The organism is Shewanella dokdonensis (assembly GCF_018394335.1).
In the GTDB taxonomy this organism is placed as follows: Bacteria; Pseudomonadota; Gammaproteobacteria; order Enterobacterales; family Shewanellaceae; genus Shewanella; species Shewanella dokdonensis.
Genome location: NZ_CP074572.1, coordinates 3,401,187 through 3,516,529, shown reverse-complemented (window position 1 = coordinate 3,516,529; position 115,343 = coordinate 3,401,187). Strand labels below are relative to the sequence as shown.

At 48.8% G+C, this 115,343-nt stretch carries 74 protein-coding genes, 3 tRNA genes and 27 pseudogenes (2 of these 104 cut by a window edge); 35 read left to right on the top strand and 69 right to left on the bottom strand.

Annotated features, from left to right (window positions below; translation table 11 throughout):
• The 7 genes and pseudogenes from KHX94_RS16920 to ung all read left to right on the top strand — a co-directional run.
• Positions 1-234 (top strand): annotated as a pseudogene (locus KHX94_RS16920) (oligopeptide/dipeptide ABC transporter ATP-binding protein) (its annotated part extends 765 nt beyond the left edge of the window); the annotation flags it as partial.
• Positions 220-1,009, top strand: a pseudogene (locus KHX94_RS16915) (peptide ABC transporter ATP-binding protein). The pseudogenes KHX94_RS16920 and KHX94_RS16915, both read left to right, overlap by 15 nt.
• A gap of 109 nt (positions 1,010-1,118) precedes the next feature.
• Entirely contained in the window at positions 1,119-1,484 is a 366-nt protein-coding gene (locus KHX94_RS21895; protein WP_425314075.1) for a hypothetical protein, read from the top strand.
• Positions 1,421-2,007: pseudogene (locus KHX94_RS21890) on the top strand (bifunctional NADH-specific enoyl-ACP reductase/trans-2-enoyl-CoA reductase); the annotation flags it as partial. The gene KHX94_RS21895 and the pseudogene KHX94_RS21890, both read left to right, overlap by 64 nt.
• A complete protein-coding gene (locus tag KHX94_RS21885; protein WP_425314074.1) occupies positions 1,984-2,295 on the top strand; it encodes a hypothetical protein in 312 nt (103 codons plus the stop codon). The pseudogene KHX94_RS21890 and the gene KHX94_RS21885, both read left to right, overlap by 24 nt.
• A gap of 121 nt (positions 2,296-2,416) precedes the next feature.
• Positions 2,417-2,629, top strand: coding sequence for a TOBE domain-containing protein (locus KHX94_RS16905; protein WP_213681500.1), 213 nt, complete (start codon positions 2,417-2,419; stop codon positions 2,627-2,629).
• Positions 2,630-2,644: 15 nt separating this feature from the next.
• Positions 2,645-3,346, top strand: a complete 702-nt coding sequence (gene ung, locus KHX94_RS16900) for a uracil-DNA glycosylase (RefSeq protein ID WP_244859212.1) — start codon at positions 2,645-2,647, stop codon at positions 3,344-3,346.
• A 235-nt stretch (positions 3,347-3,581) separates the two neighbouring features.
• On the opposite strand, the gene KHX94_RS16895 is transcribed toward ung, so the two are convergent.
• A complete protein-coding gene (locus KHX94_RS16895) occupies positions 3,582-5,474 on the bottom strand; it encodes a methyl-accepting chemotaxis protein (protein WP_213681499.1) in 1,893 nt (630 codons plus the stop codon).
• Between the two features lie 398 nt (positions 5,475-5,872).
• On the opposite strand from KHX94_RS16895, the gene KHX94_RS16890 reads away from it, so the two are divergent.
• Both KHX94_RS16890 and KHX94_RS16885 read left to right on the top strand, forming a co-directional pair.
• A complete protein-coding gene (locus KHX94_RS16890) occupies positions 5,873-7,762 on the top strand; it encodes a methyl-accepting chemotaxis protein (protein ID WP_213681498.1) in 1,890 nt (629 codons plus the stop codon).
• Between the two features lie 185 nt (positions 7,763-7,947).
• On the top strand, positions 7,948-8,799 hold the full coding sequence (locus KHX94_RS16885; RefSeq protein ID WP_213681497.1) for an EamA family transporter: 852 nt from the start codon (positions 7,948-7,950) through the stop codon (positions 8,797-8,799).
• Positions 8,800-8,802: 3 nt separating this feature from the next.
• On the opposite strand, the gene KHX94_RS16880 is transcribed toward KHX94_RS16885, so the two are convergent.
• The 6 genes and pseudogenes from KHX94_RS16880 to KHX94_RS16855 all read right to left on the bottom strand — a co-directional run.
• Positions 8,803-10,605 carry a ligand-binding sensor domain-containing diguanylate cyclase gene (locus KHX94_RS16880; protein ID WP_213681496.1) on the bottom strand — a complete coding sequence of 601 codons (1,803 nt, stop codon included), beginning with the start codon at positions 10,603-10,605 and terminating at the stop codon, positions 8,803-8,805.
• A 74-nt stretch (positions 10,606-10,679) separates the two neighbouring features.
• Positions 10,680-11,747, bottom strand: coding sequence for a ligand-binding sensor domain-containing protein (locus KHX94_RS16875; protein WP_213681495.1), 1,068 nt, complete (start codon positions 11,745-11,747; stop codon positions 10,680-10,682).
• Positions 11,748-11,935: 188 nt separating this feature from the next.
• Positions 11,936-12,364, bottom strand: coding sequence for a hypothetical protein (locus KHX94_RS16870; RefSeq protein ID WP_213681494.1), 429 nt, complete (start codon positions 12,362-12,364; stop codon positions 11,936-11,938).
• Positions 12,365-12,637: 273 nt separating this feature from the next.
• Positions 12,638-13,096, bottom strand: a complete 459-nt coding sequence (locus tag KHX94_RS16865) for a GNAT family N-acetyltransferase (RefSeq protein WP_244859211.1) — start codon at positions 13,094-13,096, stop codon at positions 12,638-12,640.
• Between the two features lie 39 nt (positions 13,097-13,135).
• The gene (locus tag KHX94_RS16860) at positions 13,136-13,558 is read right to left on the bottom strand and encodes a GFA family protein (RefSeq protein WP_213681493.1); all 423 of its coding nucleotides are present in this window, start codon (positions 13,556-13,558) and stop codon (positions 13,136-13,138) included.
• 82 nt (positions 13,559-13,640) lie between these two features.
• Positions 13,641-15,659: pseudogene (locus KHX94_RS16855) on the bottom strand (M3 family metallopeptidase); the annotation flags it as partial.
• 573 nt (positions 15,660-16,232) lie between these two features.
• On the opposite strand from KHX94_RS16855, the gene KHX94_RS16850 reads away from it, so the two are divergent.
• Positions 16,233-18,272, top strand: coding sequence for a bifunctional 2',3'-cyclic-nucleotide 2'-phosphodiesterase/3'-nucleotidase (locus KHX94_RS16850; protein ID WP_213681492.1), 2,040 nt, complete (start codon positions 16,233-16,235; stop codon positions 18,270-18,272).
• Positions 18,273-18,407: 135 nt separating this feature from the next.
• On the opposite strand, the gene KHX94_RS16845 is transcribed toward KHX94_RS16850, so the two are convergent.
• The gene (locus tag KHX94_RS16845) at positions 18,408-18,650 is read right to left on the bottom strand and encodes a hypothetical protein (RefSeq protein WP_213681491.1); all 243 of its coding nucleotides are present in this window, start codon (positions 18,648-18,650) and stop codon (positions 18,408-18,410) included.
• A gap of 131 nt (positions 18,651-18,781) precedes the next feature.
• A pseudogene (locus tag KHX94_RS16840) lies at positions 18,782-19,206 on the bottom strand (HIT family protein).
• 161 nt (positions 19,207-19,367) lie between these two features.
• On the opposite strand from KHX94_RS16840, the gene KHX94_RS16835 reads away from it, so the two are divergent.
• Genes KHX94_RS16835 through KHX94_RS16820 form a run of 4 tightly spaced genes read left to right on the top strand, consistent with a single transcriptional unit; the run spans position 19,368 to position 23,877 of the window.
• On the top strand, positions 19,368-20,216 hold the full coding sequence (locus KHX94_RS16835) for a D-hexose-6-phosphate mutarotase (RefSeq protein WP_213681490.1): 849 nt from the start codon (positions 19,368-19,370) through the stop codon (positions 20,214-20,216).
• A 13-nt stretch (positions 20,217-20,229) separates the two neighbouring features.
• Positions 20,230-23,334, top strand: coding sequence for an intermembrane phospholipid transport YdbH family protein (locus tag KHX94_RS16830; RefSeq protein WP_213681489.1), 3,105 nt, complete (start codon positions 20,230-20,232; stop codon positions 23,332-23,334).
• A 14-nt stretch (positions 23,335-23,348) separates the two neighbouring features.
• Positions 23,349-23,543: a YnbE family lipoprotein gene (locus tag KHX94_RS16825; protein WP_213681488.1), complete on the top strand. Its 195-nt coding sequence runs from the start codon at positions 23,349-23,351 to the stop codon at positions 23,541-23,543.
• Between the two features lie 13 nt (positions 23,544-23,556).
• A complete protein-coding gene (locus tag KHX94_RS16820) occupies positions 23,557-23,877 on the top strand; it encodes a YdbL family probable chaperone protein (protein WP_213681487.1) in 321 nt (106 codons plus the stop codon).
• A 228-nt stretch (positions 23,878-24,105) separates the two neighbouring features.
• Here the strand turns inward: KHX94_RS16820 and KHX94_RS16815 are convergent, their stop codons facing one another.
• From KHX94_RS16815 to KHX94_RS16805, 3 genes are read right to left on the bottom strand one after another with little or no spacing between them, the layout of a single operon-like run.
• Positions 24,106-24,627, bottom strand: a complete 522-nt coding sequence (locus KHX94_RS16815; protein WP_244859210.1) for a GNAT family N-acetyltransferase — start codon at positions 24,625-24,627, stop codon at positions 24,106-24,108.
• Between the two features lie 35 nt (positions 24,628-24,662).
• Positions 24,663-25,337, bottom strand: coding sequence for a LysR substrate-binding domain-containing protein (locus tag KHX94_RS16810; RefSeq protein WP_213681486.1), 675 nt, complete (start codon positions 25,335-25,337; stop codon positions 24,663-24,665).
• 2 nt (positions 25,338-25,339) lie between these two features.
• Positions 25,340-25,570, bottom strand: a complete 231-nt coding sequence (locus KHX94_RS16805; RefSeq protein WP_213681485.1) for a LysR family transcriptional regulator — start codon at positions 25,568-25,570, stop codon at positions 25,340-25,342.
• A gap of 134 nt (positions 25,571-25,704) precedes the next feature.
• Between KHX94_RS16805 and KHX94_RS21880 the strand changes: the two genes are divergently transcribed.
• The 3 genes from KHX94_RS21880 to aguA are packed head-to-tail and all read left to right on the top strand — an operon-like array spanning position 25,705 to position 27,692.
• Entirely contained in the window at positions 25,705-25,974 is a 270-nt protein-coding gene (locus KHX94_RS21880) for a nitrilase-related carbon-nitrogen hydrolase (RefSeq protein ID WP_280529587.1), read from the top strand.
• Positions 25,919-26,587, top strand: a complete 669-nt coding sequence (locus tag KHX94_RS16800) for a nitrilase-related carbon-nitrogen hydrolase (RefSeq protein WP_425314073.1) — start codon at positions 25,919-25,921, stop codon at positions 26,585-26,587. The genes KHX94_RS21880 and KHX94_RS16800 overlap by 56 nt, the downstream gene beginning before the upstream one ends.
• A gap of 10 nt (positions 26,588-26,597) precedes the next feature.
• Positions 26,598-27,692, top strand: a complete 1,095-nt coding sequence (aguA, locus tag KHX94_RS16795; RefSeq protein WP_213681484.1) for an agmatine deiminase — start codon at positions 26,598-26,600, stop codon at positions 27,690-27,692.
• Between the two features lie 74 nt (positions 27,693-27,766).
• On the opposite strand, the gene KHX94_RS20720 is transcribed toward aguA, so the two are convergent.
• The 9 genes from KHX94_RS20720 to KHX94_RS16755 all read right to left on the bottom strand — a co-directional run bounded on the left by KHX94_RS20720 (position 27,767) and on the right by KHX94_RS16755 (position 33,093).
• Positions 27,767-27,955, bottom strand: a complete 189-nt coding sequence (locus KHX94_RS20720; protein WP_244859209.1) for a hypothetical protein — start codon at positions 27,953-27,955, stop codon at positions 27,767-27,769.
• Entirely contained in the window at positions 27,936-28,568 is a 633-nt protein-coding gene (locus KHX94_RS16790) for an energy-coupling factor ABC transporter ATP-binding protein (RefSeq protein ID WP_244859208.1), read from the bottom strand. Before KHX94_RS16790 ends, KHX94_RS20720 begins: the two co-directional genes overlap by 20 nt.
• Positions 28,558-29,328, bottom strand: a complete 771-nt coding sequence (gene cbiQ / locus KHX94_RS16785; RefSeq protein ID WP_213681483.1) for a cobalt ECF transporter T component CbiQ — start codon at positions 29,326-29,328, stop codon at positions 28,558-28,560. The genes KHX94_RS16790 and cbiQ overlap by 11 nt, the downstream gene beginning before the upstream one ends.
• The gene (locus KHX94_RS16780; protein ID WP_213681482.1) at positions 29,325-29,525 is read right to left on the bottom strand and encodes a hypothetical protein; all 201 of its coding nucleotides are present in this window, start codon (positions 29,523-29,525) and stop codon (positions 29,325-29,327) included. The genes cbiQ and KHX94_RS16780 overlap by 4 nt, the downstream gene beginning before the upstream one ends.
• Complete coding sequence (locus KHX94_RS16775) at positions 29,525-29,755, bottom strand: hypothetical protein (protein WP_213681481.1); 231 nt, start codon at positions 29,753-29,755, stop codon at positions 29,525-29,527. The genes KHX94_RS16780 and KHX94_RS16775 overlap by 1 nt, the downstream gene beginning before the upstream one ends.
• Before the next feature lie 159 nt (positions 29,756-29,914).
• Positions 29,915-30,574: a cobalt transporter CbiM gene (gene cbiM / locus KHX94_RS16770; protein WP_213681480.1), complete on the bottom strand. Its 660-nt coding sequence runs from the start codon at positions 30,572-30,574 to the stop codon at positions 29,915-29,917.
• A gap of 13 nt (positions 30,575-30,587) precedes the next feature.
• Positions 30,588-31,358, bottom strand: coding sequence for a DUF4198 domain-containing protein (locus KHX94_RS16765; protein ID WP_213681479.1), 771 nt, complete (start codon positions 31,356-31,358; stop codon positions 30,588-30,590).
• A gap of 227 nt (positions 31,359-31,585) precedes the next feature.
• Positions 31,586-32,536, bottom strand: a complete 951-nt coding sequence (locus tag KHX94_RS16760) for a DMT family transporter (protein WP_213681478.1) — start codon at positions 32,534-32,536, stop codon at positions 31,586-31,588.
• Between the two features lie 68 nt (positions 32,537-32,604).
• Entirely contained in the window at positions 32,605-33,093 is a 489-nt protein-coding gene (locus tag KHX94_RS16755) for a CreA family protein (protein WP_213681477.1), read from the bottom strand.
• A 316-nt stretch (positions 33,094-33,409) separates the two neighbouring features.
• Between KHX94_RS16755 and ppk1 the strand changes: the two genes are divergently transcribed.
• Together ppk1 and KHX94_RS16745 are read left to right on the top strand one after the other, a co-directional pair.
• On the top strand, positions 33,410-35,515 hold the full coding sequence (ppk1, locus tag KHX94_RS16750) for a polyphosphate kinase 1 (protein ID WP_213681476.1): 2,106 nt from the start codon (positions 33,410-33,412) through the stop codon (positions 35,513-35,515).
• Positions 35,516-35,565: 50 nt separating this feature from the next.
• Positions 35,566-37,013: pseudogene (locus KHX94_RS16745) on the top strand (Ppx/GppA phosphatase family protein).
• Between the two features lie 91 nt (positions 37,014-37,104).
• On the opposite strand, the gene KHX94_RS16740 reads toward KHX94_RS16745, so the two are convergent.
• The 6 genes and pseudogenes from KHX94_RS16740 to KHX94_RS16710 form a co-directional block, all read right to left on the bottom strand.
• Complete coding sequence (locus tag KHX94_RS16740; protein ID WP_213681475.1) at positions 37,105-38,664, bottom strand: ATP-binding cassette domain-containing protein; 1,560 nt, start codon at positions 38,662-38,664, stop codon at positions 37,105-37,107.
• A 403-nt stretch (positions 38,665-39,067) separates the two neighbouring features.
• The gene (locus KHX94_RS16735; RefSeq protein ID WP_213681474.1) at positions 39,068-40,003 is read right to left on the bottom strand and encodes an esterase-like activity of phytase family protein; all 936 of its coding nucleotides are present in this window, start codon (positions 40,001-40,003) and stop codon (positions 39,068-39,070) included.
• 119 nt (positions 40,004-40,122) lie between these two features.
• Entirely contained in the window at positions 40,123-41,778 is a 1,656-nt protein-coding gene (locus tag KHX94_RS16730; RefSeq protein WP_213681473.1) for a dipeptidyl-peptidase 3 family protein, read from the bottom strand.
• A 345-nt stretch (positions 41,779-42,123) separates the two neighbouring features.
• On the bottom strand, positions 42,124-42,711 hold the full coding sequence (locus KHX94_RS16725; protein ID WP_213681472.1) for a 3-keto-disaccharide hydrolase: 588 nt from the start codon (positions 42,709-42,711) through the stop codon (positions 42,124-42,126).
• A 70-nt stretch (positions 42,712-42,781) separates the two neighbouring features.
• Positions 42,782-43,105, bottom strand: a complete 324-nt coding sequence (locus KHX94_RS16720; RefSeq protein WP_213681471.1) for a c(7)-type cytochrome triheme domain-containing protein — start codon at positions 43,103-43,105, stop codon at positions 42,782-42,784.
• A pseudogene (locus tag KHX94_RS16710) lies at positions 43,105-44,057 on the bottom strand (alpha-hydroxy-acid oxidizing protein). The gene KHX94_RS16720 and the pseudogene KHX94_RS16710 overlap by 1 nt, the downstream one beginning before the upstream one ends.
• Before the next feature lie 654 nt (positions 44,058-44,711).
• Between KHX94_RS16710 and KHX94_RS16705 the strand changes: the two are divergent.
• The 3 genes from KHX94_RS16705 to KHX94_RS16695 are packed head-to-tail and all read left to right on the top strand — an operon-like array spanning position 44,712 to position 47,973.
• Positions 44,712-46,634, top strand: a complete 1,923-nt coding sequence (locus KHX94_RS16705; RefSeq protein ID WP_213681468.1) for an ATP-binding protein — start codon at positions 44,712-44,714, stop codon at positions 46,632-46,634.
• A complete protein-coding gene (locus KHX94_RS16700) occupies positions 46,631-47,782 on the top strand; it encodes a sigma-54-dependent transcriptional regulator (RefSeq protein ID WP_213681467.1) in 1,152 nt (383 codons plus the stop codon). The genes KHX94_RS16705 and KHX94_RS16700 overlap by 4 nt, the downstream gene beginning before the upstream one ends.
• A 50-nt stretch (positions 47,783-47,832) precedes the next feature.
• On the top strand, positions 47,833-47,973 hold the full coding sequence (locus tag KHX94_RS16695) for a helix-turn-helix domain-containing protein (protein WP_213681466.1): 141 nt from the start codon (positions 47,833-47,835) through the stop codon (positions 47,971-47,973).
• Positions 47,974-48,160: 187 nt separating this feature from the next.
• On the opposite strand, the pseudogene ppiD reads toward KHX94_RS16695, so the two are convergent.
• From ppiD to KHX94_RS16650, 9 genes and pseudogenes are all read right to left on the bottom strand, one after another.
• Positions 48,161-50,016, bottom strand: a pseudogene (gene ppiD / locus KHX94_RS16690) (peptidylprolyl isomerase).
• Between the two features lie 210 nt (positions 50,017-50,226).
• Entirely contained in the window at positions 50,227-50,499 is a 273-nt protein-coding gene (hupB, locus tag KHX94_RS16685; RefSeq protein ID WP_133037656.1) for a nucleoid-associated protein HU-beta, read from the bottom strand.
• 257 nt (positions 50,500-50,756) lie between these two features.
• Entirely contained in the window at positions 50,757-53,114 is a 2,358-nt protein-coding gene (gene lon / locus KHX94_RS16680) for an endopeptidase La (RefSeq protein ID WP_213681465.1), read from the bottom strand.
• Positions 53,115-53,243: 129 nt separating this feature from the next.
• Positions 53,244-54,524, bottom strand: coding sequence for an ATP-dependent protease ATP-binding subunit ClpX (gene clpX / locus KHX94_RS16675; protein WP_213681464.1), 1,281 nt, complete (start codon positions 54,522-54,524; stop codon positions 53,244-53,246).
• Positions 54,525-54,623: 99 nt separating this feature from the next.
• On the bottom strand, positions 54,624-55,235 hold the full coding sequence (gene clpP, locus KHX94_RS16670; RefSeq protein WP_213681463.1) for an ATP-dependent Clp endopeptidase proteolytic subunit ClpP: 612 nt from the start codon (positions 55,233-55,235) through the stop codon (positions 54,624-54,626).
• Positions 55,236-55,326: 91 nt separating this feature from the next.
• Positions 55,327-56,630: pseudogene (gene tig / locus KHX94_RS16665) on the bottom strand (trigger factor).
• Positions 56,631-56,875: 245 nt separating this feature from the next.
• Positions 56,876-56,951: transfer RNA gene (locus tag KHX94_RS16660), tRNA-His, on the bottom strand.
• Between the two features lie 9 nt (positions 56,952-56,960).
• Positions 56,961-57,037, bottom strand: a tRNA-Arg gene (locus KHX94_RS16655).
• Positions 57,038-57,103: 66 nt separating this feature from the next.
• A tRNA-Pro gene (locus tag KHX94_RS16650) sits at positions 57,104-57,180 on the bottom strand.
• Positions 57,181-57,448: 268 nt separating this feature from the next.
• Here KHX94_RS16650 and folD point away from each other — a divergent pair.
• Complete coding sequence (gene folD, locus KHX94_RS16645; protein WP_213681462.1) at positions 57,449-58,303, top strand: bifunctional methylenetetrahydrofolate dehydrogenase/methenyltetrahydrofolate cyclohydrolase FolD; 855 nt, start codon at positions 57,449-57,451, stop codon at positions 58,301-58,303.
• A 67-nt stretch (positions 58,304-58,370) separates the two neighbouring features.
• Here the strand turns inward: folD and cysS are convergent.
• Positions 58,371-59,749: pseudogene (gene cysS / locus KHX94_RS16640) on the bottom strand (cysteine--tRNA ligase).
• Positions 59,750-59,891: 142 nt separating this feature from the next.
• Here cysS and KHX94_RS16635 point away from each other — a divergent pair.
• Positions 59,892-60,386, top strand: a complete 495-nt coding sequence (locus tag KHX94_RS16635; RefSeq protein WP_213681461.1) for a peptidylprolyl isomerase — start codon at positions 59,892-59,894, stop codon at positions 60,384-60,386.
• A 6-nt stretch (positions 60,387-60,392) separates the two neighbouring features.
• Positions 60,393-61,106, top strand: a complete 714-nt coding sequence (locus KHX94_RS16630) for a UDP-2,3-diacylglucosamine diphosphatase (RefSeq protein ID WP_213681460.1) — start codon at positions 60,393-60,395, stop codon at positions 61,104-61,106.
• A gap of 8 nt (positions 61,107-61,114) precedes the next feature.
• Here the strand turns inward: KHX94_RS16630 and miaE are convergent, their stop codons facing one another.
• On the bottom strand, positions 61,115-62,047 hold the full coding sequence (gene miaE, locus KHX94_RS16625) for a tRNA isopentenyl-2-thiomethyl-A-37 hydroxylase MiaE (RefSeq protein ID WP_283104935.1): 933 nt from the start codon (positions 62,045-62,047) through the stop codon (positions 61,115-61,117).
• A gap of 653 nt (positions 62,048-62,700) precedes the next feature.
• Here miaE and KHX94_RS16615 point away from each other — a divergent pair.
• Positions 62,701-65,561: pseudogene (locus KHX94_RS16615) on the top strand (TonB-dependent receptor plug domain-containing protein).
• 141 nt (positions 65,562-65,702) lie between these two features.
• Here KHX94_RS16615 and KHX94_RS16610 read toward each other — a convergent pair.
• The 5 genes and pseudogenes from KHX94_RS16610 to KHX94_RS16590 form a co-directional block, all read right to left on the bottom strand.
• Positions 65,703-66,647, bottom strand: a complete 945-nt coding sequence (locus KHX94_RS16610; protein ID WP_213681459.1) for a hypothetical protein — start codon at positions 66,645-66,647, stop codon at positions 65,703-65,705.
• A complete protein-coding gene (locus tag KHX94_RS16605) occupies positions 66,619-67,758 on the bottom strand; it encodes an MBOAT family O-acyltransferase (protein WP_213681458.1) in 1,140 nt (379 codons plus the stop codon). Before KHX94_RS16605 ends, KHX94_RS16610 begins: the two co-directional genes overlap by 29 nt.
• 358 nt (positions 67,759-68,116) lie before the next feature.
• Positions 68,117-69,673 carry a peptide MFS transporter gene (locus KHX94_RS16600; RefSeq protein WP_213681457.1) on the bottom strand — a complete coding sequence of 519 codons (1,557 nt, stop codon included), beginning with the start codon at positions 69,671-69,673 and terminating at the stop codon, positions 68,117-68,119.
• A gap of 218 nt (positions 69,674-69,891) precedes the next feature.
• Positions 69,892-70,257, bottom strand: coding sequence for a YajD family HNH nuclease (locus tag KHX94_RS16595; protein ID WP_213681456.1), 366 nt, complete (start codon positions 70,255-70,257; stop codon positions 69,892-69,894).
• A gap of 32 nt (positions 70,258-70,289) precedes the next feature.
• Positions 70,290-72,253: pseudogene (locus tag KHX94_RS16590) on the bottom strand (BCCT family transporter).
• 30 nt (positions 72,254-72,283) lie between these two features.
• On the opposite strand from KHX94_RS16590, the gene KHX94_RS16585 reads away from it, so the two are divergent.
• Positions 72,284-72,571, top strand: a complete 288-nt coding sequence (locus KHX94_RS16585) for a hypothetical protein (RefSeq protein ID WP_213681455.1) — start codon at positions 72,284-72,286, stop codon at positions 72,569-72,571.
• Here KHX94_RS16585 and KHX94_RS16580 read toward each other — a convergent pair.
• The 5 genes and pseudogenes from KHX94_RS16580 to KHX94_RS16560 form a co-directional block, all read right to left on the bottom strand.
• Positions 72,568-73,182 (bottom strand): DUF502 domain-containing protein, encoded by a 615-nt coding sequence (locus KHX94_RS16580; RefSeq protein ID WP_213681454.1) that lies wholly within the window; start codon positions 73,180-73,182, stop codon positions 72,568-72,570. The two genes, KHX94_RS16585 and KHX94_RS16580, sit on opposite strands and share 4 nt — an antisense overlap.
• A gap of 200 nt (positions 73,183-73,382) precedes the next feature.
• The gene (phoU, locus tag KHX94_RS16575) at positions 73,383-74,084 is read right to left on the bottom strand and encodes a phosphate signaling complex protein PhoU (protein ID WP_213681453.1); all 702 of its coding nucleotides are present in this window, start codon (positions 74,082-74,084) and stop codon (positions 73,383-73,385) included.
• Between the two features lie 27 nt (positions 74,085-74,111).
• Positions 74,112-74,932: pseudogene (pstB, locus tag KHX94_RS16570) on the bottom strand (phosphate ABC transporter ATP-binding protein PstB).
• 36 nt (positions 74,933-74,968) lie between these two features.
• Positions 74,969-76,622, bottom strand: a pseudogene (pstA, locus tag KHX94_RS16565) (phosphate ABC transporter permease PstA).
• A gap of 45 nt (positions 76,623-76,667) precedes the next feature.
• Positions 76,668-78,921 (bottom strand): annotated as a pseudogene (locus KHX94_RS16560) (ABC transporter permease subunit).
• Positions 78,922-79,110: 189 nt separating this feature from the next.
• Here KHX94_RS16560 and KHX94_RS16555 point away from each other — a divergent pair.
• The 5 genes and pseudogenes from KHX94_RS16555 (at position 79,111) to KHX94_RS16535 (ending at position 83,658) form a co-directional block, all read left to right on the top strand.
• Complete coding sequence (locus tag KHX94_RS16555; protein WP_213681451.1) at positions 79,111-79,614, top strand: glycine cleavage system transcriptional repressor; 504 nt, start codon at positions 79,111-79,113, stop codon at positions 79,612-79,614.
• A gap of 86 nt (positions 79,615-79,700) precedes the next feature.
• Positions 79,701-80,516, top strand: coding sequence for a DUF2797 domain-containing protein (locus KHX94_RS16550; RefSeq protein WP_213681450.1), 816 nt, complete (start codon positions 79,701-79,703; stop codon positions 80,514-80,516).
• Positions 80,517-80,681: 165 nt separating this feature from the next.
• Positions 80,682-82,360, top strand: a pseudogene (locus tag KHX94_RS16545) (carbon starvation CstA family protein).
• Entirely contained in the window at positions 82,360-82,632 is a 273-nt protein-coding gene (locus KHX94_RS16540) for a cory-CC-star protein (protein WP_213681449.1), read from the top strand. The pseudogene KHX94_RS16545 and the gene KHX94_RS16540 overlap by 1 nt, the downstream one beginning before the upstream one ends.
• A 19-nt stretch (positions 82,633-82,651) precedes the next feature.
• Positions 82,652-83,658, top strand: a pseudogene (locus KHX94_RS16535) (ArsA family ATPase).
• Between the two features lie 58 nt (positions 83,659-83,716).
• Here the strand turns inward: KHX94_RS16535 and KHX94_RS16530 are convergent.
• From KHX94_RS16530 to KHX94_RS20710, 3 pseudogenes are all read right to left on the bottom strand, one after another.
• Positions 83,717-85,308, bottom strand: a pseudogene (locus tag KHX94_RS16530) (ABC-F family ATPase).
• A gap of 171 nt (positions 85,309-85,479) precedes the next feature.
• Positions 85,480-87,687: pseudogene (locus tag KHX94_RS16525) on the bottom strand (heavy metal translocating P-type ATPase).
• A gap of 162 nt (positions 87,688-87,849) precedes the next feature.
• A pseudogene (locus KHX94_RS20710) lies at positions 87,850-88,635 on the bottom strand (heavy-metal-associated domain-containing protein); the annotation flags it as partial.
• A 147-nt stretch (positions 88,636-88,782) separates the two neighbouring features.
• Here KHX94_RS20710 and cueR point away from each other — a divergent pair.
• Complete coding sequence (gene cueR, locus KHX94_RS16505; RefSeq protein WP_213681448.1) at positions 88,783-89,184, top strand: Cu(I)-responsive transcriptional regulator; 402 nt, start codon at positions 88,783-88,785, stop codon at positions 89,182-89,184.
• On the opposite strand, the pseudogene KHX94_RS21875 reads toward cueR, so the two are convergent.
• The 10 genes and pseudogenes from KHX94_RS21875 to metA form a co-directional block, all read right to left on the bottom strand.
• Positions 89,178-91,219, bottom strand: a pseudogene (locus tag KHX94_RS21875) (S9 family peptidase). The gene cueR and the pseudogene KHX94_RS21875 sit on opposite strands and share 7 nt — an antisense overlap.
• 58 nt (positions 91,220-91,277) lie before the next feature.
• Positions 91,278-91,507 (bottom strand): annotated as a pseudogene (locus tag KHX94_RS20700) (hypothetical protein).
• Positions 91,508-91,708: 201 nt separating this feature from the next.
• Entirely contained in the window at positions 91,709-92,464 is a 756-nt protein-coding gene (locus KHX94_RS16495; RefSeq protein ID WP_213681447.1) for an SDR family oxidoreductase, read from the bottom strand.
• Between the two features lie 17 nt (positions 92,465-92,481).
• Positions 92,482-93,384 carry a 3-hydroxyisobutyrate dehydrogenase gene (gene mmsB, locus KHX94_RS16490; protein ID WP_213681446.1) on the bottom strand — a complete coding sequence of 301 codons (903 nt, stop codon included), beginning with the start codon at positions 93,382-93,384 and terminating at the stop codon, positions 92,482-92,484.
• Positions 93,385-93,412: 28 nt separating this feature from the next.
• Positions 93,413-94,528, bottom strand: coding sequence for an enoyl-CoA hydratase/isomerase family protein (locus tag KHX94_RS16485; RefSeq protein WP_244859463.1), 1,116 nt, complete (start codon positions 94,526-94,528; stop codon positions 93,413-93,415).
• A gap of 5 nt (positions 94,529-94,533) precedes the next feature.
• Positions 94,534-95,306: pseudogene (locus KHX94_RS16480) on the bottom strand (enoyl-CoA hydratase).
• Between the two features lie 11 nt (positions 95,307-95,317).
• A pseudogene (locus tag KHX94_RS16475) lies at positions 95,318-96,474 on the bottom strand (acyl-CoA dehydrogenase family protein).
• A 63-nt stretch (positions 96,475-96,537) separates the two neighbouring features.
• Positions 96,538-98,031 carry a CoA-acylating methylmalonate-semialdehyde dehydrogenase gene (locus KHX94_RS16470; protein ID WP_213681445.1) on the bottom strand — a complete coding sequence of 498 codons (1,494 nt, stop codon included), beginning with the start codon at positions 98,029-98,031 and terminating at the stop codon, positions 96,538-96,540.
• A 28-nt stretch (positions 98,032-98,059) separates the two neighbouring features.
• Positions 98,060-99,246: pseudogene (locus KHX94_RS16465) on the bottom strand (thiolase family protein).
• A gap of 208 nt (positions 99,247-99,454) precedes the next feature.
• A complete protein-coding gene (gene metA / locus KHX94_RS16460) occupies positions 99,455-100,423 on the bottom strand; it encodes a homoserine O-acetyltransferase MetA (RefSeq protein WP_213683494.1) in 969 nt (322 codons plus the stop codon).
• A 222-nt stretch (positions 100,424-100,645) separates the two neighbouring features.
• Here metA and KHX94_RS16455 point away from each other — a divergent pair, with 222 nt between their 5' ends.
• Positions 100,646-101,404, top strand: coding sequence for an SDR family NAD(P)-dependent oxidoreductase (locus KHX94_RS16455; RefSeq protein WP_213681444.1), 759 nt, complete (start codon positions 100,646-100,648; stop codon positions 101,402-101,404).
• A 62-nt stretch (positions 101,405-101,466) separates the two neighbouring features.
• Here the strand turns inward: KHX94_RS16455 and ompW are convergent, their stop codons facing one another.
• From ompW to purL, 5 genes are all read right to left on the bottom strand, one after another.
• On the bottom strand, positions 101,467-102,108 hold the full coding sequence (ompW, locus tag KHX94_RS16450) for an outer membrane protein OmpW (RefSeq protein ID WP_213681443.1): 642 nt from the start codon (positions 102,106-102,108) through the stop codon (positions 101,467-101,469).
• A gap of 641 nt (positions 102,109-102,749) precedes the next feature.
• The gene (gene cydX, locus KHX94_RS16445) at positions 102,750-102,860 is read right to left on the bottom strand and encodes a cytochrome bd-I oxidase subunit CydX (protein WP_213681442.1); all 111 of its coding nucleotides are present in this window, start codon (positions 102,858-102,860) and stop codon (positions 102,750-102,752) included.
• A gap of 12 nt (positions 102,861-102,872) precedes the next feature.
• A complete protein-coding gene (gene cydB, locus KHX94_RS16440) occupies positions 102,873-104,033 on the bottom strand; it encodes a cytochrome d ubiquinol oxidase subunit II (protein ID WP_213681441.1) in 1,161 nt (386 codons plus the stop codon).
• A 16-nt stretch (positions 104,034-104,049) separates the two neighbouring features.
• Positions 104,050-105,624: a cytochrome ubiquinol oxidase subunit I gene (locus KHX94_RS16435; protein WP_213681440.1), complete on the bottom strand. Its 1,575-nt coding sequence runs from the start codon at positions 105,622-105,624 to the stop codon at positions 104,050-104,052.
• Between the two features lie 1,187 nt (positions 105,625-106,811).
• Positions 106,812-110,693: a phosphoribosylformylglycinamidine synthase gene (gene purL / locus KHX94_RS16430; protein WP_213683493.1), complete on the bottom strand. Its 3,882-nt coding sequence runs from the start codon at positions 110,691-110,693 to the stop codon at positions 106,812-106,814.
• 292 nt (positions 110,694-110,985) lie between these two features.
• Between purL and mltF the strand changes: the two genes are divergently transcribed.
• Complete coding sequence (gene mltF / locus KHX94_RS16425; RefSeq protein WP_213681439.1) at positions 110,986-112,434, top strand: membrane-bound lytic murein transglycosylase MltF; 1,449 nt, start codon at positions 110,986-110,988, stop codon at positions 112,432-112,434.
• A 220-nt stretch (positions 112,435-112,654) separates the two neighbouring features.
• Here the strand turns inward: mltF and tadA are convergent, their stop codons facing one another.
• The 3 genes and pseudogenes from tadA to guaB all read right to left on the bottom strand — a co-directional run.
• Positions 112,655-113,128, bottom strand: a complete 474-nt coding sequence (gene tadA, locus KHX94_RS16420; protein ID WP_213681438.1) for a tRNA adenosine(34) deaminase TadA — start codon at positions 113,126-113,128, stop codon at positions 112,655-112,657.
• Between the two features lie 81 nt (positions 113,129-113,209).
• Positions 113,210-114,786, bottom strand: a pseudogene (gene guaA, locus KHX94_RS16415) (glutamine-hydrolyzing GMP synthase).
• 89 nt (positions 114,787-114,875) lie between these two features.
• Positions 114,876-115,343, bottom strand: a pseudogene (gene guaB / locus KHX94_RS16410) (IMP dehydrogenase); it runs 998 nt beyond the window's last position.

Sequence of the window (115,343 nt, the reverse complement as noted above, 5' to 3'; positions counted from 1 at the left end):
GCATTGCTGGATAACATGCCGGATTATACCAATCCGAAAATCCATAAGATTTTGATGCCCACCTTGCCCGGTTCTGTACCAGCATTGCAGCATCTGCCTATCGGCTGCCGACTGGGGCCACGCTGTCCAGAAGCTCGCCGAAAATGTGTGACACAACCGCTGCTGTCTCATTACAAAGACCGGTATTTTGCCTGTCATTTCCCGTACCAGAGTGAGCCGATAGAAGATGACCCCTTGCTTAAAGTCAAAGACCTCAGCAAAACCTATTTTACGGGTTATCGCGGCTTTAAACGCCAGTATGCTGAAGTGCTTAAACCTGTGTCCTTTGAACTCTATGCTGGCGAAACGCTGGCGATTGTTGGTGAAGCGGGTTCCGGCAAAAGTACCCTGGCAAGAATATTGGTTGGGGCGGAATATCGCAGCGGCGGCGAAATTTTTTATCAAGGGCAGGAATGGGATAAAAAATATTAAGCAACGCTGTAGCTTAATCCGCATGATTTTCCAAGATCCCAACACCTCGATGAATCCCAGACTCACCATCAGTGAGCTGCTAAGTGAGCCATTGCGTTTTAACACCAAGCTGTCTCGGCAGGAGCGTCATGAATTAGTGGCAGACACACTGCGTAAAGTGGGGTTACTACCGGAGCACGGTGATTTTTACCCCAACATGATTTCAGAGGGGCAAAAACAACGGGTCGCGGTAGCCCGGGCGCTGATGCTGAACCCTAAGATTATCATCGCCGATGAGGCGCTGAGTGCGCTGGATCTGTCAGTTCGCGCGCAAATTCTTAACCTGCTGTTGAAGTTGCAACGCGAGTTAGGACTGTCCTATATTTTTGTCAGCCATAACTTAAATGTGGTACGTCATATCAGTGATAAAGTGCTGGTGTTACACAAAGGCATGATTGTGGAGTCTGCCAGCACAGAAGAGTTATTCGACAATCCACAGCACGAATATACCCAGAGATTGTTGCAGGAACAGGCACAACTGAATCGCCGCCGCGGCTAAACAAACTGCTCCAACCACTGTCCGCTGCTAGCCATTTACGCAAAAAATAGTACCAATTGCAGCGGAAATACTTATCCTAGTGTCAATTTTGCTGGAAGAAGTTAACAAGATGATTATTAAACCCAAAATTCGTGGTTTTATTTGTACCACCACTCACCCACTTGGCTGTGAAGCCAATGTTCTGGAGCAGATCAACTACACCAAGGCCAAAGGACAGCTCAGTAACGGTCCTAAACGGGTTCTGGTGGTTGGGGCTTCCAGCGGCTACGGCTTGTCATCAAGAATTGCGGCCGCATTTGGTTCAGGTGCGGCAACCATCGGGGTATTTTTGAAAAGCCCGGTACGGAAAGCAAACCCGGTACTGCGGGTTGGTACAACTCTGCCGCCTTCGACAAGTTTGCCAAAGCAGAAGGACTTTACGCTAAAAGTCTTAACTGTGATGCTTTCAGCCATGAAGCGAAAGCCAAAGTTGTAGAACTGATCAAACAGGATTTAGGACAGATAGATCTGGTGGTTTATTCACTGGCCTCCCCGTCCGTAAAATGCCTGATACCGGTGAACTGGTGCGTTCTTCACTTAAGCCAATTGGCACGCCCTATACCTCAACTGCCGTTGACACTAATAAAGACACCATCATCGAAGCCACCGTGGAACCGGCAACTGAACAGGAAATTCAGGATACCATTACCGTAATGGGTGGTCAGGACTGGGAACTGTGGCTGCACGCACTGGCACAAGCTGGGGTCTTAGCCGATGGCTGTAAAACCGTGGCATATAGTTACATAGGCACTGAACTTACTTGGCCTATCTATTGGCACGGAGCACTCGGCAAAGCCAAAATGGATTTGGATCGAGCCGCACATGCACTGGACAGTGAACTGGCAACCACAGGCGGCAGTGCCAATGTGGCTGTGCTAAAAAGCGTTGTCACCCAAGCCAGCTCGGCAATTCCGGTGATGCCACTCTATATCGCTATGGTCTTCAAGAAGATGCGAGAACAAGGTCTGCATGAAGGTTGTATGGAGCAGATATATCGGTTGTTCAGTGAACGCTTATACCGTGCCGATGGGCAGAAACCCGCTACTGACGATGAAAACCGCTTACGTCTGGACGATTGGGAATTGCGAGATGACATTCAGCAACACTGCCGTGATTTGTGGCCACAAATTACCACCGAAAATCTCAGTGAACTGACTGATTATCGTGAATATAAAGCCGAATTTTGCGGCTGTTTGGTTTTGGTATCGATGGGATTGACTACGACCAGGAGGTTAATCCCCTGGTAGAATTTGATGTTATCGAACTCTAAACCACCCACGCCACCGTAAGGTGGCGTTTTTATTTTCAAATCACGTGCAAGTGTCTCTATACTGGAATGGTTGAATATCAACCAGAAGGAACCAGCAGATGAAAGTCAGTGCGCGTAACTGTTTAAGTGGTACCATTAAGTCCATTGAAGTCGGTATGGTCAACAATGAAGTTGTCATAGAACTGGCACCGGGAGTTGAGATTACAGCAGTCGTCACCAAAACTTCCGCTGAGCGGCTGGGATTGACCGTAGGCAGCAGTGCCTACGCGCTGATCAAAGCCACCAGTGTAATGGTAGGTGTAGACGATTAACTAAGGTGGTGGCGCATGACGCCACCAAATTTTCTGATGACACAAATGCCAACTTGGGCGGATGTATTGGCGCCCGAAAAGACCCAAGCCTACTTTATCAACACCCTCAATTTCATTGATGCAGAACGCGCCCACAACAAGCACATCTATCCCACCAAAGCCGACACCTTCAATGCCTTGCGCTATACGCCACTGGCCGATGTCAAAGTGGTGATTTTAGGGCAAGATCCTTATCACGGGCCAGGACAAGCACACGGCTTGTGTTTCTCCGTCCGAGAAGGTGTCGCACCGCCACCATCGCTACAGAATATCTTTCAGGAGTTGTGTCATACCGTACCCGGGTTTAGTTATCCAGCGCATGGCGACCTGAGTGCCTGGGCCAAGCAAGGAGTGTTATTGCTAAACACTGTGCTCAGCGTGGAGGAAGGCAAGGCGCATTCCCATGCTCATCTAGGTTGGGAGCAATTCACCGATAAAGTGGTCGAGGCGGTAAATAACTACCAGCAAGGCGTGGCGTTTCTGTTATGGGGCCGTCATGCTGGCGAAAAGGCCCAACACGTGAATACCCGTAAACATCTGGTGCTTAAAGCTGCCCATCCGTCACCACTCTCGGCCAACAAGGGCTTTTTCGGCTGTAACCATTTCAATCTGGCCAATCAATACCTGCAATCCCAAGGGAAAACCCCATTAATTGGCAACTTTGAGCATGTCAGGTAGTCATTGCTTTGATCTGTATCTTTAGGAACACATCATGGCACGGCGCATCCCTGCGCCTCACCTTCCCGCGCTATCTTAAAGGTCTAGCGGTTCTTGCGGCTCAATAATGACGTTATGGCAAACATCCCAGCTCGCACTTCGTCCCGATACAGCCCACAAAACAGGGGTAACGGTATCGATAGCCACAAAGGTTCATTTGCCTATTGGGCAGATTATTGCCATGTTTTTAAACTCGTCAGACCCTAAAACCTGCAACGGTATCCTGCAATTCGTGCCCTAATTTAGCCACTTCCACACTTGCCGATACCGTTTGTTCATTGGCTGCCGCAGCTTGTTCAGCCTCGTCTCTGACACTAATAATATTGCGATTGATATCCTCAGCAACCTTGCTCTGCTCTTCGGCTGCGGTAGCAATCTGTTGATCCATATCCCGAATACTGCCAGTTAACTGAGAAATTGTATTGAGCGCCACGTTAACTTCAGCAATCAGCGCCACCAACTCTTTAGTGGTGTCATAACTATCGGTCACCTGAACCGAGGCTGCTGTTGCCGTAGACTGCAAGGTTGCAATCAGTTGCTCTATCTCACTGGTGGACTCGCGGGTACGTTGTGCCAAATTACGCACTTCATCAGCCACCACCGCAAAACCACGGCCAGATTCACCCGCCCTTGCCGCTTCAATAGCGGCATTCAATGCCAATAGATTGGTTTGCTCGGCAACATTTTTGATCACGTCCATAATGCTACCAATTTGCTCACTGCTACTGACGAGGCTTGCCATCGCCGTTGAAGATTGCGTCATTTTGGCGCTCAGTTCATCCACTTTGCTAATGGCCGTCACAATGGTCACATTGGCATCCGAGACTTGCTGATCGGCATGTTGGATTGCGCTAGAAGTCGTCTCTGTATTGCGGGCAACATCTGCCACTGTGATTGCCATCTGATGTATCGCGGCAGCGACCTGATCGGTTTGTTGTTTCTGGTTTTGGGCACTGACACTGGTCTGTTCGGTCACCGCAGACAGTTCCGAGGCGGATGCCGCCAGTTGCACTGATGATGTTTTGACTTTGCTGATAATACCGCGCAGGTTTTTAGTCATAATGCCAATGACCATCAACAACTGCCCTAGTTCATCCTTGCGTTGGCTATGAACAGAAGAAGTTAAGTCCCCATTGCCAATTTGCTGAGCAGTTTGCAATACGGATTTAAGCGGCGTGACAATACTGTTGCTAATGGTATAAGTCGCTATCATCCCGACAATCATGGTCACAATAATGGCGACTGTCACTAAGCCATAAGCAATATCGGTTGTCTGCGTTCTTTTACGCTCCTGTTGCAAACGTAACTCTTTGGTGTGTTTAACAATATGACCAGCATCCTGCGCCAATTGCTCACTGTGTTGGCGCAACTCAGCGTTAAGCTTGGTAACCGTCTGAACGCCTTCCAGATATCCATGCAGGCCCTGACCGACACCTTCCAACGAGGCAAGATCCTGAGCATTGTCAAGCACGCTACGTAACCGTGACTGTTGCTCATCGAACTTGCTGACCAGAGAACGCACATTCGCCACACTGCCGTCATCTGCAAGTAACTGCTGAATATGCAGATAGGCTTCAAAGAAAACGGCCGCTAACTTAAGGCGTTCAGCTTGGCTAACAGCGGCTGCGCCTAAAATATCGCCACCATTCACAAGCTTTTCGAGTTGTTCCTTTGCCTGATTAATCGACAAAGTTTGTTGCTGTGTTGTTTGTTTTATTTTGTTAGCTGCGACCTGTACCTCACCAAACACATTGATATAACGAGTGATATAGTCTTCGATTGTCTGTAATAGTTGTAACTCCTTTGCGTCGGCATCGGTTTGCAACTCACGTTGACTAAACTGTAAAGCACTATCAAGTGCTTTCACCGCTCGCTCAGCATCACTATCGTGATAACCCGCCATGTATTCGCGCCGGGCATTCCCCGCTTGGGTAACATAGCCATTAAAGCTGTCGACATTTTGCTGTTTAGCTAAGGTCGTATCGATCTTATAAATAGCGGTCAGCGAAACTATCCCTAGTACTGAGGCCAATACAATGACAGTTGTAAAGCCCGCAGCGAGCTTACTTTTAACACTCCAGTTTTGCACTTCCCTTTCTCCACTGATTAATATTTATGCACATGCAAACTTGCAACCGCTTAGGTAAACAAAAAATTGTAAAGTGGAGTCTATATAAGAATACGCAGAAAAATCTTGTTACAGAACAATTTATTTATACATTTTAAACAAATAGCAATTTCAAAAAACGCATTTTATTTTTTACTAACATACTAAAAAGCATATAGTTGCCGTTACTAAACATGGTCAAAACATCACCAAATTCAAACATAAAAATTCACAAAAGTGACTAAAGTTACCAAAGCGCAAAGCAATTTAGAGATCTCTCACAACGCCCTTCCCGAAATGACCGTTATTATGGAATCCACCCTAGTAACAGAAAAACAATATAACTATATGTAATTATTAATTTTTTTAGGGGATGTGAGATGTTTAACGACTGGAGTGTAAAACGTAAACTCGGAGCGGGTTTTGGTGCGGTACTTTTATTAACTCTGCTGGTGGGCGGCATAGGTCTGATGGTAATCAGCCAAATTGAAGATCAGACTGCAAAACAACAGCATATAATCACCTTTAACAATCACATCAGCCAGCTGTCCAGTGACCGACTGGCTTATCTCAAAAGTTTCAATAACGATACTGCTGAGCATATCGTGCAGCAAATACAGGCCGCCAAGGCACTGGTAGACAATGACTTACAGCAAAATAACAGTAGTGACAGTACCCAGCGCCTCAAGGCCATCGTCCAGCAACTGCAACTATATGACGACTCTTTCAAGCAACTTAAACAATCGGTGGAGGCGCGAGTTAACGCAACAAGTCAACTGGAACAACTGATTACCCATGCCATCACCTCATCACAGCAGCTAACCGCAGCGCTTCCAACGAGTGACCAAGAGATGCAACATCGGGCGGCGCGGCTTGATAAAAGTTTTTATCAGGCACGCTTCTTGGTTATGGCGCTATTACGGGGCGATGATGCCTTGGATAAACTGCAACGCACCGCCGCTGCGTTTGACACCGCTATCACACAATTACAGCAGCTGACTTTAACCGCTACGCAACAGCAACAACTGGCCGATATCGAGAGCAGCTTCAAACAGTATGTGGCGACAGCCTCTGAGGTTGCCGGTTTGCTCAGTGCATTGAGCAAAAACAGTGATGCACTGGAACAGGAAGAACAAACACTGGTTAACGCCGCCAATCAGGAAAGCACGGCACAGGCCAACCTGCAAGGACGTATCACCCACTCTGCCTATATCTATGTCACCATCGCCACCCTAGCGGCGTTGTTTGTTGGTATCAGCGCAACACGGGTGATCAGCCGAGGCATTAGTCAGCCATTGCAGCAGGTATTAAATGTTGCCAAACAGATAGGTAATGGCGATCTAACCCATCAGAGCAATATCAAACGCAAAGACGAGATGGGTCAGTTGATGCATGCGATTGATGCGATGGCACAGAGCCTGCGACAGCTGATCACTCAGGTAAAAGAAAGCGCGGTACAACTAGCCTCATCCGCCACCGAATTATCGGCGGTCACCGAACAAACCAGTGTCGGTGCACAGCAGCAAAAACAGGAAACGGAGCAAGTAGCAACGGCAATCAATGAGATGACAGTAACGGTTGCCGAAGTCGCCCGCAACGCCGAAGAATCAGCTACGGCAGTGGAGCAAACGGATCAGCAAACGGCGGCGGCAAATCAGGAACTGGACAATACCATCACCCAAATGCAGCTGCTGAGCCAGAAAATGCAGCAATCATCACAGGCGATGCATCATGTGGTGAGCAGCAGCGAGCAGATTGGCACCATTATGGATGTGATCAAGAGTATTGCCGAACAAACCAACCTGCTGGCGCTGAATGCGGCCATTGAGGCCGCTAGAGCGGGAGAATCTGGTCGTGGTTTTGCCGTAGTGGCTGACGAAGTGCGTAATCTGGCACAACGCACCCATAACTCCACCTCAGAGATTGAAACGCTGATCTTAGGATTACAGCAAGGGGCACACGATGCGGCAACGCAAGTGGATGATAGCCACGAAAGTACCCAAAACGTTGTGCAACATGTTGGTATCGTCGGCGAAGCATTACATACCATCACCAGTCTGACGCACCATATCCGCGATATGGGACAACAGATAGCCACCGCCGCGGAAGAACAGACCTGTGTTGCAGAAGAGATCAACCACAATATCGTGAAGGTTCGTGATGCTGCCGATCAGGCCGCGACAGCTAGCGCTCAGACGGTAGCATCCAGTAGTGAACTGGCGCGTCTTGGCAATGAACTCCAACAAATGGTGGCTGGATTCAGAGTATAATCGCGATTGACAGTGAATGATCCTCTAGGTCATTCACTGTTTTACTTGTTGAACTGCTTATTGTTTGTTCACCAGTCAAGCATCAAGACCGCATACATCTGCTACACTGCCCCACTTTCGGGGTTGTCATCGCTATCCATACGTTAAGCAGAGACACCCGCTGACTCTTTCTTCAGGATATTCACATGGCGTTGCTGTGGCTGATCACTGCTCTCTGGGCTTTCTCATTCTCGCTGATAGGCGCTTATCTTTCCGGCCAAGTAGATGACTATATTGCAGTGACATCCCGTATGTTATTAGCTTTGTTGATTTTTTTACCTTTCTGGCGAGCCGTTCCTTGGCGTCAGGCGCTCGTCATGATGGCGACCGGAGCGATTGAAATCGGGATGACTTACCTGTTTCTGTACCACAGCTATCACTACTTGAGCGTACCGGAACTGCTGTTATTTACCATTTTTACACCGCTTTACGTGAGTTTGTTTGCCGACCTGTTAGCCAAACGCTGGCCTAAACGGCTGTGGGCCCCCGCGTTACTGGCGGTGGCGGGTGCCGCGGTGATCCGTTGGACAGAACTCAGTGACGATTACTGGAAAGGATTTGCGCTGATCCAGGCCGCGAATGCTTGTTTTGCCTTTGGTCAAGTGTGGTATCGCCATCAAAGCCGCAACAATCCACTGCCCCATCGCACTCGGTTTTCCTGGTTTTTTCTAGGGGCGGCTTTGATTACCTGTTCGGCGATGCTGGCATTAGCCGACTGGTCAAAACTACCACAAACACCGCTACAACAAGGCGTGTTGCTGTGGTTAGGCGTAGTCACATCCGGGCTGGGATATCTGGGGTGGAGCTATGGTTCAACCAAGGTCAACGCTCAGCAACTGGCGGTGATGAATAACATGTTGATCCCTGCCGGGATCATGGTAAATGTGTGGTTTTGGAACGGCCACATCAGTGACTGGCCGAGGTTAATGCTGGGATGTGTCTGCATGGCGCTAGCGCTATGGCTCTGTCGGCAGCGCCAGCCCCAAAGTGCGCAGTAACGGCTAAACAAAACTTTCAACGCGATTACGGCCATTATTTTTAGCGCGATACAGCGCATCGTCGGCCGCATTCAGTTGCTGCCAAGATTCGGCAACATCATCGGAACAAGCAAGGCCGATGCTCACGGTCAGCCGCAATCCAGTGGCAATGTCGCTGCAATCCATGCTTTCTACGGCAATACGTAACCGTTCACAAATCTGCACCGCTTGCTGAGTGGTGGTTGAGGGCAGTAACAAGGAAAATTCCTCACCGCCCCAGCGCGCCGCAATATCAATGGCTCGGCAATGCAACTGTAGTTGTTTTGCCAGACGGATCAGCGCCTTGTCACCAACACTGTGGGAATATTTATCATTGATCCATTTAAAATGGTCAATATCAATGAACGCCAGTGTTAATGGCTGCTCCAGCCGTTTAGCCCGGGTAAATTCTTGCAGCAGATGCTCATCAAACGCACGGCGGTTAGCCAATCCCGTCAGTGAGTCCTGTTTGGCCTGCACTTCCAACGCCAAGGTTTGCTGCTGTAGTTTATCAAGTAATACCGACTTTTCTTGATTAGCACTGGCCAGACTTTCTGCCTGCCGTTGCAGTTCTGCGGTTTTACTGGCGACTTGCAGCAACAGATATTGTTCTGAACGCCGCAGATTTGCAGTGCGCCAATAAGTGAAGCCAACAATCAACAGGATGGCGCTCGCTAACGCCATATATTTTGCCGGGAGTGTCTGCCACCAGAAAGGCTGTTTCACTATGGTCAGTTTGGCGGATGGGCTCCAACCGCCACCAGGGTTGGCAGCCTGGATATACAGCTCGTAGGTACCTGGCGCAAGGTTGGTATACTCCACCTGATTCTGTCCGGTTTTATCGCGCCATTCCTGGTCAAACCCCTCTAGCATAGTGCGATACCGCAGTCGGGTCGGCATAATAAAACTGAGACCAGCATACTGAATTTCCAGACGCTGCACCGCGGCATCTACCAGCAATTTGTCGGTCAGCGGCACAGCTTCACTATCCAACGTGATCCGCTCTACCACCACCTGTGGCATATGCTCGGCAAACAACTGCAACCTTTGTGGCCTTACGGAAGTTACCCCCATGGCGGTTGCTATCCAGATCGTCCCATCGCGACTCTCTACCATGGTGGGATTCGAACCACCATTGGCCTGCGCACTGAGCATGCCATCACTTTCCCCGTAGAGCACACTCGCAAGCGTCATGATGCGACCATCGGCGACGGCATTGGCATCGGCCTCACTAAAACGCAAAATGCCACGGTTGCTAGTCATCCAGATATTGCCAAAGCCATCAATCTGTAACTGGAAAAATTTATCAAATGGCAAGCCATTGCGCCTACCTATGAGCGTAGTTTCATCTGTATCCAGCCGGTGGCGCAACAGCCCCCGGTCTGTGGCTACCCACAGCAGTCGCTTATCCGGTTGCGGGTAGAAACCAAAGGCGTATTCAGCCTGATCGAACTGATGGATTGGCATTTCGCTGAACTTGCCGTTTTGGTATGTGGCAATTCCGGTACCTGTGCCAATCCACATCTTGTCATCACAGCGCAACAGCTCCACCACAAAGTTACCCGGTAAACCGTCATGCGTGGTTAGATTGTCAATCTTACCGTCATGCCAATGTGCTAACCCCTGCGCCGTGCCTATCCAGATGCTGCCATCGGTATCTTGCAACAATGCCCGTACCTCATTGGAAATCAATCCCGAGTTACGGTCTGCCAGCAATTGGGTTTTGCCATGTTCATAAACAAACACCCCAGCGGTATAAGTGCCAATCAGTAGCCGCTGCTGATCCATGGGCGCCAAGCTGAGGATAGATTCCCCCGGCAAAACAGTTTCGACGACTTGACCTTGTGCGGGCGAGTAGCGACTCAGCCCCGCGAACTGCCCACCCAGATGTCACCATTTTCAGACGCTAACAACGCGCGAATATAGTTACCGGCCAAGCCTTGTTCAGTTGTGATGGTGGAAAACGGCGCGTCCCGCAGGCGGAATAAACCGCCATTGGTACCAATCCAGATGCTTTGTTCTTTGTCCTCAAAAATATCCAGTACCCGGTTGCTGGGCATCCCTTGCTTGGCATCCAGATGTTCCAGCCCATAGCGTTTGCTAAGACGGAAAATCCCTTGCTGTACGGTACCCATCCACAAACAGCCCTGGTGATCGAGCAACAATTTGGAGACAGCGACATGCTGTAGCTGCGGATGCAGAAATTCGAAATTATCGTCCACTTTACGCCGCACCCCGTTTTCACTGGCGATAATCAAGCCATTTTCGGTATTCAGCAGGTCGAAGACTGGGGTTTCACGCAAGGTCGGCACTAGCGTAAATTGCTTGTGATCCCACAGCACTAGGCCACTCGCCGTACCGATCCAGATGCGGTTATCCGGCGCTTTCGCAAAACTATAGATGGTATTACTGGGAAGCCCCTGCGCCATAGTCCACTGTTGCCGAGTGCCGTCAGCGTCCTGACGGAACATGCCGCCACCTTCAGTACCAATCCACATGGTATTTTGTTGATCTACCCAGATGGTGTTGATCAAAACCCCAACCGGAACCAAAGGCGTCCATTGCCCATCTTTGACGGTTGTTAGGCCACCTCGGGCACCACCGATAATCAGACGACCATGTTGATCCAGATAAGAAGCTCGGGTGCCAACATCTGGCAACCCGGTAGTAGTGTCACGACCAAATATCTTGAATTCATTACCGTTAAAGCGGGCAACCCCTTCCCAACTGGTAAACCACAAATAACCTTCTGGGGTCTGCGCTATGCTGTTAACTGTGTTATGAGGTAATCCCTGGCGAGTCGTCCAGATCTCTTTGAAGTATCGATTTAAAGGTGCTACATCACTGGCGTTAGCCGTCCCCGCGGCCAGCAGCATAACGCATGCAAAAAATAACGTGGCGAGCGCCACCAAGCGGACACAGTTTGTCATTAACTGATATAACCTGCCTTGTGCATTACGTGGATTAATTCACATCTTTGCAACCTTCAATAACAATACCTTGTTTTAACGCTTAGGCATAGGCAAGCGCTTGTCATTGCTCATAATTATTTCTTAAATTGCCATAAAAAAAGCTGCAAAGCAGCTCTTTTTGTACTACGCCATGTTTAACTGGATGATTATTTGAACAATATCGGAAACAACACCACAAATGTTGCACCAACCAGATCCATAACCAGGAAAGAGAAGAACAGGATGGCATTCAACTGACGCCCTTTAAGCGGAGCGCCTTTAGAAAGTTTAGGACTGAAAATGAACTCGGGGTGCAGGGTTTTCAGCAGCGGCAGATTAGCATCACGGATCACTTCGTCACGGCGCATCATGAACAACAGAATTACCGTTACAAATGCGCACACACACAATACCACCGCAGACGAAATATCGTGATTATCCGTGCCTAGCGCATACGCCCCACCTATGGCCGCAGTCTGAATGGCAATCAACCATTGCACCCGGCTCCACATCACCTGATCCAGATGGATAAAATGCGACATCATGATCGACAAGGTGCTGTCATCAGGTCGGCTCACTTGCTGCGGTTCCGCCATTGTTCTCTCCGAGTATGCCTGTCTTCAATCGCTATCCAGAAACGCTGTTTTCATGCGGATGAAGACTGAAAGCGATCACTACATATGTGTAACATTGTATCGAACTCTTTCGATTAAGGAAGGCTAGAGTTCATGAAATTCATGATGTATCACAAGTGGTTGGCGTAAAATTTAGCGTTATGTCAAGCACCAATAAACACAACAGGCTGCGACATAATCGCACTTTCGGTAAATATGGTTCGTAAATTGGTGCGCAGCTGTGGGGCGCGAGTTTTAGTCAGCAGCTGTGAGCAAGTGCAATACCATTGGCTGATATGTTAGTCCCGCGTGTTCGGCCACATCGCCCCGGCACTCAAAACCTGACTTGCGATACACAGGAACCGAATAGAGGGATGCATTCACCGTCACATCATCGGTTTGGGCACGTTCCAGCACGGTATGCAGTAACTGTTTGCCGATACCTTGTTTTTGATACTCAGGATCGACAAAAAACATGGACACATGACTGCCCGCTCTCAACTCCACCACCCCCATGATCTGAGTCTCATCTGTTGCAACCAAAATGACATTATCTTCCTGCAACCGTTTAAGAAACGCCTCAGCGCTGGCAATAGTCGCAAAGGTTAGCGCCCCCGCGGCTGCCAATGAGTTGGCAACGCTATGACTGAATGAACGCATACAGACTGCGCTGACAGCCGCGGCGTCATCTGCCGTCATGCTTCGAATCAACATGTTTTCTCCTAGTATTTGATAACGCTTCGCAAACAGCGATTAATACTCTACTTGATAGGGAAATTGTGTAGCGCCCTCAGGGATCTGAAACCAATCCTGTTTTTCACTGACCCAACCATGCGTTGTCGGCTGAATAATCCGAGTGTCATCTAGATTGCTTGGTTTCAACTTGATCTTTTCAGGATGAGCCGGGTTAAAGTGATAGATGCGATTACCACAATGGGGGCAAAACATCGCCGCATTGATGTTACCGCTGTCAGCTGTACGCTGCCAAGGTTTCATCTCGCCGTGAAAAACCACATCCTCTGCATTAACCAATGCGGTAATGCTAAAAGCGCTGGTAGACAGTTTTTGACAAGCCTTGCAGTGACAAGCGACCACTCGCAGCGGTGGTGCCAGCAATTCATAGGTGACACTGCCACACTGGCAGCTACCGTGGATAGGATATTGGATATCACTCATGATTACTCCCCCAAAACAGTAAAACTGAAACAGTAAAAAACACCCGCCAGATGGCGGGTGTTTAAACCAACTAGGCTGGCTATTAATCTACCAGACCACGACGTTTCAGTAACGCATCAATCGTAGGTTGCTGCCCGCGGAAGTTGATGTAATCTTGCATCAAATCCTGGCTGTTGCCTTTAGACAACACGTCTTCACGGAATTTATCGCCGTTAGCATGGGTCAGGCCACCGTTATCCTTCATGTAAGAGAAGGCGTCTGCAGCAAACACTTCTGTCCACAAATAAGCGTAGTAACCTGCGGAATAACCGCCAGAAAATGCATGGCTAAAGTAGCAAGAACGATAACGTGGCATCACTGGCGCATAGTAAATACCATGTTTTTCCAGGGCGGCTTTTTCGAAAGCATTCACGTCAGTGATCTTGCTGCCAGCTTTAATGGAATGCCATTCCATATCCAGCAAAGCCGCGCCAAGATATTCTACGGTGTTAAAGCCTTGGTTAAAGGTGGCTGCATCGCGAATTTTCTTCAGTAAATCAGCGGGGATTGGCTCACCCGTTTTGTAGTTTTTAGCGTAATTTGCCAACACTTCAGGGTTGATGGCCCAATCTTCATTGAACTGTGAAGGGAATTCGACAAAGTCACGGGAGGTAGAAGTTCCCGCCAAGCTTGGATACTTCACTTTAGAGAAGATACCGTGCGCCGCATGACCAAATTCGTGGAACATGGTGACCACTTCATCAAAGGTCAGCAATGTTGGCTGTCCAGCGGCAGGTTTGGGAATATTCAGGGCGTTATACACCACAGGTTTGCCATCCATCAGATAGTTCTGGGTGACAATCTCATCCATCCAGGCGCCACCATTTTTACCGACACGGGCATAGGGATCCAGATAGAACAGTGCCAGTGGGCTGCCGTCTTTATCAAATACCTGCCAAACCTTGACATCTTCTTGCCATACCGGCAGGTCGGTACGCGGTTTAAAGGTGATGCCATACAGCTTATTCATGGCAAAGAACAAGCCATCGTTCAGTACCCGATTAAACTCAAAGTAAGGTTTGATCTGTGCTTCATCGAGATCATATTTGGCTTTACGTACTTTTTCAGCGTAGTAGTTCCAGTCCCAAGGTTTGAGTTCAAAATTACCGCCTTCGGCTTTGATTTCTTTCTGGATATCCGCCGCTTCCGCCTTGGCTTTATCTACCGCTTTAGGTGCCAGATTGTCTAGCATGCTGTATACCGCAGCAGGCTTACCCGCCATCTGATCGGCCAGCACGTAGCCAGCCCAAGTGTCATAACCCAGCAGTTTCGCTTTCTCAGCACGTAACTCTGCCAGTTTCAACACCAGCGGGCCGTTAGTACCTTGTGCCCGGTTAGCTGAAGTTTCCCAGATTTTCTGACGCAGTTCGCGGTTATCCAGGTGCATAAGCAATGGCTGACGGGTAGTATTCACCAGCGAAATCAGATATCCCTCTTTGCCTGCGGTTTTAGCTGCTGCCGCTAGACCATTGATTTCATCGTCGCTCAGCCCTTGCAGTTGGGCTTTGTCAGTCACCAGAATGGTGTCATCTTTGAATGACTTCAGAATATTTTGTGAAAACTCGGTCGCCAGTTTGGACAGTTCGCCATTCAGGTCACGCAGTTTCGCTTTATCCTGATCATTCAATTTAGCGCCAGCACGAACAAACTCGTCGTAATAATGCTGTACTAAACGCTGATCCACTTTATCAGTGAGTTTATCTTTTGCGTCATAAACTGCCTGCACACGCGCAAACAGTTTTGGATCCATGTAGATGTTGTCAGAGTGCTCAGTCAACATCGGCATCGCTTGCTCTTCAATCTTCTGCACTTCGTCATCGGCGAGCAAACCAGAATACTGGAAGAACGCACGACTGGTGCGATCGAGAGTGGCACCAGTTTTTTCCATGGCAACAATTGTGTTGGCAAAGGTTGGCGCTTCTGGATTGTTGGCGATGGCAGCGATTTCATCACTGTGTTCTTTGATACCGGCTTTAAATGCCGGGATAAAATCCGCCTTGGTGATCAGGTCATACTGTGGTGCCTGAAAGGTTAGCGGACTGGGTTCAAGCAATACATTTTCCACTTTCTTGGTGTCTTTCTTGGTATCGGCTGGTGCGGCAATTTTAGCGGCATCCGCAGCCAAGGAGTTGGCTTTTACTTCGGTTTGGGGGCTTGCGCTTTCTGCTCACCACAAGCGCTGAGGATCAGCGCGGCGCCGATGGCAGTAGCAATAACTGTTTTATGCATTATGACTCCGTTTTTCTCATGCTGTCGTCTGTTTATGATTATGAATTGCCACTCAATTGTGGCGGGGCACGACAGCCCAGATTGATTCCCGCCCCAACCTTACCAAGTTTTGCGCAGTCGGAACAATCACTGAACTGTAAGAATTTTCTGCCGATCACTGCCGTTGCATTAGCGCACCGGCAACACTAGCGCGTTATGCTAAAAAATCGCGCTAAAACGGAAGAACATGTTATTTATCTCGCAGTGGCTGTAAAAATTGTGCCCGACTGTTAGCTTCTGTTACAAAAATTCCAGTAGTTTTAAGGAATAACCGCTAAGGTTAGCTACCTCAGGTAACATTGAAGCGGCAAATTAAGCTCAGTTACCCAAAAACACTTTTTGTCTGGCCTTTTTGATAAGACTTCTTATGCATAAAATATCACTGCTGACGCTGGCTATTGCTTTCAGTTTCAATGCCTTTGCGCAACAATCCCCACAGCCTGCCACGGTAAAACTGCGCGTGCTGGAAACATCCGATCTGCATGCCAATATCATGGATTACAACTACTATGCCGGGAAAGAAGACCCGACCATTGGACTAGCACGAACCGCCAGCCTGATAGAAGCAGCGCGTAAAACAGCCGACAATGCGGTGCTGGTTGATAATGGCGACCTGTTGCAGGGCAGTCCCATGGGAGATTACATGGCTTATACCGGACTACAGCCTGGGCAGGTCCATCCGGTATATAAGGCGATGAATCTGCTGGATTACACAGTGGGGAATATCGGTAATCATGAGTTCAACTATGGGTTGGATTTTCTGCATAAATCGCTGTCAGGCGCCCGTTTCCCTTACATCAATGCCAATGTTTATTGTGCCGCCGCCGAGTGCTGGGACGGTATTAAGCAAGATCAACACCTGTTCACCCCTTATCTGATAAAACCCACGCAAGTGACAGATACGGCGGGCCACAGCCACACTTTGAACATTGGCTACATTGGTTTTGTGCCACCGCAAATTCTGCAATGGGATCAACAGAATCTGCGCGGTAAAGTCCGTGCCGACAGCATCATAGAAACCGCAAAGAAACTGGTTCCTGAAATGAAAGCCAAAGGTGCTGATATCATTATTGCCATTCCGCATTCGGGGATCGGTTCCACACAAAACCCAGGAGATCCTAAGGCAGAAAATGCCGTTTATGCCATCACCCAAGTGCCCGGCATAGATGCGGTGTTATTCGGTCACAGCCATTCGATTTTCCCCGATGCGCGCTACCGTAGTTTACCCAACACCGATATCAGTAAAGGCCTGATGAACGGCATCCCAGCCGTGATGCCTGGTCGCTGGGGCGATAACATGGGCCAAGTGGATTTTACCCTGCAATTACAGCAAAACCGCTGGCAGATTGTAGCGGCCAGCGCTAAGGCAGTGCCTATTTACGATGGTCTTGGTAAACAAGCGCTAGTGACCGCCGATGCACATATTCATCAGGCCGTGGCCGCCGAGCATCAAGGAACACAGGCGTATATGGAACGCCCTATCGGTGCGGCCGCCACCGACATGTACAGTTTTCTCGCGCAAGTGCAAGACGATCCATCGGTTCAAATCGTGGCGGATGCGCAGATAGCAGAGGTGAAAGCACAGTTACCAGAAACACTAAAAGGCTTGCCAGTGTTATCAGCCGCCGCGCCATTCAAAGCTGGCGGACGTCACGGCACCACCAGTGATGCCGATCAGTATATTCAGGTGGCCAAAGGTACACTGACCTTCAAGAATGCCGCGGATCTTTATCTGTTCCCCAACACTATGGTGGCCGTCAAGGTGACGGGCGCAGAGTTAAAAGACTGGCTGGAGTGTTCTGCCAATCAATTCAACCGGATAGATCCGCACAGCAGCAAGCCGCAGCAGCTGATCAACTACAATCATCCCACTTACAACTTCGATATTATCGATGGTGTCAGTTATCGGGTTGATGTAACCCAGCCGAGTAAATTCGACCGTGACTGCCAGTTGCTGGATCCACAAGCATCGCGGATAGTCGACTTGAGTTATCGCACGCCGGCGGGGAAAGTGCTGACGGGCCAAGCGTTAGCTAAACAAGTATTTATTGTGGCCACCAATAACTACCGCGCTTTTGGTGGCAAATTTGCCGGCACTGGCAGCCAGCATGTGGTGATGGAATTGCCTAACAGTAATCGGGATGCTTTGGTGCACTACATCAGCACCCAGTCTACGTTTGATGCCAGCACGGGGCGATATCAGACCATGGTCAATCCGGCGGCAGACTATAACTGGGACTTTGCCGATATTCCTAGCGATACGCCGTTGGATATCCGTTTTACCACGCAAAATAGTGACAAAGCAGATGCCTTTATCAAGGAACATCAACACCGTCCGATGCATAAACTGCACATAGATGAACTGGGATTTGCCGTATATCAAATCGATTTGACGGGTAAGCACTGATGACTCGTTAAGTGTCTATCTCTAATCGAAATGGGAACTACGGGATTTAGGGCAAAACATGCTCAGGCTGACGCGGTAAGCTTGAGCATTAACCCCAGAGAGCAACCGGGAGCGGGTTATCTCCCGGTTGTTACCTTAATCGGCAAAACGCTGCTGATAATCCTGCTCTACAAACTGCAACAGTGCCTCAGCACTATTGATGGGCTGCGAGGCCCGTAACAGTTGGAGTCGGCCCGGCTGTGCGTAGTCGGTAAAATGCACTTCATCATCGCCGTCCATGACCACATAATCACAGCGTTCATGTTGCGCACACCAGAGCGTTCTGGCCTGAGCACTGTGTTCCCGTTGCGACTGTTCGACTTTAAACACAGGTTTCATCGGTTACCCTTCTTCGGCTGTTAATCCACCATCATTGTAAAAAATGAGCGCGATATTCCGAAGTAAGCTTTAGTTTCCAAAGTCGCCAGACTTCAATCAGCAACGGATTTTGTGAACTGTAGCGTTGTTTATCATTCTGCCAACAGCGCGCGAATACGCACGGCAATGGCTTCAATCTCAGCATTATCACCGGCAATTTGTGCGTGTGGTTTTAAGCCCTTGAGTGGCCCAGGCAGCAAATGAAAATGTACATGTGGCACACTTTGCCCGGCATAACTGCCGTTGTGTTGCACCACAGTACTGCCTTCAACCCCCATGGCTTGCTGCAAGGCTGTGCCCACTTTTTGAGGGTTCTGAAACAAGCCAGTGCCGCTTCATCCGGCAATTGGTATAGCGTCACCGCTGGCGCTTTGGGCAATACCAACAGATGCCCGGGCATTTGCGGCATGATATCCATAAAAGCCAAGGTATCGGCGTCTTCATAGACTTTGATACAGGGCAGTTCCCCACGGATAATGCGGGCGAACACGTTGTTATTATCGTAAGTTAAATCCATCTTAAGTCATTCCTTCTGCGACTGGTGGCAGCAGGTTTACCAGATCTTCAGCAGTTTGCCCAGTCTATAAAGATCAAATGCTTAAAGGATGCGGCAAAAATCGGTAAGCTATAAAAATGATAATGACCGCCAGCCACGGTGGTCAGAACAGAGGAATCTTCATGGCGGTGATCACAACCAGCGTCCACCCGAACGGACTTGAATATATCGAAGTAACCAGCGAGCTGTGCTACGCCCGGATCCTATTGCAGGGCGCGCAAATTGACAGTTTCATTCCCAAGGGGCAAGCACCTTTGTTGTGGGTATCCAGCGCCGATGATTACCAACCGGGCAACGGCATCCGAGGTGGCATTCCCGTATGCTGGCCATGGTTTGGTCAACATCCAAACCCTGGTTGGCCGCAACATGGATTTGCCAGAAATCGCCAATGGCGCCACCTCAGCAGTGAGATTCAAGATGAAGTGGTAACACTGAAATTTGTATTGCCGCTGCTAGAAGCTGACCGCCGTTTCTGGCCGCATAATACCCGAGTAGAGTTGCACTGCCGATTTGGCCAGCAATTGCGAGTCAGTCTGATCAACATCAATCTGGATAACCACCCGGTGACACTGACTCAGGCACTACACAGCTATTTTCCTATTGGAGATATTCATCAGTTAGTGGCTAGGGGTTTTAAAGGGGCACATTACATAGAGTTCGGCAACGGCCCTTATGCACAAACCACAGATGATGTTCATTTTGTACAAGAAACCGACAGGGTCTATAACGGACTCGGTGACGAGCAGCAATTACAGACGCCGCATGGCGTCATAGTGGTTAAAAGAGCACACAGTCAGTCGGCCGTATTGTGGAACCCTTGGATAGAAAAATCTCAGCGTTTATCACGTTTTAATGATGATGATTATCTGCAAATGGTCTGTCTGGAAGCGGCCAATGTACGGGAAGATGCCGTCACCTTAGCCCCCGGTGAGCGCCACGAGTTGACCACCGAAATCAGTTGGCAAATATAAGCGGTCAACCATCATGATTAGCCGCAAGCGTTTGCTCTATCTGACGCTGACCTCATTAGTCTGTGGCCTGTTGCTGCTATCAATGCTGCTGGCTGCTAGCTGGTGGTTGCTGACGCAAAAGCAAACATGGTGGTTACCGCAACTTAATCAGCAGTTGCAGGCAAAAGGCATCCAGATAACCGCGCTTAGTTGGCATATTGCTACCTGGGATACGCTCACACTGCCGCAATTGACAGTCAATTATCAAGGCAGCCAACTGCAATTTGAGCAACTCCAGCTACGCCTGCGACAACCAATCAGTTTGCCGAGACTATGGCAGTGGTATCAGCAAAATACTCCAACGGCGGCAATTGGCAGCCCGCAATGGTTATTAGAGAATATTCAGGACGTCAGCTACCAGCATGCACAGCTATTATTGACGCCTCAGTTATTGTTACCCGGGGACGACAACAAGGCGCTGTCATTGCCGCTATCCTCGGTATTACCCAATATTCGTCTCAATGATACCGAAATCGCCTTTGTTAACGCCTCACCTACTCGTTTTCGCTTAAGATTGCCGCAACTGACGTTAAGCCATGATGGCAAAATTGCCAGCCAACTCGAGTGGTGGCAACAAACGCAGTGGCAAGCGTTAATGGCGCTCAGCGGCGATCTACACACGCAGTTGCCCACATCCACAGGCACATCACAACAGGCGTGGCAGGCGCACTTGACCCTGACGCCCGATGCGGTGCAGGCCGCCGTAACACAGCTGGCGGATGATATAAACGCCAAGACACTGCAAACCGCCTATCCCTGGTTACAGACAGATTTGCTGCAAAAATTGCCACATATCGCCGGGACGCTCGCAGCAAAAGTGCAATTGGGATTACAGCAAGGTAATACTGCGGTAACCGTTTGCTGGACAGCGCCTGCGCTATGGTTGCCCGCAGCGGCGGATACACATTTAAATTTCACGCCACAGACTAGCGTCGAATGTCCGGCAAACAGTGTGTCCTTCGCCTTCAATGCCACTGACCAGCAACAACAGTTAGCGCTGGCGCCAGTGCAGTTATCGCTCCAAACTTCAGCCTTGCAACGGCAAAAACTGTTACAGTGGCTCGATATCTGGCGAGCGACGCCAACACCGACTGACGACCAAGCCATCGAAGCGCTGCTGTCACACATAAGCCAAGCCCTGCACCAACCTGCCACCGCGCCAGTTGTTGGGCTAACCCTAGAAATAGCAGAAGGCGCAACACTGGATCTGGCGCAGCAAACCTTGGCACTCCCAGCACTGCAATTAACCCCAGCTGTAGCTTCAGCAACTGACTGGCTGACACTTAACCTGAGGCATTTGACCTTGGCGCCAGCTAACAAACCCGCGCCGATGACAGCGCAGCTAGACGATAGTATCCAGCACTCACTGCAACAACTGTTACAGCAGATTCCTGCCCTGCAATTACAGGCCGACTGGCAGTTACAACTTCACCTGCCACAAGGGTTACAGTGGCAACAGGCTGATTTGACACTCAGCAGCCACAGCGTTCTTGCGCATGTTGCCGGCAACTTACAACTCGATGGCAACAACACTGAACTCTCGGTCTCTGTCGCCAAAGAGGCCCAATTGCACACGCAAGCATTACAGTTTAAACAAGCCGATAAACTGGCACTGGAGATTGCCAACAGTGACACTCAGTTCACCCAAGCATTGCAGTTCACCCTAACCCCACAATGGTTGCAACTGACATTACCAGAGGTCGAGCAACACCTCAGCGGATTAGCGAGTCGCATCGCCGATGTTCAGGCCAATATTGGCCAACTCAAGTTGACGTTACCGGGAATACCTCAGCAGAAATGGCAATGGCATCAACTCGCTGCCTTAACGCAACTACAAGCGCTGGCATTCAAGCAACGCTTGGCAGTCGATGCCGAAGGTATTCATATCAGTCAAAAACGCCAAACAAAACTCGGCGCACGCACAGAGACAATATTGAATCTCAGCAACATGTCACTGGCAGAACAATGGCAATGGGATGGCAAGCGTCTCAGCAGTCAAGAACAGTGGCAACTGGACAATTTGAAATTTACCAGCCAGCACCAGTTGCGACCCTATCTGCAAGCAACTGCAATTGCAATTGCCGGATACGATTTGAGCGGACACTGGCAAATGCAAGCGCCGCTGACGGCTATTCAAGCATTAGCGGCTAAAAATCTGGTGTTATCCGGTGACTGGCAGTTGCGTGGTACCGCGCACCTTAATGCTGACATTGACCTGCAACAACGGGGAAGCGCATTTACCCTGAGTGGTCAGCTACGACCACAACTCGATGAGGTCGCAGGCAGTTATCGACAATTACCCTTTGAAGGATTACAGACCAGCAGTGATTGCCGTTTTATATTGGATAAAGCCGCCAGTCAATCGGCAACCGCAGCCGTTAACTGCCAGCAATTAGCCTTGAAAATGGCCGCCTTCAATCCCGGTGTATTACTGGATAATGTCAGCCTCGATGGTGATATTTCTCTGACCCCCGAACTGGATGCACAAAAACGTCAACAAGCCGGCAACTGGTTGCTGCCGGGATTTAACGATGCCGATATCCAACTGTCGGCCAACGCCCAGACCCTTGGCGGACAGTTATCACTGCCACGTTTTCGTTTGCGGCTAAACCAGCCATCGGACGCCTATCTGCTATTACAGGGGCTGGATCTGCATCAATTATTGCAGGCCAATCCGCAACAAGGCATTGATGCAAGCGGCCTATTTGACGGTGTATTGCCGCTGGCCATTACCAATAATCAACTAACCGTTAGCGGCGGCCATCTGGCATCCCGCGCGCCCGGGGGATTTATCCGTGTAGGCAATAACCCCGCCGTGCAGCAGATGCGCCAAGGCCAGCCCTATCTTGATTTTGTGTTTTCGACATTGGAGGAGTTGCAATACCAGGAAATCAACAGCACTTTTGATATGGCGCCCTCTGGCGACGCCACCCTTAACATGGCAATCAAAGGTCATGGTAAGGGCGTGGAGCGACCGATTGAGTTAAACTACAGCCATGAAGAGAACCTGCTGCAACTGCTTCGTAGTCTGTCAATTGGTGACCGATTGCAAACGCAGCTTGAAGCATCCATGCAGTGAAACAGGAACCGGATATGAATCATCTCCCTCGCGTAACTGGAAGTTGTTTGCTGCTGGGCATTTTGCTCAGCGGTTGTACGCCAACGGTCAAAATAGAACCGCCAGATAAGCCAATCGTGATCAATCTTAACGTCAAGATTGAACATGAGATCCGTATCAAAGTAGATAAAGCACTGGATGATCTGGTGTCTAATAATGAACTCTTTTGAGGGGAACTGACCGATGAAAACCCGAATAATGACTCTGCTTTGCGCGCTGTTGCTGAGCTTCTCCAGTTTCGCCATCAGTTTACAAGACGCCAAAGATCAAGGCTTAGTAGGCGAACAGTTGAATGGTTATCTGGCAGTCGTCAAACCAGCGGCCGGAGTAGCTGAATTGGTGAAGGACATCAATGCCAAGCGGCAAGCACAGTATGAAAAGATTGCCAAACAAAACGGCATTGGCGTTGCTGATGTGGCCAAACTAGCGGCGGAAAAAGTGATAGCGAAGGCTGAGAAAGGCCATATGATCCAAGATAGTCATGGGAACTGGATCAAAAAGTAACAGCACCAAGCCCAACATTATTCCAGAGAACCAAGACAAACCGCACGCTCATTCAGAAACGGCATGGCTTCATGGCATTAATTCATGAGCGATTTGGTCAAGTATGGGTAAGAATATGCATCTCTGAAGTGCTTTTACTTTGCCTCCTGCGTATGTGGAGGCTTTTTTTGCCCATTTATCAGTCAGCGCGTCTAGGTATCACCGAGTTGATATATCAACGCACCAATATTATTCACGGTGCAGCAAGGGTTTTTGCCAGAACATCGCCTTACCGGTTTCGGGTCGCAACTGGTAAGGGGCAAATCCGGCCTTGAGATAGGCATGACGAGCTACCGTATTGCCTTCCAGCACTTCTAGCGTCACTTTGCAGCAGCCTCTTTGTATTGCTTGCTGCTCCACCGCCTGTAACAGCAACTGGCTGAGCCCGCGACCACGCCAATCACTGTGCACCACCAGATCATGAATATTCAGTAATGGTGCACACTTAAAGGTGGAAAATCCCAACACACAGTTCGCCAAAGCCACCGGAGTTTCCCCGGCAAACACCAGCAGGCTAAATACATAATCAAGCTTTGCCATGGTGGACACCAAATTGGCGACAACGGCATGAGGTAACGCCTCACCGCCACCGGTCGGTTCCTTCGCATAATGCTGCATCAATGCCACAATAGCCTCAGCATCACGCGGTTGCTGATAGTCGGCCAGTATCACCTTAAACGCCACTGACGATTGGCCTTGCTCATGTTCCAAGATAATCCCCTTGTTGATACGCTGCTACGGCCACTTTACGCCGTTACCAACTGTCGCATCAATCCTTTCAACCATTGTAAGGCTGGTTGTGCCTGCTGCACCGGATGCCAAACACAATTGAGATGATAGCTCGGCATCGCTGCCGGTAACCGCACTTGCTGTAACGACCAACTGGCTGCCAACAGGCTTGCCACCCGCTGAGGCAACACCAATAGCTGATCGGTCTGGCTGACAATGGCGGCGGCCGACATATAACTCTGGCTGTTGACCGAGATCTGCCGTTTTAACCCCTGCCTAGCTAAGAAGCGATCCACAATGGAATCCCGCGTGCCCAGTGGTGAGTGAAACACATGCGGCGTTGTCACCAACTGCTGCAAATCCACGGCCTCAGTAATACTGGGATGCCCTTGCCGTACCAAGCCACTTAAGGGTTCGGTCAGCCAGGTTTCGCGGCTAAGATGCGGTGGCACTTTCATATATTCATCAAAGCCCAACACCAGATCGATATCGCCATTAGCCAGTTCCGCTTCCGGCAACTGATCGCGCAGAATTAAGATTTCAATATTGATGCCGGGAGCAAGCTGATTCAGTTGGGCAATTAGCGGCGGGATCAACACGCATTCAACATAATCGGTGGTACTGATAACAAATCGCCGCTGGGAACTGGCAGGATCAAACGGTTGCGGTTCACTGAACTGCTGTTCGAGCAATTTCAGCGCCTGCTGCACCCGTGATAAAGTTTTTCAGCTCGCGGACTGGGCAACATTCCCTGTGGCGTGCGCACCAGTAACGGATCATTAAATGCTGTTCGTAAACGATTTAACGCATGACTCATCGCTGGCTGGCTGATAAACAACCGCTCCGCCGCACGGGTAACATTACGTTCCAGCATTAAGGCATCGAATGCCAGTAACAAGTTGAGATCCAACTGATTCAGCTTCATCTTAAATTCACCATATGAATAGCTAGATTTATAATATTCATTTGATGGATACATAACAACTTCATACACTTTGCGCTATTCTGGGGTGCAGTAAATGCTTCCCCTATTGCCTCTTACCAAAAGGAGTCGTCGCTATGGCGAAAGTGAAAGTTGCCGCCACGCAAATGGCCTGTTCTTGGGATATTGAATCCAACGTGATGCGCGCCGAGAAACTGGTACGTCAAGCCGCTGCCGAGGGCGCACAGATTATCCTGATCCAGGAACTGTTCGAAGCCCCTATTTCTGCATCGACCAGAGTCCCGAACACTTTGCCTTGGCACAGACACTGGAAGACAGCTCTCTTATCAAATACTTCCAAAATATTGCCAGAGAACTGCAAGTGGTACTGCCGCTGTCGTTTTTGAACGCCGTGGCAACGCCCATTACAACTCGCTGGTGGTGATTGATGCTGATGGCAGCTTGCTGGACGTCTATCGCAAGACCCATATTCCCAACGGCCCGGCTTATCAGGAAAAACAGTTCTTCACTCCAGGTGATACCGGCTTTATGGTGTGGCAGACCCGCTATGCCAAAATCGGCGTAGGCATCTGTTGGGATCAGTGGTTCCCAGAAACCGCCCGCAGTCTAGCATTATTAGGCGCTGAGCTGATTTTCTTCCCAACCGCTATCGGTTCTGAACCCGCTTATCCGGAAATTGACTCTCAGCCACATTGGACTCGAGTGCAACAAGGTCATGCCGCCGCCAATCTGGTGCCGGTGATTGCCTCCAACCGTATCGGCACTGAAAAGAGCAAGTTTATTGAAGGGTTAGAAATGACGTTTTACGGTTCCTCCTTCATTGCCGATCAGACTGGCGCTTTGGTTGCTCAGGCCGACAAAACTAGCGAATGTGTGCTGGTACATGAGTTTGACCTGACTGAAATCGACAAACAGCGTATCAGTTGGGGACTGTTCCGTGACCGCCGCCCAGCGATGTACGAAACCCTACTGACTTCTGATGGCGAAAACATCTGGTAAGGAATCATCCATGAGCAGTAATACCTTACAAGGTGCGCCACAGCAGCACGGTTTTTATATGCCCGCCGAATGGGCACCACAGCAAGCGGTATGGATGATTTGGCCTTACCGCCCAGATAACTGGCGCGAAAATGGCCGTTATGCGCAGCAGACCTTTGCCGCTGTGGCCAGTGCCATCAGTGCTGCAACGCCGGTATATATGGCGGTGCCCGAGCTGGAAATGGCCAAAGCACAAGCGCTGATGCCCGCCGCAGTCAAGCTGGTGCCGATTGCCAGTGATGACTGTTGGGCACGGGATTCTGGGCCAACGATGGTTATCAATGGTCAGGGACAATGCCGCGGTATCGACTGGGGCTTTAACGCCTGGGGTGGCAATAACGGTGGATTGTATTCACCTTGGGATCAGGATGAACTGGTCGCACAGCAGATGCTGGCCACCCATGGCTTTGACCGTTACGCCGCACCGCTGATCCTCGAAGGCGGCTCCATCCATGTGGACGGTGAAGGCACACTGCTGACCACCGCCGAATGTCTGCTGAATCCTAACCGCAACCCACATCTCAACCAGCAGCAGATTGAAGCCTGTCTGGCGGAATATCTGGGCGTCAGTCAGTTTATCTGGCTGCCACAGGGCGTTTATATGGATGAAACCGATGGTCATATCGACAACATGTGCTGTTTTGCCCGTCCAGGCGAAGTGATCCTGCATTGGTGTGATGATGAAAACGATCCGCAATATCCCCGCTCCCAAGCCGCTTATGCAGTGCTGCAAAATGCCGTGGATGCCAAAGGCCGTAAACTGACGATCCATAAACTGCCGCAACCTGGGCCGCTTTATTGCACTGAACAAGAAGCCGCAGGTGTGGCTAAAGGCTCTGGTGTGCCACGTGAAGCCGGTGATCGGTTAGCGGGTTCTTATGTGAACTTCCTTATCAGCAACCAGCGGTTGGTGTTTCCGCTGCTGGATCCAGCTACCGATGATATCGCCAAAGCCAAGCTGCAACAGATATTCCCTGAGCATGAAGTGGTGGGCGTTGATGCGCGGGAAATCCTCTTAGGCGGTGGCAACATTCACTGTATCACCCAGCAGATCCCTAAGGGTTAAGTCGCGGATATCACATTAAAAAAGCCAGCCTTGCTCTCATGCACGGCTGGCTTTTTGATCATGGGTTATCCCCTTTAGTGATGTTCGGCATCACTATGCTTACCCGCAGCAACTTCAGCGGATGGGTGTACATGCAGATGTTCGTGAGCATGTTGATGAGGATGACGGTGCATCACCGCCGCATCCAGTTGTCCTGATTGCAAGATAACCGCCCGATTTGCCAGTCGTTCCAACACCGCCCGATCATGAGAGACAATAATCATCGCCTGGCGGCAACGCCTGCAAATGTTGCAACAAACGTTCTTCTGCGGCGGCATCCAGACCGTTGGTGGGTTCATCCAGCAGCAATATCTCGGGTGACATCGCCAGCACAGTTGCCAGCGCCACCATACGTTTTTCACCGCCGGAGAGCCGATAGGTTACTCGCTCAGCAAACTGCGCCATGCCCAGTGAGGCTAAAGTCGCATGCGCCTTGGCAACCGCCTGTTCGGCAGCTAATCCCTGATTCAACGGGCCAAAGGCCACATCTTCCAATACGGTGGGGCAAAACAGCTGATCGTCAGAATCCTGAAACAACAAGCCCATCCGCTGTCGCACTCGCTGAAAGCTTTCTTCGCCGACACAGTGCTGACCAAATGCGGTGATGCTGCCACTATTGGGTTTTGCCAAGCCGACGAGGACTCTAAGCAGGGTCGATTTCCCGGCACCATTAGCGCCAATCAGCGCCAACCGATCGCCACGGTGCAACTCAAAATTCACTTCACTGAACACTGGCTTTTGGGCATAAGCGAATCCCAACCCAGCGACCTTGAGTAACGCGGCGGGAGAAGTATCGGCCAGGAGGTTATCTTGTTGATTGATATGTTCAGAAACCATATTGCCACCACTGCCATTCTAGCGGCAGTAAAAACAGTAACACCGCGATAGTCAGTGCGGCCGTATCGCGCTGACACCATTGCACCGGCATCAATAAATGAAATTTGCCGTTAAAACCGCGACAACGCATAGCACCACTGATACGTTGAGCCCGCTCCATGCTGCGCACCAGTAGCATGCCAAGCAGATGCCCGTAACTGCGCCAGGTATGCCAGTTACTGCCAGCAACAAAAGCACGCGCCTTCATGGCAGTACGCAGGCGTTGGTGCTCATCAAATAACACGCCGATATAACGCACCGTCATCATAAACAGCTGTACCAGCTTTTCTGGCAATCCTAAGCCGGCCAGCGCATAACCCAACTTTACCGGTTCCATTGAGCCGACTAACGCCAGCAAAGCGAGCACAACGGCATTACCGCGCAACAGGATCACTAAAGCTTGGGTTAACCCTTGGTAACTGGCATCCATCCCTGCAAAGGTAAACCAAGGTTCACCCGCTACTGTAAATGGCAAAAACAGCAGCACCAGCACCATAAAACCTTCAAACGCCAGCATGCGTTTGATGATTAGTCGCCACTGGCAGCCAAGCACTAAGGTCATGAACAGCGCCATCACCAGCATAAAAAGCAGTGGCGGCAGCGCCGAGAGGCATAACGCGATCAGCGTAAACAACAGCGCGGCTAACAAGCGCGTGCGGGGATCCAGCGCCGCAAACCAGGCAGGCTCAAGCGCCTGATGTTGCAAGGAAAAACTCGTCATTGCGGCCGTTTACGGCTACGCCACCACAGCGCACCACCCGTAAGACCAAAGATAAAACCAATGCCACCCAGCAGATCAGACAATCTCAGCCGATCAGCATAGCGCTGCAACTCCATCCGCAGTGGCCCGACTTCTCTGGCAACCGCAGTTTGCACCAGTTGCTCCAGCGCCGCCTTATCAAGGGCCGCAGTTGCCATCAACGCAGGACTTTTGGTCTCGACACTTGCGGCAGCTTTGGGGTTGTCTCAGTTGTCGCCGTAACCACCGGGGCCGCGACTTCAGCGGTTTTAATCTCCCAGTGGGCCACATGACCGTCTTCAGTATCGGCCACTATGCTGTAATCCGCTGCACCTGGGACTTTAACTCGAAAATCGCCTTTGCTGTCGGGGCTAAGTTCAGCCACCAACTGATGTTGCCCGTCATACACCTTGATATGTGCGCCCCCGCCGCAATACCGCCGGCGAAATAAGCATTACCAACAATCTCGTTGCCTTCGGCCCAGGCAAAAACTTTCAGCAAATGTGCTGATAGCGGCATACTGCAAAGCCCAGATAGGCTCAGCAATATTCCCAGCAACAGGCGTTTATTAGTTTGTCGCATGGGATTCCTCCGCCACCAAAGGCTGTGGCAGTTGACGCTGCAACAATTCAGGAGCCACCTTAGCGACAAATCCCACAATCGCGCCGGTGATCAGCGATTCCACCAGCAGCAAGGGCAGATAAGTCAGCATGATAATTTTGCCAGCCGCCAGATACTGCGGGCCGCTCAATACCAGCGCCAAACACACCAAGGCACCCGTTCCGGCCACCCCGATAGCACCAGCGATCATGCCACTGATAAACAACTGCCGCCGGTTATTGGCCAGCAGCGCCCGGTTGAGCCACGGCGATACCAGGTAATAACTGAGTAAAGCGGGCAACGCGATATTGAGACAGTTAACGCCAAGCACCAGCAAGCCACCAAAGCCAAAAAATACCGCCTGTAATAACAAGGCTACCAGCAATGCTGGCACCGCTAACCAGCCCAGCATCAGCCCCATCAAACCATTGAGTAATAGATGCACACTGCTGGGGTATGCGGGCACCGCCACCAGCGATGCCACAAAAAAACATGCGGCAAGCACCGCGGCTTGCGGTAAACGGTCGTAATCCAATTTACGAATGGCATAAGCCACCGCCGCGGTGGTAACCAGCGCTCCGGTAATCAGCACTGGTGCCGATAACACACCTTCAGGGATATGAGCCATGACAATATTCCCTTTACTTCATGTCGCGGGTAAATACCCAGATAAGCCCGCCACGTTCCACCGGCACCTCTTTACCTTCTGGGTTTTTCATCGGCTTTTTACCTTCCAGTAATGCCGCAAAACCCCACCAGCCAGCCTTTGGCATAACATAGCTGAAGGTACCGTTGGCATCGGCATGAACCACTTGAGTAATGTAAGGATCGGCAGGTGGTGTAATGCTGCCATCATTGCGCCATTCAACTTCCACTTCAGCAAAAGGTACCGGCTTGCCATTGCGTTTGACGACCCCTTGAAACAGGTTGCCCGTCCACAGGCCAAAAGGTCGGGTTAATGGCACAATTTCCACTGGCAAACCGATTTCAGCATCCCAGTTATCTTCCATACCAAAAGCATCCACCACCACCTTGGTGTAATGCACTATCATCTTGCCCTCAGCGGGTTCCCAGTACGCGGCAGGTTCTACATAAAACAGGTAATCACCAGGACGCTTAATCCGGTACTGCGCATTAAATGTTTGTGCCCCCTGTATTGACTGAGATTGCAGAGTGGCTAACAGGTCCTGTTTTCCTTCTGGGCCGACAACACCAAATTGCACAGGCCTGGCCATATTCATCAGCGGCCCTTGCGACATGGGATGGGTAAATTTCAATGACAGCGATAACTGGCTCTCGCTGGGAGTAGACACAATATCGTGTGACGGGATCAGTTCTTGAAAATGTGCCATGGCGCTAAGCGGACACAAAAAAGTGGCGGAAAATAACGCCAGAAGCAGATATCGCAACATCAGAAACTCCGGGAAGTTGCATCGGCGGCGAGCAGCGTCGATATTACAAAAATAAAATTCGTAATACACGATAGCACTCAGCCGTTACTGCCGTCATCTATAAGCGACTGCTGTAACAGCATTAACTTGCAAGAATCCAACCTGGGTCACACTCCCGCCCAGCGATGTAACACCATCGTGAATTTTTACCGCTACAGCTAACGCTAAGCCAGGCCAACATGCCGCGATTAATGACGTGTCGCGCCAATAGTACGCCATTTAGGCAACATACCAGCGGCGAATATCCCCAGAAAAATCAGCCCGATGCCAGTAAGTTGATACCAGTGCACTAACTCGCCCAGCAGCGACACCGACAACACCACCCCAAATACCGGCATTAGATAGATTGACATGCCTGCGGCAGCGGGTCCCAGTCGGTCAACACAAGCGTTATACAGCAGATAGGCTGCAATTGAAGGGATAATGCCCACATACGCTAGCGCCAGCAGTGCATGCAGATTCCATTGCATTGCCGTGCCTTGACCAGATTCCCACACATAAAAAGGAGCCAGTAACAGCAATCCCAAGAGCATCTGCAACGACATCAACCCGACACGGCTGATCTGCGGCGGCACACATTTAAGCCATTGGGTATAAAATGCCCAGCAAATCAAGGCACTGAAAATGATCAAATCACCTTGGGTAAACTCAAGCGCCGCTAATAACTGCCAGTTGCCCTGACATACAATCATTAAAACTCCGCTGAAGGACAGCAACATACCGGCAATCTGTTGCCGCCGTAACGGTTGTTTGAAAAGTAGCGCGCCCAATAACAAGATTATCAGCGGCACACAAGAATTAAGGATCAAACCATTAGTGGCCGCCGTTGTTTGTAGTCCGACATACAACAAGGTGTTAAACGCCGTAATGCCAGTAATGGATAATCCCAGGATCAACCAAGGATGCTGCCAATATTGATGCCAGTCCCGCTTCAATGCTACGACCGAAAAAGGTAACAGGATCAGCAAGGCAATCACCCAGCGATAAAACGCCAGCGTGATTGGCGGAACATCGTGGCGGATAGCGCGGCCGACAATGAAATTGCCAGCCCAGAACAGTGGAGGTAAGGCAATCAGTAATATGTTGATGCCAATAACGCGCCAGCGGCAGCGCGATTGAGCGGTTGTTAACAGATCCATTGATACAAACTATATTGAAAACTTGATGCTACAGACTAAGTCCTTTCGCCCGCTTTGAACATCCCCGCTCAGGATTTGTTACTTGGTACCGCTGGATGCGGCCGCTGCTCCCAGGCCTCAGTACGCCATAAAGGCACACTTGACAGCGCATGTTTATGGCTGCCATTGGTTTCCTTGGTGGAATATGACAGATAAAGCAAAGTCTGATGTTCGCTGTCATAAATACGTCTTACTTTGAGACTCTTAAACAGCACACTTAATGACTCGGTAAAGACCACTTCGCCAGACTTACTCTTGTCGATAGCATCAATATCCGCTTTGTGAATAGGCCCGGTCTGGCGACAGGCGATACTCATATCCGACGGGTCGGCCAAGTCCAGATTGGCTTCAATGCGGCTGATATGGCAGGTCACGCCCGGCACTTTGGGATCGGTTATCGCATCGATCACCACATCTTTAGTCGTAAACCAGCCCAGGCTGACTTTGCCCACATCATCACCACATCCGGCCAATAGCCACAATGGCAGCAACATACCTAATAATTTGTAAACGCTCATATTGTTCCTTTTACTTGTTGCCACAACGCGGCTTGGCAGGCGCCATTTAACAGCACCATGCCCCAGTTTCCAAGCGGCCAGCGCCAATTAAAGCAACGTCATATTGCCGCAACAAAAATGTCATTTAAGTCGAATTTGTCATCTTTCATTCACAAAAGCTTGTTAGCCTTGCGCTGCAGAATCCGCTGTTCTATCGGCGTCCCGCATATCTGTGATTCAAGACGCCTTTTGCCGGATTGCATCTGCTATGTTAATTCTGTCCGGCAGTCGGAACTGGCTATGGCCACGCCGGAATTATGCCCTTAAGGAGTCTGCGGTGTCCCCTTCCACTGAAAAGTTTTCTCTGGATAAAGAGTTATCCTGGCTGTCATTCAATGAGCGAGTATTACAAGAAGCCGCAGATAGTTCCGTTCCCCTGGTTGAGCGTGTGCGCTTTCTTGGCATCTACTCCAATAATATGGACGAGTTCTTCCGGGTCAGAGTGGCTGAAGTCCGCCGCGCGACCTTGCTTTCCAGCCTCAAAGATGGTCGCAATTACAGCCGTCACCTGATGGCTAAAATCCAGACCAAAGTGCTAGTGTTGCAGGAACGCTTTGACGCCATCTATGTAGAGCTGATGCGCGAGCTGGCAAGGCGCAATATATTCCTCATCAATGAGCAGCAATTGAGTGAATTTCACAGCCAGTGGTTGAAAAATTACTTCACAGATCACCTGAAACGCCACATTACTCCGTTGATTATCCACAAGAATTCCGACTTGGTGAAGCATATCAATGATGACACCACTTATCTGGCCGTCTGTTTCTACACCAAAGAGCAGCGCCAATATGCCTTGGTGGAAGTGCCGACCAAAAATGTTGAACGTTTTGTGCAATTGCCACCGGAAAAAACCAAATCACGCAAATACTTAATTTTGCTGGATAACATCATCCGCCATTGCATGGATGCGCTGTTTTCGCCATTTTTTGAGTATGACAGCATGGACGTGTACTCGATGAAGTTCACCCGTGATGCTGACTTTGACCTCAACGATGAGCTGGAACAAAGCCAACTGGAAAAACTCACCAAAGGCTTGAAACAGCGACTGACAGCAGAACCGGTGCGACTGGTATATGACCGCGATATGCCAGAGCACATGCTGGCGATGCTGACGGAACAGCTGAATATCTCCAATACCGAATGTATTATTCCCGGTGGTCGCTACCACAGTTTTAAAGACTTTATCGGTTTTCCGAATCCCGGCAGAAAATATCTGGAGAACCCGAAAATTTCCGCCTTGGACAGCGTGCTGTTCAACCGCAGCCACAACTACTTTGAAGCTATCCGCCAGCAGGACATCCTGTTGTACTACCCGTACCATAAATTTTCCCATTTCACCGAACTGGTGCGCCAAGCGGCCTATGATCCGGCGGTGAAATTCATCAAAATCAACCTGTACCGCGCGGCCAAAAAATCACGGGTGATCCAGTCGCTGATCGATGCGGTCAAAAATGGCAAGCAGGTCACCGCCGTTATTGAGCTGCGCGCCCGTTTTGATGAACAGGCTAATATTGAGTGGAGCCGGGTGCTGGCCGAAGCGGGCGTCAGAGTACATCACGGCATTCCCAGCCTGAAAATTCACTCCAAACTGTTTCTGGTCGGCCGCGAGGAACAAGGCGAGCTTAAACTTTACAGCCATATCGGCTCAGGTAACTTCAACGAAAGCACCGCCAAAATTTACACCGATATTTCGCTGTTTACCGCCAACCAAGATGTTGGCCGCGAAGTCGCCCAGGTGTTTGAATTGATTGAACATCCTTATCGCCGTTTCGACTTCAACCAGCTAATCGTCTCGCCTTATAACGCCCGCAGCAAATTGCTGGAGTTGATTGATATCGAGATAAAAAATGCCAAAGCCAAACGCAAAGCAGCAATTACGCTGAAACTCAATAACCTGGTGGATGAAATGCTGGTACAGAAGCTTTATGAAGCCTCTGCCGCGGGCGTCAAAATCAAGTTGTTAATCCGTGGCATGTGCTCGTTGATCCCACAGATCCCCGGCATCAGCGATAACATCTCGGTGATCAGTATTGTTGACCGCTTCTTGGAGCATTCACGGATCATGCTGTTTTACGCGGGCGGACAAAACAACCTCTACCTGTGTTCTGCCGACTGGATGGCACGCAACATTGACAACCGGGTGGAAGTCAGTGTGTTAATTCAAGACGCGCAACTGAAACGTATGCTGATGGATATTCTGGCGATTCAATTCAGTGACAATACCAAGGCGCGTATCATCAACAAAGATCAGTCCAACCCCTACCGTGAACGCGGCAACCGGCGTAAGGTGAGATCGCAGATTGCAGTTTATCAATATCTGGTTAACTATGAGAAAAAATGCCTGCAATCACTCAGCCAACAAACGGCTGAGACAAACAGTTAACGGGAGAGGAGCATTTGAGCGAGGTTGCCAAGCACTTTGTTGCCGTGGATATGGGGTCCAATAGTTTTCATCTGGTGATTGCCAGAGAGCAGGATGGCAGCATCCAGATCCTGCATAAAGAAAAACAGCTAGTACAGTTGGCCGATGGACTGGATGACAATAACATTCTCAGTGATGCCGCCATCAATCGTGGTATTGCCTGCTTGCAGGAATTTAAGCAAAGGTTTTCCAGCCTGCCGCTCCCCCAAGTGAGAATGGTCGCCACTTATACTTTGAGGGTGGCCAAAAATCGCGAAGCGTTTCTGGAAGCAGCGCAGAAAGTGCTGCCCTACCCCATAGAGGTCGTTTCTGGCCATGAAGAAGCGCGTCTTATCTACAGTGGCATTGCCCATACGCAGGTGTTGGCGGCACGCAATCTGGTGATTGATATCGGCGGCGGCTCAACCGAAGTGGTACTTGGCAGCCGCACCCGTGCCAGTTCACTTTCCAGTCTGCGCTGTGGTTGTGTCAGTTATAATCAGCGTTTTTTCAAAGATGGCGTGATCAATGCGGCCGCCTTTAATGCGGCCCTCAGTGCTGCCGACAAACAGTTTGCCTCTTTGTCCAAAGAGTATTTCAGTGGTGATTGGGATCTGACACTCGGCAGTTCCGGCAGTGTTAAAGCCATTTGTGAGGCACTGTTGCAGTTTTTTGGTGACGATACCGTCACCATGGCGCGACTCAAACAGCTCAAGCAACAGCTGATCAGTTGGGGCCATATCGACAAAATCCAGCTGGAAAACGTTGATAGCAAACGCACCCCACTATTGGCGGCAGGTTTGGCTATTTTGATCAGTTTTTCCGCCGTTTGCCGGTCACCACTTTGGAGTTTGCCAACGGTGCGCTGCGCGAAGGTGTGTTGTATGAGTTGGCCGGCATAGGTACCTTTAGTGATGTCAGGCAACGCACAGTAGACAGCATGGCGCAGCTTTACCACATCGACCGCCAACATGCCGAGAAAGTCCGCCTGACCGCCATGACGCTATTTAACGGCGTTGCTGACAGTTGGGGCTTAGCAGAGCAGCGACACACGCTGGAATATGCCGCCATTTTGCATGAAATTGGCATCCATATCAGTTCCCGCGCCCATCACAAACATGGGGCTTACATTATCGCTAACAGTGATATGCCAGGATTTGGCGAGCAGCAACAGCAGTTGCTGGCGCGTCTGATTGGCAACCAGCGCAAAAAACTGGATCTGGAACGACTCACACTGTTGGATGAACCGGAAAAACGCCTGTCTATCCGGTTGATAGCCTTGATACGGCTGGCCGTTTTACTGAATCTGGGGCGCATTGCCAGCAGCGTCCACATCAGCAATGTCAGCACGAGCGAACAGGGACTGAAGCTGGCACTAAAAGAACCTAAACACCGCATCAGTCTGTTTGTGAAAGACCTGCAACGGGAACAGAAACAGATGGCAAATGTGGCGTTAGCATTGCAGTTCAGTTTTGCCTAAGCGCAGAGGCAAGAGGGCTGATATCCGCCCTCTTCGCTGAGCACTTATTCTTCCTAACACCTTGTGACACCATAGCCTCAGGCTGACAAAGCTAGTTGTCGCTGACACCCGCTGCGCGGGCAAAGTCCGTGTCGTGACTAATGAGTATAAAACCGCCGCGATAGTTAAATAACGCTTGTGCTAGCAGGATTTTAGCCTCTAGATCAAGATGGTTGTCTGGTTCATCAAGCAATAAAAACGGTTGCGCTGCTTGGTGGCTGGCAATCAGCATTGCAAGTTTCATCAACTCTCCACCGCTTAATCTGATTGCTGGGCAAAACACGCTGTCACGGCGCAAACCAATGCCTGCCAACAGGATTCTGGCATCCGTTATTAGCATGCCCTGACAACACTGCATAAGGTTATCCAATATGGACATTTCTGGCTGAATAACCGAAAAGTGTTGGTCGAGGTAATATAGCGGCGTGTTCAACTGCAATTCCCCCACTTTGAACGATAACTGCCCCTGTAGAATTTTTAACAGTGTTGATTTACCACAACCATTTTTACCCGTTAGATGCACTTTATCATCAGCAGCGACTTGCAGAGTTAAAGGCTGCTGGCTGCCGAAAGGCAATACGGCATTACATATCGAAATAACGTTACGAGAACAGCTTTGGCTATCTGCCAGATAGAATGCTTGTCGTTTTAGCGGCACTTCTCGCGCTTTTAAGGCCTGCGCTTTCTGTTGCAGATGTGTTTGACGCAATTGCACATTTTTATGCTGATTTGCTGTGCGTGCCGAGGCTTTGTCTTTCTTGCCATCCAGCAGAATTTTCGGCTGCCCGCCCTCCTTGCGAATTTTGTTACCCTGAGCGGCTCGTTGTTGTGCTTTTTCACGACTGCGCTGCGTTTGCGCGGCTAACTGCTGCTTCTGCTTATCAACGGTAGCGAGCTGGCGCGCTAACGCTTGTCGTTCAGTACGCTGCCGCGCGGCATACATATCGTAGTTGCCACCAAAAATCTGTAACCCAAGCTCAGACAGTTCCCAAATCTCCTGCATCTCACGCAATAACTCACGATCGTGGCTGATAAGCAAAATGGCCCCGTTGAAAGCACGCATTGATTCAAGCAACCACTGTTTTGCATGAACATCAAGGTGATTGGATGGCTCATCAAGGATCAGTAATTGGGCTTCACTATCAAATAGTTGCCAAAGCTGTAATATTGCCAGTTGTCCACCACTCAGCCGGGAGCAGGGAAAATCAGGCGTAGGCGGCAAGCCTAAATCCCGCAGCTGTTCTGTGAGCCGCTCTAGCAGATCCCATTGTTCCCCGACCACATCAAATGTCTGTTCGGCATAATCACCGGCAGCAATCTGTTCTAACGCTGCTAACACCTGATCTTTACCTAAAAACTGCGCGACAGAGAGCCCTGATGACAATAGTTGCACAGGTTGTTGGCGATATATGGCGAGCGATTTGGGCAGGTTTAACGTACCGCTTGTGGGCATTTGCTGACCGCTTAATATTGCGGCTAATACCGATTTGCCAACACCGTTATTACCGACCAACCCAACCCGCGGCAAAGTCATTGCACATGATAGTTGTTGGAACAGTATGTCGCCGTTATCAAACTGGTGACAGATATTGTAAGCCTGTAAAATTGGCATGGTTTGCCTCCTGTGAAACAGGGGCAACAGCCGTAGCTAAAAACCGTTGAGAAATGAAACAATGCCAGCACGTAATACAAGTCTTTAGCACAATAACCTTGCTGGCGAAGAAACAAGCGAGTGAGCTACGCCTACTAACCCTGTAAATCCAAAAATTGAAATGACAATGGACGACAGGTTTAGTTGTTCATGTTGGCGTAAACTCCGAAAGAAATGCTGGCGACAGGTTATATATTGAGAAAACGCTCGTCAAGACGCTTTCCGTCATTAAGCTAGAGGCGTTGACCGTTAATCCGGTCTGATGCAGTCATTAAGTACTAAAAGTAGTGTGACGACAAAACGGCCGCACGGGCATTAACATTTCCCGCAATCAGTGCATTAACCTTATAACAGCTAACGGTCTTTAGTGTTTTTTTAATGGTGCAAATAGTGGCCGCCAGATGCCACCATAATTTTCATCCTCGGTGCCAATGCTCAAATAGCTACCGGCAACATTAGCGGCTGGTGCGGCCAAAGATTCAACCTTAAAACCATCAACCTGCCACTGCACTTTAGGGTGGCTCACTGCTGTGACTTTTAACTGTTCGGCTTGCCCTGAAACCGTTGCGGCCTGGTAAATAACCGATCTAAAAGGCCCTTGGTCCCCGCCATCTTCCGTTGCCACGGCCCAAATCACACCTTGTTTATCCAGATATAGATCTGAAATAGTACGTTTTTTATCGGCATGCAACCATCGCCCTGGCGCCTTGATTTCAAGCGGCTGTGCGGCATATTGCTGCCATGATAATGTCTTCGCAGTTTTATCCAGAACACCTAGCCGCAAATACCCCTGCTTATAGCGTTTACTGCCGCCACGTTCACCTAATACCACCAATACCGCATCACCTTGTGCAATACAGACCATACCCTCAAAATTGTCACCATGAATGCCTTTTCCACCTGCCACAATTTTGGGCACATGATAGACCTGTTGTACGACCGCCGTATCGGCTGTCAGCGTCACCTGAAATATCCGGCCAAACTTGCCATCCCAGTAACCAGACTCTGCCAACAGATATTCGTTAGCCGATCCCGGTAAACGACAGACCGACTCCAGATCACTCGATTGTCCATCTTGATCTTTCCAATCTGAAACCGTCAGCGGCACATAGTCTAAGGCACCATCAGCTTTTACCTGTAGCACGCCCAAGCGACTGCCTGGTTCATACACTTTCTTATCCTGCACCACCAGATAAGTGTTAGCATCCATCTGCGTCATGCCACTAAAGCCAAGTTCCACTGCGTCAGCACAATTAATGCCTGCCAATAGCAAGGCGGCAGCGAATAGCATCTTGTTCAATGGATTACCTCTCATTTATTAGCAGTAGCTTAGTCGTTAACAGCCGTTATCCGTTTATACCATTAAAAATCCGGGTGCATTCAACACCCGGATTGTCGGTAGTTAGGTCAATCAATCACTCAAATCTTGGCCGGATAAATGGGCTGAATATCAACGGGCACATCACCTAAGCTGGCGTTGACGGCACGCACGCCGTCATCAATATGACCATATTTTGCCAGGAAAGCTTTGGCCGCGTTGTAATCACCGTCACCTTGTACCACAACCACATCGTGCACCAGGCTGGTAATCGCCTGTTCCAGTTTGGCGAAATCAATCTTGTACAGACCATCAGCCTGACGGGTCAAAGCCCCTTTATCCACATAGTAGCTGTACTGGAACGCCGCGCCGATACCGTGGGCTTCATGTACGCCGAAGCGCATCGAGCGGAACAAGCCTGCGGCATAAGTGGCTAACAGGTTGTGCTTTTCCGCTACGGGTAACTCACCTTTTTGCATCAGGAACAGAATGTTATAGGCACCCATCACGTCAGCTTTGCCCTCTTCAATGCCGGAATACAGTTCCTGCAGCTCTGCGGCAACCGTGGTCGGTTTGCCATTTTTGATAATGGAACCTGGGCCTAAAGAGTGGGACATTTCATGGAACAGTGTCTCATAACCAAAGTATTTTTGAGCCAGCAGTTGCGCTTGTTCCGGCACCAGAATATGCGCCGCCATCGGCTTCATGATGCGTTCAAACTTGGCCGCCATCACGTTGTTCAGCAGGACTTTCTTTGCACCTTTGGCTTCACGGACTTGCTCATCGTTTGGCAGATTAAACGCAATGGTCTGCACACCGGGCACGTTATCGCCACCGCCCTGGATCTGGTCAGCAACGGCAATCGGTGAGGCAAAACCCCGTTTGAAATTCTTGTAGCTATCTGGCACAGGTAAATTGGCTTCCATATCGCGCAGATATTTCTTGAAGTGGTCTAGCTTGGCAGAGGCTTCTGGGTCCTTAATAGTGACAAAGGCTTCAAAAGCCGTCTTATAACCGAACAGACCATCGGTATAGGTTTCATAAGGGCCAATGGCTACTTCAATCGGCGTATCTTTCAGCTCCATCCAGGCGATTTCAGACGCAAAGTAGTTGTCGGTACGGAAAGCATGTGCCCGTAATACCAGGAATTTTTTAAGGCTAGGGTTATGGGTGATAAGTGCCGCATCTTCTAGTAGCTTGGCGGCGGGCTCTAGCCACTGTCGGTAGTATTCGGAATATGGAATGGCAACCAGTTTGTCGCCCTGACGCCGAATGACCGTATAAAGGCTGGTAAAGGACGCTTTATCTTCGGGATGTTTAGCGATCCAAGCGTTAAATTCCGCTTTAGTGAGATCTTCTGGATAAAACCCGGAACCCAACGCATTGGTTTTGTTGCCAAAAAATGGATGACCCGCGGCTAAGCTATCCCAGGGGCCAAAATGCTCATCAAACATGTTCAGCACTAAGGCTTTATCTTTGAGATTACTGGAAGCAATCTGTTCGCGGATCTGCGGGTTATGCTCATTTACCTGTCGCAGATAAATCTCGCTCATCAGTTTAGCGGCTTGGATCAGCTTGTTGACCACCTGCTTTTGCTCATCACTGAGAAACGCAGTGTTAGCCGTCATTTTTACCGGTACGATTTTGTCTCGCTGTTGTTGCAGGTTATACGTTTGTGGCTGCTCTGCGGCTATGGCAGTAAGCGCTGGGAATGCCAGTAAACCACCGAGCGCCAACGCGATCAGGGACTTCTTCATGGATAACTTCCTTTAATACCTGTCGGTAACCACTGCTACCGATAACTGTCATGAATGACAGCACGTTATTGTTATGGAGTGTCAGCATAAATCGCCAACAGTGCTGCAACTGTTAGTGAATGCAGCAAGAAGCACATTATTGAAAATGCACTGACGGCTGTCCAGCTTAGGGCGTTAACTAGGAGGCGTGCAAGGACTGCCAGTGGGAAGATAAATAAAAAACTGCCGATACCCGAGCACCGGATACCGGCAGTCTCACAGCCAGGAAAGCAGCGACCTAGGCCACAAGTGCCTGAGCTACCACCTCCATTTCCCGACGGTGATCTGTAGGATTTAAACGCGACTTTAGCGTGTTTTTAGCCGCACGTCCTTGATTTCTATAGTACCACTGCCTTTGTGTTGAAAGCCAATAAAGCCTTGGCTCAATTGTTTGTCTTTCAGGATCGCGGTCACATTCCCATTGAGTTTTACCTCAATGGTGTCGCCTTGCAGCGTCAGTTGATAGTGGTTCCACTTCCCTACCGTGTCTTGAATAGCCGTGACGGGCTGACGTTGTACAATGGCACCGGTGCGAAATTGGGCATTCTTACTTTTGTCCCAAATGTTGGCCTCGTAGCAACTATCAGCCTTGATCCGCTGTTCATCCTGACAGCGCATGTACACCCCGGCGTTAATGTCATCACTGGGTTTGAAGTCCAAGTCCAGCACAAAATCACCGTAAGCCTTTTGCGTGATCAGATAACTTTCGCCTTTACCACTGCTGATCAGTACACCGTCTTTCTCTGTCCAGGAAGAACCTGGCGTTACATCAACAAATTTCAGATCTGTCATGCCAGAATCTGGAGACATCTTAAAAAGATGGCCGGGCTCAAGTGCATTTGCTCCGGCCATTAATCCCAAACCTAACATAAATAAACTTATTTGCAGTTTCATTAGCTACTCCCAATGGGCACAGCTTAAGGCTGTGCCCGGAAAGTCATTAAAGGTCGCTGATAGTACAATCTCAGTAATGGCAGGTTTTGCAGTCGCGTTCAGCGGTTTTCCCGTCATGGCAAGCCCAGCAGTATTTGCCACTGCTGTGATCTTTCAGGGTAAAGCTGTAGCGGATAGGCTCAAATAATGCCTCGCCATCTTTGGTACTGTGACAGTCGTTGCAGGTGTAAAAGCCTTCCCGTGCGTGTGTTTCATATGAAAACACCACGGCGCCCTTACCTCCACCACCGTATTGCCGATCCTGTCCGGCCGGAGTTGCCAGCGCTTGCGGCAACAGCAGCACAGAGGCAACCACAGCGGCCAACAGACCTGTATATGCTGTGGTAAGTTTCATTACACCTCCTGCGTCAGGATGGCGGGATCGACATTATTTACATCAGCCACGCCTGTCAGCACCATGCTGGATACCAGTTCGGTGTGGAAACGGTTGAACAACATTTCAACCCCTTTTACGCCGCCACCAAGACTGGCGCGTAACATAGGACGCCCTACCAGTACCCCTGTGCGCCACAAGCTAGCGCTTTAAGTACATCGCCGCCGTCACGTACCCCGCCATCTACCAAGATTGGCATCTTGTAACCACGGTCGCGTACAGCTTTCACAATGGCTGGCAACACATGCATAGTGGCCGGAGTAGAACTCAGTACCCGCCCGCCGTGATTGGAAACAATAATGGCCCCACAACCGGCTTCGGCGCACATTAACGCTTCATCAACCGTCATGATCCCTTTAGAGATAAACGGGATTTTGGCGTAATTAACGATTTCTTTAAGCTTTTTCAGATCTTTAGGTTCAACAGTTTTACCGGGTAATGCCCGAGCAGCACGGCCAGCAGAGTCCACATCGATAGCAAAGAAAGGCGCGCCAGCTTCCTGCACAATATCCAGCCGCTCAAAAATTTCCTTCTGAGTCCGAGGCTTGATTTGTGCTACCGCACGACCTTTGAACTCTTTGACAACCGCCATTCGGCGTTTGTAGGTTTCGAGTGGATCCCCAATACCGTCCGCAGCCCAGCCGAGACAGCCAGCGTTCGCCGCACCTTCAATAATACCGCGAGCGTATTTTTCTTCGGTCATCACTTCACCGTCGAAAGCCAGTTTATTGGCCGCGCCCATGTTGTATGTCAGACCACCGGTAATACCCGTCAGAATTGGCATCGCCAGTTTGACACCAAGCAGTTCAATTTCGGTTTTGGGGTGGGAGATGGTATGCACTGTGCGCATGTTCAGGCTCATACCTTCAAAGGCTTCGATATTGCGTACAAAGCTCTGACGTTTGCCGCCCATACCTGGCACGGTTTCACCGCAAGGTCCTTTACCATTACAACGGCCAGCGCCCGCGATATCACAAGCGGCGCAGGTATCCATAATCTTGCGGGCATTGCTTAACACATCTTTGAGATTTTTCGGTTCTTTTACATAACCGGCGACGGCCTTGGGGGCCTCAGCGGTAGCCGCAGCGGCAACAGCAATCCCCTCAGCAGCATGGGCCGAAGATGTGGCAGAAATGGCAAATGTGCCAGCGGCGGCAGCGAGTACCGCCCCTTAGTTAGAAACTCACGACGGTCGGCATTCAGCTCTTTGTTATTCATATTGGCTCCTATGGTTGCTTATTAGCTCACGTCAGCCAATCTACCTCTGCGAGAGTTTTCCATAGCAGTAACAAAGTGCAAAATCCGGCCATAGATCCATTGTCAAACAAAATTTTGATATGGGCACACTACTTTATGCATTTTTGCATAATGCTTTATAACCAATAACTTAAATGTGTTTTTGCACGATATATGCACCTTTACTTACATTCTGTGAGTTCACTGGCATAACGGTACAAAAAGGCTGCCAATCAATGCGATTGCCGCTTAAGGTAACAGGGGTTGAAAGCTGGAGCGGTGCAATGGGAGCAATCGTGTTTGTAGGGCGATGGTCAAAATATCTGGGGTTATGGCTAACATTGACCATGCTCAGCGTGACCACCCACGCTACGCCGCAAATCACCTTAAATGTGCACAGCAATACGCCCCTTTTGAGTGGCAAAGTGAAAATGGGGAAGAGAGTGGTTTCAACATCGAATTAGCACGTTATATTGCCGCACAGTTGCATTACGACATTGAGGTCAAACGACAAACTCTGAAACAGTCGTTGCACGCGGTAACGAGCAAACGCTGGCAGTTAGCAGTGATAGCCGTACCCGCCGGGCGTCAGCTCGATATCAATACTGCCCTGCCGCTACTTCCCACTTACGTCAGCGCCTATAACCGTCGCGGTGAAGGCAATGCTGACAATTGGCAAGCGCTTAAAGGCAAACGGGTGGCGATCAAACAGGCGTCCTCGGTGGCGATGTACCTGTTGCAGTCACCACAGGATTTCATCGCTGTGCCCGTGGTCACCAATGAGCAGGGATTTGCACTGCTAACGGCGGGTAAGGTGGACTATGTGGTGTCCGAGTTCTATTGTTCAAGGCGCATGCTGAGTAAATATCCTCTGGCCAAAACAGCAGGCAAACCACTACTTTACAGCCAGTTTTATCTCATCATGTCGAATAAAGACCCGACATTTGTGGCCGCCGTTAACAAGGTGATTAACCACAGTTATGACAACGGTTACTTTGACGATCTGCTGAACAAATGGGTCAGCTTTGGTAAAGAAAAAATTGAATTAGGCCAAGTGCGTAGCGATTTTTTCCAAGGAGCACTGATCACGGCCATTATCTCCAGTATGGGGATGTTGATCACCCTGTATATCAGCTTAGTGCTACGACAGAAGACCAAATCGTTAAAACGGGAACTGGTGAATCGCCGTAAGGCTGAAGCTGAAATCAAACGGGTTTCGGCACAGTTTCATTCCGTGCTAGATGGCTTGCCCCACGGCGTTTGCCTATTGGCGCGCGACCAACACTTGATTTGGCACAACGGAAAATACCCTTGGGTGTTACAACCACAGCAGTTGGCACAAGCACAACCGTCCTTGGTACTGGCACAGTTAGTCTCCGCGACTTTTGCCGGAGCAGAGTCGCAAAGCAGTGAATTTACCTTCGATGGCAAACGCTGGAAGCTAGAACTGCATCGGATCTCCGATGAAATGCTGGCGTTATTTATCGAAGACTGTACCGAACAATACGAGCTAAAACAAAGTACCGAACTGTCTGCCAGATTGGCATCGCTGGGGGAATTATCAGCTGGCATTGCTCATGAAATTAATAATCCTGTAGGACTGATCACTCAGTCGGTAACCCTGATGCGCGATCTGCTGGAGGATCTGCGACTGAGCGCTACCGACAGCCATTCACCAACCACCGCCATGAGCACACTTATTGCCGAGCTGGATTACAGTTGCGAGTCAGTCGATGATGCCGCTGCCCGCATTGGCCGCATTGTGCGGGATCTAAAAAACTTTGCCCAACCAGGGTTGGAGATGCACCCAAAGGCCGTCAGCATCAACAAAGTGGTAGAAACAGCGCTGCGACTGACCCACAACAACGTCAAACGCTTGCAATTACAGCTACAACTGGATGACACCTTACCCAAGGTTGAAGGTGATGAACTGCAATTACAGTTGGTGTTGGTCAATTTGATCCAAAATGCCTGCCTCGCGATGGATAAAACCGAGCCGCTGTTGCAGATCTGCACGGGTGTCGAAAATGGCAATATCTTTGTTACCGTAGCCGATAATGGCTGCGGCATGGATCCACAAACACTGGCGCGGATCCGCGAACCGTTTTTCACAACGCGTCGCAGCCAGGGCGGTACCGGGCTGGGGCTGTCAACCAGCAACAAAATCCTGGCAGAGCATCAAGCACAATGGCAGATCCGTTCGCGCCCAGGTACTGGCACGGAAATGAAACTCTTGTTCAGGAGTATCGGATGAAACTATGTCGCAACATTCTAGTGATCGATGATGAAACCCGCTGGTTACGCACCATTGCCATGGTACTCAATCGCCATATTCCCGAGGCTCAGACCCATACCTGCGAAAACAGCCGCCAGGCGCTGCAACTCATTCGCGATCTGGATATTGCGTTGGTACTGCTCGATTTGAATATGCCTTATCTCGACGGTCGCCAACTGCTGCGGGACATTCGCGAACACACGCCATATGTCAGAGTCATTGTGGTGACCGGACTTAATGAAACCGAGGTCGCCGTGGAATGTATGAAGCAAGGGGCTTATGATTTCATTGCTAAAACCAGTTCCACGGAGCAACTGTTATTGTGTGTCCGTCGCGCGCTGGAAGTGATCACGCTGGAACGCAGCTATCACCGCATCAAGGATGGTTTTTTCAATCGTCGTAGTCTGAGCGCTTTTAGCGAGGTGTTGACAACAGACGTCAAAATGCATGATTGCTTCAGCTATGCCGCAACACTTGGTGATAGTAATGAACCCATACTGTTAGAGGGTGAAACTGGAACCGGGAAGCACCTGTTCTGCCAAGCACTGCAACAGTTGTTCTGTCCAGAAATGCCATTACTGGAACTGTCTTTGGCAGAGTTAACACTGACACAATTGGAGCAAAAACTGTTTGGCGATACCACGCAGCCGGGTCTATTACAGGCGGCCGATAAAGGTATGCTGCTACTCACGCAACTTGAGACCGCGCTGCCACAAATCCAAACCCTGTTGACCCGATTATGCCAGCTTAAGCGCTATTTCCCACGTGGTTCATTACGAGAAAAAGCCCTGGAATGTCGTCTGGTATTCAGTAGTCATCAAGCGCTAGAGCAACTAGAACAGCAGGAGTTTTCCCAAGGGTTAATCTACACGCTACGGCCGCAGCGGATAAAACTGCCGCCACTACGGGAGCGTCAAGCGGATATTGGGTTGTTATTACAGCACTTCACCGAGCAAGCCTGCCACGCCCAAGGCCGCGATTATCTGGCATTACCACACGATTTGGCACAGCGCTTAGAGCGCTATCAGTTTCCGGGCAATATCAGTGAGCTGAAATCCTTGGTTTACAGTGCCGTCAATGCCAGTAATGGCGGTGAACTCGCCATGGCACCTTTTTCCAAGTACTAGAACAAGCAACGCAGTTACCGTTAACGCAGCGCCTGAACTTCCCAGAAAACTTGCCCACCATCAGCGAAGCCACGCAGCAACTTATTCATGAGGCACTGATCCGTACCAACAATAATCAGAGTGCCGCCGCAAAATTATTGGGGATCACCCAAAGTGCCCTCAGTCGCCGTTTGAGCAAAGCCGCAGAATAACTTTTAGTGGTGTTCATTCAGTAATGATGCAATTAAGCAGGGTTGCTTAGGATATGGCTTACGCTGGCGGGCATGCTCACCGACTGGATGCGACTGGTGCAAAAAAATGACCCCAGCAACTGCTGGGGTCAGGGTTTAGACTCGATAGCTGTACCACTGCTTATCAGTGGCGGGAGCTGAGCAACGCTTAATTAGCACTATGGTAGCTTATGTCTGCTTTTGCCTTCAGTAATTCTACCAGTGCACGGTAATCGGCTTCACTGTATTGGCTAGACAAACGTTGCTGTACTGCGGTTAGCTGGTCGGCAGGAACAGTCTCGACGTTGTGGATTTGATCCAACACCACCACCGCATAACCTTTGGCTAACGCGACAGTATCAACACTCAACGCATCAGCGGTTTTTGCCATTTCAAACGCTTTTGCTACCACCGCCGGATCAACATCATGGGCGGTGCGAGTTACGGCCAAATGGCTTTCCAGCGCCAAGTCGCTAGCCCCTTGCTGTAGCTTGTCTTTCAGCGTATCAGCTTTAGCTTTCGCTAGCTCATTCGCCTTCTGCTGTTGCAAGCGTTTCTCGATATCGGCTTTCACGTCATCGAATGCCATCAAGCCTGCGGGTTGATGTTTCTTAAGGCGCACTACCATCACATCGTTGCTACCAACATCCAGCACATTACTGTTCATACCTGACAGTACATCGCCGGAGAAAGCTGCTTTCAAAATAGCCGGCTCGTTAAACGGCGCTGGGGCTGAATCACGGCTAAACAGTTCAGTGGACTTAACCGTTGCATTAATAGCTTTCGCCGCATCAGCAAGGGTATCAGGCACTTCGTAACTGGTATCGGCCAATTTCTGCTGCAAGCCATAGAACTGGCTAACCGCCTTGTCCATCTTCAGCTTATCTAAGATTTTGGTTTTAACATCTGCAAAGGCCGCAACAACACTGGGTTGGATATCCAGCACTTTAATGATGTGGAAACCATAGGAAGTTTGCACTACATCAGAATATTCACCCTTGTTAAGGGCAAACAGTGCTTTATCAAATTCTGGATCCATTACGCCAGGTTCAAACCAACCTAATTCGCCGCCCTTTTCAGCACTCAGGGTATCTTTAGAATCCTGTTTAGCCAGTGCCGCGAAATCTGCCCCATTTTGCAGTTGCTTATGGATATCTTCAGCTTTCGCTTTAGCCGCTGCGTCATCACCGGTGATCAGAATATGTGCGGCAAGACGTTTTTCGACCGTTTTGTACTCGGATTTATGTTCGTCGTAGTAGGTATGCGCATCGGCGTCGCTGACATTAATGTTATCAGCCAACGCCTTCGCACTTAACTCAACATACTCCAAACTCACCATTTCTGGCCGTTGGAACTGGTCAGGATTGGCATCGTAGAATTGTTTCAGTTCATCAGCGGTAACTTTTACGTCACCGATGAATGGCGCTGAGTCAACTTTTAACAAGCGGATATCGCGTGTCTGAGCTTGCAATTTAGCCAGTTGGCTAGCCTCACCCTTTAATACAAATTCACTGCCAATAAGCGCATTAATCAGCTGACTACGGCTCATGTCTGCCCGCATGGTTTCGCGAAAACTTGATGGTGTGAAGCCTAATTGCTGTAACAACGCCAGGTATCGATCATTATTGAACTGACCATCTACTTGGAATGCGGGTTCGTTGCGAATCGATGCTTTAATCTGTTCGTCTGAGACTCGCAGGCCTAATTCTTTGGCAGCCTGATCCAATAGTCGCTGTGCAATCAGTCGCTGCAATACGCCTTGTTTGACATTGGTCAGGTAAGCGTCGTTGCCGGACAGCGCATCAAACATGTCACCCAACTGTTGCTGGAGACGATTTTTTCATTCTGATAAGCCTGTTCCAGCTCGGTCTGAGATATATCTTCACCGTTAACCGTTGCAGCAGCCGACTGTGATGAGCGGCCTAAATAACTGCTAACACCGGCAAACGCAAAAGACAGGATCACCAGTACCAAAATGATTTTGGCAATGGCGCTTTGTGCTCCGTCGCGGATTTTATCTAACATCAGTGGTCTCGCTTATGCGATAAATTCTAAAAAAGACGCATCACTGAAGGGATGCGCCTATCTGTAATGATGATTGGAGTGTATCGAGAGACGCTGTACCAGCCTCATAACACTCCGGGCAGGAGATAAACTCGCTGTCCTTCAGTCCGTAAAAAGCACCGCGTATTGCAGTGCTGATTACAGAAGCCTTACAAAGGCCGCTATGACAAATTAGTTTACTGCGTCCTTCAGAGCCTTGCCTGCTTTGAAAGCAGGAATTTTAGCGGCTGCAATTTTGATCTCTTTCCCAGTCTGTGGGTTGCGACCAGTACGCTCAGCGCGCTCACGTACTTCAAAAGTACCGAAACCAACAAGAGAAATCTTTTCGCCGTCTTTCAGACCTTCGGTCACAGCAGCGATAAAGGAATCCAGTGCACGGCCAGCAGCGGCTTTGGAAATATCAGCACCAGAAGCGATTTTCTCGATTAGTTCAGATTTGTTCATGTCATCCCCTTGAATGTAATTTTATGCGCCGCAACCAAGTCCTTATCTAGAGCGGTCTGCGGAGGCTTTTATAACAAGCTTGATTTGAAAGTTCAAGCCCCGTAGGAAAACCAAAATTATGAAATCGGATACAGCTCAAAGCCAGGCACTCCAAGGGATTGAAGCGACTGGCTCTCTACGAACCTAGGCTACCACAGCTCGAGACTTTGTTAAGCACCTTTTTTCATTTTTTTCAAATGGCTGGGCAATTTTTTGCGTCAGACCATATTTTTTACAACTTCAAAGCCTTCAACAGGTCTTTCCAGTGCTAATTTCAGCACTTCGTCAATCCAGCGTACAGGTTTTATCGCCAAATCTGCGACAACGTTTGCGGGAATTTCTTCCAAATCGCGTTCGTTCTCTTTGGGGATCAGTACCAACTTGATACCACCGCGGTGGGCAGCCAGCAGCTTCTCTTTGAGGCCACCGATGGGCAACACTTCACCACGCAAGGTGATTTCGCCAGTCATTGCCACATCGGCTCGTACTGGATTCCCTGTCAAACTGGACACTAACGCAGTACACATTGCGGCACCAGCCGATGGCCCATCTTTCGGCGTTGCCCCTTCTGGCACATGCACGTGGATATCGCGTTTCTCATAGAAATCGGGATTAATCCCCAATTGCTCAGAACGCGCCCGCACCACGGTAAGTGCTGCCTGAATGGATTCCTGCATGACATCACCCAGAGAACCTGTGTAAGTCAGCTTGCCCTTGCCCGGTACCGAAGTGGCTTCGATGGTCAGTAAATCACCGCCAACTTCGGTCCACGCCAGACCCGTCACTTGTCCAACCTGATTATGCGACTCGGCTTTACCGTAATCGAAGCGCTGCACACCAAGGAAGGACTTGAGGTTATCCTGGTTAACATCCACATGCTTGATGTTCTTATCAAGCATTATTTGCTTCACGACTTTACGGCAAATTTTGGACAATTCACGCTCTAACGCACGCACCCCAGCTTCACGGGTGTAATAGCGGATAATGCCCACAATGGCGCTATCTTCAATATTGATCTCGTTTGGCTTCAGGCCGTTACGCTCAACCTGTTTGGGTAACAGATGTTGTTTGGCAATGTTGAGCTTCTCGTCTTCGGTATAACCGGATAGACGAATGACTTCCATACGATCCAGCAACGGCCCTGGAATATTCATGGAGTTAGACGTTGCCACAAACATCACATCTGACAGGTCATAATCCACTTCCAAGTAATGATCATTGAAAGTTGAGTTCTGTTCAGGATCCAAAACCTCCAGCAATGCAGAAGCCGGATCACCGCGCATATCTGAACTCATCTTGTCGATTTCATCGAGCAGGAACAGCGGATTTTTCACGCCCACTTTTGACATTTTCTGGATGATCTTGCCGGGCATAGAACCAATATAAGTACGGCGATGCCCGCGGATTTCGGCTTCATCGCGCACGCCACCCAAAGCTACACGCACGTACTTACGACCGGTTGCCTTGGCGATAGATTGTCCCAGTGAAGTCTTACCAACCCCTGGCGGGCCAACCAAACACAGGATGGGGCCTTTAAGTTGTTTTACCCGGCTCTGTACCGCCAGATATTCCAAAATACGTTCTTTAACCTTTTCCAGACCGTAATGATCGGTATCTAAAACCACTTCCGCTTTGGAAAGATCGCGTTTTATCTTAGAGCGCTGTTTCCAAGGGACGGAAGTCATCCAGTCCACATAACTGCGCACGACTGTGGCTTCGGCCGACATGGGCGACATCATGCGCAGCTTGTTTAATTCAGCAGTTGCCTTTTCTTTTGCTTCTTCTGGCATGCCCGCGTCTTCAATCTTACGACTGAGGACTTCGAATTCGTCATGCCCTTCATCAAGGTCGCCAAGCTCCTTCTGAATCGCTTTCATCTGCTCATTCAGATAGTACTCACGCTGGCTTTTTTCCATCTGTTTTTTGACCCGGGAGCGGATGCGTTTTTCCACCTGTAGCAGGTCAATTTCCGACTCCATGGTGGCCATCAGATATTCCAGCCGCTCACCGACGTTAACCATCTCCAGCACGGCTTGCTTATCTTGCAGTTTCAATGGCATATGTGCTGCCATGGTATCAGCCAGTCGGTCAGCCTCTTCGATACCGCTAAGTGAAGTCAGCACTTCTGGCGGAATTTTCTTGTTGAGTTTGATATAACCTTCGAACTGACCGATAGCACTGCGCACCAGCACTTCTTCTTCGCGCTCTTCCAGCGGTTCAGATTCCAGGTAATACGCCGAAGCAATAAAGAATTCGTCTTCCTGAATGTAACGCTCTAGCTTAGCGCGGCGGCCGCCTTCGACCAGCACTTTAACAGTACCGTCAGGCAACTTTAACAACTGCAAGATAGTGGCCACAGTGCCCACATCAAAAATATCATCGGCGGTTGGTTCATCGAGATCGGCATCGCGCTGAGCCACCAGGATAATCTGCTTATCCTGCGCCATTGCTGATTCCAAACAACGGATGGACTTTTCTCGTCCGACGAATAACGGAATTACCATATGGGGATATACCACCACATCTCTCAGTGGCAGCACGGGTAATTCGATTCGCGCTTCACGCTCTATGGTCATAGTTCGATTCCGTTTCAGTTAAGTGTATTACTGTGAGTATATTGGGGCGTGTTTATGGCTTTCAATGGCTATTATAAAAAAGGAGTCACTAGGACTCCTTTATTTTTATGATGATAAACACATGCTTATTTAGTGTTCACCCGATGCGGCTTGAGATTCACTACTTTCATAAATCAGGATAGGAGCAGACTCACCTTTCACCACAGATTCATCGACTACCACCTTAGCGACACTCTTTAATGACGGCAGGTCATACATGGTATCCAGCAAGATGCCTTCCACAATTGACCGTAAGCCTCGAGCCCCAGTCTTTCTCGCCATAGCTTTCTGGGCGATGGCTTTCAAGGCATCTTCGCGAAATTCCAGTTCAACATTTTCCATCTCAAACAAGGTGGCAAACTGTTTGGTAATGGCATTCTTCGGCTCTGACAGAATTTGCACTAAAGCGGCTTCATCCAGTTCAGACAAGGTAGCAACCACTGGCAAACGGCCAATAAATTCGGGGATCAGCCCGTATTTGACCAAATCTTCAGGTTCAACATCCAACAAGGTGTCGCTGATATTTTTCTTATCAGCCAGACCTTTCACTTGGGCACCAAAACCTATGCCACTACCAACGTGGGAGCGCTGTTCGATAACCTTTTCCAACCCAGCAAACGCTCCACCACAAATAAACAGGATACGAGAGGTATCAACCTGCAAAAATTCCTGTTGCGGATGTTTGCGCCCGCCTTGTGGTGGTACGGCAGCAACGGTGCCTTCAATTAACTTCAACAACGCTTGCTGTACGCCTTCACCGGAAACGTCACGAGTGATAGATGGGTTGTCAGACTTACGGCTGATTTTGTCTATTTCATCAATATAAACAATGCCGCGCTGTGCCTTTTCCACATCATAATCACACTTCTGCAGCAGTTTCTGAATGATGTTTTCAACGTCTTCACCCACATAACCGGCTTCAGTCAATGTGGTGGCGTCAGCCATGGTAAAGGGCACATCCAGAAAACGCGCCAGTGTTTCTGCCAATAAGGTTTTACCACTACCGGTAGGACCTATCAGCAGAATATTACTCTTGCCGAGTTCAACGCCATCTTTAGGTACTGAGTGCTTCAGACGCTTGTAGTGGTTGTATACCGCAACAGACAGCACTTTTTTTGCCTGCTCCTGCCCGATAACATAATCGTCCAGATGCGCCCGCAACTCGTGTGGCGTTGGTAATTTATCGTGATCTCTCTTCGGCGAGATATCCTTTATCTCTTCCCGAATAATGTCGTTGCATAACTCAACGCATTCATCACATACATAAACGGAAGGACCGGCAATAAGTTTACGCACCTCATGCTGACTCTTTCCGCAGAAAGAGCAATACAGCAGTTTCCCGTTATCGCCGTTGCCTTTATTGTCACCCATCACTTTTCCTCGTCTGCAGTGTCCATCTGTCACACTGCTTTTAGCTACCCTTTGAGCATAGCCCAGCATGCAGCAAAATTCAGCCTAAAGCTTTATATATCAGTCTCGTTTACTGATAACAGAGTCCACCAACCCATATTCCATTGCCTGAGTGGCGCTCATAAAATTGTCTCGGTCAGTATCACGTTCAATCACTTCCAGTGGTTGGCCTGTGTGTTCCGACAGGATCTGATTCAACTTGCTCTTAATGCCCAGAATTTCCTGTGCATGAATGGCGATATCGGATGCCTGTCCCTGAAAACCACCCAACGGTTGATGGATCATCACCCGCGCATTAGGCAAACAATGGCGTTTACCTTGAGCACCGCCCGCCAACAAAAACGCGCCCATACTGGCAGCCTGACCAATACATACCGTGCTGACATCCGGTTTGATGAACTGCATGGTGTCATAGATAGCCATGCCAGCCGTTACTGAACCCCCAGGAGAATTAATATAGAGGGAGATCTCTTTATCAGGATTTTCCGATTCGAGAAACAGCAACTGGGCCACGATCAGATTAGCCATATGCTCTTCAACCTGACCGACCAGAAAAATCACTCGCTCTTTCAATAAACGAGAATAAATGTCGTAAGAACGTTCACCTTTGGCGGTTTGTTCTACCACCATAGGGATCAACGCATTCATAATGGATTCCGGTGCTTTGTGCATTCCTGATATTCCCTGATAAAAAAATGGCCCGCATGAGGGACCTCATACGGGCCATTATAAATGGCTAACGGCTTAACAAGTCAAGCCTAGCTTAGGCGCGACTTGCGGCCTTGTTCATAAAATCTTCAAAAGCAACAGACTTTTCGGTCACTTTGGCAGATTTCAAAATAACTTCAACAGCTTGTTCTTCCAGAGCCAGATTACGCATGCTCTGCATCAGCTCTTTATTGCCGTTGTAGTATTCAACCACTTCTTTCGGATCTTCGTAAGCAGAAGCCATAGACGCAATCAGCGTCTGCACCCGTTCATCTTCAGGTTGCAGTTCGTTAGTTCTGATCACTTCACCCAGCAACAGCCCAATTTTTACCCGGCGTTCAGCTTGTTCAGTGAACAGCTCGGCTGGTAATTCTGGCATCTGTGCATTGTTACCGCCAAAACGTTGCAGCGCCTGACGACGCAGTGCATCAACTTCACCCGCAACTAAGGCTTTAGGTAATTCAACTTCGTTACCCGCTAACAAGCCATTAAGCACTTGTTCCTTAACGTTGCCTTTCAGTGCCTGTTGCAGTTCACGTTCCATATTCTTACGGATTTCCGCTTTCAGGGCGTCAACACCACCTTCAGCGATACCAAAACGGCTAGCAAATTCGTCATTGATTTCTGGCAGTTCAGCACCATTCACTGCTTTCAGGGTGATGCCAAATTTAGCCGCTTTACCCTTGAGGTTTTCAGCGTGGTATTCTTCAGGGAAATTCACCTCGATGTCGAACTCTTCACCAGCTTTGTGACCTTTAATGCCTTCTTCAAAGCCAGGGATCATGCGGCCACTACCGAGCTGCAATTCGAAATCTTCGGCTTTACCGCCTTCAAATTCTTCACCGTCGATGCTACCAACGAAATTGATAACCACTTTGTCGCCGTCTTCGGCTGCACGTTCTACCGCAGCATAAGTTGCATTCTGCTTGCGCAGGGTTTCAATCATGTTGTCAACGTCTGCGTCCAGCACTTCGGCCACAGGCTGTTCCACTTCGATGATATCCAGACCTTTCAGTTCAACGTCTGGATACACTTCAAAAGTGGCAGTAAATTCAAAATTCTCTGCATTATTAGCACCAGGCACCAGTGTTGGTGCGCCAGCGGGATTCAGCTTCTCAGCGATGATGGCTTCAACAAAATTACGTTGCATCACTTCACCGGTGATGTCCTGGCGAATGGCCTTGCCATAACGTTTTTCAATCACACTTGCAGGGACTTTACCTGGGCGGAAACCGGGGATACGGGCGCGCTTGGCTTCACGTTGCAGACTGTCTTTAACCAGTTTCTCGATCTGCTCGGCAGGAACAGAAATGGTCAGGCGACGCTCAGGCCTTGGGTTGTTTCAACAGAAACTTGCATTGTTTTACCTCGAAATGTGTCTAACGTCCTTTTAATAGCCGAACTCATTCAACTATTCAGGTATTCGTCTCTTGATCTTGTATTTGACTGGAATGCCTATCACAACTGAATTGCGGCTCCGGTCGCACAATGTTCATAGTTATCAAGACGCAGCATTATATCGATGGTTATCTACTGAGTCGAGCCACATTGGCCCGGAAAAGTCATAAAAAAGCGACCTAAGGTCGCTTTTTTAAAATCAATAATGGGGTGACTGATGGGGCTCGAACCCACGACAACCGGAATCACAATCCGGGACTCTACCAACTGAGCTACAGTCACCACTGAAAGTGGTACGCCCGGCAGGATTCGAACCTGCGACCATCCGCTTAGAAGGCGGATGCTCTATCCAACTGAGCTACGGGCGCAGGGTATGCAGGCCATTGCCTGCATCCTAACCAGGCCAGACAACGTAGTTTACGCTATCTAAAATTTGGTCGGTGATAGAGGATTCGAACCTCTGACCCTCTGGTCCCAAACCAGATGCGCTACCGGACTGCGCTAATCACCGAGAAAGTTCTTATTAAATTACACAGCGAACAAGTGGATTTAATTAGCCCTCATTCAGCGTGTACTCAAGAACGGAGCGCATCTTAGCGACTCACCCTAAGAGCGTCAATCATTTTTTTGGCCGTGTCAGCCGCCTGCTGTTTTTTAGTGCTGTATAAATGAAATTCTGTGTTCACGGTCGCGTTTAACCATGACACTGTGCGACCTCACTGTTAAAATAATGCCGCTTAAATTCCACATCGCGCCATATAAAAGGATACCCTACACCCATGACTGCCCAATTAATTGATGGCAAAGCGATAGCACAATCCATAAGGAAAGAGCTGAAACAAAAAGTGGCCGATCGCCGCGCCGCAGGTAAGCGTTTGCCAGGTTTAGCGGTAATTCTGGTAGGTAACGATCCGGCCTCACAGGTGTACGTTGGCAATAAACGTAAAGCCTGTGAAGAAGTCGGTTTTGTGTCCCGCTCTTATGACATGCCAGAATCGACGTCTGAAGCTGAATTACTCGCGCTGATTGAAACGCTAAATAATGACAAAGCCATTGATGGCATCTTAGTGCAACTGCCGCTGCCAGAGCAGATTGAAGATGCCAAGGTCATCGAGCGTATCCGCCCAGATAAAGATGTCGATGGTTTTCACCCTTATAATGTCGGCCGCTTAGCCCAACGTATTCCGCAACTACGCGCCTGCACCCCGATGGGGATAATGACGCTTATTAAATCTACCGGGGTGGATCTGCATGGGTTGGATGCTGTGGTCGTTGGCGCCTCCAACATTGTTGGTCGACCTATGACGCTTGAGCTGTTATTGGCCGGTTGCACCACCACCACCTGCCACCGCTTTACTCACGATTTGCAGGAGAAAGTCAGCCGCGCCGATCTATTGGTCGTGGCTGTTGGTAAACCCGGCTTTATACCTGGTGACTGGGTTAAGCCCGGCGCCATTGTGATTGATGTGGGGATTAATCGCCTAGAAGATGGTCATCTGGTGGGTGATGTACAATTTGCAATTGCCGCTGAGCGCGCTTCATTTATTACGCCAGTTCCAGGAGGTGTCGGCCCCATGACAATTGCCAGCTTACTGGAAAATACTTTATATGCCGCAGAGCGCTATCACGACTGATTAGTCATCGCGACATTGAGGTAACATAAAGCCAGCAGATGCTGGCTTTATGCGTTTAGAAAAGAAATTACTTCTTGCGCCAAGTGGTGCCACTGGCACCATCTTCGAGAATAACCCCCAGCTCATTGAGTCGATCTCGCGCTTTATCGGCTGCTGGCCAATCTTTCTCTTTACGAGCACGATTACGCTCAGCGATCAGTGCTTCAATTTCGGCAACTTCTTCATCACTACCCTGCCCTTGCAAAAAGCTTCTGGAGAAGAACAAAGAATACCGAGTACTTCCGCCAGTTGCTTCATTGCCACTGCCAAGGCTGCGGCGGCCGCCAGATCATTAGCTTTCAGGCGATTGATCTCACGCACCATATCAAACAGGACAGAGTAAGCTTCTGGCGTATTAAAATCGTCATCCATCGCGGCCTTGAAACGTTCGACGTATTCAGTGGCGGCAGCTGGTGCAACGCTAAGATCTAAATCTTTCAAAGCCGTATACATACGTTCTAATGCCGCACGCGCTTGCTTAAGGTTGTCCTCAGAGTAGTTGAGCTGGCTGCGGTAGTGGCCGGATAACAAAAAGTAGCGCACGGTTTCGGCATCATAATGTGCCAGCACATCGCGAATGGTAAAAAAGTTACCCAGCGATTTGGACATCTTCTCTTTGTCCACCATCACCATGCCGGTGTGCATCCAGTAATTAACATACTTGGTGTCATGGGCACAGCAGGACTGGGCAATTTCATTTTCGTGATGAGGAAACATCAAGTCGGAACCACCGCCATGAATATCAAAATGTGTGCCCAAGTGCTTGCTGTTCATTGCCGAACATTCGATATGCCAGCCAGGACGGCCAGCGCCCCATGGCGAATCCCAAGTTGGTTCGCCCGGTTTGGACATTTTCCACAGCACAAAATCCATCGGGTTGCGTTTGTTTTCGTCGACTTCAACACGAGCGCCGGCCTGTAACTGATCCAAGTCCTGACCAGACAAACGGCCATATTCAGGGAAGGATTCGACACTGAACAGCACATCGCCATCGGCGGCCACATAGGCATGGTCGCGGTCAATCAACTGTTGCACCATGTCGATAATATCAGCGATGTGCAGCGTGGCACGCGGCTCCATATCGGGGCGTAACATGTTGAGCGCATCAAAATCGGCGTGCATGTCGGCAATCAGCCGCTCGGTGAGTGACTCACAACTTTCACCATTTTCATTAGCACGTTTGATGATTTTGTCATCAACATCGGTGATATTACGTAAAAAATTAACGTCATAGCCTGCATAACGCAGATAGCGCACTATCATGTCGAAAGAGACAAAAGTCCGGCCATGGCCAATATGACACAGGTCGTAAATGGTCACGCCACACACATACATGCCCACTTTGCCAGGGACAATGGGTTTAAATTCCTCTTTCTGGTGACTCAGGCTGTTGTAGATCTTCAACATTGACGTTCTCTTAAACAAAAATAACGAAAAGGGTAAACTGGCCCAAGAGTTTAACATTGGCACTGGCAGTTGAATACCGCCCTTTAACGCCATTCCCGGATAAGTTAGAATCCGCCCACGAAAATTGTTCAAAGGTAAAATTATGATCACACTGCACACTAATCATGGCGATATCAAACTGGCCCTGAATGAAGAAAAAGCCCCACAAACCGCTGCTAACTTTGCCCAATACGCCAGCGAAGGTTTTTTTGATGGCACCATTTTTCACCGCGTGATTGATGGCTTCATGATCCAGGGCGGTGGTTTCACTGCCGACATGCAACAAAAACCGACAAACGCCCCAATCAAAAACGAAGCCAATAACGGACTGTCTAACAAGGCTGGCACTATTGCGATGGCGCGTACATCTGATCCTCATTCTGCCACTGCGCAGTTCTTCATCAATGTTAATGACAACACTTTCCTGGATTTCAAAAGTGAATCAACGCAAGGTTGGGGTTATTGCGTTTTTGGTGAAGTGGTTGAAGGCATGGATGTCGTCAACAAAATCAAGGACGTTAGCACCGGCAATCGTGGCATGCATCAAGACGTGCCATTGGAAGCCGTTGTTATTGAAAAAGTGACCATCAGCGAATAAGCGCGGATGCACACACTTTTTATCGGCGATCTGCATTTGAGTGCAGATCGCCCTGATATCACACAAGCTTTCATCCGCTTTCTCGATACGCAGATAGAGGGAACTGAAGCCCTCTATATTTTAGGCGACCTGTTTGAAGTCTGGGTGGGTGATGATCTAGCAGAGCCATTTGCTATGAAGATTGCGCAGCATCTTAAAACACTCAGTCATCAGTTACCCATCTACTTTATCCATGGCAATCGTGATTTCCTGTTAGGACAGAATTACGCCGAACTGGCAGGCATAACACTGTTACCTGAAGTCCAAAAACTTTCCTTATATGGGCGTGCAACTGTGGTGCTGCATGGTGACAGCTTGTGTACGTTAGATCATGATTATCAACGCTTTCGCCGCTTTCGTAGCCGCCCATTGGTGCAATGGTGTTACCGCCATCTGCCACAACAACTGCGCTTGAATATCGCCGCCAAATTGCGTCGCAACAGTCAGCAGCAAAATCAGATGAAATCTGAGCAGATCATGGATGTCACCGCCGATGAAGTGTCCAAGCTCTTAGCCCAATCCAACGCATCATTGATGATCCATGGACACACCCATCGACCCGCTATTCATGAACTAGGAGATGGGAAACAACGCGCGGTAGTCGGCGACTGGTATCAGCAAGGCAGTGTGCTGAAAGTCAGTCCGGATACCATCGAACTGCAAACACTGCCGTTCGCCTAATCGGCTAACTAGGCAGGAATGCCACTATGGAAACGGAACTCCGCATCGCTTGTCATTATCAGATCTGCCTCTGCCGCCACTAATTGCGCTATTCTGTCACTGATATCGTGCCCAGCAACCGCTTGAGCGAGTGACAGATAATCCTGATAATGGCGGGCTTCTGAGCGCAGCAAAGAGACATAAAAACGCCCGAGTTCCTCATCCAGATATGGAGCCAGTTTGGCAAAACGCTCACAGGAACGAGCCTCTATCAAGGCCCCCACAATCAGTTTATCAATCAAAGTTTGCGGTTCGTGAGTCGTCACCTGCGCTAACAAACCTTTGGCGTAACGGCCTGCCGGCAGATTGCTATACGGAATATTCCGTACCCGCATAATCTCCAATACTTGGTCAAAATGATGTAATTCTTCCTTAATTAATCGCACCATTTTGGCAATGAGGTCATCGCTTTGCGCAAAATCAGCGCGCGAAATTAACGGTTTGCAAACAGCCTCTGAACCCTCTGATGCAGATATGGTCATTTCTATATGCTGTAAATAATCTTGAGTCTCTGCCCATTCGCATACGGCTAGCGCGACCGGCATCTCTGCCGCATGTTTACCTAACAGATATAACGCTTGCTTGGCTGCTTTTATATCGTAACTACTGGCCTTTGTTACACCATCAGCAAAAAACCAACGCTGAAATTCATCAACTGACCACTTGTTGAAACGGAACAGAAAAAACTCGTATGGTTTCAACATATTCACCACCACATCTTGCGATGACACGGCATATTTTCGCAGCAATTTGCTAGCAGTCGCAGCCGCCTTCCATTCACAGTTACAGTGATCAATCAAAAGAACTGCCAGGTTTTCTGGTTTACACGCTTCAGTAATCCAACCTTCGGGAGTTGCACAGCCTAGTAAGCGGTTTATAGGGGTAAGCAATTGAGAGTACATATAAGTATCTGATGGGACTTCTACCTAGGGAAATTCTCACGGTTGGTAACCGTTACGTCAACCTCTAGTAGAAATTTAGAATGACTATCAAGCCAAATCGTTCAATGTTTCTTCATCGTAATATTTATATTTTCAAAGTTACTAAAATAGCATTCTATGCGTTTATATAAAAGGAAAATAAAAACACACAACAACTTGTTTCCATTCAAAAAAATTAATCAAGAAAAATATCACCTTCCATGTTAAACATAATATAAAACAATCCAAAAAATAAGGAGTAGATCTCATTTTATAGAAATAAACTCATCATTCCACTTGTATCACCCGTTATAAAAGCAACTAATAAGTTTCATCATTTTAACAATTAATATTTTCACTTATTCATAATTTTTACATTTATTTTTTTAAATGTGAAAATTATGAATAAAAATCAAATTTGACACCAAGTAACGCCAAATTAATATGCTGTCAACATAACCAATAAAGCAACAATCTTAATACCATTGTAAGTTGTAACGACTACGTTGTGGTTTTAACTCTGAATGTTATATTTCCGACCTTCCATCTAATAAAGCTTAAAGCTACGAAGTAGTTAACTAGCTTTAACATTAATAGTCACTAATAAATTAATAACAATTTTAAAAGGGAGACATATGCCAACAAAAACCAAATTAGCAGATTGGATTGCCTTATCTCTGCTAAGCAGTACTGTTATTTCCATTTCAGTTCAGGCCGCAGATACCAGTACCGATACTGACTCACAAAAGTATGAACGTATTGAAGTAACGGGGTCACGTATTGCTCGCGAAAATGCTTACGCACCAACACCAGTAACCATGGTTACTGGTGAAGAATTACTCGGTACCGGGGTCACCAATATTGGTGAAGCCCTAAACCAGCTACCTGCACTAGGTAGCACCTATTCATTGGCGAGCTCTGGTGGCAGCAATATCGGTACAGCTGGACTTAACTTGCTTGACCTGCGTAATTTAGGCGCCTCAAGAACATTAGTATTGGTTAATGGCAAGCGCCATGTTTCTAGCCAATCAGGTACTGCAGCAGTAGACGTCAATACGATTCCGAGTGCTTGGATCGATAAAGTGGAAATTATTACCGGTGGTGCCTCAGCTATTTATGGTGCGGATGCGGTTACAGGGGTAGTGAATTTCATTTTAAAGAAAGATATTACAGGCTTGGATTTTAATGCTTCCATTGGCACCGCAGATGATAGTGGTTTCAGCAAGAAACGCGCTTCCTTTTCATATGGTACCGACATTGACAATGGCCGCGGTAATATAGCCTTTGCTGCGGAATATTCAGGGCAAAATAATCTAATGGCATTTGATCGTGACCAAACGAGAACATCTTATGCTTCTATGGAGAACAAAACGCCCCACCGTGTGGATGATAATAATCCCAATAATCCAGACAAAATCTATACCGCCAACTCCGGTTATTACAAGATTGCCAATGATGGACGCTTTACTCTGACAGAAGATCCAGAAAACTGGAAAAAATTTAATCCAGATGGCAGCATCAGTGATGTCAATTTAGGCAGTAATAATTACAGCGCATACTGTACTGACTGTGACTCAATCAACCTGCATCAGTTTGACGAGCTACAGCCAAAGTTCAAACGCTATAACGTCAACTTCAAGAGTAATTATGACGTCACAGCGGATGATTCAATGTATTTTGAAGCCAAATACTCCCGCACTGAAGCGACCAACAACTTCCAGCCTGCATTCTTCTATGGTAACCCAATCAATACCGTCCATAGTGATAATGCCTTTATGGATCCCGAACTAAAGCAGTTAATGGCTGACAACAATACCAATGATCTTATGATCAACCGTTTCATGACCGATACTGGCCTACGAATTGAAAACGATACCCGGGAAACCCAGCGTTATGTGCTGGGTATGAAAGGGTTAATCGCCGACGACTGGGATTACGATGTTTATGGCGTTTATGGTCAAACCGATCTTGATCGCCAAAACAAAAACAACCTGATATACGACAACTATATTAATGCGCTGGATGCGGTAGATGATGGTCAGGGGAATATTGTTTGCCGAGATACCGCCGCCCGTGCCGATGGCTGTATCCCCATTAATATTTTCGGTTATGGAGCTCCCAGCCAAGCAGCCATTGATTATATCAATGTCGACTTAACTGGAACTACAACCATAAAACAAACCGTATTGGGTGGTAGTCTTGCTAATTCTGGTCTATTTGAACTGCCAGCGGGTTATGTTGGCGTATCGGCGGGTGTTGAGTACCGTAAAGAGCAAAGTGAAACCCGCGAACCGAATTTCGACAAAGAAACATTCTTCACCGCTATAGCTAATGATAAAGGTTCATTTAATGTAAGAGAGGTGTTTGCCGAACTTTCAGTACCACTGCTCTCTGAATTACCACTGATTCGCCAGTTAGATTTGGATCTGGCCGCACGATATGCTGATTACAGCACTATTGGCGATGCCACCACCTGGAAAGCGGGATTAAGCTGGGAAATTAATGATGAATTGCGCATGCGTACCACCTATTCTCGTGCTATCCGAGCGCCTAATATCAGTGAACTCTATGGAGCTGAAAGCCAAAACTTTTTCAACGTCAAAGATGCTTGCCGAGCTTCAAATCTCAAAGACTTGGACAATGGCAGCAACCGCCGCAGTAACTGTGCGGCGCTTGGTATACCAGAAAGTTTTGACTCAGACTATGATAGTAAGACCCTTGAAGGTACCAGCAGTGGTAACCGTCAGTTGAAGCCCGAAAAGTCCAAAAGCTTTACTTTGGGGTAGTCTATAATCCTCAGCTCTTTGATGGCTTTTCAGCCACGGTAGATTACTGGAATATCAAGATTGACGATGCCATTGATAGTATCGATGCACAGGCAATTGTTGATAAATGTATAGATTCCGCTAATGGCATTGATAATCAATATTGTGCATTGATCACACGTGATCCTAATAGCCACGAAATCACCTCCATCCATACTCAGTCATTGAATTTAGCGAAGCTGGAAGCCTCTGGTATTGATTTTGATTTCAGTTACACCGCAGATCTCGGTAAAGGTACGCTGAAGACCAATTTGATTGCAACCCGCCTTATTCGTAATCGACAATACAGCTTCCAAGAGGATACCAGTGATTATGAGGATTTTGCTGGCACCAAAGCCAACCCTGATTGGCAGGGTAACTTAACACTGAAATACAACATTACAAAATGGGAAGCCACTTGGCGCACGCGTTACATCGATCAAGTCAGCCTTTATACCTCTAAATCGCTAGGCCGCAATGCCAACCCCAATAGTCTGATGGACTATAGTTCCTATTTCATCAGCGATATGGCGATTGGTTACCTGTTTGATAATGGCTTGGGACTAAAATTTGGTATCGACAACGTCTTTGACCGTGATTTGCCATTCGGCACCATCGGTACAGCTAGAGACTCTTCTATGTACGATAACGTTGGGCGTTACTACTACACTACCGTGAGTTTCAAACTCTAATCTACGATTGGTAATTGACAAAACGGTGGCTCCTGCCACCGTTTTATATTTAAATTTTAGACAGTTTGATCTTCAGTTACTATTTACACACTTGATATTTTATATCAGTAGAATAACTGGGCTGAAAAATTAAATGACTACTCAATGAACATTATACTGAAAATGAAGACATTCATTGATTCTTTTAACAATAGTTTCTTTCATATATTCAGCACCATCTTGATTAAGATGATCACCATCCCAAAAATATTTATCAGGCAATGAATTATTCATTAAATTAATGTAACACGCTCCAAATATCGTTTCCATATCCTTAGCAAAATAATCAATATTCGGTAGTTCCTTATCATCCAAAACATTATTTAAATGATTCATATAACGATAATTTAAAGGCATAGAAATAGCTATAATTTTTATATGAATAAATTCTTTAACAATACTTTCTATTCTTTTCAGATTTATTCCATACTCTTCATATTCTGGAATAAAAACACCATCTCTATAGTGGCTAAGCTGTAACCACTCCATATTTGGCCTATGGATTTCAGAAGGTATTACTTTACGACCATTCTTATAAAACTCACCTTCAAGATAAAATGGATGGCCATTACTATTTCTATCTATAAAATTTTTGAATATATACTTTATTTTTTTTATAAAATCCACTTGACTAATAGAAATGTTTTTTTCAAAAAATTTGAAATATTCATTTGGCATAGTTTTATAAAGAGAATCATTCTCGCTTGATTTTTGAAAATTCTCGGCAAACATTTCCATAGGCGTCAAATTAACAATAATAAATTTTAAATCTTTAAACTCTTTAATTGCATATTCTATTTGTTTCATAGAGCCTAAAATTGAGTTACCATCTTCATTCATATAAAAAATTCTATCGTCATTAAGCATAATTCTATTTGCATGAGAATTTCCTACAACAACACCAATTACATTACCTGATTGATAAATCCTCTTTACCTTTGGGTTAATATTAGTCATCATCCTTACAGAAACTACGATAACCAGTAATATGCATATAATTACTAATATTTTATACGTTTTAAAATTGGGCATAATAGAAAACGCCATCCAAATTCCTAACAAAAAATGAAAATGTCACAAAAAATAAGCAGGCACAAATTATAGTCATCGGATAATTAGATACAAACTTCCTAATTTTTTTATAAAAGTACATATCAAATAAATATAGAACAAAAACAGAAACAACAACATAAAATATTTGCTTAATATCTATACATGGGAAAATTGTCTTAGGAAGAGTATTATTGAAAGGGAATCCCAATACCACAAAGAATAAAATTTGACTAACTAATAGCCAGTTATGTTTACGTTTTATTTTATTCTGAAAAATAAACAACAACAAATTAACCAGGCCAAAAATTAAAAAACCTACTGTAGCCCCATGCCATAATGACAGTACGGATACACTGGTCACTATTTTTAAGTAGGCTTTATATTTTCTTCGGCCTGACACTTTGAAAAAATCAGAACACCATTGATATACCGTTATATTCCATCTACTCCAAAATTGAGATATATTATGTGTAAAAAATGGTGCTCTAAAACTCAATGGCATTTTAAATCCAGACAACCCTGCGATCCCAATTCCCATTAGAGACCAAGATAAATAATCTGAATACATATAAACCCACCAAAATATAGAATAGAAAATACTTTCATCATTTTCATATGCACTTTTTGTTATATAGGCCAAATATAATTTAAAAAACAACCCCACAGAAAATATACAATGATATAGCGCTTGGGATTTAAGTGTTATCTTTTTAAGCCGTTCGAAACCAGAAGGTTTTACAATAGGCCCACAATATAATTGTGGGAAAAAGCTTAGTTTACTAACCAAAGCATATAACGAGATATTACTTTTTATATAATAACAAACTTGAAAAAGAGCAAAACTCACACCTAACAATTGATATCCATCTACTGCACTAAAAAAAGTATTTTTAATAAGTACTATGGCTAACACAACTATAGGAATTATTGATATCTTCTCTTGAAGGTATTCACCAAATGTTTTTACAAAAATTGCAAGTATACAAATAACAACAAAAGTTTGTGGATATAAAACTAATGAGAATATAGTCCCCAAAAATATTACAATTTTCTTTGAGTTAGTGAGCGATGAAATAAAGTATAAAATAATGAGTGCCGTGACCAAATTACATTTCCCCAAATTTAGATAATAAGCACACCACTCATGGTTAAACTGGCAGCTCAACTATTTGGACTCTAAAAATACCCAAATTAATAAAATACCACCATAGTTCATTAACAGCAGAATGACGAAATAAAGACGATAGCAGATTAAAGCTAATTAGACCAACTTTTAAGTTTTGTGAAATAAACAAGCATTGCACACAAACCATACACTGTTACTTAAGTCTCTGATAAACCAATCGTCGTCAAGACTCGAGTGAAAATTATCATTAAATGACGGAACAAATCTAACCTAAAAAAGATCGTTAAGTAAAAACCGGGAGACGCTGCTCCCGGTTTTCTCGAAAAGTGACGGCTATTTACTGTTCGGTTTTCACATCTGATAACGCCGCTGCCGCACTATCATCATGCCCATTACCATTATGAGCGTGATGTGTTTCCGTTAGGCGGCGCATTAATGGCAACACAGCAAGTGCTATCAGCGTACAAATAACTGCAGCAATCCCCAACTTGTTAAACAGGCTGGTATAAATTGGCAATGTTTGCAGTGGGTCTTTAATATCCTCAGGCACACTGGCAAAGTTTGCCACCACGCCACCCAGATACTGAGAAATACCTGATGCCACAAAGTAAGCGCCCATCATAAAGCCGCCCATGCGCGCTGGCACATAACGAGCTATCATCGCCAACCCCAAGCCACTCACCAACAGCTCGCCAAGGGAATAAGAACCATAGCCCCAAATCATAATCCAAGATGAGGTTTTACCATCCACAGCAAACTGCCCGGCAAAACCGTAGATAAAGAAGCCAATGGCCACAACGGCAAAACCAAGGGCGAATTTACCGGCAATAGAGAAATCTTTGTTGTTACGCCCGGCCCATGAGTAGGTCCACGCTAACACTGGGCTCAGCACCATAATCCAGATGGGGTTCAGTGCTTGGAATTGCGCAGGTGACCATGTCCAAAGATGGGCACCAAATACGCTAAATTCCCAGTCAACATTACGCAGCGCAAACAGCGCCAGCGAAGTGGACATTTGCTGATAGAACACAAAGAAAAAGACTGTCTGCACAATCAGTACCAGTGCGGCAATCAAACCGGCGCGTTCACTGACTTCGCTACTGCGGATAAGATGGATGAAGATAGCCAGCAACACGACACCTGCCGCATACACAAAAATACGGGCAACTGTTTGATATTCTAGGATTACCGCAGACAACACCACAGAAGCTGCCGCAACTGCCAGTACGATAGCCAGTTTGACTTTATCAACCGGCCGAGAATCTGGCTCTGAACCGTATTCACTAACGGTCTTACGCATAATGGCGTAGTTACCTAAGCCGACCAGCAAGCCCACACAGCAAACTGCGAACGCTGCATGCCAGCCAAATTCATTGCCATAGGTCGCATTAACGTAATCTTTAATCCATGGAGTCAACAGCATGGAGAAGGTGGAACCGACGTTAACCGCCATGTAATAGATGGTGAAAGCGGAATCGATTTTAGAATCATCGCCTTCATAGATTTTGCGGACTAAGTTACCCGCATTCGGTTTAAACAGGCCGTTACCGACCACAATAACGCCAAGGGCACCAAACAAGAACCAGGTGTTCTCAGTTGGCACTGTCATCAGGGCATAACCGACCGACAACACGCCGGCACCCAGTAACATCGTCCGTTTGGTACCGAGGATTTTATCCCCGACCCATCCACCAATAGCAGGAGAAACGTAAATCAATGCCGCACAGGCACTCCATACCAAATTGGCACGGCTGTCATCAAAGCCCAAGCGCTGTACCATAAAGTACACAATCAGCGCCTGCATGCCGTAATAACCAAAGCGTTCCCATAGTTCAATAAGGGACACAGTCATAAACGAGTGTGTCTTGCCTACCTTAGCTGAGCCAAGAGTCATATTGCTTGCTTCCATCATTGTTGTAGTAATGTTTAAGGCCAAGAGTATAAGTCGAGCGCCGATGTAAACCAATGCTGTACATCAGCAAAACAGACTTTGTTACAAAAGCCCTGAGTGTTTTTTATGCCAAAAAGTGCTTATTACAGCATTTGTCACTTGTCATGTCAGACATAAGCCAAGCACACAGAAAAACGCACCTGAAAGAAGGTGCGTTTTTGTCATTTCTGACCTTTTTTGGCCATCATTGCCTTGAGATCGGCAAATGGATTAAAGGTGGCAGGTGCCTGCTTGGAGTCAGAAGTATCGCCATATGATACTAACTCCTCAAAGCGGGCATGTTCATTGTCGTGACAATACAGACACAACAGTTCCCAATTAGAGCCATCCGCCGGGTTATTATCATGATTGTGATCACGATGATGCACCGTAAGTTCACTCAAGTTTTTATGCGTAAATTCGCGGGCACAGCGACCACAAACCCAAGGATACAGTTTTAACGCCTGTTCTCTGTAGCCCTTCTCCCGGTTAGCCCGGTATTCTCTGGCTTCTGCCAGTACCCGGTCTAATTTGCTCTGTGCTGTCATGCCATATTCCTGCGTCTACCGACATTGCCACCTTAGTTACTGACATATTCTGCATTAGAAAGATGCAGATAATGCAGGTATTTCTCATATTGGGTTACCACATCAGCCTGTAACTGCTCAGGCGTATATCCCATGACATCATAATACTGACCGCCATGTTCAAGAAATACTTCGACGCGATAATAGTGTCTATCCTCGGTTTCAGGCAATCCTGGCAGGATAAAACTGCGGATCCGCAGGGCGTATACAAAGGTTTGCAGCTCTGAGTCATCAATCACCAGTCTTACGCGATCCTGCTCATGCTGTAACTCAACCTCAATACCTCGCTGGATAAATTCGCGCTCGACATTCGCCAGCGCTGGCTCAGCAATCTCATCCAGATACTGTCTGGCTTCCTTATAGGAAGGAAGAGAGACCAATACCTCCAGATGTTTTTGCCAGGAAACACTGGTCTGTGAATACTGCACACTCGTATTGTGTAAGCGCACACTCATCAGTTTCAGCCGATCATCTTTAAGTGCTTTAAACAATCCGATACACATCAGCAGCATTACCACCAGAAACGGCATGGCACTGGCAATGGATGCCGTCTGCAACGCTTTTAGGCCACCTGCCAACAATAAAACCGAGGCCACCACGCCTTCTAGCAATGCCCAGAAAATCCGTTGCCATACGGGCGCATTTTCATCTCCGCCCGAGGTAAGATTATCGACCACTAACGAGCCAGAGTCCGATGAAGTCACAAAAAAGGTCACTACCAGACACACACCCAAGATATTGAGAACACCAGACCACGGCAAGTGCTGAAAAAAGGTAAACAAGGCCACAGATACATCTGAAGATACGGCATCAGCCAGATACTGCGCACCATGATTCATGATGGCATCAATGGCCGAATTACCAAAAACGGTCATCCACAGAAAGGTAAAGCCGGTTGGCACAAACATCACCCCCACCAAGAATTCACGGATAGTACGACCACGGGAAACTCGGGCGATAAAGGTTCCCACAAAAGGTGACCATGAGATCCACCAGCCCCAATAAAACAGTGTCCAGCCACCTAGCCAATCATTTTTCTGCTGATAAGCGTACAAATTGAAGGTTTTATTAACAATATCACTCAGATAAGCCCCAGTATTCTGGACAAAATGCTGTAATAAATCTGCGGTTGGCCCCACTAACAGCACAAACATCATCAACAAGAAAGCTAACCCCATATTGAGTTCGCTAAGTATTTTGATGCCTTTATTGACGCCAGAAACCACCGATGCCGTGGCCATCAGGGTGATCACACAGATAAGCCCCACCTGCACTGCGGCGGAGATTGGAAAACTGTCGCCTAACAAGAAATGTAAACCAGAATTAACCTGTGCCACACCAAAGCCCAGCGACGTTGCCACCCCCAGCACAGTGCCAAGAACCGCTAAAGTGTCGACACAATGCCCAATAGGGCCATAGATGCGATTACCAATTAGCGGGTATAACGCACTGCGCGGTAATAAAGGCAAATTATGCCGATAGCTAAAATAAGCCAGACTCAACGCCACAATGGCGTATATGGCCCAAGCATGTAAGCCCCAGTGAAAAAGGTAATTTTCAGCGCGTCTTTGGCCGCAGCCATGGTTTGTGGATCAGCATCAGGTGGTGCTAGAAAGTGCATCACAGGTTCACCAATACCAAAAAACATCAACCCTATTCCCATGCCGGCGGAAAACAGCATGGCAACCCAGGTCTTATAACTGAAATCGGGTTCTGAATGATCTGGCCCCAGCTTAATATCGCCGTAGCGACTAAGCATGATAAACACCACAAACACCAAAAAAATAGCCACGGCCAACACATAAAGCCAACCCGCTTTTAGCTGCAACCAGGTCTGTACGCTATTGAACAATGCTTGTGACTGTTGCGGCCATACGGCGGCAATAACAACCAGTGCCACCAGACAGATCACTGATGAAAAAAACACCGGTGGATTGATACTCGATTTTTTAGACATAAACGCTCCCATCAGATGACAGGCTGCTGCTTGATCAACCCTTTATCAGATTTTGTGCTTGTAGGCTGTGCAGCAGCCAAAACATTGCCAATGGGCGACAGCAAAGGTAATTCAGCAACATTGTTACTCCGCGGCAAGGCCAAAGAGACCTTTGATAATGGAGCAACATTCCCGCCGGCTCATGGGGCGGCAATAACGGATACCGGGGCAAAGAGACCGGTAAACCCACTGAGATTACTACTGTTTTGGCAACAATTCGCGTTGATTATACACAAAACAAGCACGATTGGGGAGCGTAAAGGGCTTTTGTACGGTTAATCGATGGGATTATTGTGATGTTCATGCTCTGTTGCTGGTGATTGTGAGATCCCAGCCGTTAAGTTAAAACGCATGGCTTCTTCAAATGACCAGTCGACTTTGATGAGATCTTCCCGTTTCACCAGACTGGTGACCCCAGCCATCTGGTAAGACAACTGAAACAGCACTGGCACCCAGTCACCATCAGGTAAAGCGTCCACCAAAGGTTGTGGAGGCGTATCTGTCATGATAAACCCCACAACATACCCCCCATTGGCCTGACGAACTAACACGGTTTGTTGTGATTTTGGCTTAGAGGGGTCGCGATTCATTAACGAGGCGATATCACGAATACTGCCATAAACTGACTTAAACAACGGGAAACGCATGAGTTGCCGTTCAACCCAGCTCCACAACCACACCACCGGGCTGACCGAAAACAACAAGCCAGCGATAAACACCAAAGCCACCACCAACAAAAAACCAGCGCCGGGGAACGGGGACGGAGCATGCACTAACGTCAGCAGCAGTTTTCCAAGTTCATCCAATGAGGCAAATAACGACCAGAACAACCACAAGCTAAGTGCCATAGGCAACAGATTCAGCAGACCGCGGATCAGGGTTTGTTTCATGTTTTCCTCACATCAACACCGCCGACATGACGCTGCGGCGCTTATCTTAGCACTGTCATCATATCAACCTCTATGGCAACAGCTTACCTGTCAGCGATTTCAGCAGCATCATGCTGAATACCCGCTGGTATTTGCCGTAAAATTGGCTTCAGCCACAAAAAACGCCAGCAATTGCTGGCGTTTAGCAGCACAGTTCGCCATCAATCCTTTTCCATCTCTTCATAAGAGACATGGCGAACATCCCGGCCTTTTACATAATAAATCACGTATTCACAGATGTTCTTACAGCGATCCCCTACCCGCTCAACCGCCCGTGCCGCCCATAGCACATCGAGAATACCCGGGATGGAACGAGGGTCTTCCATCATGTAAGTCATCAACTGGCGAATGATCCCTTCATATTCTTTATCCAGTTTGGCGTCTTCTTTATGTAACTCGATTGCCGATTCCGCATCCATCCGTGCTAATGAGTCCAACGTTGAATGCAGTAAGCGAGTGGCATGACGCCCCATGCTTTCGATACTCACTAGCAAAGGTTGCTGATTATTATTGCGTTTTTCCAAAGCGGCTTTGGCAATGCGCACACAGGCATCGCCGATGCGTTCCAGATCGGCAATCGTTTTGGAAATCGCAATGACCAAACGCAGATCGCTGGCTGCGGGTTGGCGTTTGGCAATAATGCGGGTGCATTCTTCATCTATGTCCACTTCCATGCCGTTGACACGATGGTCACCATCAATCACCTGTTGTGCCAGTTCAATGTCCAGCGCCCCCAGCGCATCGAGCGCCAGTTCTAGCTGACGTTCGACCAAGCCGCCCATGGCGAGGACTTTATTACGAATATCTTCCAGTTCGGCACTGAACTGACCGGAAATATGCTTGTTAAGATTTTTATTTTCCATAAATTCTGCCTTGGTTCAGTGAGGGCGTTAGCCATAACGCCCGGTAATATAGTCTTCGGTTTTGCTCTGTCGCGGCGTGGTAAATATGGTGTTGGTATCGGCATACTCCACCAATTCCCCCATATACATGAAAGCCGTCTGATCTGACACCCGCGCGGCCTGCTGCATGTTGTGCGTCACAATCACCACGGTAAAGCGAGTTTTCAGTTCGGTGATCAGCTCTTCAATTGTCAGTGTCGAAATGGGGTCCAAAGCTGATGTGGGTTCATCCAACAGCAACACTTCGGGCTCAATAGCAATGGCACGGGCAATCACCAAACGTTGCTGCTGACCGCCTGACAAACCAAACGCGTTATCGTGTAAACGGTCTTTCACTTCATCCCAAATGGCGGCACCGCGCAGTGAACGCTCACAGGCTTCATCCAACTCACGCCGATTATTGATGCCCTGTAATCTCAAACCATAAACGACGTTTTCGTAAATCGATTTGGGAAACGGATTAGGGCGTTGAAACACCATGCCCACATTGCGGCGCAGTTTGGCCACATCCACTTTTTTATCGTAGATATTGTGACTATTAAGCAGAATTTCGCCGTCAATACGGCAGTTGTCCACCAGATCATTCATACGGTTGATACAGCGTAGCAGCGTAGATTTACCACAGCCGCTAGGGCCGATAAAAGCCGTGACTTTTTCTTGGGGATCTTCATCGACACATCAAACAGCGCCTGTTTATCACCGTAATGTAGATTCAGATCGCGGATCTCCAGTGCTGTCTGCTCCGATGGCAGATTCTTTAAATCGACCTTGGCAGCAGCGGTCGTTAATGAGGCATCTATCGAAATCATAGGTTGTTTCTGTCCTGTCTCTTGCACTGGCGGTTATCAGTTTTCCAGCGAACGATATTTTTCACGCAGATGGTTACGCACGCTGATAGCCGTCAGGTTAAGCGCCACAATCACAGTTACCAGCAGGAACGAAGTGGCGTATACCAATGGCCGTGCGGCCTCTACATTTGGGCTTTGGAAGCCCACATCATAAATATGGAACCCCAGATGCATAAACTTACGTTCCAGATGCACAAAGGGAAAATTCATGTCCACTGGCAGGTTAGGTGCTAATTTCACCACGCCCACCAACATTAGCGGAGCCACTTCACCCGCTGCTCGCGCCACGGCTAAAATCAAACCTGTCATAATGGCAGGGCTCGCCATCGGGATCACAATTCGCCACAGGGTTTCAGCCTTGGTGGCACCCAATGCCAAACTGCCTTGGCGGATAGCGCTGGGAATACGTGACAAGCCTTCCTCGGTGGAAACTATCACCACGGGTAAGGTCAGAATAGCTAAGGTCAAGGCCGACCAGATCACCCCTGGCGAGCCAAATGTCGGCGATGGCAGCGCTTCTGGGTAAAACAATTTATCGATAGAGCCGCCCACCATGTAGACAAAAAGCCCAGACCGAAGACCCCATATACAATTGAGGGAACCCCGGCGAGGTTAATGACGGCAATGCGGATAATCTTAGTTAGCGCCCCTTTGCGGGCGTATTCGTGCAGATAGATGGCTGCAATCACCCCAAACGGGGTCACAATAATCGCCATCAATAACACCATAAATACAGTGCCAAATATGGCCGGGAACACACCACCTTCGGTATTGGCTTCGCGGGGATCTTCACTGACAAAATGGCCGACACGAACGCACCAGGTTGTTAATTTCTGCCAAAAGCCCATGCGGTTAACATAGCTGACATCCAGCACGGTATCCAATGGCAAAGTCACTTCCTGACCACGCATATCTTTGACGATTACCGCATCGCGTCCCGCCTGTTCCCGCAATGAAAATAGCTGTTTTTCCAGCACTTGATATTGTTGCTGTAACTGCTGACGCTGCTGTGTCAGTTCCGCCTGACGCGCTGCGGTCAAGGCATTATCCAGTTCATACTTACGGCCTTTGAGGCGTAACCGCTCCAGATCATAATTAACCGAGCCTATGTCCTGTTTCTGCAAGGTATCAGCCTGCTGATTAAGGGTGACGGCTCGCTGGATATACTGCCGCAGTGTTGCGCTGATATCCTCCTGCGCGGGCAGGCGTTTTCCGGCCTCAATAATGGCGACCGGGTAGCCATAAAAATTACCGTTTTTGCTGCGCTCGAGCATTGCTAACCCGGCTGGCGTAGCACGGCTTTGAATATCCGTTTGCAGGATCCAGCGAAAATCCAAACTGACAAATTCACGGTTACCGGTTTTCACCAGATAACGATTCACAAACTCACCAGGATTATGTGCAAAATGGTGACCCGCAGCGACTAAGCGTTCCGTAGGCACCTGTTCGCGGTCGTGAATTTCCCCAATCAGCGTGTAAGGCTTGCCATTTTCATCCTGCATCTGCCACTGATAAATGGTCGCAGGCCAAAAATAGCTGAGTCCACGCCAGGCGATTAACAACAGCAAGCCCAACACCGCAATCAGGCTGATGCTAACGGCGCCGCCAGTCATCCAAATCAAGGTGCGCCGGATTTAAACCATTTTCCCATCAAACCGCCCCTTGCTTATATAAACGCGTCATCTGCTCAATACCCTTACAGCGAGCTGTATCGTTCACGTAGCCGTTGGCGCACCACTTCGGCAATCGTGTTGAAAAAGAAGGTGAAAATAAACAACACAAAGGCAGCCAAAAACAACACCCGATAATGTGAACTACCTATGGCTGATTCTGGCATTTCCACGGCAATATTGGCTGCAAGCGTGCGCATGCCCTGGAAAATACTCCAATCCATAATTGCCGTATTGCCTGTTGCCATTAGTACTATCATGGTTTCGCCTACTGCACGCCCAAGCCCCATCATCACGGCAGAAAAGATACCGGGGCTGGCAGTCAACAGCACCACGCGGGTAAGCGTCTGCCAACGGGTGGCACCTAAGGCTAAACTGCCATTAGAGAGATGACGAGGCACCGAGAAAATCGCATCTTCGGCAATTGAAAAGATGGTGGGGATTACCGCAAATCCCATCGCGATACCAACAACCAAGGCATTACGCTGGTCAAAACTCATTCCCAGCGTATTGGTAATGAACTGACGGGTGTCGCCGTGAAACAGCCACAATTCGATAGAGGGGCTGATGGCAAATGACAGCCACCCGAAGAAGCAAATCACCGGGATCAGCAATAACTCCTGATAGGTTTCAGGCAATAGCAGTTTGAGCCGCACCGGAAGTTTCGACCAAGCAAAGGCCGTGAGCAATATGGTCACCGGCAGCAAGATCAGCAATAGCAGTAACCCCGGCAGATGATCTTCTATCAAAGGCGCCAACCATAGGCCAGCGAGAAACCCGAGGATCACTGTGGGTAGCGCTTCCATAATCTCGATGGTTGGCTTTACTAATGAGCGTACCTTTGCCGACATAAAATAGGCGGTGTAAATCGCTCCCGCAATCGCCAAGGGTACCGCAAAAATCATGGCATAAAATGCCGCTTTAATAGTGCCGAATGCCAGTGGCATCAAACTGAGTTTGGCTTCAAAATCATCCGAACCTGAAGTCGATTGCCAGACATATTGTGGCTCTGGATAACCCTCATACCAAACCTTGCTCCACAGTGCACTCCAAGACACTTCTGGATGGGCATTACTCACAGTCAACAGTTGTAATTTGCCATCGGCCTGCACCACCAGCGCATTGGCGCGCGGACTGAAACCCATAGCGACAGGTTTGGCCAAATCAAACGTCTTAGAGAACAGTTCTCGTTCACTGGTGGTATATAACAGCTCTAAACGACCATCGTCACTGACAGTGGCAAAACTCTTACGGTAATATTCACTGGCCAGCGCTTCTATATTGCCCAAACCTTTAAATTCACGAATGTACTGATACAAGCGGCCATGTTCACCCGCCACCTGAAAATACTGCGCGACCACACCGCTGTTATAACTGACGAGTAACGAACTGGCTCCGGCCAACAAACTGATATTGCTAACTTTTGCTTTAGCACGTTCCAGATCCAACACTTGCAACAAACTGATGTCATCTACATCACTGATGTTATAGATAAAAACCTTGTTACCCGACTGCAACATCAATTGACGTTGATCCGGTGTGAGCAGTTGATGCTCCACTTGCACAGGAGTATTTGGCAACAGTTTACTGTGATGCTGCCATTCGGTTTCTTCCGTCAGCATGTTCTGCTCACCATCCAGCCGCGTTAGAAACCACTGCTGGTTACGACCACGATAAGCAAAGCTGATTTTGTCGCTACTATAAGCAAATGCCAGTTGCTGTAACGGTGCACCGTCTTCGGCCACTGTCACTAAAGCGTCACCCATGGGATAACGCAATCCTGGGGTGATCAAGCGTTTATTGTCTGGATAACTGACACTGAAATTCACCCCAGCAAGTAACGCCTGACCGTTATCTAATCCCAAGGCAAATAGCTGTTGATTCGGTATTGATGCCGCACTGCTTACCACTTTAGTTGCCGTTGGTAATGGCAATGACATGGACTGTTTGGAGGTATCGGCGAGTCGGTAAAAATCCACCTGCCCTTGTTCGCTGGCCCGATAGATGATTTCGTTCTGCTCATCAGCACCAACCATCAGCGTTTTACTGTCTGTTGCCACAGGAATACTGCGCAAAGGCGTCACCTTAGCGGCATCAAATACCGGTTTAATGACATATAACAGATAGAAAAATATCAACAGCAACGCCACAAATACCATGATGCCGCCGACAGTCACGCCTATCTTGGCCAACAGATCTTTTAACGCCCGGCGATTGCCGCGTTTTTCCATCAATAAGTCATGGGATGCTGAAGCCAGGCTTAGAGACCTGACTTTCCATCGAAAACCTCTATTATTTAATCTATAAGGCGTGTCACTATTAGTGTCAGCCCGGCAGTCATTATCTGCAAATTACTGCCAGCGAAACCGGTTAACTTCCACTTGGGTGGCATTTTCCGGATTATATGACGCAAAAATGACAGTAATGTTACACCGTCTGTTTTTAACAGCATACAGGAGCCGTCCCAATATGCGCCGATATCTCATCACCTTACAGGTTCCTGACCGCAAAGGATTGGTCGAACAGATCGCCAATGCCGTCAGCCATCACAGTGGTAACTGGCTTGATTCCGAGTTACGCCACATAGATGGCATATTCGCCGCCATCCTGTTGTTAGAAATTGATGAACAGCACTGGGACGCATTGCAAGATTCACTGGAATGCATCGACGGACTGACCATGACATCGTCACCTGCCGCCCAATTTAACCCGCCACGGCGGCGCTTGACTTACAATCTGGTGGCGTATGATCGTCCCGGATTGGTAAAAGAGATCTCGAACAAACTCAACAGCCTCGGGATCAACATTGAACGCTTCAGCAGTAAATATGAAAGTGCCAGCCACACCGGCATTGCCTTGTTTCGCGCCACTATCAGTCTGGGGCTGAGTGATCCGCATCAAGAGGAGCTGCTGACAGAGGCACTCTATGAAATTGGTGATGATGTGGTAATTGATAAAGTGCGCAGTCGTTAGCGGCGTAGCCCATCGAAAATTTCGGTCAGTGTTAGCACTAGCAAACTGCTACACTGCTGAAAAATCACTTAAAACGTTAATTCATTATGTTAGGAACGCTGGATAAAATGGCCGTTAGTCTGGATGACAACGGCGTAGCGCAATATTCACTTCGCGTTGGACAACAGCAACTGCCGTTAAATCCACGCATAGGAAGCCCCCTCAGCTTAATCTTCACCGGTCGTATTCTCTGTTGTCATTGCGGCAAACCGACCAAGAAAAGTTATGCCCAGGGCCACTGTTTTGTGTGCATGCAGAAACTCGCCAGTTGTGACATGTGTATCATGAAGCCGGAAACCTGCCATTTTGCCCAAGGCACCTGCCGCGAACCGCAATGGGGGCTTGAGCACTGCTTTGTGCCTCATTTTGTGTATCTGGCAAATACCTCAGGGATCAAAGTAGGTATTACCCGTCACACACAGTTACCCACCCGCTGGTTGGATCAAGGTGCCACTCAAGGGATGCCGTTGTTTCGCGTGAACTCCCGTTATCTGTCTGGGCTGATTGAAGTTACGCTGGCGCAATTGATTGCCGACAAAACCAATTGGCAAGCGATGTTAAAAGGCGATAACGAGGCATTGGATCTCCCCGCGGCCGCCAAATCATTGTTACCACAAATCCAAGACCGACTGCATGAGCTTGATGACACCAAGCAATTTATTATTGAGCCGCTGACCATTGCCACCACGCAAATCCACTACCCAGTGCTCCAGTATCCCACCAAGATTAACTCTCTGAATTTTGATAAGACGGCCACTATTGGCGGCACCTTACTGGGGATTAAAGGACAATACCTGCTATTTGATACCGGCGTTATCAATATCCGTAAGTTCACTGGCTATGAAGTCGAAGTCTGCCACTAAAATGCGCCAACCTATTTTGGCCACACGGGGCATACATAACTGTCACTCAATGTTTGTGAATTGTTACCAAAGCGTTTCAACTTAGACAATGGTCGGATATTAGCCAAAAGTGGTATCCATTAACATCAATAAGTTACATTTACAATTACACACCAGAGGTGATGCATGAATGCTATCTTTTTGATGTTAATGGGGTTGGGGGCGATGGCGCTTGGCTATTTCGTCTACTCTAAGTTCATCTGTGAGAAAATCTTTAAGGTTGATCCCAACTTCGTCACACCCGCCCATGCAATGCAGGATGGTGTGGACTATGTGCCCACCAATAAGTACGTGTTGTGGGGACACCATTTTACCTCAGTCGCAGGTGCGGCACCGATTATTGGCCCAGCCATTGCGGTGATCTGGGGCTGGGTGCCCGCCTTTTGTGGGTGACCATCGGCACCATTTTCTTTGCTGGCGTTCATGATGCCGGTGCTATCTGGGCCAGTAACCGCAATAAAGCCAAGTCCATTGGCGCAGTGACTGGCGATGTTATTGGCTCTCGCGCCCGGTCTATCTTCATGGTGGTTATTTTCTTGGTATTGCTGATGGTTAACGCAGTATTTGCCGTGGTAATTGCCAAGCAACTGATTAATTTCCCCAGTGCCACCATCCCGGTGTGGGGTGCCATTGCCGTAGCCTTGGTTGTGGGTCAGTTAATCTACCGAAAACTTATCAACTTACTGGTGGTGTCGATTGTCGGTGTGATTGCCTTGTACGCAATGATCTACGTCGGCCCCATGATGCCAATCTCCTTACCGGAAATGGTCGGGCCGCTGACCGATAACGAAACCTGGATTATTCTGCTGTTCGTTTATGCCGCTATCGCCTCCTTGTTGCCAGTGTGGATGCTGCTGCAACCACGTGATTACATCAATGGTATTCAGCTATTCATTGGTCTGGGCCTACTGTATGGTGCCGTGATTATCTCTGGCCCTGATATTGTTGCTCCGGCGTTCAACAGCAATGTACCAGAAGGCACACCATCACTGGTACCGCTGTTGTTTGTAACCATTGCCTGTGGTGCCATTTCCGGTTTCCACGGACTCGTGGCCAGTGGTACCACGTCCAAACAGTTAGATAAGGAACCCGATCTGCGTTTTGTGGGTTATTTCGGTGCAGTAGGTGAAGGTTCGCTGGCATTGGCCGCTATCATTGCCTCTACCGCAGGTTTTGCCACTTTGGCTGATTGGCAGAATATCTACCACTCCTTTGGTCAAGGCGGTGTTGGCGCTTTCATTCGCGGCGGAGCCAACATTCTAGAGTCGGGTCTGGGCCTGGATGAAACCATGGCACAAACCCTGTTGACCGTAATGGTAGTGCTGTTCGCGGGTACCACTATGGATACTGGCTTGCGTCTGCAACGTTATATCTTCCAGGAATGGGGTGCCATCTATAACATCAGTTGGATGAACAAAGGTTCTATCGCAACCTTCTTGGCGGTGGGTTCCTGTCTGCTACTGGCCTTTGGCGCGGGTGGCGATGGTGCGGGCGGGCTGTTGATTTGGCCATTGTTTGGTACCACTAACCAGTTACTTGGCGGACTGACACTGCTGGTGATCACTGTCATGTTGGTGAAGTTGGGGCGGCCAATGATCTACACACTGGCACCTTTGGCATTCCTGTTGGTCATGACCATTTCCGGTCTGGTGATCCAGCTCAAAGGCTTCTACATCAAGGCTGATTGGTTCCTGTTTACGCTGGATCTGGTGGTGTTGATTGCCGCCATTGTTATTACACTGGAATGTGTGGCCACACTCAGCAAAACTATCAAAGAGCGTAACGCTGCCACTGAAGGTGAATAATGAAACTAGAAAAGATCCGTCGGCTACTCCGCGATGTCAGTCAGATAGCAGAAGAAGCCTACAATGCGCCTTTCCGCTCGGCAATTGCACGTGCCAGGCGGGATCAGGACGATCTTTTCATGTTGTTAATTTTCTCTGAAATGATGGGCGTGCCAAATCCGGCTAGTTATTACACGCTGGAGTTGCAGCCCATCATGTTGGAGAAATTCCACGACTGGCATCTGCGTATGGGCATGCCTCACTCGCCGCTTGACCAGTTCAAGTGCTGTTAAAGAACGGTGGTACCGCTAAATGGACGTTCTAACCGATAAACAAGTCATCTGGGTGGGTGGTAAAGGTGGCGTGGGCAAAACAACTGTGTCTTCTGCTTTGGCGTTGCTGGCTGCCAGCCGCAATAAAAAGTACTGCTGGTCTCTACCGATCCGGCGCACAGTCTCTCAGATGCCTTTGCCCGCTCGATCGGTGATAGCATCACCCGCATGGCTCCCAATCTGGATGCCCTTGAAATCGATCCTGATCATGAAGTGCAGCAGCATTTAGCGCAGGTCACCAGCCAACTGAAACGCTTCACCCGACCAGAGATGTATAGCGAAATCGAACGGCAGATGCGGCTGACCCGCCAATCACCGGGCGCGCAAGAAGCCGCGTTATTGGAGCGGATTGCCCACACTATTGAGTTGGGGCAGCAACAATATGACTTAGTCATTTTTGATACAGCACCGACAGGACATACGCTACGGCTGTTGAGTTTGCCAGAAGCCATGGCGGCCTGGACACAAGGTCTGTTGAAAGCCAATGAGCGCTCGGAAAAACTCGGCTCAGTGCTGGATCATCTGACGCCGAAAGCTGGCCGTGATATTGATAATCCGTTTGATGACCCGACCGAACATGCCACAGCGGGCATGGATCCGCGCAACAAAGCCATTGCGGAGACACTGCTAACTAGGCAACGACTGCTACAACGGACCCGGGAAATTCTGCAAGATAAACAGCGTACTGCACTGCTGTTTGTGTTAACACCGGAGAAACTCCCGATTCTCGAAACCAGCCGCGCAGTGGATAGTCTATTGGCAGAAAAACTACCGCTAGCTGGCTTGGTGATCAATCGAATTTTACCTGACAGTGCTGATGGGAGTTTTCTGGCGCAAAGACGTGCTCAGGAATGCAAACATCTGCAAGAAATAGAGCAGCGTTTCAAGCAATTACCCTTATTCAGATTACAGCTACAGCCCACCGATATTGAAGGCCTTAACGGGCTCGAAGCCATGGCGCAAAGATTGGCCGCCACGGGGCTCTAGTCTCCGACAAGGATCAAAAAAGCCCGCTTAGCGGGCTTTTTTACTGACATCCATTATTTCAGCCTTCAATACCTTTGCTGGCCAGGAAATCATCGTAACTGCCTTTAAAATCGGTCAAGCCACGGGCAGAGATTTCAATGATCCGATTCGCCAGTGACGATACAAACGCGCGATCGTGAGACACGAAAAACAAGGTTCCTTCGTACATTTCCAGCGCATTATTGAGGGATTCAATCGACTCCATATCTAGATGGTTAGTCGGTTCGTCCATCACCAGGATATTAGGTTTCTGTAGCATCAGTTTGCCAAACAGCATACGACCCTGTTCGCCACCAGACAGCACTTTGACGGACTTTTTAATATCATCAGCACTGAACAGCATACGCCCCAAGACTGCCCGCACCGCCTGATCATCGTCACCTTCACGGCGCCACTGGCTCATCCAGTCAAACAGATTCATCTCGTTTTCGAAATCATCGGCATGATCTTGGGCGTAATAGCCAATGCTACTGTTTTCTGACCACTGAATCGTGCCCGCTTTTTGTGGCAAATCATGAATTAAAGTACGCACCAACGTTGTCTTACCAGCACCGTTTTCACCCAAAATAGCAATGCGTTCACCCACTTCGGCAATCAGGTTCAAGTCTTTGAACAAGGGATGGTCATAACCATTACTGAGTTTTTCCACAATCAACGCATTGCGGAACAGCTTCTTGTCTTGTTCAAAACGGATATAAGGGTTAACACGGCTAGAGGCCTTAACTTCATCCAGCTTGATTTTATCGATTTGACGCGCACGCGATGTGGCTTGCTTAGCCTTGGAAGCATTCGCTGAGAAGCGGGCAACGAAGGTTTGTAGTTCTGCAATCTGGGCTTTTTCTTAGCATTTTCTGCCAGCAAGCGCTCACGTGCCTGCGAAGCTGCGGTCATGTATTCATCATAGTTGCCTGGATAAATCCGCAGTTCACCGTAGTCCAAATCCGCCATATGAGTACAGACGGAGTTCAGGAAATAACGGTCGTGGGAAATGATGATCATGGTGCTATTACGCTGGTTCAGTGTTTCTTGCAACCAACGGATGGTATCGATATCCAAGTTGTTAGTGGGTTCGTCAAGTAGCAGAATATCGGGGTCGGCAAACAGTGCCTGCGCCAACAACACTCGCAGTTTCCAACCCGGCGCCACCGCACTCATTAAGCCGAAATGCTGCTCTAACGGAATGCCCACCCCCAGTAACAGTTCACCGGCACGTGACTCAGCGGTGTAGCCGTCCATTTCAGCAAATTCCATCTCCAGCTCAGCAACCTTAATGCCATCGGCTTCGCTCATTTCAGGTAACGAATAGATGCGATCCCGCTCCTGCTTTACTTGCCACAGCTCTTTATGACCCATGATCACTGTGTCAATCACACTGAACTCTTCATAAGCAAATTGATCTTGGTTCAGTTTGCCAAGGCGTTCATTGGCATCCAATGACACATTGCCGGATGTAGGTTCCAGTTCACCAGTAAGGATTTTCATGAAGGTGGACTTACCGCACCCATTGGCACCGATCAGGCCATAGCGGTTGCCGTCACCAAACTTGACGGAGATGTTTTCAAACAGCGGCTTTACGCCAAACTGCATGGTGATATTCGCGGTTGTGATCACGGCTGAAATTCCAAATTTGTAGCTGTAAGGATGAAAAATCCTGCCAGCACCGACGCTGGCGGATAAAGCGCGTCACTATAAACAGCATCGGCGGATTTATCAACCGCGGTGCCATGACACTTGTCTGACAAATAAGCCCACCACGGCTGAAGGTGGTGGGCTTAAAGGCCATTATTGCAATTTCTGCTGGCGTAATCGATTGGCGTTGGTCACCACGGTCAAGGATGACAATGCCATTGCCGCTCCGGCAATCACCGGGCTGAGTAACACGCCAAACAGTGGATATAACACTCCGGCCGCAATTGGAATACCACAACTGTTATAGATGAAAGCGCCAAACAGGTTTTGTTTGATATTTCCCAGCGTGGCTTTAGATAAGGCAAATGCCTGTGCGAGATTTTCCAGACGAGGTGTCAGTAATGTCAGATCGGCACTTTCAATGGCGACCTCTGTACCTGTGCCCAGTGCCACCCCAACATCGGCGGCAGCCAAGGCTGGCGCATCATTGATGCCATCGCCGACCATAGCCACCACTTCACCCTGCTGTTGTAATTTCTTCACCCATGCCTGTTTCTCATCTGGCAACACTCCGGCAATCACCTGAGTGATACCCAGTTGTTTTGCTACCGCATTAGCCGTGTGCTGATTATCACCAGATAACAACACCAGTTTTTTACCCTGTTGCTGTAATGCGGCCAGTGCGGACTTGGCATCTTCCCGCAGCGGATCACTGATCGCCAGAATAGCCAACAGTTTGCCATCTTTCGCGGCCAACACGGGAGTTTGCCCCAAGCTTGCAGCATCATCTAGTTGCGCTTGTGCAATCTGGCTAATAGTGACATTAAAGGCATCCAGTAATTTGCTATTACCGACTAACCATTGCTGCTGGTTAATTTGGCCAACAATCCCCTGCCCCTGGCGATATGTAAACTGTTGAGGTTCAACCACTGTGATATTTTTGGCTTTTGCCGCCGCCAGAAATGCCTGAGCCAACGGATGTCCCGATTGTTGCTCTAGACTGGCGACCGCTTGTATCAGCTCAGCTTCGTACAGCGTTGCTGCATCGGTTGCATGAATCGCCACCAGTTGTGGTTTACCTTCGGTGACCGTACCGGTTTTATCTAGTACGACACAGCTGACATTACTGGCGGTCTGCAAGGCTTCACCGTTTCTGATAAGCACGCCCATCTGCGCCGCACGGCCAACGGCCACCATGATTGACATAGGTGTTGCTAACCCTAAGGCACAAGGACAAGCGATGATCAGCACGCTGGTGAGTACTACCAGCGCGTGTGACAGTTGCGGGGCCGGGCCGACAAAATACCAAACCAGCGCCGCCAATATCGCAATAGCAACCACTACCGGCACAAACACTCCGGCAATTTTGTCGGTCAGCCGACCAATGGGCATTTTAGAGGTCTGCGCTTCCTGCACCAAGGCAATGATTTTTGCCAGCCGGGTATCTTTAGGGCCCACCAGCACACGGTAAGTGAGTGAACCGTCACCGTTGATAGTACCGGCACTCACTAAATCCCCTGATTTTTCTTCACAGGCATGGGCTCGCCAGTCAACATAGATTCGTCCAACAGTGACGCACCACTGATAACTTCGCCGTCCAGAGCCACCCTATCGCCGGGGCGTAAGCGGAGAACATCGCCGATTTTCAGCTCATTGATAGGTACCGTTTTATCACCCTCTTCGGTGACCAGCAGTGCCGTATTGGCCTGGCAAACCCAACAACTTTTGTACCGCTTCACTGGTTTTGCCACGTGCACGTAATTCCAAAGCATGGCCGAGGTTTATCAAGCCGATGATCATCACACTGGCTTCAAAATAGACGTGGCGGGTGCCTTCGGGAAACCAAGCTGGAAACAACACAACCGCTGAAGAATACAGCCAGGCGCAGCCGGTTCCCAACGCTATCAAGGTATCCATATTGGCACTTTTAGCTTTTAGCGCGCGCCACATGCCCTGATAAAAATGGCCACCACAACTGATGAGCAAAACCAAACACAACAGCGATACCAACCCCCATCCCCAGCGCGAACTGTCGCCGTGAACGGTCATGTCACCGCCCGTCAGGCCCCACAACATCAGCGGGATACCAACGGCCAATGTCACCGCTGACTGGATGATCCTGGTGCGATATTCCTTGGCATCGTGAGCCGCTTTATCAGCCATCGCATTGGCAGCATTCTCAACCACCTCGCCACGATAACCAGCACTGGCGAGGATCTGCTGCGCATCGGCAACCGACACGCCCTTAGCCGCACTCACCTGCTTGTCTGCCAGATTAACCCGCGCTTCAACGCCAGCGTTGGCAAAAGCCTTTTCAATCTTCACCACGCAACTGGCGCAGCTCATATCTGGCACAAACATCAACACCCCGGTTGCCGATTCTGGCTGAGCAACTGAGGCAGCGGCTTTTTCCACTGTGCTATCGTCAGGCTGCGGAGCCGCAGCAACTACTGTGGCTCCTTCAGATTTTGGGCGCGCGTTGTCCTCCATCGCAGACCAAGGCTCGGGGCTATAGCCTGCGGCTTGAATACTGGCGCATAGTTGCTGCTCATCTTGTTGACTTAACACTGCAACCTGTTTGGTTTGCAGATCGACCTGCACTTCATCTGCATCGGCCAACGCCTTGCGAATAGTGGCTTCGCAGTGACCACAGGTCATATCCGGCACCTTAAACCTATGCCAATTAGTGCTATTTTCTGCTTGCCACAGTTCTGGGGAATAACCCGCCTCACCAATAACAGCCATGAGTGCCGGAGTCTCTTGCGCACTCAAAACAGACACTTTTTTAGTTTGCAGATCAACCTGCACTTCGTCTGCATCCGCCAACGCCTTACGAATAGTAGCTTCACAGTGACCACAGGTCATATCCGGCACCTTAAACTCATGCCAAGTTGCCGCGGTTTCGGCCCAAGGCTCAGGCGTAAATCCAGCCGTGGTTATCAAGCCCATCAATGATGCATCATCTTGCTGACTCAGCACCGAAACCTGCTTAGTGGACAAGTCCACTGTCACTTCATCCGCGTCGGCTAGCGCCTGTCGAATCGAAGCTTCACAGTGGCCGCAATTCATATCAGCGACCTTAAAATGGTGCCAATCACTGGCTGTACTTGCTGGATAATCAGCCTGTTGCAAACGAGCCCGAGCCTGCTCTTCGCTGAGCGTTGCCGCATCGGTCAGGGTCAGCGTCAGTGACTTGCTGGCAATATCTGTTGTTGTGCTAACCCCGGTCTCATCAGCAAATAACGCCTGAAGCTTACGGGCACAGCCACCACAATGCATGTTATCGATATGAAACTGGTAAACCTTCATATGCTTCTCCTAAACCTAAACCGCTCATGGGCAAACTGCTCATGGTATTTCGATGTAGTAAAGGTTAAAGTCTCCAGTAACTGGAGAGTCAAGTACGGTATTCTTATCCATTGTTAAAGTTCAGCGATGGATCACAGGAGTTGCTATATGAAAATCGGAGATGTGGCAAAAGCGACCGGATTGAGTATCAAAAGCATCCGTTATTACCATGATATCGGCCTAGTGCAAGCGGAACGTGGAGACAACGGTTATCGGGAATACAACCGGACACAGCTGGAAGCACTGCAATTTGTGCAACACTGCCGGGAACTCGGTTTCAGTATTGAAGAGTGTAAGGATTTACTGCAACTGAAACATGATCCACAACGTTGTGCCAGTGATGTCAAACGCTTGGCCAGTGAACATCTAAAAGCACTGGAACAACGAATGGCAAGTCTGGCATCGCTACATGCCGAGTTGAGTGAATTGGTGGATCAGTGTCATGGCGGCGATTCACCAGACTGCCCCATCATTGAGGGGCTGTCTGGCAAAAACTGCTGTCATCACTGAGTTGCTGCGGTTTTCGGTAGTGCCGCGGCATTATCCAGTGTTAATGCGGGTAAATAGCCCGCTGGTGTGAAGCCAAAAACTTGCCCGTAAAAAGACAGTTCCGACTGTAGCGCGCGGATATTATTGGCGGGTTTACGAAAGCCGTGTCCTTCACCGTCAAAGCCAATAAAAGCGGTGGGTACCCCTTTGGCTTTCACCGCTTGATAGATCAGCTCGGATTGATTCGGTGGCACCACTTTATCATCTAGCCCTTGTAACAGCAGTAACGGTTCGTTCAAGCCCTCCAGATGGTAAAGCGGCGAACGATCGTGGTAAATCTGTTTGGCTGCCGGGTAAGGGCCGATCAATTGATCGAGATAACGCGACTCAAATTTATGGGTTTCTTTGGCGAGGATCTCGATATCGCTGATACCAAAATAACTGGTACCGGCTTTAAAACTGTCATGAAAGGCCAATGCGGCCAGCACACTAAAACCGCCAGCACTGCCCCCCGAATGGCAAGCATGTCGGGGTTAACCCATCCTTCAGCGGCTAAGTACTTAGCGGCGTTGACCGCATCCTCCACATCGGCGACACCCCATTTGCCATACAGACTCTGACGATATTTTCGGCCATAACCGGTACTGCCACGGTAATTTAGGTTAAATACCGCAAAGCCGCGGGTTGTCCAATATTGAATAGCACTGCTGTAAGCGCTGCTGGCTTCCGCGGTGGGTCCGCCATGTAACATCATGACTAAGGGCGGTTTACTGTCTTTGGGGGCACTAAATAAGGGATTTTGCGGCGCATAAAAATAGCCATAAGCCTTTTGCCGGTCACTGGTGTCAAAACTTAGCGCCACCGGTTTAGAGATATAATCTGGTTCTAACCCTTTGATAGGCGGCGCATATACCAGCTCAGTTCCACGACCAGAGACCTTGTAGATGCCGCGTTCAGGGGTCGCTTTAGCGCCGACAAAATATACGCCGTTATCGGCACTGATCAGTTGCCTCACATCGGCAAAATCTGTCGCCAGCTCTTCACTCACACCACTATTCACATCTTGGCGCATCAGGTGGACATTGCCATTCTGATGATAGGCAAACACAACGCTATGGGCATTTTCAAAAGCATAGGCATGCTCGCCAAAGCCCCAGGCTGGTTTGCCTATTTCCCCTTGCAGCTTAGTCACTTGTTCAATACTGCCATCAGCCTTTAACCGATACAGGTTCCACCAGTTATCATAATCGGCAATAAAATAGAGTTGTCCGTCAGGGGCATAAAGTGGCTGCATCACTGCGCCTTTATGGGCGGTCGCCATTTGGCGCACATTTGTTATCTGGCCCTTGCGATTAAGATCGCCCACCCATAATTGGGTATTATCCCAAGGCATGTTGGGGTGATCCCAGGCAATCCAGGCCAGCTGCGAGTTGTCTTCATTGATCGCCGGAGAGCTGAAAAAGTCATGACCATCAACAAAGGTATCGCCCTCGCCCGCAAAATTCAGATTGATGGTAACCAGACTCGCTTTAGCTTCGCCTGCAACTCGGTGATCTTCTCGAACGCAGATGATACGCGAGCCTTTCGAGTACGAAATACAGTCAGCATGACGGGTGCCTGACGGCGTCAGAGCCACGGGCTCTTGATTGGGAGCAATTCGATAAAATAGCTGATCTGCCATACGGGTGACAAAAACGCTGTTTCCAATCGCCAGATAAGGTGCGCCGCCATACTCATGTACGCGACTACCGACCCCGAAAGTCGCCGGAACCACTTCGGTTACCTGACCATCGAATGCTAATTTTTTTATTCCCAGTTGTCCGCCCTGTGAGGGATCAGAAACACTGAAATAGATGCCACCATCAACGCTCTGTAGTTGACCAATGGCGACGGCCTGACCGAATACATCTTCGGCACTTAACGGTGATTCCCAGGTACCGTAGGCGGATGTTTGCACTGTAGGTTTTCCCTCTGTTGTGGTTGCTTCTGCTGGCGGTTGCGGGTTGCAAGCAACCTGCAACACAACGAGCGCGGCCAGACCTAGTCTCCTCACCATAGCACCCACGGTAATCATTGCCTTTCCCTCAATATATTTTCCGCTGCTCGCGGGCTTTTTAGTGTTTGCTGTTAAATTTATCAAGAAACCACTGTAACACCCGTTGCTGCTGGTTCTTCGACAGGCCAAAGAACACGCACAACCAGGGAGAAATCAAGTAAAACCAATTAATAGGCGCGGTGGAACGGCCGCTAAATAACAGATAAAAAATCCACCATATATCACGACAACACCTAGGCACCCCAGCACCAGCATGATGCGCTTCAATCCAGTTTCCAGCCAGTGCATGAAACAGCTTAACCTCTAGTCACCTTTCTCATCATCAGCGCGAATTGTTCAGTCTCATGGGGTGTATGTCAACTTTCATCGCTGGCGCATAGTGTTCAGCACACTGCTCAGACAATAAAAAATCCTGATTACTCCCCACGTTAGAACATTCTGTCACGAATGGGAATAGTCAGGATTTTGACTGGCGTCAGCGGCTAACGACTACAGCGATAAACCACCATCAACTTCAATGATCCGGCCGTTAATATAATCATTTTCAATGACAAATTTTACCGTAGCGGCAACTTCATCGGCCTGTCCAAGCCGGCCAACGGGGACCGCCTTTTCTAACCGCGCCAACGCTTCAGGTTTCATGGCGGCGGTCATGTCGGTGGCAATCACCCCCGGCGCAATTGCAACGGCGCGGATCTGATAACGTGCCAGCTCTTTGGCCCAGCCGACCGCCAGTGAGGCAACCCCGGCCTTGGAAGCCGCATAATTACTTTGCCCAATATTGCCGTGGCGGGCCAAGCTAGAGATGTTGATGATAATACCAGTCTGCCCCGACTCGATCATTGCCGCGGCGGCTTCGCGACCACACAAAAAGCTGCCACTGAGGTTAACATTGATCACCGCCTGGAACTGTTCAAGCGACATGCGTTCGGTCACTTGTCCTTCTTTCGCTTTCAGCAACATGCCATCGAGTAAAATACCGGCGTTATTGACCAAGACGTTGAGTTGTCCAAAGTCTTCCAGAATAAAACCGAAAGTGGCTATCACATCTTCTTCGTCGGTGATATCCACCGCGTAGCCTTGCACTTCTGTATCGCCCAACAGCGCACAGGCATGTTCCAGTTTCTGTTGGTCAAGGTCGATCAGCGCGAGTCTAGCGCCCACCGCCGCCAGTTGTTGCGCCATAGCGAACCCCAAACCACCGGCACCGCCAGTAATCGCCACCACCTTACCTTTAATCTCCATTGCAAATTCCTTTGTAATTATGTTTTTTGCTTACTGAACTGCTCAAATATACTGGAAAAATCGCGGCGACCATTACCGTTGCGGGCGTGGGACACAAACAAGGCTCTGGCTAAGGCACCCATGGGGGTGCTGGATAAACTCTTCAGCGCCGTCTCCTGACTTAAGCCGAGATCCTTGAGCATCAGCTCCACCATAAAACCGCCTTGGTAGCCTTTAGATGCAGGAACGTCTGGCATCACCCCAGGACAGGGATTGTACTTTTCCAGCGTCCAGTTACCACCGCTGCTGAGCTTCATGATATCTGACAGCACTTTAGGATCCAAACCGTTATCTATGCCCATGCTGAGCGCTTCACTGGTGCCAACCATCAATACGGCCAGCAGCATATTGTTGCAGATCTTAGCTAATTGCCCACTACCAGGGCCACCTGCATGAAAAATATTACTGCCCATGGCACTGAGAACCGGTTTGGCACGAGCCACCGCAGTGACGTTACCACCACAAATAAAGGTCAATGTCGCCGCCGTAGCACCAGCCGTTCCTCCCGATACCGGGGCATCGACAAAATCAAACCCTTTATTCTCTGCCACCAGTGACACCTCTTTAGCGGTAGCGGCATCAATCGTTGAGCAATCAATCAATAGTGTGGCTTCAGCAACTGTCTGCAACAGCCCTTTGCTATCATTATCGCCAAGGTATAAGGCTCGGGTATGTTTGCCAGCGGGGAGCATAGACACCACGACATCGGCACCAGTAGCGGCATCAATGGCGCTATGGCAAGCTGTGGCGCCTTTGCCCGCAATAGCGGCAACCGCCTCGCTGACCAGATCAAAGGCGCGTACCTTAAAGCCTTTATGTAGCAGATTGACTGCCATCGGCAGCCCCATATTTCCCAAGCCAATAAATGCTACTGTACTCATATTGCGCACTCCTGTTTCAATAGGTTGCTCAAAGGTCGGCAAGCGGATGCTCATGAGGGAACGGATTAGCCAATAATGCTTCTACGGCTTCCAGTGGTGGCAAACGGCCGATGCCATAACGCCATTGTGGGGCATGGTCCTTATCCACTAACAACGCTCTGACGCCCTCGCAGAAATCCCCAATAGCACAGCAGTTAAGACTCCAGCCCAATTCCATACGGAAACAATCGGCCAATTTCATAGAGTTGCCTAAGCGTGCTTGTTGCCACGCCAGGGCCCAACTCAGAGGACTGCCTTGCAGCATAGTGTCACGCGCTTGCTGTAACCAAGACGGTTCTGATGTCAGGTTTTGCATCTTTTGCAGCACCTCTGCGAGCGTTCCCGACATCAATTGGTCAATCACCAGTTGTTGCGCCTTGAGTCGACTGCTACCGGGATGCTCACTACAATTGGCTGCGAGCATGGTCAGTAAATCATGCAACTTCTGGTGGTTAAGCGTGTGGTTGTCACCCCAACTGAGCGTGCTCATAGCATCAAGCAAACGCTGTTTGTCTGCCGCCGCTAAAAAATGGTTGGCGAAGCCGCAATAGCGCGCGTCTGCGGCGTTAAGGTTGTAAGCGGTTAGTCCAAGAAACAGCCCGGTTTTACCCGGTAATCGCCCCAAGAAATAACTGCCCCCGACATCGGGATACAGGCCAATAGTGACTTCCGGCATAGCAATGCGGGAGCGCTCGGTCACAATGCGGTGACTGGCGCCCATCATCAAGCCGAGTCCGCCGCCCATCACTATGCCATCGCCCCACAGTAATACAGGCTTACCGAAGGTGTGGAGCAGATAGTCCAAGCGATATTCTTCTTCAAAAAATAATCGGGCTTCATGCGTGAAACTACCGGGATTATGTCGCTGCGCCTGATACAGCGCGCGAACATCACCGCCAGCGCAAAAGGCCTTATCACCGTTAGCATCCAACACCACAGCGGCAATCTGAGGATCCTGTTGCCAGCGTTGCAACTGTTTTGCCAGCATTCGCACCATCTGCAAATTCAGTGCATTAAGTGATTTTTCTGCATTCAGTGTCGCCACACCAATATGTTTACCGCTGACACTTTCCAGGGTTTTAAATAGCACCTGTTCCACAGATATCCTCCTTACGCATTACGCCAATGTGCCGAGCGCTTTTCTAAGAACGCCTTGACACCTTCTTGTTGATCCTCGGTATCGAACAACGCGACAAACAACTCACGCTCCATTGGCAGCGCTTGATTACGCGGCATATTGCGGCCGGATTGGATCAGTTGTTTACAAGCGCGGACGCTAGCCGGACTCTGGTTGGCGACTTTAGCGGCTAATGCCAGCGCATGCTGCAATACCGTCCCGGTCGCCACCACCTCTTCCACCAAGCCGATTGTCAATGCTGTTGCAGCATTCAACCGTTCACCGCAGAGGATCATCCGTTTCGCCCAGCCTTCGCCTACCAATGCGGTCAGATTCTGGGTGCCACCTGCGCAAGGTAACAAGCCGACACTCGCTTCTGGCAGCGCTAGTTGTGCCTGTTCTTCGGCAAGACGGATATCACAAGCCAGTGCCACTTCCAACCCGCCGCCCATGGCGTAACCATTGATTGCAGCAATGGATACGCCGCGAAACGCGCTCAGCATTTCAAACGCCGCCCCGAATGCCGCAGCCACAGTGGCGGCATGGCCTTTATCAGCCGCAGCAAACTGGTTGAGATCGGCACCGGCAGAGAAAACTTAGCGCCAGCGCCGGTGATCACTAAAGCACGGATGTGCCGATCTTGGTTTAACTTGTCAATGGTATCCCGTAGCAATTGCAAGCTGGCCAAAGTCCAGGTGTTTGCCGGAGGATGATTCATGGTGATGACGGCACTGTGGCCGATAGTTTCCACAATTAACGGTGACATAAGCGCTCCGGTTATTGTACCAAGGCACTGTCTTGCTCCAGCAATCGCCGGGCAATGATGAGGCGCATGATTTCATTGGTACCTTCGAGGATCTGGTGTACCCGCACATCACGGAAATACCGCTCTAACGGATATTCACGGATATAGCCGTAGCCACCGTGGATCTGCAAGGCACTATCACAGATAGCGAAACCGGCATCCGTAGCAAAACGTTTTGCCATGGCGCAGTACGACGTTGCCTCTGCGGCCTGTTCATCCAGTTTGCTGGCGGCGAGGTACATCATCTGCCGCGCAGCGACTAGCTCGGTGGCCATATCGGCGAGTTTAAATTGTAACGCCTGAAAAGCGGCTAACGGCTTACCAAACTGCTGACGTTGGTGCATATAGTTGAGCGCCTGCTGCAATGCTGCCTGCGCCGTTCCCAGCGAGCATGCGGCAATGTTGATGCGTCCGCCATCAAGCCCTTTCATCGCCATGCTGAAGCCTTGCCCCTCTTCCCCTAAGCGATAACTCGCTGGGATCCGAACTTGGTCAAAACTGACCTGCCGCGTTGGCTGAGCATGCCAACCTAACTTAGCTTCCGCCTTACCATAGCTAACACCTTGCGCAGTTGCTGGCACGGCAAATGCTGAGATACCTTTCGCGCCCGCAGCACCTGTACGCGCCATCACTATCAGCAATTCAGTGGCGCCAGCCCCAGAAATAAAACATTTAGTGCCATTGAGCAGATATTCCTCACCATCGCGGATAGCCCTGGTGGTCAGAGAAGCAGCATCACTACCGGCACCAGGCTCTGTCAGACAATAAGATGCCAGTTTCTGCCCCGAGGTAAGCGTTTCAGCCCAGGCACTTTTCAGCTCGTCGCTGCCCCAACGACACAACATCCAGGTGGCCATGTTATGGATAGTGATCATGGCGGTAGTTGTGGTACAGCCCTGTGCCAACTGTTCAAAAATCAACGCAGCATCCAGCCGTGATAATCCCAGGCCACCACAATCCTCTGCGGCATATAAACCGCAAAACCCAATTCACCCGCGCGCTGAATAACCGCTTTGGGAAAGTAATGTTCTGCATCCCATTGCGCCGCATGTGGTGCCAGTTCATCAACGGCAAACTGGCGCGCCAGTTCAACAAATTGGCGCTGATCTTCATTCAGATTAAAATCCATCAGATACTCCCGGCGGTAAAATCATCACCACCTGTTGCCAAGATAATTGCTGCGAAGAACGCATCAACGCAAATTGATGGTCATATTGGGTGCAGATGCAATATCATCGTCAAACCAACGGCTGGTGATGGTTTTGGTCTCGGTATAAAAACGCACCGCCTGTTTGCCATAGGCATGCTGGTCACCGTAGAAGCTGCCTTTCCAACCGGTGAAAGAGAAAAACGGCAAAGGTACGGGAATAGGAATATTGATCCCCACTTGTCCTACTTCTACTTCATGTTGGAATTGCCGTGCTGCCGCGCCGCTGGCAGTAAACAGCGAAGTACCGTTGCCGTAAGGATTACGATTCACCAACGCTATTGCCTGCGCCAACGAGTCGACTTCCATACAGCTTAATACCGGGCCAAAAATTTCCTCGCGGTATAAGCTCATCTCTTCTGTGACACCGCTAAATAAGGTGGAGCCGACCCAGTTGCCGGTTTCATAACCGCTGACACTGACGTCAGAACCATCCAGTAGGCACGCCGCCCCTTCTGCTTTTCCCTTCGCAATCAGCCCCAACACCCGTTGTTTAGCCTGAGGGCTGATGAGCGGCCCAAATCCCGCCTCCGCATCATTCCACAGCCCAGGGCGGACGTTAGCCATAGCCTCTCGTAATTCCGGTAACCAAGCTTTTGCGTCACCGACAAACACGGCCACCGAGATAGCCATACAGCGTTGCCCTGCGGCGCCAACCGCGGCGCCTACCAGTTGATTAATCACCTGTTGTTTATTGGCATCTGGCATGATCACGCAATGATTTTTGGCACCAGCAAAGGCTTGTACGCGTTTTAGATGCTGCGTACCGGTTTGATAAACATGACGCCCAACCGCAACCGAGCCGACAAAAGAAATTGCCTTAATCTGTGGATGACACAGCAAGGCATCGACGACTTCACGGTCACCATGCAGCAGCTGCAATATGCCTTTGGGGGCGCCAGCTTGGGCAAACAGTTCGGCGAGGCGCTGCGCGGTCATCGGATCCTGTTCCGACGGTTTCAGAATGAAGGTATTACCGCAGGCAATGGCTAACGGAAACATCCACAGCGGGATCATCGCCGGGAAATTGAATGGTGTAATCCCCGTACAAACACCTAATGGCTGGATCATGCTGTAGGTATCGATACCGTTCGCTACGTTCTCGACCGTTTCGCCCATCAATAACGAAGGAATATTACAAGCGTGTTCCACCACTTCAATGCCACGCCACACATCGCCGCGAGCATCAGCAAAGGTTTTGCCGGTTTCTTTAGCAAGAATGGTTGCCAGTTCATCATGGTGTTGTTTAAGCAGGTGCTGATAACGCAACATCAGCCGTGCCCGTTCTGGCACCGCCACCTTACGCCACGACTTAAATGCTTGCGCCGCGCTGCTAACCGCCAGTTCAATCTCGGCTGGCGTAGCACACTTAACCTGCGCAATTGGCTGATTATCCGCAGGATTGGTCACACTGATACTACGAGCACCGTCACCGGCAGTGAATTCGCCAGCGATGAAATGTTTTATAAGCGTTGTCATAAACATGAGTCCTGTTGAAAGCGCCGGGTTATATCTCAACAGCAATAGCCGTTGCTTCACCGCCGCCGATACACAAAGTGGCAATTCCGCGTTTAAGACTGCGTTGCTTCAGTGCATGAATAAGGGTCACCAGAATGCGGGCGCCTGAGCAACCAATGGGATGACCCAGCGCACAAGCGCCGCCATTCACGTTCACTTTCGCGAGATCCAGTTCCAACTGATCGATAGCCAGCATGGTCACCATGGCAAAAGCCTCGTTGATTTCGAACAGATCCACATCGGCAATCGACCAATGGAGTTGTTGCAGCAGTTTATTCATCGCACCGATAGGTGCCGTGGTAAATTGAGCCGGTGCCTGAGCATGACTAGCATGCCCCTTGATGACGGCTAAGACAGGTAAATCCAGCGATTGCGCCAAGGAGCGACGCATCAGCATCAACGCGGCGGCGCCATCTGAAATCGAACTGGAATTGGCCGCGGTAATGGTGCCATCCTGCGCAAAAGCAGGTTTTAAGGTGGGAATTTTTCTGGCTTCGCCTTACCCGGCTGTTCGTCTGTATCAATCTGATAATCACCCCGCCGATCATTGACTGTAACGGTAACAACTTCTGCGGTAAACGCACCACTAGCGATAGCCACATTGGCCCGCTCAAGTGATGTCATGGCCCAAGCATCCATATCCGCACGACTAAGCCCAAATTCATCCGCTGTTTTTTGTGCAAAACTGCCCATAGAGCCACCGGTATAGGCGTCTTCTAGGCCGTCAATAAACATATGGTCCACCAGTCGCCCATGTCCCATGCGCTGCCCAGTGCGTGCTTTATCCAGCAGATAAGGCGCCCGGCTCATGCTTTCCATTCCCCCGGCAATAACGACCTCAGCCGTTTCAGCCCGGAGCATATCGTGCGCCAGCATGACGGCTTTCATGCCTGAACCACAGACTTTATTAACAGTGGTGGCCCCTACTGATACCGGCAAACCGCTCCCCAAAGCGGCCTGACGCGCAGGTGCCTGACCAGTACCCGCTGGCAACACACAACCCAGTAATACCTCACTCACTCGCGCGGCTGGCAACTGTGTACTGTGTAATAGCTCCCTGATCACAGTAGCCGCTAACTGTGGGGCGGCCACCGATGCCAGACTCCCCAAAAATCCGCCCATCGGTGTCCGCCTTGCGGCGACGATCACTACATCATCAGTGATTGTTACGCCCATCTTCGCCCCCTTGATTGTTATGGTCTTCTCCCCAAAAGAAGCCTTTATCGTTAAGCGACGCCATAAGAATTACGTTTACGCGAACGTAAAGCAACTAGTCATTGGTCTAATATTAGGTCACGCTGAAAAATTTGCGAACAACGGCAAGCGGAGACAGGAGATTAAAGCTGATGGGCAAACTGCTAGGATAGAATACTAACAAGCCACCTTAACGGTGGCCTGTTAGTACTTTTGTATTCGCTTGTTCCCAAGGGGTTTTGGCACTGAGATCGCTAAGATCATAGGGGGTGAGCTGATATACGTAATAATTGAGCCAATTACTGATCAGCAGATTGCCATGACCAAACCAACGAGCTACCGGCTCAGCATTAGGGTCATCGTTACGAAAGTAATTCTTCGGAATTTGTGGTGCGATACCGGCGGCAAGATCTCTGAAATACTCGTCACGCAAAGTCCCCTTTCGATATTCAGGATGCCCAGTGACAAATAGATTTCGATGGTCTTTACTGATCACCAGATAAGCACCAGCCTCTGTTGATTCTGCCAATACTTGCAACTGCGGATGTGCCTTTAGCTCGGCAACGTTCATTTGTGCATAGCGAGAATGAGGGGCGTAAAATACGTCATCAAAGCCACGCAGCAAAGGGATATGAGCCTTCACGCGCGTATGTTCAAACACTCCAGAGCATTTGTTATTAAGGATCTCACGCTTTAACCCATAAAGATGAAACAAACCCGCATGAGCGGCCCAGCACAAAAACAGTACCGACGTCACATGTGTCTGCGACCAGTCGATCACCTCTTTAATGTGATCCCAGTAAGTCACCTCTTCAAAATCCAGCTTACCTAAAGGTGCACCAGTAATGATCAGACCGTCAAAGTTACGCTCCCGCACTTCATCAAAATCCCGATAAAAGGTATTCAGATGATCCAACGGCGTATGCTTGGATTCTTTGTCGTGGATCCGCAATAAATCGATATCCACCTGTAATGGTGTATTACTCAAAAGACGCAACAACTGCGTTTCTGTTTCAATCTTGTTAGGCATCAGATTGAGGATCAGCACTTTCATCGGCCGAATATCCTGCATCGCTGCCCGGCTTTCAGACATCACAAAGATGTTTTCAGATTCAAGCACATCGGCCGCAGGTAAATTATCGGGAATTCTTACGGGCATCATCCGCCTCTTTATATTTGGTGGAGAACAGGGTTCTCCGGTTATCGCAGAGCATCTGTGTCGCCATGAGCGGTTAGTAGCCGCAGCAGACTTTAATACCACAGAGAGATAACCGTGATCATACATAAAGACTTCTGGATGTCTATACTTCCATGACTAATTCTTGAGAAGGGACGACTATCCACCTATTATAAGACCCAATTTCAGCTGTAGAGTGCCATTATGTCCAAGACCTCCGCCATTATTGTTGGTGCCAGTTCAATGCTAAGCAAGGAGATTGCGAGGCAGTTATCCTCACAAGGAATCGAATTGGCATTGCTGGCGCATGATGCGGAGAGTCTCCGCGAATTTGCTGCCGAATTACCATCCGCTGCGAAAGTTTATGATCTGTGTATTGAAGATCCACAACAACTCATTCCGCAGTTAGAACGTGTCTGGCAAGAGATGAATGAGGTACGTCTGCTATTGGTTAATACCGGACTGAATTCTTATCATCCCGACTTACCTTGGGCGCTGGAGCAGGAAATCATCGATGTGGATGTTCGTGGCTTTGCCGCCATTTGTAACACGGCTTTCCGTTTATTTCGCGAGCAAGGGCTCGGTCAAATTGCGGCAATAAACTCTATCGCCGGACTGCGCGGCGGGCCAAGCGTGGCATTTCACGCCGCTAAAGCCTTTGCGCAAAATTACTTGGAAGGGCTGTCAATGCATGCGCAGCGACTGAAGTTACCCATTACTATCACAGATATTCAGTTGGGATTGCTGGATAAAGCGGCGCTACAACACAGCCGTATATGGTTGTCCCCGGTAGATGAAGTTGCCCGCCAGGTAGTGAGTGCCCTGATGAAAGGGAAGCGCCGGGTCTATGTCACTAAGCGCTGGCGTCTAGTTGCTTGGCTTACCCTGCTACTGCCCGAATATATCTACAACACCCGTCACTGGAAAAAGAAAAACGCGAAAGAGCCCGCAGCCATTGAGTAACAAACCTATCAAACATAAAAAAGGCGCTAAATGCGCCTTTTTTAGTCGCCCCCAACAGGCTATTAGAATACGTAACCAACACTGATCATATAAACCCATGGGTCAATGTCAGTATCGATTTTGTAGTTAGTATCATCCATGGTGAATTTTACATCAGTATTGATCTTGGCATACCAAACAGAAGCATTAACCAGCCAATCTTTGTTGATCTGATAATCCAGACCCACTTGAGCGGCAAGTCCCCAAGAATTACTCATACTAAGATTATCCAATCCTAAATCTTTGGCACCTTGGTTGAAGTCATTATCAAAGAACATAGTGTAATTCACACCAGCACCGACATAAGGACGCAACTTAGACTGAGCATTACCAAAATAATACTGAGCAACCAGCGTTGGAGGTAATTGCTTGGTATCCGCAATAGTGCCAACACCGTTTAACTTAACATCGTGGCTAAATGGGGTGGCAGCAAGTAGTTCAATACCAACATTATCAGTCAGCATATAAGCAAAATTCAGCCCCAACTGAGTGTCATTGTCTACATTGAACTCCCCAAAGCCCAATACATCGTCACTTGATTCGTTTGGAGCTACCACCACGGCACCGGCGCGAACAATAATGTCCCCAGCCTGATGCGCCATTGCCGGTGCAGCAGCAGAAAACAGTGCAGCAACTATCAATCCTGACAGGATATTCTTTTTCATTTACTCACTCCATAGCGACTTGATACCGCATCAATTTTCGTGATTTTTATAACAACCGCACCTACCCTGCCACCTCATAACGCACGTAACATTGATTTAAATCAAACTTTCAAGAATGTCCATCAAACTCACGACACGATTGAACAATTGATCACATAATCAATAAGATACATATTTTTTGCAGGTTTTAAACTGTGCGATAGTTAGCATTTAGAACGGCAATGGTGATGAGATTTTACCCTGCATGAAATTGTGCTAAATCATCTAAATCTGATGATTACCCGCCTACGGCAAATGTAGAAAATTAGATTATTATGCTGAATAATTTAAATTATTTAGAATATTATAAAAATACAGTAATCACAAAGTATCAAGCATGACCTCACGCATCACGTTGCAGAATTACCAAGCAGTACCCACGCGTCTGGCAAAAAACGTGCTGAGAAATACCCCCAGAAATGCATTAAGGGCAGATGCAGTACTTGCCTAGCTTACCCGCCGGTACGCACACACATGGGGGCCCGCTAATTACCCTGGTCGATACAGGTCTGCCTCGGCTTGCAGCTCTAGGAAAGGAGGTAAATAAAAAGCCCCCAAAGCATATACTTCAGGGGCCTTTATGTTTCAGTTACTAGCTACACTTATTCTACGTCGTCTCTATCCATGTTCTCTGTATTTTCCAACCAGAGTGCATTGATAATACCGAAGGAACAAGCCAGCAATAAACCTAATACCCAAGTGAAATACCACATACTTGCTGCTCCTTAGTAAAGTGAAGTACTGTTGGATTCAATATGCTGGCGACCGATACGTCCATACATTTTGTAGTATGTGTACAGAGTGTATCCCAGTACCGTTGGCACAAAGATGATCGCAACCCAAGTCATCACAGTCAGAGTCAGGTGACTAGCAGTAGCATCCCACATTGTCAGGCTCACACTCGGATCCAGTGAAGAAGGCATCACAAATGGGAACATAGACACACCACAAGTCAGGATCACACCCGCAATAGTCAATGAACTAAACAGGAACGCGAACCCTGAACGCCCCATACGACTGGTAACAACTACCAGCAGCGGCGACACCAGGCCCAGAACAGGGAATATCACAGTTAATGGGTACTTGCTGTAGTTTGCCAACCAAGCACCAGCCTCAACCGCAACCTGTTTATTGGTAGGGTCAGAAGCCGCGTGGGTATCCAGTGCAGACTTGATGACATAGCCATCAATACCATAAGCCAACCATACACCGGCAATGGCAAACAGCACCAGAATAGCCAATGACAGGATCTGCGCTGCGCCAGCCACACGGTTACGCAGTTCACCTTCAGTCTTCATCTGTAACCAGCAAGCGCCCTGATTCATGAACATGGCAGCACTGATTAATCCCGCCAGCAAACCATAAGGATTTAACAGATACAGCAGGTTGAGGATCCAGTTACTGTCACTTGTTCCATAGTAAGGACGCAGGTATTCGTCGAAGTGGAAAGGCACACCTTGCAGTAAGTTACCGAAAGCCACACCGATGACCAGTGGCGGAATAAAACCACCGATAAACAAGCACCAATCCCAGGTTTTACGCCACTTTGGATCCTCAATCTTGGAACGATAGTCAAACCCTACCGGACGCAGCCACAACGCCGCCAACACCAAAATCATCGCCACGTAGAATCCTGAGAAGGAAACCGCATATACGGTTGGCCAGGAAGCAAACAGTGCCCCACCGGCAGTGATAAGCCATACCTGGTTACCATCCCAGTGTGGAGCCACGGTATTGATCATCACACGGCGATCAGTGTCGTCTTTGCCAACAAATGGCAATAAGGCACCAACCCCCATGTCAAAACCGTCTGTTACCGCGAAACCAATCAGCAGAACACCTACCAGTGCCCACCAGATAAATCTCAATATTTCGTAATCAAACATGGTCTAATCCCTCTGCTCAGGCTTCCAATTTTTCAAAATGATAACGGCCTGTCTTCAGACTGCTGGGGCCACGACGTGCAAACTTAATCATCAAGAACAGCTCGATAACCAACAGCACGGAGTAGATCAAGGTAGCAGTAATAATACTGAACCACAGATCACCAACACTCAGAGTTGACGCAGACATATAAGTTGGCAGAACTTCAGAGATAGTCCAAGGTTGACGGCCATATTCGGCCACAAACCAACCACATTCGATAGCAATCCACGGCAATGGCAAACTGTAGAAGGCGGCTTTAAGTACCCAAGGCTTTTCTTCTATCTGATGACGAGTGCTCTGCCAGAATGCTGCGGCGAATACCAGCAACATGATAACACCGAGAGCAACCATCAGACGGAAGCTGTAGAACAGTGGTGCCACATTAGGAATAGAATCCTTAGCAGCCTGCTTCACCATTTCGTCGGTAGCATCGACCACTTTATCTGTGTATGGCTTCAATAGCAGCCCATAGCCCAGATCCACTTTCTTCTCTTCAAAAGCGGCCTTGTCAGCGGCGTCAACGACTATGCTAGGATCTTTCTTAGCCGTACGCAGTTTTTCCAACAGTGCATAAGCTTGCATACCATTACGGATGCGGGCTTCATGTTCTTTCACCAAGTCGTGAATACCAGTGACCTGTTCGTCAAAAGAACGGGTAGCAATGATGCCCATTGCATAAGGGATCTTGATAGCGAAGTCGGTTTCCATCTCATTCTGATTTGGGTAACCAAATGCAGTGAATGATGCAGGTGCTGGTTCGGTATGCCATTCAGCTTCTACGGCGGCTAATTTAACACGCTGTACTTCGCCCATACGGTAGCCAGATTCATCACCCAGCACGATTACCGATAGAATTGATGCCATACCGAAGCTGGCAGCAATAGCGAATGAACGTCGAGCAAATGGCAGATCACGTTTTTTCAGGATGTAGTAAGCACTGATCGCCAGCACAAACATAGAACCCGCAACGTAGCCAGAAGCCACAGTGTGAACAAATTTCACCTGAGCGACCGGGTTAAACAACACCTCGGCGAAGCTGGTCATCTCCATACGCATGGTTTCATAGTTGAACACTGAACCCACCGGATTCTGCATCCAACCGTTTGCCACTAAGATCCACAAGGCTGACAGGTTTGTTCCCAATGCCGTCAACCAAGTTGCAGCAAGGTGCTGGCGCTTAGACATGCGATCCCAGCCGAAGAAGAACATCCCCACAAAAGTGGACTCAAGGAAAAATGCCATCAAACCTTCAATGGCCAGCGGCGCACCAAAAATATCCCCTACATAATGGGAATAATATGACCAGTTGGTTCCGAACTGGAACTCCATCGTCAAACCGGTAGCCACCCCCAGCGCAAAGTTGATACCGAACAATTTACCCCAGAACTTGGTCATGTCCTTATAAACCTGCTTATTAGTCATCACATAAAGTGATTCCATAATAGCCAGCAGGAAGGTCATACCCAGAGTGAGGGGAACAAACAAGAAGTGATACATGGCTGTCAGCGCAAACTGGAAGCGCGATAGCTCAACAACCTCTCCAACTATCATTTGTGACTCCTTACATGGTATTCCATCTGCCCGTTTCAATCCCCATTAAAACGACCCGATGGTGAGTAGGATAGCGTTAGTAAATTTGTAAATTTCTATCCGATGCTGTTCCATCAGATAAACCATCCAAATGATTCTCGAACGGCATTTCAGCAGCGCTAACCTCACAAATATGGTTTTTGCCGCCTAATCGTGACGCGAATCACACTTCATTAGAATTTTGTGTATTACTTCAAAACCCACCTTCTCCGAGATACTTATAAAACATTAAATATCAGTGAGTTGGTTAAATGCATTCGTCAAAATTCGCCACTATTTTATACCACCTGATTTTGACTCAAATCAATCAAACCCTTGGCTTTAAGCGGTTTTTGAGGCGAGCGGCACACTCAGCATAAAAGCTTATTGACAACTATAGTTACACGTGATAGGAGTTAGGCAAATTTAACTATTTCCCGCTGTTTTTACGAACTCCATAGAAATAACCAAAAAAATCACCATAAATAAAATTTTTATTTTTTAAGCTTAATATTTTTATAAGATTAAAATTTAACCAATACCTAATACTTAATCATAATCAATTGAAATATAATGTTTAATTATTTAAACAACAATTTAAATTAGATTTATTTTATAAATATTGATAAATATAACTAATCATTGATTTAAATTTTTAAGATTTTTATTCTGCTAACATTAACAACACAAGTGCACCGTTATGCCGCAATCGACAGCAGCAATAGCGGCCACATATAGCCAACAGCAGCGATAAAGCCCTATCAAGAATGCCATTTTTTCGTCAATTATTGGCAACAACCTACCTATATGTACTTCATATCCTTTTGTTTTATTTGGTAAAAATAATTAACAGTAGCCATAACGTTAATGACTAGCACTATCAATAAAATTATTATGAAGTTCTTATGCGGTGAAAGGTGTCATGGAAGTCATAAAGGAGTGGCATAATCGCCAAAGTATTGTTTGCACGGCAAAATGGACTTTGCAGTAAGCTAGTCTGCCGCTTTGTCTTAAGACTTAGTTTTACTCACTTCAGTGGTAACGAAAATACGGTTTACAGGATAACATATTGAATTTATGTATTTTTAAGTACTAGACAACGCATATGAAAAAGGCGGGTATTAAATTTACCCGCCTTTTTGGTATCAGAAAAATCTTATATAACTAGATTAGCCGACATTGACTCGGGCATTACGGAACATTCTCATCCAGGGACTATCTTCTCCCCAGTTATCCGGATGCCATGAGTTAGCCACGGTACGGAACACTCGTTCAGGATGCGGCATCATGATGGTTACCCGCCCATCATTAGATGCTATACCCGCTAACCCCGCTGGCGAACCATTCGGATTTTGCGGATAAAGCGTGGCAATTTCGCCATTGCCTGTCACATAGCGCAATGCCACTGTGCCAGTTTGCTCAGCCTGTTGCTGCGCAATGTTCGAAGCAAATTCAGCACGGCCTTCTCCATGGGAAACCGCAATGGGCATTCTGGAACCACTCATGCCATTAAAGAACAGCGACGGGCTCGGTTGGATTTCCACTAGGCTGAAACGCGCCTCAAACCGCTCTGAACGGTTGCGAACAAAACGCGGCCAATGTTCCGCCCCAGGAATAATATCCTTGAGATTAGACAGCATCTGACAGCCGTTACATACGCCGAGCGCAAAACTATCTTCACGGGCAAAGAACTGACTGAATTCATCTCTGGCACGGGCGTTGAACAGAATTGACTTAGCCCAGCCCTCACCCGCTCCCAACACGTCACCATAAGAGAAACCACCGCAGGCCACCAGCCCTTGGAACTGTTGCAGTTTGATGCGTCCAGAAAGTACATCTGACATATGCACATCGATACTAGCAAAGCCCGCACGATCAAAAGCTGCCGCCATTTCTGTCTGAGAGTTAACCCCTTGCTCGCGTACAATGGCAATTTTGGGCGCCACACCTTTGAGAATATAAGGTGCGGCTATATCTTCCTGAGGATCGAAGCCCAGCTTCACAGTAAGCCCTGGATCGGTTGCATCTTGTTTCAAGGCAAACTCTTCGCTAGCACATTCAGGGTTATCACGCAGCGCCTGCATGCGGTATGTGGTTTCAGACCAAAGCTTGCGTAGTTCTGTGCGACTCGCACTAAAGACGGCGCGAGAGCCGTCAGAAAAACGCAGCACATCCTCTTGATTAATCACCGCAATTGGCAAACAGTTAACCCCTGCCGACTGATACGCTTGGGTGATGTTGGCCACATCGGCGGCAGCGACTTGGATAACAGCCCCCAGTTCTTCATTAAACAAGCGAGCAATATCGCTGCCGGGCAAGGCACTTAAATCCACATCCAGACCAGTATGACCAGCAAAAGCCATTTCACTGAGCGTAACAAACAAACCACCATCACTGCGGTCGTGATAGGCCAGCAACTTACGTTCAGCCACCAGTGTTTGCGTAACGTTAAAGAAGCCTTTAAGCACTGCCGCATTATCAACGTCAGGAGCTTGGTCGCCCAACTCGCCATATACCTGTGCTAGACAAGAACCGCCCAAACGCTGCCGACAGTTAGCAACATCCACCAGCAATAATGCAGAGTCACCTTTATCACTACGTAGCTCAGGCGTTACGGTATGACGAATATCACGCACCGCCGCAAAGGCCGAAATAATCAGTGACAAGGGTGCAGTAACGGCTTTCTTGCCGGCACTATCTTCCCAAGCGGTTTTCATTGACATGGAGTCTTTACCGACAGGAATGGTCAATTGCAGTTCTGGGCACAATTCTTCACCCACAGCTTTGACTGCCGCATACAAACCGGCATCTTCACCAGGGTGCCCAGCCGCGGCCATCCAGTTAGCAGAGAGCTTAATGCGCTGTAAATCGCCGATATCCGCACCGGCAATATTAAGCAGTGACTCAGCCACCGCCATGCGCGCTGAAGCAGCAAAATCCAGTAATGCCAGCGGCGTACGTTCCCCCATCGACATCGCTTCACCCGCGTAAGTGTCATAGGAGGCAGCCGTCACCGCGCAATCGGCCACAGGCACCTGCCAAGGGCCGACCATTTGATCACGATTGACCAAACCCGTTACCGTACGGTCGCCGATGGTGATCAGGAAGGTTTTGTCGGCCACGGTGGGCAAACTCAGCACGCGTTTTACCGCTTCAGCGACTTGGATCTGGCTCTTATCCAGCGGCTTACCACTTGCTTGAAGACTGGAAACATCCCGGCTCATTTTCGGCGGTTTACCTAAAAGCACTTCCAGCGGCAGATCAATCGGTTTGTTGTCAAAATGGGTGTCATGCAGACTCAAGTGTTCTTCGGCGGTAGCTTCGCCGACTACGGCAAATGGGGCGCGTTCCCGTTCACAGATTGCGGTAAAAGTCTCAAGCTTCTCGGCGGCAACGGATAACACATAACGTTCTTGTGATTCGTTACACCAGATCTCCAACGGACTCATGCCGGGTTCATCAGACGGCACATTGCGCAGCTCAAACTTACCGCCCCGCCCGGCATCACTGACCAACTCTGGGAAGGCATTCGACAAACCACCCGCGCCCACGTCGTGAATAAACTGGATCGGGTTGTCTTTACCCAGTTGCCAGCAACGGTCGATCACTTCCTGACAGCGGCGTTCCATTTCTGGGTTATCACGCTGCACTGAGGCAAAATCCAAGTCTTCACTGGATTGGCCGGAAGCCATAGAAGATGCAGCACCGCCACCCAAACCGATGTTCATCGCCGGGCCGCCCAACACAATCAGCTTAGCACCGAGCGAAATTTCGCCCTTTTGCACATGTTCTTCGCGGATATTACCCAGACCGCCGGCTAGCATGATCGGCTTATGGTAACCACGCACTTCCACACCATTATGACTGTTGACCTGCTGTTCATAAGTACGGAAATACCCCAGCAGCGCCGGGCGGCCAAACTCGTTGTTGAATGCCGCACCGCCCAGAGGGCCATCGAGCATGATGTCAAAGGCACTGACAATACGTTCAGGTTTGCCATAATTCCCTTCCCACGGTTGCACAAATCCGGGGATCCGCAGATTTGACACACTGAAGCCAGTCAGCCCCGCTTTCGGTTTTGAACCGCGGCCAGTAGCGCCTTCATCACGTATTTCTCCGCCCGAGCCGGTAGCCGCGCCAGGGAAAGGACTGATGGCGGTTGGATGGTTATGCGTTTCCACCTTCATCAAAATATGTACGGGTTCGGTGTGATAACGATAAACCCCATCCGTGTCTGGAAAGAAACGCCCAGCCTCGCAGCCGGTCATTACCGCGGCGTTATCTTTATAAGCCGATAACACGTATTCGGGTGTTTTTTCAAAGGTGTTTTTAATCATCTTGAACAGTGACTTGGGCTGAACTTCATTATCAATCGTCCAGTCAGCGTTGAAGATTTTATGGCGGCAATGTTCTGAGTTCGCCTGGGCAAACATCATCAACTCAATATCGTTGGGGTTACGCCCCAGTTTGATGAAATTTTCCACCAGATAATCGATTTCGTCATCTGCCAGCGCCAACCCTAACTGCCGGTTAGCACTTTCTAATGCCCGACGCCCTTCGGCCAGAATATTGATACTGACTAACGGATTTGGCTCCGCTTTCTGGAACAGGCAAGAAGCATCGGCAAAATGCTCTAACACCACTTCCATCATACGGTCGTGCAACAATGACTTCAGTTGTTGCAATTGCGCGGCATTTAGCGCCGGCGTCTGCACATAGTACGCCAGCCCTCGTTCCAACCGTTTAATCTGAGCCAGACCACAGTTATGTGCAATATCAGTTGCTTTAGAAGACCAAGGAGAAATGGTGCCAGGACGAGGAGTAACAAACAGCAACAAGCCCTGCGGTTCATGAGATTCTATGGCGGGGCCATAAGTGAGGAGCTTTTGCAACTGAGTTCGAGCAGTATCGGTCAAAGATTCGGTCACATCAGCCAAATGAATATATTCTGCGTAAATATCCTTGACCGACAGCCCTGCGGCACTGCAGGCTTGCAACAATTTTTGCACTCTGAAAGCAGAGAGTGCCGGGGCTCCGCGGATGATTTCCATCACGTCTTATCACCTTATTTAAATAGGATTACAGGGTCAGAAGTGGCGCTATTATAGGGAAATATCGGGGTTAAATCACCTCGCAGTTTGCGTAATTAACCGCCATCTATGGTATAAACTTATTCAATAAGAGGAACATAGCGTTCAGCTCACCAAACAACGCCACAGATTGTTTGGGATGCAAACGCAACTGTTGAGGCAACAGGCTGAAATGTAGGAGTAAATTGTCCGGCAGCGGGATACTGCCAAAGTTGATAACAACTACAGCCAAGATCTCAATTAGCGACAACTAATGAAAAAACTGACTGCTGTTTTCACTGCGCTTCTGTTGCTGGCCGGTTGCCAGAAACTGCCCATGACAGAAACGCCCCCACCAACACCTCCCGGTCAATTTGAGACCCTGCGGGTGGGCACGCTCTATGGCCCGCAAATTTATGTGGCTTCCGCTCGAGGTGACAGCGGGTTCGACTACGAATTGGCCTCCCGTTTTGCAGACTTTCTGAATAAACCGTTGGAAATGGTGCCTTATGGCAGTATCCACGAACTCTATCATGCGCTGGACGAAGGGCAGATAGATCTGATTGCCGCGGGTTTGGGTGACACCGACATTCGCCGCAACCATTTTCGTCTCAGCCCGCCACTCTATCATGTCAACCAATTGCTGGTGTACCGCGAAGGCAACGCGATCCCCACTGACTTGAGCAGCCTTTCAGAGCCGCTGGAAGTGGTTGCCGATTCTTCCTTTATTGAAACACTGGAAGATCTCAAACCTGAATACCCATCGCTGCAATGGCAGGAAGTGAACGACAAAGACAATGAAGAACTGCTGTCGATGATTGCCAGTGGCGAATTGCAATACACCATTACCGATTCTACCAGTTTGGAGATTAACCGCCGTTTTATGCCGGAGTTACGTGCCAGTTTGGTACTCAAACAACAACAACCCGTTGTTTGGCTACTGCCTCGCAATAACAGCGATCCATTAATGAGTGAATTATTGCGTTTCTGGCATCAGGAAAAACGTGATGGCACCCTCGATCATCTGGTAGAAAAATACTTCGGCCACGTGAAACGCTTTGACTATGTGGATACCCGCGCGTTTATCCGGGCTGTGAAACTGCGGCTACCACAATTTGAGTCTTGGTTTAAAAGCTACGCTGGCGAATTGGACTGGCGAAAACTGGCGGCCACCAGCTATCAGGAGTCCCACTGGAACCCGCGCGCGCGCTCACCAACCGGTGTTCGCGGCATGATGATGTTGACCATTCCCACCGCCCAGCAACTCGGGGTAGACGATCGCCTCGATCCGCAACAGAGCATTCGTGGCGGCGCTGAATACCTAGCGAGTATTTTGCAGACGCTGCCCGCTTCCATCCCCGACGAAGAACGGATGTGGTTTGCTTTGGCATCGTATAATGTCGGCTTTGGACACGTAGAAGATGCCCGCGTACTGGCAGAAAAACTCGGGAAGAATCCCAGCGCCTGGAAAGATGTCAAACAGGTACTGCCACTATTGCAAAAACGTAAGTATTATCAAGAAACTAAATACGGTTATGCCCGAGGCAGTGAAGCTGTGCAGTATGTGGATAATATCCGCCGTTACTACGACACGCTAGTATGGCTGGATAATCAACATGATCAGCAAACATTAGCAGACAATAACAGCAGCGATGTGCCAGATGCAGCAACTGAGGCAAACGATATTTCAGGAGCTGAAGCAGAAGCGGTGCAACCACGTTAAGCACAACGGATGTCACTGGCGCTTATCACAATAACCTGTTAACGTGAGGACGAATTTACTATCAGGATCGCCAATGAAAGCAGGTTCAATCAATCGTAACGCCGCCCACAGAAGGCGTCTTATCAAGAAAGTCCACCGTAAACGCATTTTTGCCAGAGAAAGATTATTTTCCGGCTTTTATTACATTAATCATCACCACCATCACCACAACTGCCCTGTTTTAGCTGTTTCCTTTCCTGGCGACGGCGTCGAAAAAACTGCTGAGTAGTTCACCACATTCAGTTGCTAACACCCCACCAGTCACTTGCACTTGATGATTGAACTGGGGTTGTTGCAACAGATCCAGCACCGAGCCCGCCGCGCCGGTTTTAGGATCTGCCGCGCCGAAAACTAACCGTCCTACCCGACTGTGTACCATAGCCCCCGCGCACATGGCGCAAGGTTCCAAAGTAACGTACAAGGTGGTATCCAATAAGCGGTAGTTCTGCAAGACTTGCCCGCCTTGGCGTAAACAAAAAATTTCCGCATGGCCACAAGGATCATGACTGCCAATAGGTTGATTACGACCTCGGGCAATCAGTTGGTTATCTCTGACCAATACTGCCCCCACAGGCACTTCTCCGGCAGCTTCTGCTTCCCGCGCCAGAACCAGCGCTTGCTGCATCCAATAGTTGTCATCCAGTTGTTCTGTCATAGCGACTCATTCGTTGGCGTTCCACAAAACAAAGAGCGCCGCAGCGCCCTTTGAAATCTTTCCCGATAAAACTATCGGTTATTATTCCCACTCAATAGTAGCGGGTGGTTTGCCGGAGATATCGTAAACCACGCGGGAAATACCGTCGATTTCATTGATGATACGATTAGACACCCGTCCCAAGAAATCGTATGGCAAATGTGCCCAATGTGCCGTCATAAAGTCGATGGTTTCCACTGCGCGCAGTGATACCACCCAATCATATTTACGGCCATCGCCCATCACGCCCACGCTACGCACGGGCAGGAACACGGTGAATGCTTGGCTGACTTTCTGATATAAATCGGCCTTACGCAGTTCTTCAATGAAGATAGCATCGGCGCGGCGCAGCAAGTCGCAGTATTCTTTTTCACTTCACCCAGTACCCGCACGCCTAAACCTGGGCCAGGGAATGGATGACGGAACAGCATGTCGTATGGCAGCCCCAGCTCAAGGCCGATGCGACGCACTTCATCTTTAAACAGTTCGCGCAGTGGCTCAACCAGCCCCAGTTCCATATTATCGGGTAGACCACCAACATTATGGTGAGACTTGATCACATGGGCTTTGCCTGTGGCACTACCGGCAGATTCAATCACATCGGGATAGATGGTGCCCTGAGCCAACCATTTGGCATTAACGCGTTTCGAGGCTTCTTCATCAAAGATCTCGACGAATACACGGCCAATAATCTTACGCTTGGCTTCAGGGTCGCTGACGCCTTTTAACGCTCCGAGGAAACGGGTTTCGCCCGCCACGTGGACAATGTTCAGGCCAAAATGATCACCAAACATATCCAGCACCTGATCGGCTTCATTGAGGCGCAGTAAACCGTTGTCCACAAATACGCAAGTCAGTTTGTCGCCAATGGCACGGTGCAACAACATGGCGGTGACAGAAGAATCGACACCGCCAGATAGTCCGAGGATCACTTCATCATCGCCAACCTGGGCTTTGATGCGGGCCACGGCATCTTCAATAATAGAAGCGGGTTGCCATTTATTTTCACAGCCACAGATCTCTAGCACGAAATGTTCAAGAATGCGCTGGCCTTGGCGGGTGTGCGTTACCTCTGGATGAAACTGCACGCCGTAAAATCGCTTGGCTTCGTTGGCCATGGCGGCAAACGGACAAGTATCGGTACTGGCAACGGCTTCAAAACCTGCGGGAATGGCCGAGACTTTGTCACCGTGGCTCATCCACACATCCAACAGTGGCTTACCATCGGCGTTTACGGCATCTTGAATATCATGGAACAGTGCAGATGGCTGCAACATTTCCACCTGGGCATAACCAAATTCGCCTTCGCCAACGCCGTTAATCACCTTACCACCGAGCTGCTCACTCATGGTTTGCATGCCGTAGCAAATACCAAATACGGGTACACCTGCGGTAAACACATATTCGGGGGCGCGCGGCGAATTGGCCGCGGTAACGCTCTCGGGGCCACCAGAGAGAATAATGCCATTAGGGGCAAAATCACGGATCTGCTGTTCGGTAACATCCCAGGCCCACAGTTCACAGTACACGCCGATTTCACGAATTCGACGGGCAATCAACTGGGTATACTGGGAGCCAAAATCCAGGATCAGTATCTTGTGCTCATGAATATTGCTCATTGAAAACCTTTATTTCTAAGTGCAACTGCCGTCATTACTGATGGCATAAACTAAAAGCAAGGGCGACTTATCGCCGCCCCGTATGGTTATCAGCCCCGAACGTTGTAGTTCGGCGCTTCTTTAGTAATGGTCACATCATGTACGTGAGACTCACCCATACCGGCCGAAGTCACTTTTACAAACTGGGCTTTTTCGTTCAGATCTTTGATGGTGGCACAACCGGTCAGCCCCATGCAGGAGCGCAAACCGCCCATGTACTGGTGAATGAGTTCTTTGATTTTGCCTTTATATGGCACCCGCCCTTCAATCCCTTCTGGCACCAGCTTATCGGCAGCGTTGTCGCTCTGGAAGTAACGGTCAGAAGAACCTTTGGACATAGCCCCTAATGACCCCATGCCACGATAGGATTTATAGGCTCGGCCTTGATACAGCTCCACTTCACCTGGGGCTTCATCGGTACCCGCGAACATTGAACCGGCCATAATGCAAGAAGCACCCGCGGCCAGCGCTTTAGCCAGGTCACCAGAATAACGGATACCACCATCGGCAATCACGGG

Excerpts from the sequence above, each read along its gene's own strand:
- aguA (WP_213681484.1), top strand. The coding sequence starts at position 26,598 with ATGAGCAGTAATACCTTACAAGGTGCGCCACAGCAGCACGGTTTTTAT.
- KHX94_RS16805 (WP_213681485.1), bottom strand. The coding sequence starts at position 25,570 with ATGAAGCTGAATCAGTTGGATCTCAACTTGTTACTGGCATTCGATGCC.
- KHX94_RS16610 (WP_213681459.1), bottom strand. The coding sequence starts at position 66,647 with ATGGCGTTTTCTATTATGCCCAATTTTAAAACGTATAAAATATTAGTA.
- KHX94_RS16705 (WP_213681468.1), top strand. The coding sequence starts at position 44,712 with ATGGCTAACATTGACCATGCTCAGCGTGACCACCCACGCTACGCCGCA.
- metA (WP_213683494.1), bottom strand. The coding sequence starts at position 100,423 with ATGCCCGTAAGAATTCCCGATAATTTACCTGCGGCCGATGTGCTTGAA.
- purL (WP_213683493.1), bottom strand. The coding sequence starts at position 110,693 with ATGGAAATCATCCGCGGAGCCCCGGCACTCTCTGCTTTCAGAGTGCAA.
- KHX94_RS16850 (WP_213681492.1), top strand. The coding sequence starts at position 16,233 with ATGCATAAAATATCACTGCTGACGCTGGCTATTGCTTTCAGTTTCAAT.
- cydX (WP_213681442.1), bottom strand. The coding sequence starts at position 102,860 with ATGTGGTATTTCACTTGGGTATTAGGTTTATTGCTGGCTTGTTCCTTC.
- miaE (WP_283104935.1), bottom strand. The coding sequence starts at position 62,047 with ATGTACTCTCAATTGCTTACCCCTATAAACCGCTTACTAGGCTGTGCA.
- KHX94_RS16580 (WP_213681454.1), bottom strand. The coding sequence starts at position 73,182 with ATGAAACAAACCCTGATCCGCGGTCTGCTGAATCTGTTGCCTATGGCA.
- cydB (WP_213681441.1), bottom strand. The coding sequence starts at position 104,033 with ATGTTTGATTACGAAATATTGAGATTTATCTGGTGGGCACTGGTAGGT.
- KHX94_RS16550 (WP_213681450.1), top strand. The coding sequence starts at position 79,701 with ATGTTAGGAACGCTGGATAAAATGGCCGTTAGTCTGGATGACAACGGC.
- KHX94_RS16495 (WP_213681447.1), bottom strand. The coding sequence starts at position 92,464 with ATGGAGATTAAAGGTAAGGTGGTGGCGATTACTGGCGGTGCCGGTGGT.
- KHX94_RS16825 (WP_213681488.1), top strand. The coding sequence starts at position 23,349 with ATGAATCATCTCCCTCGCGTAACTGGAAGTTGTTTGCTGCTGGGCATT.
- KHX94_RS21895 (WP_425314075.1), top strand. The coding sequence starts at position 1,119 with ATGATTATTAAACCCAAAATTCGTGGTTTTATTTGTACCACCACTCAC.
- KHX94_RS16470 (WP_213681445.1), bottom strand. The coding sequence starts at position 98,031 with ATGACAACGCTTATAAAACATTTCATCGCTGGCGAATTCACTGCCGGT.
- cueR (WP_213681448.1), top strand. The coding sequence starts at position 88,783 with ATGAAAATCGGAGATGTGGCAAAAGCGACCGGATTGAGTATCAAAAGC.
- mltF (WP_213681439.1), top strand. The coding sequence starts at position 110,986 with ATGAAAAAACTGACTGCTGTTTTCACTGCGCTTCTGTTGCTGGCCGGT.
- KHX94_RS16435 (WP_213681440.1), bottom strand. The coding sequence starts at position 105,624 with ATGATAGTTGGAGAGGTTGTTGAGCTATCGCGCTTCCAGTTTGCGCTG.
- KHX94_RS16765 (WP_213681479.1), bottom strand. The coding sequence starts at position 31,358 with ATGTTGCGATATCTGCTTCTGGCGTTATTTTCCGCCACTTTTTTGTGT.
- KHX94_RS16905 (WP_213681500.1), top strand. The coding sequence starts at position 2,417 with ATGAAAGTCAGTGCGCGTAACTGTTTAAGTGGTACCATTAAGTCCATT.
- KHX94_RS16820 (WP_213681487.1), top strand. The coding sequence starts at position 23,557 with ATGAAAACCCGAATAATGACTCTGCTTTGCGCGCTGTTGCTGAGCTTC.
- KHX94_RS16880 (WP_213681496.1), bottom strand. The coding sequence starts at position 10,605 with ATGGATCAGCAGCGGCTACTGATTGGCACTTATACCGCTGGGGTGTTT.
- KHX94_RS16790 (WP_244859208.1), bottom strand. The coding sequence starts at position 28,568 with ATGGTTTCTGAACATATCAATCAACAAGATAACCTCCTGGCCGATACT.
- ompW (WP_213681443.1), bottom strand. The coding sequence starts at position 102,108 with ATGAAAAAGAATATCCTGTCAGGATTGATAGTTGCTGCACTGTTTTCT.
- KHX94_RS16630 (WP_213681460.1), top strand. The coding sequence starts at position 60,393 with ATGCACACACTTTTTATCGGCGATCTGCATTTGAGTGCAGATCGCCCT.
- KHX94_RS16595 (WP_213681456.1), bottom strand. The coding sequence starts at position 70,257 with ATGACAGCACAGAGCAAATTAGACCGGGTACTGGCAGAAGCCAGAGAA.
- phoU (WP_213681453.1), bottom strand. The coding sequence starts at position 74,084 with ATGGAAAATAAAAATCTTAACAAGCATATTTCCGGTCAGTTCAGTGCC.
- mmsB (WP_213681446.1), bottom strand. The coding sequence starts at position 93,384 with ATGAGTACAGTAGCATTTATTGGCTTGGGAAATATGGGGCTGCCGATG.
- ung (WP_244859212.1), top strand. The coding sequence starts at position 2,645 with ATGACGCCACCAAATTTTCTGATGACACAAATGCCAACTTGGGCGGAT.
- KHX94_RS16635 (WP_213681461.1), top strand. The coding sequence starts at position 59,892 with ATGATCACACTGCACACTAATCATGGCGATATCAAACTGGCCCTGAAT.
- KHX94_RS16730 (WP_213681473.1), bottom strand. The coding sequence starts at position 41,778 with ATGAAGAAGTCCCTGATCGCGTTGGCGCTCGGTGGTTTACTGGCATTC.
- hupB (WP_133037656.1), bottom strand. The coding sequence starts at position 50,499 with ATGAACAAATCTGAACTAATCGAGAAAATCGCTTCTGGTGCTGATATT.
- KHX94_RS20720 (WP_244859209.1), bottom strand. The coding sequence starts at position 27,955 with ATGATTATTGTCTCTCATGATCGGGCGGTGTTGGAACGACTGGCAAAT.
- clpP (WP_213681463.1), bottom strand. The coding sequence starts at position 55,235 with ATGCACAAAGCACCGGAATCCATTATGAATGCGTTGATCCCTATGGTG.
- KHX94_RS16555 (WP_213681451.1), top strand. The coding sequence starts at position 79,111 with ATGCGCCGATATCTCATCACCTTACAGGTTCCTGACCGCAAAGGATTG.
- KHX94_RS16755 (WP_213681477.1), bottom strand. The coding sequence starts at position 33,093 with ATGAGCGTTTACAAATTATTAGGTATGTTGCTGCCATTGTGGCTATTG.
- KHX94_RS16835 (WP_213681490.1), top strand. The coding sequence starts at position 19,368 with ATGGCGGTGATCACAACCAGCGTCCACCCGAACGGACTTGAATATATC.
- KHX94_RS21880 (WP_280529587.1), top strand. The coding sequence starts at position 25,705 with ATGGCGAAAGTGAAAGTTGCCGCCACGCAAATGGCCTGTTCTTGGGAT.
- KHX94_RS16720 (WP_213681471.1), bottom strand. The coding sequence starts at position 43,105 with ATGAAACTTACCACAGCATATACAGGTCTGTTGGCCGCTGTGGTTGCC.
- KHX94_RS16885 (WP_213681497.1), top strand. The coding sequence starts at position 7,948 with ATGGCGTTGCTGTGGCTGATCACTGCTCTCTGGGCTTTCTCATTCTCG.
- KHX94_RS16890 (WP_213681498.1), top strand. The coding sequence starts at position 5,873 with ATGTTTAACGACTGGAGTGTAAAACGTAAACTCGGAGCGGGTTTTGGT.
- KHX94_RS16725 (WP_213681472.1), bottom strand. The coding sequence starts at position 42,711 with ATGAAACTGCAAATAAGTTTATTTATGTTAGGTTTGGGATTAATGGCC.
- folD (WP_213681462.1), top strand. The coding sequence starts at position 57,449 with ATGACTGCCCAATTAATTGATGGCAAAGCGATAGCACAATCCATAAGG.
- clpX (WP_213681464.1), bottom strand. The coding sequence starts at position 54,524 with ATGGGTGACAATAAAGGCAACGGCGATAACGGGAAACTGCTGTATTGC.
- KHX94_RS16760 (WP_213681478.1), bottom strand. The coding sequence starts at position 32,536 with ATGGATCTGTTAACAACCGCTCAATCGCGCTGCCGCTGGCGCGTTATT.
- KHX94_RS16700 (WP_213681467.1), top strand. The coding sequence starts at position 46,631 with ATGAAACTATGTCGCAACATTCTAGTGATCGATGATGAAACCCGCTGG.
- KHX94_RS16870 (WP_213681494.1), bottom strand. The coding sequence starts at position 12,364 with ATGGCGGAACCGCAGCAAGTGAGCCGACCTGATGACAGCACCTTGTCG.
- tadA (WP_213681438.1), bottom strand. The coding sequence starts at position 113,128 with ATGACAGAACAACTGGATGACAACTATTGGATGCAGCAAGCGCTGGTT.
- KHX94_RS16860 (WP_213681493.1), bottom strand. The coding sequence starts at position 13,558 with ATGAGTGATATCCAATATCCTATCCACGGTAGCTGCCAGTGTGGCAGT.
- KHX94_RS16740 (WP_213681475.1), bottom strand. The coding sequence starts at position 38,664 with ATGCCAATTTTACAGGCTTACAATATCTGTCACCAGTTTGATAACGGC.
- KHX94_RS16830 (WP_213681489.1), top strand. The coding sequence starts at position 20,230 with ATGATTAGCCGCAAGCGTTTGCTCTATCTGACGCTGACCTCATTAGTC.
- KHX94_RS16600 (WP_213681457.1), bottom strand. The coding sequence starts at position 69,673 with ATGACTCTTGGCTCAGCTAAGGTAGGCAAGACACACTCGTTTATGACT.
- cbiQ (WP_213681483.1), bottom strand. The coding sequence starts at position 29,328 with ATGACGAGTTTTTCCTTGCAACATCAGGCGCTTGAGCCTGCCTGGTTT.
- KHX94_RS16865 (WP_244859211.1), bottom strand. The coding sequence starts at position 13,096 with ATGTTGATTCGAAGCATGACGGCAGATGACGCCGCGGCTGTCAGCGCA.
- KHX94_RS16875 (WP_213681495.1), bottom strand. The coding sequence starts at position 11,747 with ATGACAAACTGTGTCCGCTTGGTGGCGCTCGCCACGTTATTTTTTGCA.
- KHX94_RS16455 (WP_213681444.1), top strand. The coding sequence starts at position 100,646 with ATGTCCAAGACCTCCGCCATTATTGTTGGTGCCAGTTCAATGCTAAGC.
- cbiM (WP_213681480.1), bottom strand. The coding sequence starts at position 30,574 with ATGGCTCATATCCCTGAAGGTGTGTTATCGGCACCAGTGCTGATTACC.
- KHX94_RS16845 (WP_213681491.1), bottom strand. The coding sequence starts at position 18,650 with ATGAAACCTGTGTTTAAAGTCGAACAGTCGCAACGGGAACACAGTGCT.
- lon (WP_213681465.1), bottom strand. The coding sequence starts at position 53,114 with ATGACCATAGAGCGTGAAGCGCGAATCGAATTACCCGTGCTGCCACTG.
- KHX94_RS16540 (WP_213681449.1), top strand. The coding sequence starts at position 82,360 with ATGAAACTAGAAAAGATCCGTCGGCTACTCCGCGATGTCAGTCAGATA.
- KHX94_RS16780 (WP_213681482.1), bottom strand. The coding sequence starts at position 29,525 with ATGGCAACTGCGGCCCTTGATAAGGCGGCGCTGGAGCAACTGGTGCAA.
- KHX94_RS21885 (WP_425314074.1), top strand. The coding sequence starts at position 1,984 with ATGGTCTTCAAGAAGATGCGAGAACAAGGTCTGCATGAAGGTTGTATG.